Origin of the sequence: Sphingobacterium sp. E70 (assembly GCF_019285695.1) — a bacterium.
GTDB lineage: Bacteria > Bacteroidota > Bacteroidia > Sphingobacteriales > Sphingobacteriaceae > Sphingobacterium > Sphingobacterium detergens.
The window spans coordinates 664,143-776,643 of record NZ_CP079104.1 but is presented as its reverse complement, the minus strand read 5'-3'; the positions used below and the strand labels follow the sequence as shown (position 1 = coordinate 776,643).

Here is a 112,501-nt window from a genome sequence, read left to right as displayed (position 1 = left end):
CTACAAATATGATAAGTGCCTATGGCAAGTTTATCTGAACCTAACTATTTAACCTGAAAAGTAAATGATGTTTAATCGAAAATATTATTGTTGTTATGTTGCTTTCTTATGGGGGCTTATCGCAAATCTAAACCAACTCTATGGGCAACAGCTAGCGCGGAGCTCAGATCGACAGAATTATATCAGCGATGCTGAAATTCGTTTACAGCCAACGGTAAAATGGAAGTTTCAGACTAAGGCACAAATATTTGCTTCTCCTATTGTTTTTAAGGATAAAGTGATCGTTGGTTCCTGTGACAGTAACCTTTATGCGCTGGATAAAACGAGCGGTAAAATAATATGGAAATATAAAACTGGAGGAGAAATCCGCTCCACAGTAGCTATCGATTCAAACCTGTTGTATTTTGTATGTTCAGATGGTCTGTTATATGCTCTAAGTATAGAAACGGGAGAAAGACGCTGGACCTTTGCCACACAAGGCGAAAAAAACAGGATACTTGGGATTACTTTCATTCCTCACCAACAATCAGCGATGGAATCGTATATTTTGGATCCGGAGATAAGCATATTTATGCGGTTGATGGCAAGAGTGGAGAACTTCACTGGAAGTTTCCTACTGGAGGAATTGTCCATGCTTCGCCAACATTGGCAAAGGAGGGGGTAATGATTGGGAGTTTTGATGGTTACTTTTATTGTCTGGAGAAAACGGGAAGTTGCGTTGGAAGTTCAAAACAATTGGTGAACGCTATTTTCCAAAAGGTGAAATTCAATTTCATGCCGTTGCTACCGATAGTACGGTCTATTTTGGAGCAAGGGATTTCAACATGTACGCATTGAATATCAAAGATGGGACCGGATATTGGGTATATCATCAACCGGGGAGCTGGACAAGTGTACCCAGCTTGTCAGGAGAAAGTTGATTGTAACGATGTCAGACTCTTATAGCGTATTGGCCTTGGACAAAATAAATGGTACAAAACTGGTTGAACAGGCTGTTCCCTAAACACTTTTAGTAGTGCAACCATTGCTGGTTCGAACGCATTTTTTGGTACATTGGATGGGGTCATTTATCGGTTTGATCTTGCGAAAGGAATTACGACACCTATTTTTCAGACAGAATCGAGTAAAAGAAATCGCCATCTATTTGTGGATGAGCAAGGGAAATTAAGAGGCGATTTGCAAGAGAAATACGCGCATGATATCAATGGGTTATTTACTGACTATTTGCAAATGGGCAGTATCTTTTCTACGATCTGGATAGCGGATAATACACTTTATTTTGGAGCTTGCAGATGGTGCTGTTTATGCCATTGAATAATATCTGTGAGCTGTATTCGAACGTTGATTGATTTATTTTCTTAAAATTTTTTCCATTGACTTGCCCTTCGCCAGTTCATCAATCAGTTTATCTAAATAACGGACTTTTTGAACGAGTGGATCTTCAATATCTTCTATACGATAGCCGCAAATGACACCAGTAATCTTTGTTGCATTGGCATTGAAATGCGGTGCCTGGCTGAAAAAATGTTCAAAATCGGTTTTGTCGGCTATGATCTGTTGCAGGTCTTGGGTATTATAACCTGTTAACCAAAATATGATTTCATTGACTTCTTCTTTTGTGCGACCTTTTTTTTCTGCTTTTTGTATATAATGTGGATATACTCCAGCAAATGACATGCGGTAAATTCTAGTATTGTCCATTTTTCTACTGATAATCTTTTGTGGTTTTTGCTAATTTACCATTTTTTTGATGTGAAATTTCTTTACAATATCATTTTTCCTGTCGTTTTATCAAAAGTAATGGTTTTGTTGATACCTCCATAAAAGAGTGTAATGCGAAGCATTTTATCCGTTTCCGAATTGAAAATGATGTCTTTTGCACTCCCTATTCTTAGGGTAGTCCCGTCATTATTTAATGCATTGTCGGTACAGCTAAGCACCCGCTTTTCAATTATTCCTTTTTCTCAATTATTTCTAACCAAGGTGGGGATAAAACACTATATCCAACGATTTGTGCACGATAATTTTCGTTTAAATCTTTCGTCGTCCGTAGACCGAAAGAAGACATGGACAATACCAATGTATAAAAGGGTAGCATCATTGGCAGGATGCTACAAATTAACCCCAATAGTAATCCAGACAACATAATCTTTGCCAGGATCTTTTTCCAGAAAATGACGATTACGGTCATAGTCAGTCCTAGCCATATCCAGAAAAGTAAAACGTCACTATAATAGCCGATTAAACTTATTTTTTCCAGGTAGTAAGCGAGCATATCCATACCCAGTAATAGCGTAATGACAATATATAGTATTTGTATTTTACTTTTCATTGTAGTGATTTGTTGTTTAAAATAGGATTTTTTTTTGCATAGATTTTATTCAGACCTTGAATATGATTGAATCTATTGTAACAGTAAATATAATGAATGGAAACAATATCGATATGTGCTATTAGGTGCTTGTAAGAAAGAATCTTTAAGGTTAATTGATAAAGATGATGTAATAATTTTTAAATTATAGTCCTATCTTTATAGGATACAAAATTGTCTTAAAAAATGAGTTTGAGATATAAACGTAATAACATTCATATAAAGGAAGAAGAACAGCAACGTATTCAGGATTTTCCGGTGCTTATTGGGGGCTGCGGTATTGGGAGCTACATCGCTGAGTGTCTGTTGCGGATGGGATTTGAAAATTTGATCATTATCGATGGTGATATTGTGGAACTGACCAATCTTAATCGCCAGAATTATGTGGAAGGAGATATCGGTATAAATAAAGCTATGGCTCTAAAAGAACGATTGATGGCTATTAATCCCGAAGCAAAGATTACGGCTTATCCCGAATTTCTTGATCGAAATAATTTGTATAGCTTTGATTTAAACTGTAAGATCGCTATTAATGCCCTGGATTTTTCCACCGATATCCCTTTTTTATTTGATGAATACATGGCACAGAAAAATATCCCTGTTGTTCATCCGTACAATTTGGGCTGGGCCGGTTTTTTAACTGTCATTACACCAGAGAGTCACAATTTACGCTCTTTGAATAAAGAACATCACGCATTTGAAATAAACGTAGGGAAATTTATTGTTGAGAGACTACAGGAAAAGAACATTGATACAAAATGGTTGGAAGATTTTCTTTCGGAATATGGTGAAATCGCAATGGATTCACCGCCACCACAGTTATCGTTGGGGTTATATTTATTAGCTGGAATGGTATGCCAGGTTGTTTTCAATATTGCTACGGACAAAGCGATAAGGGTTTTCCTGAATCGTACTATTTATCTATGCGTGAGTAAAATAAGCTATAATAATTACAATAATTATTATACTTTTGTATTGTATCTACGTCTCCGTGCGAATCTAATCAACAAAGGCTATTTTGTAAATAATATTGAATTTCAACTGCATGAACTGGACTCCAGAAAATTATTATTTTACGAAACTTAATAGTGCAGAACTGCCTGAACTTATTCATTTTTATTTGGTTACCGTCCAAGAACACTATAAACTGGATGAGTATTCTAAAGAAGATTATGATATCGATTATAAATCATTGATAGGGGAGGATTCAGCTTTTTTGATCAGTCTATTTATTATGTTCTGCGGAGTAAGACAAATAATGCCATCCATGCTTCGATTCGGATTACCTATTGGGATAAGGAAATCTGCCTGCCTATTCAGAAGTTATTCGGTATTAAAACCAAAGATCTGTTGGTTCCCGAAGTAGACAATTTTTGGCATATCGGGCGCTTTGTAATTTCTGGGAAAATTATTGGAAATCGGATTAATATTCTCAAAAAAATGCTCTTTGATGCCTTTTATGGTCCCTACAGTTTGGGGAATGGTTTAATAATTGCCGAATGCGACCGGAAAGTGGTGAACACGCTACGTAAACTGGAAATTGAATCTTACCAATTGGGAGATCCGATTATTTACTTTTATTCCGAAACACTGCCCATTTATATCAAATCCCAATGGCTAGAAACCTTTATCAAAAAAAAAAATAAGATTTCACAGTGCAGTACCGGGAATGATAAGGATATTCAAAAATTTATAGCCATGTCAAAAGATATGTTGTTAGATTCCAAAACAATTAGTACTGAAAGAGCCATTAAAAAGAGACAACTCGATCGCTAATGCTGTAGCTTCCGTTATACTCTTTACTTTTAACTTTGAAAATATCTGTTTTTTTGTGAAATTTAACGGTATCAATCGAAACATAGAGTCTATCAGCAATCTGATCCATTGTAAGCCCCTGCGCTGAAAAAAAAAGTAGTATATCCTTTTCTCGGGGTTTTAATTTAACGCGCGGAGTTTCTACCCAAATATCTTTGACTAGATCATATTCAAATTGCCTCCCATCTTCATCCGATTTGAATCTGATGTTGCCTGCATTGGGGTGTGAAGACATAGAAACTAAACAGAGTGCGATCCATGGGTTTGAATGGTTGTCCAGAAGCAAGGGTTTCAATTTGTGGTTTACAAGTAATGGTTTGCTACCGGGCTGTTTCAGATGAAAGTCATATGATATGGAATATTTTAAACGGTCATCGGCAGTTAATTTGCCATAGAAATCAAAGCCAACATCGTTTATTTTCTTTAATAAATGAAGATCATCTTCTGGGACATTACTTACATAATGATGATAGCCTTCTTTCATTACTTCCGCAGGTGTACTTCCACATAAAAAAATAGGGTTGTCGGAAACAAATAAAAACTTTTCTTTGAATAATCTATAAGATAGATGCTCTGATATGTTAGTCGGCTTAAGGATCTTGCGAAATTAATAAATGCATTTACGATCTCATAATCATCTTCGCTAAAGTTGTCTTTAACATGTATCGGCTTAAAAAATCTTCAATTTTTATTTTCATAGTGTAAATCACAAAGATGATCTATTGTCGCTTCGAAATTTCCAATTAGACTGATCTTATTTCTGTTCGCAAATTAAAGAAATAACAGCCCAGTCTAAAGTAATTAACGAAAAATAGGCTTTTCTGACCTTTATATGTCTATTTAAGACTTTGGTTAACAGAGCATTCAATTTTTTCATTAAACCTTTATGACATAATATCCTACACAAATGGGTAGAATATCATTCCCCTTGATAAAATGTCGTATTTTACTTTCTATCTTTGATATTGTCGAAGCAATTTAAAATTATATAAATATAGTCTATTGGATTCAAAATACCCAATGGTATATCTTGCTTTATGTAGGATTTTAGTAAAGATTTTAATCCCATGACAGCTTCTAAGAAAATATATTCCTAATATTCCCCTGGTTATTACCATTTTTAATTCAATCTGACTGGACGAAGTGATCCTTAACTTTAGTGTATTACAAATGCTTTAAATGGGATTCTTATATAAATTAGTATGTATGTACATTTATTTTTTTTTTTACTTGATATTTCTTGTTTTTTATAGTATTATTGTATGCTGAATCTAATTTTTAATGCTTTTTATTGTGTTTTTGGCCTCTTTTGTTATGTATATACAATTTGGCAAAGGTTGATTGTTTGAATAATTGGGAGATGGTTAAGATTTATAAATCTTAATTTGGAGTGGGATGATAAATTGAAACATGCAAAAGAACTGAATACTTGGATAGGCATTTATAGCATACTTTTTATTATAAAATCCATCAATTATGAAAATGCATTTCCCCATTTCCGTTTTCACCAGCTTACTGTTAATGACAGGACAGCTTGTTTCGGGGCAAGAGAATACCATTTGGCAACTGGGCAGTTCAGATGGCTCCAGCAGAGAGTTCGCACTGGCTCCACACGATTACAAGAAATTTCTGGAACATGATTTTGGCTACGAAGACAATTACTTTGTGGTTGGGCAATCTTCGTTGTCAAGAGATCTGCCTTACGTGTTACCCGGACCAGCCAATGGATGGGGCGGGACTGGTGGAACCTCTGGCCTAAGGACCCATTTTTTGAATTTATACAGTGTATTAAGTGGTCAAGTTGAAAACGGGAAATGGGCTCTGGAAGTAAAATTGGCAAATAGTGATCCTCAGAATAAACCGACCTTACAAATCGCGATCAATGGTAAATCCTATAATTACGAACTGAAGAATGGTGACGGCCCCATTGATCCTGTAGGTACGGGTTCAAAGTCTGGAGCTTCTACGATCCAGATAGCATTGCCTGAGCATCTTATTTCGGAGGGATTTAACCAGGTTACACTTACGGTAATAAAAGGGGGTGGGTTGAGTTTGACTCCTTTAAATTATTGGGTCCTCAACAGGTGAAATTGTTGAAAGATTACACTTCAATAATCAAAGAGGTACGGCAATCGGATTTTGAACTGAAAAAGGAAACGAGCGCATACAGTATATGCTCCTTGATATCTTGAAATTGAAAGATGATGAGCGTATAAAAGTGTTGTTGGATGGAAAGAAAATCTATGATAAAACTCATGAGAAGGGCCTATCTCGACTTGAGATTCCAATGCCTTATGCATCGAAAGAGGTACGAAGTAAATATGCAATATATATCAACGATAAATTAATTCAAACATCTTCTATAAAACGATCTCCCAAAAGATTGGGTGGGGTCTCGGATTATGTCAACACCATGATAGGGGCTGCACATTCCAGATGGATGCTGGCACCGGGACCGTGGATGCCATTTGGAATGGTAAAGATTAGTCCCGATAATCAAAATATTGGCTGGCAGGCTGGTTATGAACCTTCAATAGAATCTATTGGTACATTTAGCCATATACACGAATGGACAATGGCTGGACTGGGCACATTTCCAACAGCAGGCCAGTTGAAGACTAGTGTCGGAGACCAATATAGTACGCATTCAGGGTATCGTTCGGCAATAGATAAAGCAAGTGAACAGGCTCCATTGGGATACTATGCCGTTCATCTTCTTGACCAGGATATTGACGCAAAGTTAACCGCAGGAACACGCTCCAGTTTCCAGAAATATACCTATCATAAATCAGATACTGGACGTATTATGATTGATCTTAAAGTGAACGGAGAATATGATTATAAGATCAAAGACCTCTCTCTTAAAAAGGTTTCTGATTATAAGGTTATTGGCTACAGTAACCAATTGTCCGAAAATGTTTGGTCTACCGATGCGAAACAAGATTATATTGTCTATTTCGTCATGGAGTTTGATAAACCGATTATCAATTTCGGAACTTGGCATAATGGTCGCGTAACAGATCAGTCTGATCTGGTTGCCGACAGCGCTCAATCCGCTGGTATGTATGTAGAGTTCGATGTTCGTAAAAACAAGGAAGTGCAGCTGCGGACCGGGATTTCCTATGTCAGTATCGCCAATGCTGCAGAAAATTTAAAAACAGAACTTTCAGATCCATTTGGATGGTCTTTTGAACGTGTGGTCGCCAACCAACATCGGGTGTGGAATGAATTATTGGGGCGCCTGGAGATAAAAAGTGATGACTATTTGGAAAAAGAGAAGTTTTATACAAATATGTATCGTACCCTGGCAAGCCGTAATACATTTAGCGACGTTAACGGGCAATGGCGCTCTTCTGATGAGACGATCAGAACGATGAAACATCCGGGGACCTTGCCCTGGGCTGTGATGCATTTTGGAATACGTTCTGGAATTTAAACCAATTCTGGAATCTGGTTACACCGGAATGGTCGAATAAATGGGTGCGTTCGCAATTGGCTATGTATGATGCAGACGGTTGGCTGGCAAAAGGGCCTGCTGGTATGGAATATATTCCAGTGATGGTTGCTGAACACGAGATTCCTTTGATTGTAGGGGCCTATCAGATGGGAATACGTGATTACGATGTCACAAAGGCATTTGAAGCGATCAAGAAAATGCAGACAACAAGTCCGCTAAAATTTGAAGGTGGCTTTGCCGGTAACCGGGATCTGGATGTTTATCTGAAGTATAAGTATGTGCCTTATGACCTGGGACGTTTCTCAAATTCCTTGGAGTATAGTTTTGACGATTGGACTGTAGGACAATTTGCAAAATCCTTGGGAAAGGAAAAAGAATACAGTTATTTTAATGATAGAGGGAGCTGGTGGAAGAATGCGATAGATGTTAAAAGTGGCTATGCGCGGATGAAAGATGCCAAGGGGCAATGGTACCAGGACTTTGATCCCTTTAAATCTGGAGCCAATCATCATTATGTTGAAGGAAATGCATGGCAGTTGACATTCTTTGTGCCTCAGGATATTCCTGCATTGGCTAAAATGATTGGTGAGGATGTGTTTCTAAAGCGTTTGGAATGGGGGTTCGGAGAAAGTGAAAAATGGCGATATAATGGACCAAATGATCAATACTGGGATTATCCGGTTGTGCAGGGAAATCAACAGTCTATGCATTTCGCCTATATTTTTAACTGGTTGAACAAACCATGGCTTACACAAAAATGGAGCCGGTCTATCGGGGAACGATATTACGGACAGGGTATTTCTAACGCATATCTAGGAGATGAGGATCAAGGACAGATGAGCGCTTGGTATATCATGAATGCAATCGGATTATTTCAGCTAGACGGAGGAACGCGAACAAAGCCAATTTATGAAATTGGTAGTCCATCTTTTGAAGAAATTAAGATTAAGTTGGGACGGCAATATGGGCGAGGAGATCAATTCACTATTAAAGCTAAAAATGCAAGCAAAAAGAATATGTATGTGCAGCGCGCAACTCTAAACGGTAAACCGCTACAGACATTCTATTTTGACGCTGCGGAATTGCTAAAAGGAGGTGAACTAGTTTTGGAAATGGGGATAAACCGAATATGCAATGGGGCTTGTCACATTAATCACGTATCATTGAGAGGACTTTAATGGGAGATGATATCTTCAGATTGTAGTTTTCCGCAACGAACGGCACCGTTTGTTAAAGTTTGGTTAAACATAAAAGAATAGGATAACAAAGCTCGGGAATGGCGTTATCAATGTAGTTTTCATAATTTAGGTTAATAATTGGTTAGTTAGTAAAAATCCTGAAGTTCCCCGCTTCAGGATTTTTTGTTGAATGATCTTTCTCCTTGGATCTAACCTGCATTAGCGACTATATTTTGATCATACGACTATACTTTAAGATACCTATCGGATTGATGAATTCGCATCTATTTTCAGTCTTGCTAAATCCTATTAACATTGTAAAATGATAGATATAACTGCTGTCGATATTTGTAAATCTTTGGTATTATCAGTAGTATTGTGACTACACTTAAAAATGTGCAATCTACTGTTCATTGTATCAGAAAAAGTAGATTGTCTTTATCAAGATGATATGATCAAGTTTATCCGTTATTTTCTTTTGGGATTATTTGTTTGGGAGCAAGCGGCTGCGCAAAACTACCAACCGACTATGTCAATCCTTTTATTGGTACCAGTAACTATGGTACAACCAATCCCGGTGCTCAGGTACCTCATGGTCTAATGAATGTGTCTCCCTTTAATGTGATGGGTTCATCACTTAATGCCTTTGATAAGGATGCACGTTGGTGGTCTACACCTTACGAACATAGCAATAGCTATTTTACCGGTTTTTCACATGTCAATCTGAGTGGTGTAGGTTGTCCTGATATGGGAAGTTTGTTGCTGATGCCAACGGCTGGAAAACTAGAAGTCGACTACCATCAATATGGAAGTACTTATACACAGGAAGAGGCTCATCCAGGTTATTATAGTAATGTGTTAAAAAATACGGTATCAAAACTGAGACATCCGCAACTGCTCGTGTGGGTGTATCTAAATTTACTTTCCCTAAAGGGCAGGCTAATATTCTACTCAATTTAGGCGAGGGACTGACGAATGAAACGGGGGCCACGGTTCGCTATGTCAGTGATACGGAACTTGAAGGTTCGAAATTATTCGTTCTGTTATACCAACAATCAGGCCGTATATCCGATTTTCTTCGTGATGCGAGTGAATAAAAAGCCCGCAAAGAAAGGTTACTGGAAATTTCAGCGTGCCGGTGAAAAATGGGAGAATGATTGGAATAAAGATGCGGGCAAATACAAGATTTTTACCGATTATTCGAGCCAATTGTCTGGAGACGATCTTGGGGCATTCTTGAGTTTTGATGTTCAGGAAAATGAGAGCTTAGAGGTTCAGTTGGCGGTATCTTTCGTAAGCGTTGAAAATGCACGAAAAAATCTGGAAGTCGAGCAACCTGGTTTTGGATTTGAGCGGATCAGGACACAAGCTTCATCTTTGTGGAATAATGAATTATCAAGAATTCAGGTTGAAGGAGGTACCGGAGATCAAAAACGGTATTTTATACGGCTATGTATCATGCCATGATTCATCCAAATATTTTACAGGATGTTAACGGCGAATATCCGGCTATGGAAAATAGAAAGACCCTTGTTGCGGATCATAATCGTTACACCGTATTCTCTTTATGGGATACGTACAGAAATGTACAGCCGCTCATGTCGTTGGTCTATCCAGATAAACAGGTTGGAATGATTCGTTCCATGATTGATATTTATAAAGAAAATGGATGGATGCCTAAGTGGGAACTTTATAGCCGTGAAAGCTATACCATGGACGGTGATCCAGCAGTACCTGTGATCGTTGATGCCTGGATGAAAGGCATTCGGGACTATGATATCAATACAGCTTATGAGGCTTTTTTGAAGTCGGCGACGACAACGGATTCGACGAATCGAATCCGTCCGGACAATGCCGATTATGTCAAGTATGGTTATGTTCCTCTTCGCGATTCTTTTGATAATTCAGTTTCCCATGCGATTGAATACTATGTTGCTGATTGGAATTTAGCACAGTTGGCCAACTCATTGGGGAAAACTAAAGACGCACAGACTTTTGGTAAGAGAGCACAGGGGTACAAACATTACTATTCTCCAGAGTATGGAACCTTTCGACCTATTCTTCCCAATGGCTCGTTTTTGACACCTTTCAATCCATTGATGGGGGCTAATTTTGAGCCTAACCATGGATTCCATGAAGGGAATGCCTGGAATTATAGTTTTGCAATACCATTTGATATCCCTGGTTTAGTTCAACTGATGGGCGGTAAAAGGAAATTTGTGGACAGATTACAGGCTACCTTTGATAAAGGGTATTTTGATGTTACCAACGAACCTGACATGCTTTATCCACATGTTTTTTCGGAAATAAAAGGTGAGGAATGGCGTACGCAAAAGTTGGTTAAGCAAATTCTGGATAAACATTTTACGAATAGTCCCGGTGGGATCCCAGGAAATGATGATACAGGAACAATGTCGACCTGGGCATTAATGAATATGATAGGGATTTACCCTTTTTGTCCCGGCAGACCAGATTATACGATCGTTACGCCGGTATTTGATAAAGTAACTATTCAACTTGATAAAAAGTATTACCCTAAGTCTGATCGTGTGACCATTAGACGCCAAAAAGAGGGCAATGGAGAATTCATCAAAAAAATTATCGTCGATGGAAAGCCATTAGGAGGTTTTAAAATTAGTCATCAAGTTTTGGTCAATAGCAAAGATATCCTGATTGTTACGGGAGACAGATAAATGACACGCAGATTAAAGAAGCTATCTACACTATGAAATATATGAAATACCTGGCATGCGCAGGTTTATTGGGAATACTGAGCTGTGCCTCACAGCGGGATTCGGCTGAAGGTTCTTATGCAAAATCAGTCAATCCTTTTATAGGGACGGATTTTACGGGTAACACCTATCCTGGAGCACAATCGCCCTTTGGTATGGTACAATTGAGCCCAGATAATGGATTGCCCGGTTGGGATCGTATTTCGGGTTATTTTTATCCCGATAGCACGATTTCGGGCTTTAGTCATACCCATTTAAGTGGGACGGGAGCTGGGGATCTATATGATATATCGTTTATGCCAGTTACCTTGCCTTATCATGAGGCCGTGGCGCCTTTGGGTATTCATTCCAAGTTTTCGCATCAAAACGAACAGGCACATGCGGGGTACTATAAAGTAAAGTTGACAGACTATAATATCGATGTAGAGCTAACGGCAACCCCACGTTGCGGTATCCAACGTTATACATTCCCTGAGGCTCAATCGGCTATTTTTTTGGATCTAAAGAAAGCAATGAACTGGGATGCCACAATAGATTCATACATCGAGGTGGTTGATTCGGTCACTGCGTGTGCTACCGATTTTCAGAAGGCTGGGCCAGAGGCCAACGTGTCTATTTTGAAACCCGATTTTCAAAGCCGTTTACTGCAGTTCACATCGATAGCTCGGCGATACAGTCAAGTGTTGACAGCATAACAAAAACGACCAAACGTATTGGTACTGCTTTCAAGGCACGTTTTGATTTTAAAACATCTACTGGTGAACAAGTAACGCTTAGCACAGCTCTTTCGGGGTAAGTATGGATGGTGCTTCCAAAAACCTGAAAGCTGAGGTGCCAACAGATGATTTTGATCACTATTTAAAACAAGCTGAGAATAACTGGAACAAAGAGCTTGGTAAGATTGCTATTCAGACTACAGACAAAGAAGCTAAAGTAAAGTTCTATACAGCATTGTACCATTCGATGTTGGCCCCTACCATATTTGGAGACGTAGATGGGACTTATTTTGGAGCGGATAGAAAAATACATCAGGCTGAAGGTTGGACCAATTACAGTACTTTTTCGCTTTGGGACACCTATCGCGCTTCACATCCTCTATTTACTTATCTTGATCCAAATCGGGTAAATGATATGGTGAAATCATTTATTGCATTTTACGAACAGCATGGTCGCTTGCCTGTATGGAATATCTATGGCAGTGAAACCGATATGATGATTGGCAATCATGCAATCCCAGTTATTGTGGACGCTTATTTGAAAGGAATAGGTGATTTTGATGTCAATAAAGCGCTGGAAGCTTGTGTGGCAACAGCAAACATAGACAACTATAGAGGTATTGGGTTGTATAAAAAGTTGGGTTATGTACCTTATGATGTTGTGGATAAATACAATGCTGAGAACTGGTCTTTGTCACGCACACTCGAATATGCATTTGATGATCATTGTATTGCGGTTATGGCGGATAAGATGGGGAACAAGGCGGTGGCAACTACGTTTTTGCAAGAGCAAAAAATTATAAAAATGTCTATAATCCCACTACATCATTTATGCAACCGCGTGACAGTCATGGTGTTTTTGTAACGCCATTTGATCCAGAGGAATATAGTGCACATATCTGTGAAAGCAATGCTTGGCAATACTTCTGGTCTGTTCAACATGATATTCCGGGATTGATCAATCTCGTCGGCGGAAATGAACGCTTTGGGCAGAAATTGGATAGCATGTTTACCTTCCACCCATCAGACACCAGTAAACTACCTATTTTCAGTACGGGCATGATTGGACAATATGCACATGGAAATGAACCAAGTCATCACGCTATATATTTGTTTAACGCGATTGGGCAACCATGGAAAACACAGCAATATGCTGCCGAAGTGATGGAAAAACTTTATCTAAATAATCCGTCAGGGTTAAGCGGGAATGATGATTGCGGACAGATGTCTGCTTGGTATGTATTCAGTGCGCTGGGTTTTTATCCAGTAGATCCAGTGAGTGGAAGGTATGAAATCGGTACGCCATTGTTTGAACATAGCGAATTTAAACTTGCGAATGGGAAAAAGTTTACTGTCAAAGCGGATCATGTAAATAAAACCAATATTTACATCCAGTCGGTTACTTTGGATGGAAAGCCTCTTGAAACAAGTTATATCACACATGAGCAGATCATGTCTGGAGCTACCCTTGTTTTCCAAATGGGAAGCAAACCTGGTCCGGTGTGGTACAAAAATAGTCAGGAGCAATATCATTGTTTTTGTCAACAGAACCTCCAATAAGTTAACAGTTATTGGAGGTTCTTTTTTTGCGAATAACAATACTATTCAAGGTTTTTATAAAAGTAGGTTGTACTACAGGGGCTACCATTGGGAAAAAGTGCATAATTTGGAATGTTTCCCACGACCTTCCAGCCACGTTTTAAGTACAAAGCATGAGCTGGGCTATCTGTTACAGTATCTAACACCAGTAGTGATTTTCTCTTTTTTTTCGCAATGAATTCCAGATGTTGCAATAAATTTTCCGCTATACCAAGACGTCGAAAAGCGGAATGCACCAACATTTTTGCTACATCGGCCCGATGAGGCTGATTTTGAGGAAGGTCTATTTGTAATTGTACGGTCCCAACGATTTGGTGGGATGAGCTGTCTTTGCAACAAGTAGCACTGTTTTTTCTTGCTGGACCTTCGCCAGGACATTGTTCCAGAATTCTCTTGCTTTTTCTTCGCTTAAGTCCTGCATAAATCCCACTGAGGCCCCTCCTTGGACAATATCCAATGTTAATGCGACCAGGTCGGAAACGGCTATGTTATTTGCTTCCTTTAATTCTTCAATGTGGATATTTCTCTTATCAGAAATAAGCATAGTTATTTTATGGTTTTTATTAGCGTGAAATAGTCGCTCTTTAATTGAGAAATAGGATTACTGCTTCATGACGTAAGGCGGCCATCTGATAAAATGCTTTTAGGTCTTCGAAGTATTGAAGCAGATAATCTAATGCATTTTCATCATCCCAGATATCTGGGTATATATCTTTTCAAGCATGGTGGCAGAGTCGAAACGTTGTGTTAATTCATCTATTGAAATTTCCTTTAACGCTAAATCAATCTGTCTGGTTTGTTCTATATCTGTATAGGTTGCTGGGCCATAGCCCATGTCCTGATTGCGATCAATGTCATTAGGCCCAACTAATAGCCAGGATAAGGGTGGAGCGGCCTGATCGTATGTGCCGATTGATTCTCCTGTCAATAAAAAGAAAATACCTTCCCAAGCTTTGTCAATATCTATCAAATTGTCCAAATGTATAGCTTCTTTGCTATATACCATTTTGCTTAATGAATGACTATCGGTGAGAAAACTATTCAATGTTTCCAAATTGACCCGGAGGAAATTTTGTATCATGCTCATGATCTTTCGATTTTGGTTGACAGCTTTTTATTTTCTGTTTTACAGAAGGATATAACACTGTTGATTGTATTGAAAATATGAACTGGAGAAATATTAATTATTGCTCCGTGTAAATGCAAAATAAATAACATATAGCCAGCCCAAGATGCCATGAATCAGCGCCCAGAGAATAGACTTGTTACGATCCCAAGAAGTAACGACAGCAATTACAGAACCAAGTCCAATTCGGATTGCGTAATTGTTTGGGTCGTTGAACGGCTAATTTCTTGTCCGAAAACCATGCTCGACATTCCGATGAACATGATCAATAAAGCTAGTTGTTTCATAGTGTTTTATTCAGTTCTTTTCGTTTTGACTCCGCATCGATTTTTTTGATTCGTCTAAAATTGTCGGTCTTCTAATCTAGTCTAGATTATTTTTCTAAGTTCCGCAATTCTTCCTTAAGAAACAAGCTGTTGTCCTTGACTTGTTTTACAGTATTTGCTAATCGGGTAATTATCGGTGCCATTGTCTGGGATAAAACTGTACCCAAATGATAGCGAATCTTAAAAAATAGGTAACGAATATTAAATGCCTTAAAGAGCTTGTTTTGAAAATGCGTTATTTGTTGAAAAATCGAGATATGAGAATTATTATTTTGACATTAATCATCAGTACATTCGCATTGACGTCCTGTGGCAGTAATTTGGACTTCGGATATAATGAGAAGATTGCCCGCCTTTTCTATAGTTGTAAAGAAAAGTTGGATGAAAGCTACAATAAATTACTGGAAGGAGAATATGATGCGGATAAAACGGATGAATTATCCTACGAAATGAAGCTCAAAGAGGTACAGGCGCTGAGCAGCTATATCAAAGGAATAAAGAGTGAAGTTAATGCATTAAAGCCTAGTGAAGCTGCGAAGAGTTTCCATTTGACTACAATAGCTTACATGACGAGAATTACAGATGGTTATGGTACGTTGTTGGTCAAATATGTGGATGAGCAGAAAAAAGGTGCCAGACAGGCCTTATTAAGAGATATTACTGATGAAAAAGCTAAAATAGCAGTCCTGGCAGATACTTGTTTGGAAAAACAGGTTGAGTTTTTAAATAAGGTGGGGATAAAGGTTGCCGCTGCACAATAAATAATTCATGAAACATAATTTCAGCCAATGAGAACATGCTTAACAATTGATAAGTTTTATTTAATGTTTGTTTTACTTCTACTTGTTGTATCCTGTAAAACTAAAGCCATAAAACAGGCTATCAGACCCCCGATCCACAGGAAACTGTACGACCGTATTGGCTAGCTCAAAAGTATGATCGAGTAATGAATATTGAAGATCGTCAGGTGGCACGATTAGAGGGTAATTATCTATTGGATCTGCCATTGCAGTTTAAGACGGATTCAATAGCTGTATTTTATTTGAGCGCAAAGATCCCAGTAGAACTTTTCAAGAAGCCTTCGGCGTTTTATCCTGAATTGCAGGAATTTATTCTTATTGTTCCTGATTGGAAGTTTTACAGTGAAGTCAATAAAATGGCTTCAAAAAATGGAATGTGCGTGGAACCTGAAACCACTAATTATTATTACTATATCAGACGGGAAGAGGACAATGTAAAAGTTGATAGCGTTCGGCTTGGGGATTGGAAAATCCAGTGATTGATTTTGCTAAACCTATGGTGCCCGAAAACCTATTAACAGTATATTGGAAGGAAAGCTATGGTTCTGTCTGCTGCCCTCGTGATCCAATGTGGGATATCGCTGATCAGGATAGCTCTTTTATCCGAAGTTTTGAGGAAAGAAATAAATTTAAGGTAACTGCCGGGAGATATATTCAAAAGCAAGGAAAAGAAGGCGAAAATAGTATATATTATACATTGCCGGGATTGACAACAGCACAGCGATTGCAATTTTTGCTTGAGAAGCGTGCACAATGGAGATTAAATAGCGAAGCCAAGAAAATGCCACTTTCAACAAACTTGTTTACACCTCAATTGCAGCAGATGATAACAACAGGTTTTAACAAGCTTGAAGAATTGCCTTAGCAGATAAGAAAATAATGTCGAGTCGAAGATTTCCGTTTTTAAAATGTATCTGTTCAAAGTATAGGGGTTATATAACATTTGATAAATAAGCATAATTTTGAAATAGTATGAGAATAAACAATCCATATAAAATTGTAGGCATAGTGGCAATAATTGTACTTTTAGGCGGCTCCTGTCAGGGACAGGATGCAACCAAAGCTGCTAAAGAAGGTGTTGAAGAGACTGTTTTACCTATCAGTCAATTAAAGGGAAAGTATAATGCGGCAGAAGATATCTGGGAGAATCCGGATACTACTTACGAACAATTTATACGATTTGATGGCGAAAGTCTTGCAACTTTCCATCGGACGGATGCCAATGGCGATTTAGGAACTGTTGGCATCGTTGATAAAACAGGAAAGGTTATTGTACAGCCCAACTATTTCAGTACTACGACAAAACCGCATTTTGGTTTTTTTGAAGTACAAGATAGTAAACAACGTGTAGGATTGATCAATGAGAAAGGCGTGGAGATTGTTTCGCCACAGTATGAGTCTGTCTTTTTGGATGCCAGTCTTATGGCGATTGATAGTATGATCATCAAAGTTGCGAAAGATGGCAAACAGGGATTTATTGATCATAATGGCGCTATTGTGATTCCTTTTAAATATCAGGTTTTGGACGTTGTGGGTAAAAATAGGATCATGTATATGGAATCCCCACAGCATTGGGGATTGATGGACTACAACAGCAAAATATTAACCGATCCTGTTTTTACATTTAGCAATATTTTTGTCGACGGAAAAATGGTGGTGCAACAGGCCGATGGCGAAGAGTATACACTCTATGAAGATGGAAAAATCATTAAGAAATAATTGTTGTCCTGAAGTAAGAAAGTGCTATTTCCAGATCGGGAATAGCACTTTAATGAATAGACTGTCTTTATGATTGTGTACATTATAGACTAACGAGTGATTAGTTAATCCAGTAACTGTATTTCAAATATTTTGTCCCAATTTTTTCCTGTGAGAAAAAAGGTATTTGATTTTTTATTGTACGCAATTCCGTTTAATACATCTAGATCAACATGTTGTGTCACATTTTCTCGTAATTTGGAAAGATCGACTAGCCCCTCAATAGCGCCTGTTTTTGGGTCGATGATACCCATAACATCTTCCATAAAGAAATTAGCATAAATCTTTCCCTTTACCCATTCCATTTCGTTTATCTGGTTAACGATTTTCTCATTTGTGGCAACACGGATATAATCAATTTTAGAAAAGTCATTGGGATTGAGTATATAGATATTTTCTGAACCGTCAGACATATACAAATTTTTACCATCCGAGGTCAGTCCCCATCCTTCCATGTTTTTGAAATATGGCAGTGTTTTTATTGTCTTTAGTGTTGCCATATCATAGACATAGGCAAGATTGCTTTTGTAAGTCAATTGATATAATTTCCCATTTAATATGGTTGCACCTTCACCAAATATTGAATCTGCTAATTCGATCTTTTTGATTGCTTGTCCTGTTGTAGGATTGACAATGCGGATACTTGACTTACCTTTATTTCCACTAACCCAACGCCATTGCCCGTACTTTCCATCAAGTTTTCTCCAAAGAACTCTAGCCCCTGTGTGAAAGCTTTGATATCATGTGGGTAGGTATTAACTATTCGGTACTTTAAAATTCGAGGCGGGTCTGATGGCAGATAGTCTATGTTTACTGTGTTTTCTTCGGATTTTCCAGTATGAAATACAACCGCCTTAATGATTTGCTTGCCAAATTTCTCTCTTGATAATCTATATGTTACTTTATTGTTTTCTGTGACTTTAGCAATCAGGTAATCATTAATATAATAAAGGATGGAATCAATTTTTAAATTAGAAGTATTTGCAATCTGAAACGATAATTCTTCATTTGTTGTATAATCTTGTTTTATCCCCTCGAAGCTAAAGCTTGGGTTATTTTTGGTAAGTTATCTGGAGACGGTGATGTGGCTTTTTACCGTTTTCTCCACAGCCTATAAAAAGAGATACTACTGTTAGCAAAAATAGTGAAGAGATTGTTTTCATTTTTGTAAAGCTTGAAGATCGTGAGATTTGTTTTATACTTAAAGAAAGATAAATATAATTTCAAAAGAAACCTAAATCATCGCTGAAAAAGATTCAGCACGAAAAACAATTAGGTTGTTTTGCTCTAAAATAGTCCTGAAGACCTTGTTGCGGGAATAGCTATACAGAATAGGTGAGGGATAAAATCTGAAGCAGCATTTTGGTAATTAGGTTTGAGCGATACGAAATAATTTCGTATCGCTCAAACCTTTATTGTTATTGTTTTTATCCCACCATACTTTGGACAAAAAGGAGTCTCCGTTCTGCATTCTGGAAACAGCGTCTTTGAGATTTGTTTGATTTAATTCAGCCTCTTCACTGGAGTAAATAGCTCGACGTGGTATCTGTCTATTGGTGGATCCCGGATTTGGACCAGGTGTCAATTTTGGATAACCAGTACGTCGCCATTCGGCAAATGCTTCCATATCTCGGCCAAATAAACTTATCCATTTTTGAGTAGCGATTTTCTCCATCTTTTGCTCGTCTGTCAATCCATTTAGGTTGATGACATTTTGCTCATAGGATGAGGGGATGGAAGTTAGATTGTACGGAGGAAGGGCAAAGGCAGCTTTGACCCCATCTGTAAAGAATGATTGCGCATTTGTACCTGTCGCGCCCCAACCTAACAATGCAGCCTCGGCTTTGTAAAAACAAATGTCTGAGTAGGTCATTGCATAACTTGGTATTGGCGCAAAATTCAAGCTAAACCATGTTGACTTATTGGCCGTAGAGTAATTTGCTCTGATCAGTTGAGAAAGTTCATTATCGGTTAATGCTACACCAATTCCTTGATAGGTGGTAACACCGCCTATAGTGACAGGTTCTGCAAGTAGACCTAAGCGTGGATCATTATACTCCTTCAATTTGTTTACCAATGTGTTGGCTAAGTACCGTAAGTCGGCGCTCCCAGTAGTCATCTGCCGTAATATAGGGTTTTGGTTTTCGGCTTGGGCATTATTAAATGTAGGAACTGCAGCATTATCACTATTACTTGAGATTAACCCAAGTGGAGAAGTCATTGCTTCTGTAACGGTCTTTTGCGCTAATGAGAGGTTGGCATAACGCATTCTCATGCCCAATTTCAGTTTTAAGGAGTTTCCGAATTTTTTCCATTTATCAATATTACCGCCATAGAAAAAATCGGAGGAACCATAAGATTGATCACCAGCGGTGAGACGTGCCAAAGCGGCATCAACCTTTATGACCAGTGCGGGATAGATATCCTCTTGTTTGTCAAACTTAGGGGTTCGATTAATCTCTCTGCTATCTTTTGTAATTTCCGAATAGGGGATGTCTCCAAATAGATCAGTCAATCGTTGGTATAGATAAACTTCATAAAGTTCGGTTATGGCCAGTTTACTTCTACCTTCGGGACTTTCTTCTTTGCCGCTGAGTTCCTTTTTATCTGAATGATGTTTCTGAGCAAGGTAAAATGCTGCGACCATATCAGGTTTTCTGGTCCTTCAAAATAACGAGATACGGGTACCACTGGACCACCCGCCCAATGCTGGATCCAAGAACCAAACTTATTGTTTGGAAGTTCTCCCGACTCCTGAAAGGTTCCATCGCGGAGGATTCTAGCCATAAGCAATGCGGGATCTATTGCTGTCACTGATGTTGGTGGCGTATTTATTTTTTCAAAGTCTTTCGTGCAGGCACTAAATGTTGCAACGGAGACAAGAGCGATAACAAATCTGTTTTTTATCATTTTCGTTTTCATAATTCAGTGTTTTAAAGACCAACGGTAAGGTTAATGCCAAATGTTCTCATCATAGGTAGGGAAGTGGATTCAATACCTATGGAGCTATTGTTTACATTGAAAGCAGAAGCTTCTGGAGAAAAACCATCTGTTTTTCGCTGGAAATAGAATAAGTTTCTGCCATATAGACCCAATTTCAATGAATTAATCATACGATGTGGTATCAGATTTTTCGGGAATGAATATGAGAGACTGATTTCGCGCATTGCAATATAACTCATATCATTAATCATTTCCTCAGATACCATGACTTCTTTATCACTAGCAACCATATTCCAATAATCCTGAGCATTCACCTGTTTACTGTTTTTTGTTCCGGTGCTTGTCCAGTTGCCTGCATCATCTTGTTGTGCAACCATCCCATCAGCGACATAGGTACCCTCACGTCCTTCTAACGTTTTTTTGCTCGTCCCATAAATTATTTGTTCTCGATTGGATTGTGAGAAGATCACTCCTCCTTGACGAATATCAACAAGTGCATATAAGTTGAAGCCTTTGTATTTTAATGTGTTGCCGAAACCGCCTATCCAATTTGGTTGCGCATTTCCAAGATCAGTTTCCACTCGTCCCGCGGTACGTAAAGGGAGCCCTGTCGTTGGATCAATTAATCGGTTTCCATTTTCATCCTTAATCCATGCAAATTGAGTTCCAATAAGCTGACCAAATGGCTTTCCTACTTCGGCGACGACGTTGATTCCTCTATCCGTTGCCAAAAGGAAACTTTCTACACCAGGGTAAAGCGATTCAACCTTGTTGCGGTTTCTATTAAAGTTAAATGTTGTATTCCATTCAAATCCTGATTCGGTTTTAAGGGGAGTGGCCCCTAGTACAAATTCGATCCCCTGTTACTGATTTCTCCGGCATTGATGCGATTTTTCACGTAGAGACTTGATGGCGCAATCGGTACATCTAGAATCTGGTTTTTTGTTTTCGCCTGATAGTAAGTAAAGGATAGTGAAAGTCTATTTTTTAAAACCTGAGATCTGCACCAGCCTCGATAGAGGTGGTCAACTCATTCTTTAAGTTGGGATCAGGGATAATTTCGGTGTATGAAGCCATCGGTACACCGCCATGTGTATATTGATTCAGACTATACGCACCTGTCAATTGGTAGGGGTTTCCGGAGCTACCGGCCTGTGCCCAGGAAGCTCGGATCTTGGCAAACGACAGCGCGTCTGACTGCCATTTGAATGCATCAGATAGCACAAGACTAGAACTTATCGAAGGGTAGAAAAACGAATTATTATTTTTGGATAATGTTGAAGACCAGTCATTGCGCGCCGAAAAATCGACAAACCAATAATCTTTATAGCTAAATTGGCCTGAGAGGTATACCGAATTGATTTTAGACTCGATAAGATCGAATATATAGGTATTCGTAGTGGTATTATTGATGACAAAGAGATTAGGTACGATAAACTGATTACCGGCGTTTCCGGTCATTCGCAGATATCGACTTTGATGACTTGCCCCTATGTTGGCGCTGAGCTTAATGTTATCCGATAAAGTGAAATTGGAGCTGGCAAGGATGTCAAAGTTATCTTCGCGGGATCGAATAACTTCTTCTCTGATATCGCCTTTCCTGTTTAAGCTCTGATAGGTATTGATCGGTCTGTATCGGAATCGCTGATCTGTATAGAAATCGGTTCCTCCTGTCGCTGCTACTTTGAGCCAAGGGGCGAAGTCATAGCTTAGGCGGAGTAATCCAATGATGCGGTCGCGGCGATCTTCGTTGTGATTTTCATGGATTGTCCAGAAAGGATTGGCAGTGGAACTGTTCGTAGCGTAAGTTTTTTCCAGGCCTTCCGTTAGTCCCGAAAAACCAAGCTGCCTGCTTATTTCCTGTGTCGTCCATTTATATTGGGACATGATATCATTCCCTAGGCTTCGTGGCTGACTGATAAATAAATAGGCTGGATTATCGGCTGCATCAGCCAATGTTGGTCTATTGTTTCCTTTTTGAGCGATGTAATTTGCTTTTACATCAATATGAAGTTTGTCCGTAATTTTTGCCTGTGTGCGTAAACCAAAATTATTCCTTTTCAAAGTATTGGTCGGGATATATCCCTTCACATCTGTGTTGGCAAAAGAAAAACGGTAGTTTATTTTTTCATTACCGCCGTCTACGCTTAAGTTATTGACAAATTGTTTTCGGTCTGGAAAAAGATGCATAGGTATCAGGTTTAGGTGTTAGCTGCAGTACATTTCCATAGGCATCTTCATAAGTTTGGCCTTCCATTTTCGCTCCCCAGCTGGCACGTGTTGTACGGTCCCGCCCCGCACTCATTTTTGGGATACCACTGTAACCGTTTTTATGGCTTCACTCATGGAAACGATGGTTCCATCGTCTTTTCGGAAGTGGGTAAATGTGCCATTTAGTCCCTGACCATATTCATTTTGAAAATCAGGGAGTACCAAACCATTTCCAAAGGAATAGTCGGTACCATAGCTGAAGCGTGTTTTACCAGCTTTTCCTGATTTTGTTGTAATCAGGATGACGCCGTTGCTTCCTCTTTGACCATATAGCGCCGCGGCATTGGGCCCTTTTAAGACGGACATGGTCTCAATGTCTTCGGGGTTAATATTACCAATACCGTCGCCATAATCTGTACCACCGGATTGGTTTGGTGCTGAAATGTTTTGATTGTCAATCGGCACACCATCGACTACGTAAAGCGGTTGGCTATTACCAACAAGTGAGTTGTTACCACGAATAACAACTTTCGAAGAGCCTCCAGCACCGGAAGCGGCACGGCTTACTTGCACACCAGCGACCTTTCCTGAAAGTGCATTGGCAACATTTGTTTCTTTACCCTGTGTCAATTCATCTCCTTTTAGCTCCGCAACAGTATAACCAAGGGCTTTTTCTCCTTTTTAATACCTAGTGCAGTGACAACTACTTCTTGTAGATTTTCCGATACCGATTCCAGACTGACATTGATGGCAAGCTTATCTCTTTCAGAGATGTTGTAATCTGTCAGTTCCTTGGTTTTAAATCCGATAGAGGAAATGGTGATTTGGTATCCTTGGCCAGCTGGGATCTGATCAAAGGAAAAGGTACCATCTGCAGCGCTAGTCGTTGCCCTCTTGAATTTGTTAGTCACATTCTGGATAGTGACTGTTGCGGAGTATATGGGCTTACCCGCTTCGTCGCGAATGACGCCGTTGATCGCTGCCTGCTGTTGTGCATTAACGATCTGATAACTAGTTGCCAAAAGGCCCATTAGTCCAAGACGTAAACCCCAGTTTACATCAGCACGGATATTGGTTCTTAGCATAAACATGGTTAGTAGGCCATGTTTGGAAGGTAAATAATTGTGCATAATTTATGGATTAAATAAGTGAATTATATTTTATTCTGTATGGTTATAGTAATGTGGTGGAGTTCTTGTATATCTGAAAGTATTTTTCGGAAGACAGAAGGATCATTTTCATAGGTGCCACTGTAATATTTATTTTCGATAACTTCGAATTAAATTCAAGTTTGATATTATAGTTTTGACTTATAATATGCAGTAGATCTTTAAGGGCTAAATTTTTGAAGATTAGTGTATTTTGTTTTTCGGAATAAAAACCTCTTCTGTTGAATTTGGACGAATTCATTCGTTCTTCCGCAATAATTTGAAGTTGTTGATGATCGATGGTTATTTCTTCATTTGGAATAAATTCAAGGAGCAGAGGAGGGGAGCCTGTTGTATTTTTTAGACTCTTTAATTGGATACGTCCTTCAAATAATTTGACTTTTGTTTGCGAAGATTTTAGCTCATCTACGCTAAATATTGTACCTAATGCCGTTGTTGTTAACCCAGTGGTATGTACATTAAAGGGTCTTGACTTGTCTTTGGCAACAACAAACTTTGCCTTTCCTTTTAAATGAATATCACGGCTAGACAGCGAAGAAAAGTTATCTGCAAATCTAACTTCCGAATTAGGATAAAGTTCAATTTTTGATCCATCAGGAACATCTACCTGCATCGGCGAATTGCCAGAATTAATATAATAGAAGTTGCTTGGGGACTCCAATTTCGGAGTTTGTTTTTTTGCACAGAAGTAATCGTAGGTGTATTTGTTGTTGTCTTCCAATAATGAAAAGATTCCCAGCCTAGTGTTCCGACAAGTAAAAGTATCGCAGCATATTTCAATAGGGCATAGATCCGTTGTTTTGTATCCCTGATCGTAATTTTTTTAATTAGGGATTGTTTGATTGAGTCATGCTGTTCAAAAGCTATATGTTCTTCTATATTATGCCATTCGCTTGCTGGAAGCCAATCATCCAAATTTAGTTGGTTATTATCCAGTGCATTTTGAATCGCATTAACTTCTTCGGTATTTGCTTCTCCGCGGAGATATTTTTCGACGAGTTCTTTCGTAATCTTCATACATATTAATTACGATTGAAAATAAGGTATCCCCAAAAGAAAATTAAAAAAGATTTAGCATCAGTATGGAGAGCAATAATGCTTTTCTTATTGCTTTTAGCGCAAGCGTAATTTGATTTTCTACTGTCTTGGATGATATAGAGAGTTTATCCGCGATTTGTTTATGGGATAGATTGGAATATCGGCTCAACATAAAAATCTGTTTTCGCTTTTCGGGGAATTGATTAATGATATGTTGTAATGTAGTTTCAAGCTGTTTGGCATAGTAATCATCTTGTGGGGAATAGCGCTGAATGAGCTCATTTTCTACCTGAAGAAGTTTCTTTCTATTATATTCTTCTTTGATTAGGTCCAAAATTGTTGTCCTTGCAATACAAAAGATCTGGGATTCTACAGTGGCATCAATATTTTTTTCATTTAAGTTTTTCCAAAGCTTAATAAAAACACGCTGTACAGTTTCTTCGGCTAAATAAGAAGATCTGGTTTTATTGAACGCATACTGGAATACTTTGGGACTCCATTGATCATAGTATTCCTCAAATGTTTGGATATTTAGCGAATAATTGATTCCCATAGCGTAGACTTGGAATCTCTAATATAGCTAAACTAAATGATTTAAGATAAATTTAGGTAGAGTTTTTAGACTTGTCAAAACGTTAAGTAAAACATTAAGATAAGGAGGTGCATCCATAGCGAGTCCTACAATGAATCGTGTTATGTACTTCGTTAATGAAGCTCATTTTTTGTCTAAAGGATATTTCCACGGATATATTCTTTCCCCATATAACCATCCCAATTTTCATGGTCGCGCATAATCTGATGATAGACTGTGGCTAGAGCCTGCATTTTTGTGAATAAAGGAATGCCTTTTCGGATGCAGTCATAGTCTGTATAAATCCCATTGCGATCATTCCATTGAAGCCATTGGAGCAATTCTTGTCGTTTCATAAGTGAGAGCCTATCAAAAAAGTGCTTTATCTTTTAAATCCAGCAGCTGATAGCGCCAATCTTTTCGTTGAGACTCCATTGCCATGATTTTTGGTAGTTGATAACCGATAATCTGTTTGATGAGAGATTCCATAGTTTGAGCAATTAATTGTTAAACATAAGTTGTATGGGGCCATTCGAAATGCTATTAAACTGCTTTTTCGTATGACTGCGCAAGATCTCTCTATAGGTATATTCTACGGCTTTTGATTTGCAAAGCGGTTTTACATTATTTTCCACACATTTACGGTCAGTGTAGTTGCCTTTTGGGTTATGCCATTGTAACCAATCAAGGAGTACCCCCGATCCATCACTTCAAGTCGTTGAAGTAAACCATTTATTTCACTTTCTTTAAGTTGTTCACGCCAATCGGACCATATCGATCGTGATGTGAATTCTCTGTTTGCTTTGAATTTATTTTCCATTGTGTTTTATACTTTTTGTCGGACTTTATTTAGACTATCAACTTTAGTTAGACTATCAACTTGCTTATGATCGCATTCCCCAGTTTACTTTTCATAAATAACGCAATCTGTTGGAGTAATTCAGGGCTGACTTCGGGTACTCTTTCCAAGTCTCGAATAAACCATTTTTGAATCACAGGATAATGTTTAAGAACTGGATCAAATTTAACCACTTCAGCTCTTGACGATTTACCTTCCGGATCGTAATACGACCAAAGTACAATAAAGATTGTATTGGGATCCTCATCGGGATAGGGGTATGGAAGCGAACAATATCGCCAACATGTAATTCCTTATTGTCATATCCTTTTGCCTGTTCCATAAAGACCTTGTCTAAAATTGATATTCAAATATACTAAAAATATTAGTTTTATAAAATTTTATTGATTTTTTTGCTAAATATATTGTTTATTAGGATTAGAGCGATCTAGCTTTATTTCTATCGGCAGAAACTTAATGATAAAAAAGGATTTTCTTATCTGTTTGATCGGTAGTTGTTTGTATTTTTAAAGGAGCAATAAGCAGTTTGTGCAACTGCTTAGCTTTGGTAGAGCACATGACATCTTGTAGCAAAAGTGTTTGAAAAGATAATGTGTAGGGGGAATGCTTCTCATTATTCAACAATAATATACAGAAGAATTTTTGTTGAGCTCCCTTAAGCAGAGGAAATGATGCTATCAGTCTTTCAGAAATGAAACAAGAGGTTTGATAAATCGGTCGAAAGCTTCAATATGGGGCAGGTGTCCGACGTTATCAAGCTCGACGAGTTTTGATCCTTTGATTTTTTGTTGTGTTTCCTTTCCTAAATACTGATACAGTCCCATTTTTGCGGCTACTTTAGGATCTTTTACGGTGGCTTTACCGATCGCAGTTCTATCCCGCGTACCGATGATGAGGAGGGTGGGTGTTTTTAGATGCTGAAATTCATAAACAACAGGCTGGGTAAAGATCATGTCTGATGTTTTGGCATTTACCATCGCAACGATGGAATAATCCTTAGCTTTTGTCCAACCCGTAAGTAGGTATACCCATTCATCATATTCCGGCTTCCACTTGTTGTCATAATAAAATGCACTTTGATACCTTTTTGCAGCTTCGTATCCAGCTTTTAATTCCGTTTGAAAATTTTGGTCGATGGAAGTATATGGAGCGACAAGTTTCCAGTCTTCCAGCCCAATGGGATTCTCTAAAATAAGTTTTTCCACAGTTTCAGGATACATTAATGTAAACCTCGTTGCAAGCATCCCGCCCATAGAGTGGCCAAGTAAGGCGACCTTATCAAGTCCCAACTTGTCTAAAAGTAATTTTGTATTTTGGGCTAGCTGCTGAAAAGTAAACTGATAAGCTGTGGGTTTCGAAGATTTGCCAAATCCAATCTGATCAGGTATTATAACACGATACCCAGCCGAATTTAGTGCCTGAATGGTTGTTTTCCAGTATGCTCCGTTGAAATTTTTGCCATGCAGTAATAACACGGTGTGACCATTTGGTTGTTGTGAGCTGACATCCATATAGGCCATTTTTATTTCTTCACCCTGACTCTTTAAATTCAAGTAATGTACTTCATAAGGGTATTGATAATTATTGAGCATAATATCCAGTACAGGGCGATCTGTCTGCGCGTTTGATAACGAATAGACGAGACTGAGCAGTACTAGAGCGAGCTGTTTTATCAATAAATTCATTTGTATGTTTTTTTAAATATACATCATTACTTTGGCAACTTTATTTTATAAACCTGATAGGGTAATTTAACTCGGTCTATGCCATTGTTCCATTGCGGATCTCTGGATAGCTGTGCACATGAAAAGTAAAGATAACCATTCCCATCTATACCCAAAGAATCCGGCCATAACAATCTGGGATCCTGTGTCAATAGATGAATTTGTCCATCTGGACTCAAGTATTTGATACTGTAATCCATTGAGGTCGTCAGATAAATATTACCGTTCCGATCCGCGAGTAAGCCATGTGTGACGCCTACATTTCCCATGTCTTCTACTTTGCCTTGCAGGGCTGATTGGGATAGTGTATCATCCGCAAGGTACTTTGTAGCGATGCGGTATAAGTGCTTTTTATTAATTGGTTTAAAATAGAAATAATTAAAGTCATGACTTAGCGCTATCCCGTTAACGTGAGAGAGAAAGGGTTTACCGTCTTTATAGCGCATGTCAATGCCGGAATAGGAAATGACAACTTCCGGATCAGCTAATGTGAAGGAACTTTTTCCAGTACTTTTCTACTATTTCCTGATTGAAGATCAAGCACAATTATTGCGGCCTGACCAGGATCGGAAAGATAGGCTAGATTTTTTCAAGGTCAATGCGTACATCGTTCAAACCTGATTTCGCTTTGTCAAGATCATCAAAGGTATAAATTCGTGCTATTTGATTATTTTTTGTATCGATTTTAAGGAGTTTGAATTGTCCGGTAGGAGCTGTACTATCTGGACCGAAAATAGAGCCAGAGGTTGAAGGTTTAGAGTCTAAGACCCATAAGTTGTCCTGTGCATCCACAAAGATGTCCTGAACGTTTACAAAATGTGAACTTTCGTCCCCTTGACTATTCCATACTTCATTAGGATAGGGGTGCTTTTACCATCAATGATTTCGGTAAGGGCGTACCGATAATCTTTGTTTTGTTTAGGAAATGATACGAATAATCTATTTGTCGAAGTTGCGCTGACGCCTATGGGACGGTAGGGTCCAAAAGATGCCGCGACTTCTAGTTTCGGATCTAGAGCGAGTTTTTCTTGTGCTTGCATTGTAGAGCATAATAGATGAGTGAATAGGAAATAAAATAAAAGTCTTTTGAACATACTTGGTATTTATTTGAGATCTGACGACCGTGCTGAACGAATTGTGAAAAGCAATATTCTATTTTATAACTTCTTTTTTACTGTTATTGTTTTATAAGATTATTATATAAGGTGAGCGGATAGCCCCGTTAGTTCAGATGGAATGGATTCGTGGTGCAAGGACCGTGAGAAAGCAATTCGGATTTTTCACCCCGATCAGGAGTTAGCCGTTGGGTATTGGGAAGACGAGCGTATCGGTTCGCTGCGAGGATAAGGAAAGTCGTAAACGCTATCGCGGGAACAGCTTTTGGTGAAAATGGCATGCCCCACTATTTTCGACAGCGGGGCATGGTTTTTCGTTATTTGGTTAATTTGACACCAAATACGGATTCAAGTTTTCCTCCATCGGTCCACCGCCATTCTCGTCGGATCCTACGCTACTGAACACAATTTTTCCATCCGGATCAATTAGATATGCAGTAGGAATTCCGCTGACAAAAAAGCAGATTTTGATAAATTTGTTTTGTCGTGTAGTTGCGGCCAGGGATTATTTTCTTCTTTTACCGCTTTCTTCCAGTCGTCAAGCTTTGCGTCAATGGAGATATTGATAATTTCGAAGTTCTGACCCTTTAGCTGTTGGTAAACCGATCTGAGTCTAGGAAATGAGATCCGACATGGACCGCACCAGGATGCCCAAAAATCAATCAATACATATTTTCCTTTGAGGGTATTGAACGAAAAATCATTTCCGGTAGTATCGGGAAGGACGAAGTTCGCTACAGTAGATCCTATACTGGATCTTTTTTGCTAGTAATTTTTTCATATAACTGCTTGGCTGCTTTGGTCTCTTTGAGTGGGGCGGATAATTGGGAATAATTATGCTCCAATTGAGCGAGAGATAGCCTGCTGACCCTTCCTAATAACATAAATGGTGCATCTGCTCCATTCGGATTAAAATATTTTGCAAATAGCGAGTCATTTAATTGTGTCTCACGCTTCTCGAAATAGTCCATTGCCTTTTCAAAATTAGTGGTCCCTTCTTTCAGTGCTTCTTCACCGAATTTACTTGTGATTTCCTTGTTGATCCTTCGATGAATAGACTGTTTGGATTTGGAATAATCAAAATATGCAACTGAACGTGCAGGTCCATTTATTCGGGCTGAGGAGATGCCTTTGTCAATGTCAAAATCAAGTTGTAGCGTTCCTGTTTTTTCAATAAATAGAGAAAATGGAGAGACATAACCTTTGACCTTACTATCATATTGAAGATAGAAATACATTACATCCGGAGCTTCGGATGTAATAGTTATCTGATATTCACCATCTGGACTGATTACTGTGGAATCTTGAGACTGACCTTTGACAATATATATCTTATTAAATCCTTTTGTGTCGCCAGTCACTTTACCTTTTATTTTCAGATCGATCTGAGCAAATAGGGTATTCAATGAGAAGAAAAATAGTGCCACAAGGACTGTTATTATTATATTTTTAGATTTCATGATAAATTTCAATAAAGTTTAAATTTTAATGTACAATTGATGGATCTATTAATTTAGTCCAGCAGGTAAATATGGATCGCTATTGGGCTGTAAATTCCAGCTTGATTGGCAAGTATGGTCGGATTATTGATCTGTAATGTAAAAAATTTACTGATGACATCCGCTTTGTAGGATTTGTTACCTATGGTATGGATGACCTGTGTTTTCGACCAAGGTTTTCCTTTATCTAGTGCCAGTCTCTTGATGTCGAATGTCCGTTGATAAGTGCCAAGCTGCATTTCCCGTCTACGTTCTTTCAGAATTTCCTCTAGTAATTGATCCTGGCTGAAAGCCCCACCATTTTGAAGATCTGTATTTGCACCTGAATAGCGGTATTTGCGCAGCATATTGAGATCGCTTAACGCTTGTCCCAATTGGTTTAACCTTGCATTTGCTTCCGCTTTTATCAATAGCAACTCGGGATAAGTCATTCCCTGTGAAGCGATCATTTTGTTGTCCCTATAATACTTAAGACGTACACCATCATCATGTTTTACACCGCCTTCAACCACCGAATAACCCAGGGTTTTGAGCATAAATAGCTTGTATCTCCGATCTGTATTTTTATCAAATAGATTGATAAATTCTTCCGAAGGATAGGAGAGTAGCTGTAGGGGGTAGGGCGATAAAATAGTTGTTCCCTGTTGTAAGTCTGTTTCAATAAATTATCTTCGCCTAGTAACTCAAGACCAACTTCGGCATCGGTACCAGCTGGTGGGGATGCATTTGGATCTTGTCTATAACTGAATTTATTTAGGTTATAGATAAGATTATCAGTATTACCTTTGGCCGCTATGGCTTGCGCCCATGCTTCATTTGCATATTTGGACATTTTGGTCCAATCTCTTTTGAACATGTATAGCTGTGCTAACAAAGCATTAACCGCTGGTTTGCTTGCACGGGTAGGGTTTCCAACGGTATTTGGAGCACCGGTCAATGCATCGAGCAGATCTTTTTCTGCAAGATCCATAATTTCATTTGTGCTAGAGAGACCCGGATTGGGGGTATTTGGTGAACCTGTTGTCCGGTAGGGAAGTACTTTTTGATCATTTTTACCTTCAGGATCGTACATTGGACCATAACCCAGTCCGCCGACCAGATAGGACCAAGCTCTTCCAGCTTTTGCCTGTGCAACAATTATTTTGCCCAGATCTGAATTTTCCCCTTGAGATTTGAAACTTCATCAATGGCGATATTGAATATGCCCACAGCACGATAGATGGCCCATTCCCATGTGTATTGGGGATCTATCGGATTCGTATAGGGTAATAAAATTTAAATGCAGCCCAACGATCTACATTCGGGTGGGTACTTTTGTACAGATATATAGCCTGATTTTCACTGATCGTTAAGTTGTCACCCATAAAAGCATAGAAGCAACCTCTGTTGTTGTCTGCATAAAATGAGCTAATGGTATTTGTATTATTCAATAAATTCTCCAAATCTTCGACTTTTGAAGGAATCAACTGTCCAATAGGTTTAACATCCAGGTATTTGTTGCAGGAGAAGGTCGATATGGAGACCAGGCCCAGTGCAAGGTATATTATTTTTTTCATTTCAATTAGTTTTTTTAGGTTAGAGGCCGAATCGTAAACCAATAAATATCTCGCGTGGTAAAGGCAGTGACGTAAATCCTTGATCTGTTCCTGCCCCCGTACCACCACTTACATTGAATTCTGTGGTTTCGGGATCTATGTCCACGCCTTTGGCCGTAATACGAAATAGGTTTCTGCCCTGGACAAATATTCTTGCGTTGGTAAGACCAATTCTTTTGCTCAGTTTCGCGAGATTATAAGAAAGTGTGATGTCCCTTAATTTGGCATAACTTGCATTACCTACATTGACATCCGCAAAAGGGAAGGAGAACATATCCATATTCCATTCTTCCAGAACGGGATATATTGTATTCTTTTCGTCTCCAGGTTTCCGCCATCTTTCGGCTACATGTCGGTTTTGATAATTGGATCCACTAAACGTATCCTTTCTATATTTATGCCCTAGCTTTGCTATAAACATAAAAGATAGGTCCCAGTTTTGATAGCTGAAGCGATTTGTTAAAGCAAGATCCCATTTTGGTCTAAAGGTTCCCTGATAGATCAAGTCGGTAACTTCAGCATTGCTCGCCAATACAACCTGATTGTCCCTGGTATACACTTGTGTCTGACCGAGTTCATTAAGACCTGCAAAACGATAGCCCCACAAGCCGTCTGAAGGGTATCCAGCAACCATGATTCCTCCTGGAGTAGTGTAACTACCTGTGTACGGACGGTTTACATTGTAGTGTTTTACTTTGTTTGCGTTAAAGGAAATATTGGGCAAAATATCCCAGCTAAATCTACTGTTTTTGATGACGTGGACATTGAGCCCAAGCTCAAATCCGTGATTGGTCATTTTCCTACATTTTTTGTTAGCGAGCTAAAACCTAGTGTCGGATCCGCGGCGTCAGCAGCTAAGAGGTCAGAACTGTTCTTGTTATAATAATCAAAGCTACCTTCTATCGCATTGTTGAACAAGCCGAAGTCTATTCCCGCATTGGCAATATTCGTTTTTTCCCAACGCAATTGCTTATTAGGAGGCGAGGAGATGCCATAGGAAACTCCTCCCGTTGTAGGACTGTAGCTGCCAACACTCAAAATCAAAAACGGACCATTTCTCAGGGAAATATTTCCATTGATACCATAGGAACCTCTGATATTAAGTTTACTGAAAACGGCTTTATCCCACCATTTCTCATTACTTAATTTATAAGTTCCTCCAAGTGACCACATCGGTTTGTAGCGATACTTTTATCTGTACCAAAGAAATTTGTGAGATCCAGGCGTATACTTCCGCTTAGGATAAATCTATTGTCATATTCGTATGATCCATTGGCATACCAGGATACAAAGCGATTATCGCCATATGTTAGTGAACCATCGGTGAGTGATACGCTTCCATTGGGGAAGAGCATATCTGCGTTGTAAATTCCGGCAGTAAAATCATTGATGTTGACAGGGATAAATGAACCTGCATTTTCATTATAGCCAGCTCGGGTAGCCAATCTATTGTTGTCAGAAGTAATTTTTCTGATTTCGTTTCCGACTAAAGCGTGCAACAGATGTTTGTTATCGGAGAAGTTTTTGCTATAATTGAGCTGTGTACGGAGCGTCCAGGTTTCATTGATATTTTTGAATTCGTCCAAGATGCTTCCATCGGGAATATAATGATTAGCGGGATTTGATTTGGAGGTGCCATCGTTATAGGCGATGCGAGCATTATAGGAGTCTGCCCGTTGGATATTTTTGACATTTGCCGTTCCTTTGACCCAGTTACCTCCGAGTTCTGCTGTAAGTCCTTCTACGATATAGGCTCTTAGAAACCCGCTCATCCTGAAATTATAGACATTGCTATAACTGGGCATTTTCCCCATGTCTTCTAAAGGAACATAATCCCAGGACTTCATGCCGGGGTGTTTTTGTAGGTATTTACCTTATATTGACTGATACCCCATATTGCCGCCGGATTGCCATTGCCGTCCAATAGATTGGTATACGGCATAATCATTGATCCTCCTGAAAAACCCGCTAAAGTCTGATAATTGTCGCCTGCCAATTCTGGACCGTAAATGGTAGAATATGTAAATGAAGTACTATTGCCTTTATTATACGTGAAATTGGCAGCAGCTCCAGCGGTTAAAAATGGAAAAAGCTGCCATTCGTTTTTAAAATCGGTGATTAATCGTTTTGAATCATTGTTAATGAGATTATCCTTGGTCTGTTGATAGTTGACGGAAAAATTATAACTGCTTTTAGGCGATCCGCCGGCGATATTGATATTATGCTGATGGGTTACTTTATTTCTGAAAAACAGATCCTGGATTTGATTTAAAGCATTGATACCGCGTAGTCCATTGATCTCGGCCATTGCATCTTGGTGGCTAATCTTCCCTTCACGCTCTTGCATCAATAGATAGGTTACCCGGCTCATATTATATGGATCCATCGTTGAGGGACCGTTTGGATTCAGGTTGAAAAGGTCTATCTCTGCGTCAATATAGTCTGATGTTGTCGCTTTATTCAGATACTTTAACTGTGGTGTCTGAATAATATTTACAAAGCCAGAGTAGCTTATTTTAGGCTCACTGTTTTGTCCAGACTTTGTGGTAACAACAATAACGCCATTGGCTGCTCTAGAACCATAGATTGATGCGGCCACGCCATCTTTTAGCACGGTTATGCTCGCTATATTCATTGGATTGATATCATCTATTGTTGTTTCTACGGGATAACCGTCAATGACAATCAAAGGTGTTTTTGTGCATTAAAGGTCGAGACACCTCTAATTTCTATTTTGCCAGCCTTATCAATAGTGAGTCCTGTTGTCTGTCCTTCAAGAGCACTTTTGAGATCCGTAGCTAATTTTCTTTCCAGTTTTTCACCGCTAACATAACTGAAAGATCCAGTGACGCGATCTTTGGGGAGTTTCTGATATCCAGTATTGACTTCTACTGTCGCCTCATTTAATGTCCCCGTTTTTAATGCCAGTGTGATAACTCCAAGATTGTTTGTGACTGGGATAGTGATACTTTCATACCCTATATAGGATATGATGATATTTGTACCTACGGAAGAATTATCTAAAGTGAATTCTCCATTACCATTGGTGATGGTGCCTTTTTTCTTCCTTGTATCATTACGTTGGCACCGACAAGTACATTGCCATTTTCGTCAACAACTTTTCCCCTTATTTTGGACTGGTCTTTAAGATTAAGTAATAGTATTGTTTCTTTTAATTGAATACCACCAATTTTAGACTGACGCGGTTTAACCATGATCATATCTTTCTCCAGTTCAAAAAAGATGGGGTATTCTTTTCAAGGGTTTTTAATGCCTCTTGTAAAGGGAGATTGTTAAATGAGACAGAGGTACAGGTCAATGGATCAATATTTGGTGCTGCCCATAAATAATGGTAACCCGTCTGAATGTTAATTTCTTGCAGTATCTTTCGCAGACTAACATTTTTTTGTTGATATTGACTCTTTGTGCCATGGTATTGGCCTGGACCCCCATCATCCCTAAAAGTAATAGTGATGATAAAGAGATTTTCATAAGCGCATTGGTAAATATACGCGATACAGATTTTTCACCTGTACTTTGTTCATCTGTCGGGACTACACAAAAGAAGTCTCCAACATCTTTTTGGTAAAAAAATGATACATTTGTTACGGTTAATTGATTTTAAATAATGGTAGTTTACGATCCTTTAACTTTAATTAAGGGGACGTTGGCGCGTCTCCTTAATCGATCTGACATAAATTTGCGGGTGTGTTCTCCTTTCTTTTAGTGATATTAGATTAATAACGTTAGTTTATTTTAACTTTTGATTTTTCTACAATAAAATTGGCGTTACTGGCTTTCGATAATAACCTAAATAAATCTTCAGCACTGGCATAACGCGGAATAATTCCTTCAATTTTTACCTTCCTTAGTTTTTGATCTATAAATTCAAAATCGAAATCATACCACCGTGCAAGTTTAACCATGACGTTTTCCAAGGGCTCTGCGACAAACTCGAACTGATCTTTAGTCCAGGCAATATCGGATTGATTATCTACTTCACGTTTATACGTATTTTGACCAAGTGTCGATACGGCCTGTTCGTTTGGTTTTAAAATGATAGCTTCTTTTGTAGCCGTACTATTATAATTGATTTTTACAGATCCCTCCATTAGCGTTGTGATTGTCGATTTGTCTTCACTATAGCTGCTTACATTAAATTTTGTGCCCAGCACCTGGATTTCCTGTTCATTACATTGTACGAAAAATGGAACAGCGGTACCATCTCCATTTTTAATTTTGCTGATTTCAAAAAAGGCCTCCCCAATAAGCTTTACTGTCCTTTGTTTACGATCAAATTTCTCCGGAAATATCAACGTAGAAGCGGCGTTTAATTTAACTGCACTGCCATCGGGAAGCAATATATCATATTGACCTCCTTTTGGAGTACTTATAATCAGTGTTTTTCCCTGTTTTAAAGGATTATTTGACGTGATTTCTTTTAATTCTTCAGAAATGTTGAAATATCTTTTTTCGACTGGTAGTTGTAGTGATTTTCCATCTTCAAGTTGAATGGAAGCGCGAAAACTGCCTGGAACAATATTCCGTGAGGTATGATCGAGCTTAAGATTCCAAAGGAGGATAAATAGCGCGGCAATTGTACAGGCGGCAATTGCAATCCCATATTTTTTAATAATAAGATGAAAAAGATTAGGTCTTTCAAATGTAATCTTACTTTTTGCTTTTTCAATTACCTCATGAACTGGTAAAGAAAAAGCCCAATCGACATCTTGTTCATAGGTATTATTTGAAACCAAGCTTTGAAATAATTCTTCATGATGTGCTGAGGAGGACCGCCAATGATCCAATTTTGTCTCACCCTCATTGGATAAGATCCCAAGCTTTTTGCAGATATTAATTCACTTACTTCGAAAGGGCTCAGCTCCATAAATTCTTTGGTTAGTATTTATGATTATAACAGAATTCGAAGCTAGAATTGCTATTCCTTTTTAGTTTTATTTGTAATTGTTTGATTGTTAGTGTCTTTATTTTTTCAATGTGTCGATTAATAATAATAATAGAAGATAATCGCCATTGTCTAATAGCTGTTTTAGCAAAGCCAACCCCTTTGTTTTCTGTGTGTAAACAGTGCTGCTAGTTATATTTAATTTTTCCGCAATTTCTTTCGTATCTAGGCCATCTATGATATTTAATTTCATAATGGTAGCACATTGAGTAGGTAGTTTTTCTAAGGCATTTTTGATCAGTTGTAATGTTTCTGCATAAATAATCCACCTGCTATCGTCTTCAACAATACTGCTTATTTGATTGGCATAATTGTCATAATTTGTCAAGCGTCTTTTTCGCTTGTCCAGGTAATTGATAGTTGCATTTTTTGTACTCAGGTAAAGAAATGACTTTAGCTTGTCGTAAGAATCAAAATGAAAGTCTGTTGACCAAATTTTTAAAAGAACATCTTGGACAAGTTCCTCTGCACTTTCCTTTTCTATATCGAACTTGATTGCATATAGGCATAATGGTGAATAAAACCTATGAAATAGGAATTCAAAAGCTTTTTCATCTTTTCTTAAAAAAGCTAGGAATAATTTGGATTCGTTTAATGCGTCTTCCATGTACTGGTAGAACAAATTAATGAATTTTTAGACATAAATGAAAGGATAAGAAAAGATTTTGGATGATAGAAGAGGTTATATAATTTTTCCCTGATATTAACATAATTGATGGTGACAATTTTCATTCGTTGAAAGATAACATGAAAATATAAGCTACTATCAAATGGAAGGGAAATTGAATTGTTTCTGTTTTTAATATTTATCCAAAGTTAGTCATTAAGCTTCTTGATCGCAGTGGTTCGGCTGATAGATCGTTACTGATTAGATAGAGTTATTAATGGTTTAGATCTTTGTGTAGTATCTTCTGTATGAGGGATTCAATTTCTTTTGCATGAGTGACTGTCATAAAATGACCGGCTCTTTGAATGATAAAAGTGGGGATTACATTTCTAACTGGGATAATGCGGTCTTTGCAGCCATGGATATGAACCAAATTGTTGGGAATAGTCTTGTTTTTCCATTTTACGATTTGATTGATCGCCCAAGACAGAAATTTAGCATCGGTCTCTTGTAGTATTTGTTTAAGCATCATTTTATCTTCTTTTAAGCTTATACCAAAGAAGTAATTTGATAAAATATGATGTGATTTTAGAGCTGAAGCAGGAATAAATTTGTGGATTCTCAGTGTTCCGATAAGTTTGTAAAGTTTAGGAAGTTCGTTATCATCTTTTGCTGATGCGAGTAAAATAACTTGTTTTACATCAATAATTTTAGCTATTTCCATGGCAACCATACCACCGAAAGATAATCCAATAAGAACGGGGCATTCAGTCGTAATTTTAGTGGATAATCGTCGTGCATAGCATGAAATTGATTCTGTCGAAATTGGAGGAATCCATTCTAAGTGTATGACTTTTAAGCCCCAAAATTTATTTTGTCAAAAACCCTTCGGTCAACACCTAGTCCACTAAGTATATAAATATGGGTATCGGACATAATGGTAGGTTTAAAAGTATTTTGACTACAATTTATTAATAATGTGTCGATATCCAAAATTAGAAAAATATTAGGCTAGGGAAGTTCATATGATTTATTAACAAAAAACAAGATACCCAAAAACGAGTGGATATCTTGTTTTATCCATAAAAGCGAATGCTCGTCTTTTACGGATTATTAACATATAACTGTTAATATGAATTTATTAGAATACTTAGCGCACTGATCTAGCTAAGACAATGTTGCTAAGCTTTTAGCCTCAAAGATAGATAAGTCTTCGAATTGTTCTGCTTGAACTTTTTTACCCAATTTGGATCTTGTAAGATCGCCCGACCTACTGCGACCAAATCGAAGTCCCCTCTTTCATATCGACGTACCAATTCGTCTAGTGAAGCTGGAGACGACTTAAATTCTGAATTGGTAAATACTTCACCAAAATCTTTGTCAAGTCCTACCGACCCTACGGTTATTGTCGGTTGGCCAGAAACCTTTTCAGCCATCCGGCGAAATTTAAATCGCTGCCTTCAAATTCAGGCTCCCAATAGCGTCGTTGGCTTCCGTGGAAAATATCTATGCCTGCATCAACTAATGGTAAAATCCAATCTTCCATTACCTTTGGGGTAGGGGCTAATCTTGCCGTATAATCTTGTTGTTTCCATTGGGATAGTCTGATGATAATTACAAAATCCGGTCCAACGGCTTTTCGCATTGCTTTCACTACTTCGACAGCAAATCTGGAACGCTCCTTTATCGTTTTACCACCGAATTCATCTGATCTGTGGTTCATCCCCTCCCAAAAGAATTGATCAATCAAATAACCATGTGCGGCATGTATTTCAAAGGCATCGAAACCTAGCTCTTTTGCAGATTTTGCAGCATCAGCATAGGCTTGGATAGTATTTTCTATATCGGCCAAAGTCATTGTGTCGGGACTTTCAAAAGCTGCTGGCGGAGTCCACTGCATTGGGGTATACCCTACATGCCATATTTGAGGTGCTATTTTACCTCCTTTTGCGTGGACAGCATTTAGAATGTTCTTCCAGCCGTTTAAAGCTTGGTCTCCATAAAAATTTGGAATGTCCTTTAAGTTTTTTGACGCTGGCCTTTCGATTACAGTTCCTTCGGTTAGAATCAAACCAACGTCCCCGGCTGCCCGTCGTTCATAATAACCTGTAACGACATCTCCAGGGATCCCGTCAGTAGAAAATGCTCGTGTCATGGGAGCCATGACGAAACGGTTTTTTAATATAAGATTTTTGTATTGGAACGGACTGAAAAGTGTTTGTATGCTCATTTTTTTATATCATTTTGCGAATTTCTTTACAAAGATATTTTAAATAGTGTATTTTTGTAACTATTGATAGTATAAAGTAGTTACCTTTGCGTAACTATCAAATGTTTTGGCAATGAAAAGAACAGATTTTAAGAATTGTTCATGCGCGATGCAACGCTCTATGGGAATTTTGGGGACAAGATGGAAGCCCATTATTATATACACACTAAGAGATCGAAAAGCCCGATTTGGACAACTCGATGCATTGATCGAAAATATTTCAAGAAAAGTACTGACATCCTCTTTAAAAGAGTTGGAGGAAGATGGTATTATTTTGAGGAGGAATTTAAAGAGTTACCTCCTCGGGTGGAATACGCTCTGACTGAAAAGGGAAAGGCACTTATTCCGATTATGTGTCAGTTAGCAAAATGGAATGAGGAATATTATGAGGAGCCTGCACCGTTGATATTATAAGAAATAGCAAGTACTTTACTTTTTTGGTTTATATATACTGTTTTTTACTGAAATGTAATAACAAGAATATATATAACTAACAGAATATGAAATTTTAAACCCAGACGGTTCATATTTATTTAAAATTTAGGTAATATTGAATTGTGAAAAACAAGGTAAATCAAGAACACAATAAACAAGATTTCATCGAATCTTTTCGTGAAGGTGAAAGAGAAGGGTTGAAGTTCTTGTACAAAACCTTTATAGTCCAATGTGTTATTTTCTCGAAAAAATGAACTTGGATAAAGTTATTATTGAGGAAATTGTCCAGGATGTGTTTTTAAAGCTATGGGAAAGACGGAGCGATTTTAATCATTTTGAGTCGATCCGGAGTTTTTTATATACAAGTTGCAGAAACGCGGCACTTAATCGGATTCAACAACGTAAGAGATCACAAAAGCTTGCTGATAACTATATCACACAGGTTGATCTGATAGATTTGCCTGTCAGCCATCAAATGATTTATTTAGAAACGCTACGTGAGGTTCACGACGCTATAGAGACCTTGCCAGAACAGTGTCGACATGTAATATACAAGCTGGTCGTCGAAGATTTAAGTCCACAAGAAGTTGCGATTTCCTTAGGTATTACCACAAGTACCGTATACAATCAAAAGAAAAGAGGAATTGAACTTCTCAGGCAAAGGCTTAGGCCTGATCAGTTTTTTTGTTTACTGTTACTCCTTCTGTATTATTAGGTTGTAAATTATAAATTTGATTTTCAGTTGATTATAAAAATATTCCCCATCTCTTTAGAGAAACGAAATCAAAATATTGTTTTAAGTATATAAAGCAATATGGAGCATACAACCGAACATATCATCTATTTATTGAGTAAATCAAAACTTGAAGGATTAAGTTATGAGGAGCAATTGCAACTGGATTCTTGGCGCCTCAATGCGGCTTCGAACCGAGAAGTATGTGATATGTTGGATAACAAGGAGATGTTAGATAGAGATTTGAAGGGCTTATATGCTTACGATTGGGAAGCATCCTTTGAAACTTTTGAACAGGAGCATCTGAGCGCTCCAAAACTATTTTCCCTTTTAGAAGGATTTGGTCGTATGGAATCGCTGCAGTACTAATTGGTGCGTTAACATTATTTTTTTGTTCGTTACCTGATGGATACTGGATATCAGGCAAATCCAGACGTAAAAATCCTCCCCGCTCAAACCGCAGGTAAAATCTACCTGAAAAATGGAGATTCGATCGCTATTTCACCTCAAGATACTGTAATGTCTTTGGCTACTCTACCCTATAACCTGACTAAGGGCAATGATAGCTTACTTATTTCTACCCCAAAAGGTGGTAAAATGGCCGTTCTCTTACCAGATGGTACTAAGGTCTGGATGAATGCTGAGACCAAATTGGATTATTATGAAACAGATAGTCTCAGACAAGTTCGATTGATCGGCGAAGCTTATTTTGAAGTAGCAAAGAAATACTTCTCCTCAGGAGAATTATCACAAGTGAAACCATTTAATGTTCAAACCGGAAATATTCATGTGACGGTATTAGGCACGCATTTTAATATTAAGGCAAATAAAAGTCTAAGTGACTTTAGGACTACGTTATATGAAGGAAAAGTGAAGGTTCAGCAAGGAGAAAGGCAGATTATTTTATCTCCTGGAGAGGAGGCATATATCAATATTGGTCATATCCAACGCAGAACCATAGATACTGAAATCGGTAATGCATTGAAAGACGGTTATTTTATATTCAACTCTGAACCGCTGTCTGTTATTATGGAGGATATCTCTTCTTGGTATAACGTCAATGTGGTTTACCTCGATAACGAGATAAAGTCAGAAAAATTTGAAGGGATGTTGTCCCGTAATAGCCGCTTAAAAGATATTATCAATGTACTAGAGAGTACGGGGAAAGTCAATTTCAAATTTAAAGAAAACACGATTTATGTAGATAAAAAGCAATCTAAATGAAAAGACGAAGCCCTAAAAGCTTGCAACAAATAGGGCTTCTGGTCAAGCAATTCTAACTGTAACTGAATTTTAATTCTTAACCTAAAACAAATGTATAAAAATTATGCAGAAGTTTGTCGTGCCCTACACGGACAAGCGGAAATTATGAAAAACAGCGATCGCACAGACTTTTGGGGAAGGTCGCATTGGAGGGGAAACATTATGCGTATATCGCTTACTACCATTATGATGTCCTGTTGTTTGCTTCATGTAGGAGCTAAAACTTACGGACAAAGTGTATCTATTCATGAAAAATCTGTTTCGTTGAGAAAAGTCTTTTCGACAATCAATAAACAGACAGGCTACTCCTATGTATGGGCAGCAAAGACTATTGATCCAGATACGAAGATCCAGCTCAATGTTGAAAAGGGAACATTGAATGGAACACTTGAGAGATTATTGAACGATCTGAATCTTAGTTTTGAAATTAAGGGAAAGATAATCGTTGTACGTGAAAAAGCCGAACAAGGGGGAATTGTTTCGAACTACAATAGTTTATCAGATCAAAAGATGCTGATCAAGGGCTTTGTTGTTGATGATAACAATCGTCCTTTACAAGGTGCGACCATTCGTGTCAAAGGTGTACCTCAAGGTACGACGACAGATCAAAATGGGTATTTTGAAATCAGTAGCGTCAGTGCAAACAGTTTATTGGAGATTACGATGGTCGGATTTTCACCACTTTCACTACCTGTAAAATCTGATCTTGGAACAATTAGGCTGCATGCAATAGATGCACAATTGCAGGAGGTTAATGTAACCGTAAATACGGGGTATCAAAAGATCAGTAAAGAGCGCGCGGCTGGTTCGTTTGCGCAGGTGACTGCCAGAGATATGGAAGGACGATTGCAACCGAACCTTTTGGATCGGATCGACGGATTGCTTCCTGGCCTGAATTTGGTTCGTAACACCTCCAGTCCCCAAAATGAAAAAAATAATCTTGGTATTGAGGTGAGGGCCGTTCGACAATCAATGCGCAGGCCGCACCTTTAATTGTCGTTGACGGTATGCCTTATGAAGGCGATCTCACTGCTATCAATCCCAATGATATTGCGTCTATTACTGTTTTAAAAGATGCTTCAGCTGCGTCAATCTATGGTGTACGTTCATCCAATGGTGTTATCGTGATAACAACAAAAATCGGTACAGCAGGTAAAACTAAGGTTGATTATAGCAATACCTTGTCTTTCCGTGGTCTCCCAAGCCGGAAGTATCTCAACCAGATGAGCAGTTCAGAGCTGGTTGATTTTCAAAAACAGATGTTCAATTATAGATCAGGTGATTATGCCGCGATTGATCCTCGGAAATCAATGAACGACGTTTACCGAATTCTTTATAACCACAAAGGGGGAGTAATCTCCGAAGCGGAAATGGAAAAACAATTGGATGTCTATCGTAATCGCGATCGATTTAGTCAAATGGAGGAATTTCTGAATACGACCCGGTTTGATCAACAGCATAATTTGGCGATCTCTGGTGGATCAGATCGTTACACTTATCACTACTCCATTAATTATACACAACCGGGTGACTATAACAAAGGAAGGGCTACGAATAAAGAGTTAGGTTTCAGTCTGAAAAATAATTTTAGAGTGACTGATTGGTTCAATTTTAGAGCTAATATTTTAGGGAAAAACCAAAATAGAGAGGGCGATATCGGCTTTAATTTCTATGACAATTATATCGGTTTTAATGAAAAGTATGTTGGTACGAAAGCATCCTATTTCTTATTGCGTAATGAAGATGGCTCACCGGCTCAATGGTACGGATCTAAATCTCAATTTGAGATAGATCGACTAAATGGATTAGGCCTGGAAGATGAAACTTATATACCACTAAATCATGTTTCAGCTGTGCATGAAAAGTTCTATAATAAGTATATTAATTTCAATTTTGCGGCCAACTTTAAGATTATTAAAGGGTTGGATTTTGATCTATCTTATCAAAATGAACGAACCGAAGGGTACAAGGGTACAATAAATAGAAAGAACGCGCAATCGGTCGCTGGTATGGTTAATGATGCCACACAGATTGGAAAAGACGGGGTGATTAAACGCAATATACCGCAAGGTGGGCAATTTTTGAGCAACGCAATGATGTCAATAGTTATACCCTCCGTGGTCAATTCAGCTATCAGAATAATATCCAGGATAAACATGAGATCGTCGCTATTGCCGGTGCGGAACGGAGGCAGATTCACAATCGTTATACCAATATTTATAAATACGGTTATGATGAGAGTAGTTTAGCCTTTAAAGGAATTAACGAAGAATTGTTTGGTATAATGATTCCAAATACTCAAGCACTGTTCAATAGTTATACTATTTCCAGAAATAAAGATGAGGGTTTCCGTGATGTAATTGATCGATTTGTCTCTTTTTATGCGAACGGATCTTATACATACAACAAAAAGCTGACATTAAGTGGAAGTATACGAATGGATCAATCCAACCTCTTCGGTACGGATATCAAAAATCAATATAAACCGCTATGGTCAATTGGCGCATTGTACCAATTACCAAAATTAAATTGGGAACCATTAGATCGCTGGGCAATACGGATGACCTATGGGGTGAACGGGAATGTCCCGAAAGACAATGGACCATATTTGATTTCAAGAGTAGGTAAAACGGTTAATCCATATAGTGGTGAACTACAGGCTACAATTGACTCACCCCAAATCCATTATTGCGCTGGGAACGCACATCTGTATGGAATGCTGGACTGGATTTTCCTTATTTAAAAATAGACTTTCAGGAAGTATCGATTTCTATAATAAGAAAACGACAGACTTGTTAGGTAATACACCTTTGGATCCAACATTGGGGTGGGATGTCGTGCTGCTCAATTATGGCGATATGCAGAATAGGGTATTGAATTGGGACTTAATGGTAAAATGATTCATCATGAACAATTTAGTTGGAATAGTACCCTGAATTTCAGCTATAATAAAAATGAGATCACGAATCTTTTTGTGGAGCAAAATACACCTTACTATTATTATTATATGCCTCAAAATCGTGTTGGGGTGCCTATGGGAAGTCTATATAGCATCGATTACGCGGGCTTGAACGATAAAGGAAGACCGTTGGCGAGAAAGGCTGATGGCAGTTTGGTCGAAAGTACACAGCAACTGACAGTCGACGATCTAATTTACGAAGGAACGACAATACCCCATATAATGTTTCTTTCAGAAATGGATTTAAATACAAAGATCTGACCCTTTCCTTTATGTTTATTTTCAATGGTGGTCATGTGATGCGGGGTGTTCATCCGGAGTTTTTAAGTAAATACGCCGAACTGAACTATAACAGTAATTTCGATAAGCTTTGGTTGAATTATTGGAAAAAACCAGGCGATGAAAATAATCCGGATATTGCTCCAGCGTTCATTTCAGCTGCCTCCGGTAATATATCGGACATCTATAATGCTGCACATAAATTTGTACAAAAGGCAGATTACATTAAATTGAGAGATATTTCCCTGTCTTATAATTTTCCAAGCAAATGGATTGCACCGACCAAACTAAGTTATATCCGATTGACTGGGCAGGTATTGAATGCTTGGCGTTGGGCGGCTAACAAGGAAAATCTCGATCCAGAAGCTTGGGTAGGTTATACGACAGCGACGAGTACAAATATTTCGGGCCCTAGTCGTGGAGTCACAGCTCCGGTGATTTACAACTTAGGTGTTTCTGTAGGATTTTAAAAAGAAGATATCATGAAAAAAATATATATAGGACTGTTATTTGGCTTAATGACGTTAAGTAGCTGCAATAAATACTTAGATATAAAACCCAAGGGATTTACTATTCCCGAAAATCTTAATGACTACAAATTATTATTAAATGATCAGGGATTAATTAGTGCTTCTCCAGTTTATCCCAATTACCTAACAGACAATCTACAGTCTGGCGATCCGCAAGACGTACAATCTGCGGCTAGTTTTGATTACTATGATTATGTTAAGAAGCAGCTTTATAGTCTCGCTCATGGTGCAATTTTTGAGGATGGTCAATACGATCCTTATTGGGAGACTGCTTATAGCCATATTTTTACCTACAATGTGATTATAAATAATGTGCTCGTGGCGACAGATGGTTCGGAAACTGAGAAGAAAAGGGTCTGGGCGGAAGCAAAGATCGGCCGGGCATTTGAGTATCTGAGTCTGGTCAATATCTATGCCGCTCATTATAATCCAGCTAATGCGGCTAAGGATTTGGGTGTACCTTTGGTTCTAAAGGAAGATATTAATCAAAAATATGAACGTGTATCTGTGCAAGCCATTTATGACCTAGTGCTTAACGACCTTAATGATGCACTTCCGCACTTGAGTACAGCACAGTCAAACAAATCTCAGGCCGTACGTTCTGTGGGGTATTCTTTCTTGAGTCGGGTATACCTATATCAGGGGAAATTCAAAGAGGCTTTGGAGAATGCTAAACAGGCGCTAGCTTTGAATAAAAATCTGATCAACTACAACCTATATACAAATAAAGATAAGACAACTTTTGGCCGTGTATGTCTCAAGACCGATAATTCCTCACAGTTTCCTGATGCTAGAACCAATGTAGAGTCAATATGGACTCGTTCCGGTACAAGTAGTTTAGGCTCTCAAAATGCTGAATTTTATGCATCCAAGGAACTGATTGATACCTATGCAAAAGATCTCCCGGTCGGAGCAAATGACAAGCGTTACGAATTATTTTTCTGTCGTGATCAAGCCTCCTTTGGTCCTAATTTAATTAAATTTCCTGGACGTGTACTTTATGCGCCCTATGTTGACTTTAGTACAGGATTTAATACACCAGAATTATTTCTGATCGCTGCTGAATCAGCTGCACGTACAGGAAATACGGGGAAGCTTTAGAATTCTTGAATACACTAAGAAATAGTCGTATTGAAAATAATAAAGCATTGACAGCAGGTGATCCGAAAACTGTGCTGCAGTTGGCCCTAGATGAAAGACGACGTGAAATGCCATTTATGGCATCGACTAGACTTATCGATTTGAAACGTTTGGTTATTGCGGATAATTATAAGAAATCAATTAAGCATCCGTTGGCCAGTAAAGTATTTGAAATGGAGTCAACAGACCTTAGAATGATACTTCCGGTACCACCCAAAGTACTTTCCCTAAATCCGGGAATTCCACAGTATGAACGATAAAAAATATAAATGCTTTTACCTAACCAATCTTTGCCCATTATAAGCAAAGATTGGTTCCAAGTTTTAAAAAATACTTTCATGAAAAAACTATTATTGACATCGCTGGCCTTCATACAGTCTGTAATATTGCTGGCGCAAGAACATATACAATTCCAAAAGGTGACTTTTAGCGAAGCGAAAGAATTAGCAAAAAAAGAAAATAAACTGATCTTTTTAGATGGTTTTACCTCCTGGTGTGCCCCTTGTAAATGGATGGAAGGTAATGTGTTTTCACAGCCTGAAGTTGCCGATTACTTTAATTCGAAATTTATTAATACCAAGTTTGATTGTGAGGTAGGTGAGGGAGTGGACATTGCAAAAAATTATCAGATAAAAAGTTTTCCTACCTATTTGTTTCTGGATGGGCAGGGGACATTGATCTATAGAACGCAGTCCCGTATGGAGGCCGATCTTTTCCTGAAGCAGGCACAACAGGCGAATGATTCCAACTACCAAATTCCCAATCTGCGTAAGCAGTATGATCAGGAGTTCGTGAATCTAACTTTCTGTTGCGCTATATAAAAGTTATGGAACAGACGGACAATAAGGCTACAAATAATGCCAAAAAAGCTTTGGATAGTGTTGCCACTGATGAGTTTTTAAGAAGCCCAAATGGTTGGGAAACGATAAAAATGATGGCACAGAGTATGGAGGATCGCTATGGTAAATTTTTCGAATCAAATAAGACGTATTTTAAAAGCATAGCCTTGGCAACTGAATTTGAGAATAAGGAAATACAGCTCTTGCGATATGCGATGTATGGTTACATCCGTGATAGCAAAGCCGACGAATTTAGAAAAGGACTGGTCTATTTTGAGCAGTCAAATAAACCGGAACACAAGATTGACGCTGCAATGTATCAGGTTGAATGGATCGCAGCTCATGGTACAGAAAAAGAGTTTGTTTCGTTGACTGAAAAATTGCGGAAGGGACTCCTAAAAGACGAGGATGAGAAGCTTAGTTTTATTGCACGGCGTAATGCCAATGCAAAAGGAGACGTTGCTAAACCTGCTATCCTTAAACAATGTTACATCCTTGCAAAACAGGCAGCAGAGATTAATCCATCGAGTTATTCCAATCAGGGAACCCTGGCAGATATCTGCATTGCATTGAATAAAAAAGAAGGAAGCCGTCAAAGCGGCAGAAGCTGCGAGAGGCTTGGCTGAATTGGAAACTTCAAAATCATTAAGCTGGCGGATGCGCTACTGGAGCGTGCCAAAGCACTTTAACAATCAACATGAAAAAATATTTATATCAGCTCTTTTGAGCTTATCTATGATTGGAATTGTCGTGGGACAAAAACAAGATTTTAAGCTGACTCTCAACAGACAGTCTCCTTCTTCAGAGGCCAAGGTATTTGTCCGCTATTTTGTTGGTCAAAAACTGAAAATAGATTCCGTAAGTTTAAATTCTTCACATGTAGCTTACAAAGGACAAATTGATGAACCTACACAGGTCATATTGTTTTATTCTAAAGATGGTACTTCATTTTTTCCATAGAAAGGGGGACCCATGCAACGCCTTACATTTTATGTAGACCCTCTTGAGGCTAATACAGAAATTGTTATTAAAGATCCTTTTGAATCATCTATTGTAAAAGGAGGGCAATTGCAGGCTGCTTATCGGAAATATCAAGATTATTTACATTCCTATGAGCAGCAGCTGATCACTCAGCAATCCAAACGTGCTGACTTATATCAGGATAAAAGTCGAAACGAAGAAGCACTGAGGCAGGTCTCGACAGAGATCGAGAAAATCGAAGAGCTGCGTGTACAGGCACAGCGTAAATTTATTGTCGAAAATCCGGATAATTATTTTAGCTTATTGGCACTTCAGGAAGTAGCACGGCATGGAAGTGATGTCAGCCAGATTGAACCTCTGTTTCTCAAATTATCTGTTGACTTACAAAAACAACAATAGGAGAGAAGCTTGAAAGAGAAATACTACTTGCCAAGAAATTGGGAATTGGACAACCAGCACCAGATTTCGGACAATTGACACCAGATGGTCGCTTGCTTAAATTATCGGATTTCAAGGGTAAATATGTACTATTGGATTTCTGGGCTTCTTGGTGTGGTCCTTGTCGTGCCGAAAACCCACATTTAGTTGAAATCTATAAGCAATTTAAAGGACCCGGTTTTGAAATCTTGGGAATCTCACTCGATAAACCAGGAAAGAAAGATAATTGGACAAAAGCCATCGAACAAGATGGTTTGAAATGGCCGCAGATATCTGATTTAAATGGTTGGCAAAATAACGCTGCCCAGCTATATGGTATTCAGGCTATCCCGCAAAATTATTTGATATCGCCTGAGGGGAAGATCGTCGGTATTAATTTAAAAGGCAAACAACTAACTGATAGACTCACAGAATTAATCAAATAAGATTATAAAAGGGGACATTTCAATGCAATGCCCCTTTTAACTCAAAAAAGTGGATTCTCTGTGTCAACATCCATGCGATTGAAAAAATGATTAGAATAGTTGTTTCTTAAAGTTGTCTATTCTTTCGTTGAGTGTGCTGAGATGCTCGGGGTTAATGACACCATTGTTCAGATCAAAATTTTCATAGAATTTTGGCAGTGAAAAGCTTTCTTTGATGATAGCGCCAAATTGCGGGAAGAATTTTTGAGCCTCGGCCATGACATTCCCACCACCATAGCCGCCAGGAGAGGTAGTCATTAGTAACATTGGTTTGTCTTGAAATACCTTTACGTTTATCCGGGAAGCCCAGTCGAAAACATTCTTAAAGGCAACACTATACGAACGATTATTCTCCGCCAATGAACAGATAATGATATCGCTTTCGGTAATATTATCCAGAAAACGATGTGCTTCCTCTGGAAAACCATTTTTTCCAGATCGACAGAAAAAACAGGCATATTATAATCGTTGAGATCAATCAAGTTTATTTCATGGTCACTAAAACTTTTCAGAACAAACTTGACTAATTGTTTATTGATTGAGGTGGAAGAATTGCTTCCAGCAAATGCAAATACTTTCATGTTGTGCTTTGTGTGTTTGTCTATACCGTGAATTTACCGAATTTTTCGATAAAAACGGCTCCTCAATTTCATTATTGGATTATAGTAGGGTAGTATTATTTTATATGCTGATAGGTAAATATCTGCTTGAAAAGATGAGTCTAGTATCATCAACAATATCTTATCCGCTAGAAAGTAAAAACAAATCCAATTCTGCTGAGATCGAACAACAACTGGACTGTTATTTCCTTAAGCGCGTAAAATATTATCTCCTATCTTCTTTAAAAATAGAATACATTGGGATATCATAATATTTCCCATTTTTCTTCAGATGCTGTTTCAGTAGGGCCTCTTTTTTCATACCTATTTTATCCATGACTTTTCCTGAAGCAGGATTGTGAGGAAAATAAGTGGCATAGATCTTATTGAAATTCAATTCTCTGAACCCATAATCGATAATAGCTTTTGCCGCTTCAGTAACATAACCATTATTCCAGTTTGGAATGCCAATCCAATAACCTAATTCCGCTTTATCCGAACCTTCATCGTGAAGACCTATAGCTCCAAGAAATTTCCCCGTTTTATCCCGAATTGCAAAGGTAAATCCCTTTCGATTTTTAAAGGCCTCGGCCGATAGTTTAAGCCAAAATTCAGCATCTTCCTTCCGATAGGGGTATGGAATATTTGACGTATAATCAGAAAAGATCTTGTCCTGAAGGTATATTACTATCTGCGGAATATCTTCCACAGTTATTTTGTCGAGAATAAGTCTATCTGTTTCTAATCTAGGAAAGTCATTCATCTTATCGGTGTTATAAAATGGTTGTAAACAATTGAATTAAGGTTGCCAAGTATTTAAGACAAATTTACATATCATTTTTAAAATGATATCCGCTTTTACAATTATCTTTGTTCTTCCACTTTTTTGAATAAGGTCGAATTTCATAAATATCAGCTTTTACTCATTTGTATACGGATACTTCAGGATAATCAATACAATTAAATATGTATACCACCACAATATGAGGCTGAACATTCATTGCGTAGGTTAGCTAAAAACTGACAGTCTAAAATAATAGTGGCTAACAATAATTAAGATAGAGATTCATTTTCCCATGCTGATTGTTCTCTATTAATTCAATATGTCCTTCAATAATCAATAAATAGAAGTTTTCGAAACAATCCTGATATATTTTGTGCTCAAGAAGTTTTATTTCTTCGGTAATTCGTTCTTTGGGTATGCCGGCATAACATAATTCCGGATTAGCTTCTGTGATTTCCTCCCGGCAGGAAAAATTGTGGAGTTGTTTATACAACTCGTTCAGATCGGCAATATCTTCACTGCGATGGTACGAGGATGAAACCATACCCAAAACTCTGACTGATTTTTATAGGGGTGTGGTAGTAATTGAACAGAAGTGTCCCTAAATAAATCTCCAGGATGCTTTTTATAGCGAAAATGGGTTGCAGTGGCCTTTATACTATTCATACGGTTAATTTGAGTAAAGATCTACAAAATATATTCGAGAATAAAGCGTATCAAATTAAATATCGATAAATTTATTTAATAATAAAAGTTTATAATTAATTGTGTGCGTTCTGTTCTATTTTCTAGATTCTTACATTATTTTACTTTATTATAGATGTTATTGATTTTTTGCTAGCTGCTCATCAATCCATTTCCCGAGCGCAACTCGTTCACTATATCGCGTATAAAAGTATTGGCCATTTGCTGTAGCTTCAATTACCCAATTGTCGTCTGCATGCTGCCCTTTATATCCCTGTACGGTGTAGTAAGGAGTGAATTTTGAAGGCCTTCCAACGATTTCAAATTGAATAGTATCTGATTTGGCCTGACCGTTCGAAAATAACAGTTTATCAACTTTCTGAATCGCTGTAAATTGATTTAAACCATTCAGGATAAGCTGTTCGGCAGCAGTGTAGCGAAAAGGATATGGATAGTACAACCCTTCATAGTAATAGTCTTTAGTCGAAGCTGGGCTTTTATTTCCAAGCACTTTTTGCCCGTCTCGGTTGACCAGATATTTTTCGCCCTTGCCATCGGTGGGGATACTGTCCAGTGTTCACCTCCAGGTTCATAGACTTTTGATACAGCCCCTTCATAGAATGAGGCATAACCATAGTTAAACATGTCTGCAAAGCCAGTTTTAGCTGGGGTTAAGATTATATTGTTTATATCAACATAGCCCACCTTACCATCAGAGACATAACGACGGATGCCTTCTTGCCAATAGTCAGGACCATTATCATAAAGAAATGGAGTATATATGAAATTTCCTTCTCTATCATATACGCAGCCTACTGATTGATTGGGGTTCATCCGGTTGGTCATTGTATCAGGTAGTGTATAGGAAAATTCAATAAAAGCTGTCGTTATGGGGTCTTCAAAATCATAGTATCCGATCATTGGAAATTGCAATGGGATAATTGTCTTGCCAGATAGTGTACGCACGCCAACCAGATTACTATCTGCATTGGTAAAGTAATAGAGTTGTTCCTGTGAAAATGACTTGAGGGACAATACTAAAGCTATAAATATCAATAAAGGTTTGATTCTATCCATTATAAATGCGAACTAAAATTAATTTTCCAATGTCGTATTGAGCGGTGTTGTTGATCTGATGCGCAGACCAGTGTCTGACTGAGAGAAACAAATAAAGCGATTTGAGAGACAATAGCTTAATAGAAGTTTTCTACTCTCCTTTAATCAATAAGCTTTAGATCGTATAGCTTTTGTAGTATTAAACGGTCTACGGCTGAAGTTCTATCTTTATCAGCAAAACTTATCCATTCAAAGTGCTCTATTTCGTTACAAGCTGTCAATGTGCCAGTAAACTCAGCAAAATAACAGGACATTTGTACTACAATATCCTTTTCACGTCCATCAGCCACTGCTTCAAAAACACCAAAAAAACTGACGGAGTTTTCTACAATATTGACATTTAACTCCTCATGTATTTCTCGCGTTAAACATGCTAAATCAGTTTCACCATGTTCTCTTTTTCCACCGGGAAAGTACAGTTTGTCTTTAGATTTGGAGCGAGTACTTAAAATTTTTTTATTGGAAATATGAATTAATGCGACCTTATCAATGATGTTATTGTCCATGTGTGTTATTTAATGGTCGAATATAACAAAAATGTAGCTAACAAATTTTCTCATATTTACTCACTCCAAGATTTTCGAGTGCAAATTTTCATATGATCATCGTCCTCGTTAACCAACTAAATAACGAGGATATCCTCAATAAAACCGATTTAGATAATAATAAACTAAATACAAATTTTTGCATTATAATGGGCTGGATTTATTAAACTGGAGCGCTAAATAAAAGCTCATGGATAATAGTGTGATTTAAATTAACTAACTTAGCTATTATCCTTGGTTGCAAGGTTCGGAACATTCCTAGTGAACTAGAAAAATGAACCGACTTTGGACCACTTGCCCCCGAATTTTTCGGGGCTTGTTTTTTTATCTTTTAAAGCATTGAAATCCGTAATTTTGAGCAATCTTAACAACAAACCAACATTACTTCAAGTGGAATTGAATAAAAAACTAAAGATGATAAAATTCTTACAAGCAAAAGGTACGATCTTTTTCATCCTTGGGATACTTGGGTTTATCGGTGTGGTGATAACTATTATAGTATTGGCCACAGGGCATTCTGCTCCTGATAAATTAATGGCGATGTACATTGGGATATTTGGTCTGATTCCAAACCTGCTCCTACTCATTATCGATCGGGGCTGCGTCTGGAAATTTGGTGCAGTCAAAGTTAATAAAGTCGAAAAGTATATCCTTGGTATCTTTATTTTACTTCTTATCTTGAACTGGATCCGATTGCAGTCGCAACTTTAGAAGGTATAGATTTTGCAGCTTACTGAAAACTATGATACCCATCCATAACAAGGAATTATCCACCCAGGGAATTGAGATGCTTCCCTTTAAGGATCTCTCTCAAGGACCTGCCGTACCCCATCGGGACGATCACTATATGTTTATCCTACAGCAAAAGGGGCGGTCATGTTGGACCATCGATTTTAAACAATGGACAGTCGAAGGAGTTTCGATCTGTTTCGTAGCTCCCGTCAAGTTCACCAATGTCTATTAAATGAAGAAGCCAAATGCTGGATGCTTTTTGTAGAGCCTAAACTGATTCCTACGGAATATAGAACTATGATGGATTCTTTTATGTATAATCGACAGGTTATCAGCTTGCAACCAGATCATCCTGTATTTACACTGGCTGCGATCTTATACGATTTTATCGAACAAGGAGAGCAAATCTTCTATCAATCTATTCTCCATGCACAGGTCAATGCCTTGATAGGGTATTTAACAGCAGCTTTTGTACCCCAAAGTCAAATACATAAGAAAACAGGTAGCCACAAATACCTGCTTGTGACGATGTTTAAAAACTTAATAAGCCAACAGTTTAAGGAAGTTAAACAGGTAAAAGACTACGCTGAGCAACTCCATATAACACCGTTGTATCTCAACGAAGTAAGTAAGGAGATAACAGGGTTTACTGCTAGCTATTGGATACAGAACGAAGTATTATTGGAAGCACAACGACTACTATTTTATACAAATATGGATGTCAAAGAAATCGCTTTTAGTCTCGGCTACGAAGACCATACCTACTTTACGAGGTTTTTCAAGAAAAACTTGGGGTGCACCGCAGGGCAGTTTCGACAAAATAACCATCATTTGTCCAATCATATGCATGAATAACGACCTATAATATACTAAACGGCTATCTAATTTTGCATCTGTAAAATTTAAATAATATATACAGATATGAAAGAAGAAAACCAATCGATGTGGACAATCAGTCCGATTATGATTTCGGTATTTGCGATATACCTCTGCATCGGTATCACGTTGGGAACAGTTCCTGCGTTGATAAAAATGAACTTCATTTTAGCCCTTTAATTGTGGGAGCGGTAGTGGGAATTCAATTTATTGCCACCTTGTTAACCAGAGCTTTTGCTGGAAAAATGGCTGATACCAAGGGTGCTAAGACCGCTAAGCAGTATGGTGTCATTATGACAATGCTAACAGGCCTGATCTATATGACAGCATATCATCTTCGGGATTTTCACTTATTGGCTTTATTGATGCTTTTTGTTGCAAGAATAGCACATGGTATAGCTGAAAGTTTGGCTATTACTGGCGCTTTAACTTGGGGTATTGGACTAGTGGGGCATCAAAAATCGGGGAAAGTTATGACCTGGAATGGTATTGCCATGTATGCGGGTATTGCCTTGGGGGCGCCCTTAGCTCTCTATCTATCCGCATCTTGGGGTACGAGCCATGTTTTTGGGTTAATGATTATGTTGTCTGCCATAAGTTGGATCTGCACAATCAAGCTACCCAATCTGCCAGTGGATCCCTCGCATCAACGGACGCCTTTCTATAAGGTGATCGGGATGATTTCTGAACAGGGGCTTGCGTTAGCATTTTCTTCCATAGGATTTGCCTGTATCTCATCTTTTATCACGCTGCTGTTTACGGAGAAAAGCTGGATAAATCCGTCCTTAGCATTTTTAACTTTCGGTGGTTTCTATGTTTTGACAAGAGTATTTTGTGCTTCTTTTCCGGATAGATTTGGTGGTTATAAGGTGGCTATGGTCTCCTTAGCGATTGAAATGATAGGGCAGATGCTGATTGGTTTCGCTCGTTCGGAAGCCATGGCGATTATAGGTTGTAGTCTCACTGGAATAGGATTCTCACTAATTTTCCCAGCACTTGGTGTGCTCGCTATACAAAAGGTAAGTCCACAGATGCGTGGAACGGCATTGGGCGCCTATGCTGCATTTTTTGATATTTCGCTAGGAATAGCCGGACCAGTTGCGGGTATTATCGCAGGATGGCATGGGTATCAATCCATCTATTTCTTCGGTGGCTTGGCAGCAGCAGTATCCATGTGGATTTTGATCGTTCAGAAAAATAAATAATTAAACCTTAACGATGGCTAGGACTACAAGCTTTAGCTTGCTGTTAATCCTGTTTGGTAGCCTTAACTAGCACATTGGCAATGAACTGGTCAAACTCAGCTTGTGAATCGACGAGGTATGCATTTTGATAATGGTCGATGCGGTGCTTGATATTCGTACGTATTTCTTGTTCACTGTAGGTGGAGATAATAATAACATATTTATCACTGAGGTCGATTTGCTCTAAAATGTCATTGACCGAAAAGTTACCACCACTACTAAAGAAAAGTATGTCGGCTTGAGCTGCAGCTGTATGGAGGTTGGCGTCATTGAGTAGATTGAGCTGATCATTGCCTTGGATCAAGGCCGAATAAGTGTCAGTTAACCAAAAATAAGGCTGCCAAAGGCAAACAGTGTAGCATGTTTTGAAGGGAAGCGGAACCCGTTCATTTGAATTGTTACATTGTTTGCTGTAAGCCGCGGGAGAAAGGAATTTATCTACTGTAATTGGTCTGCTCGATAGTCGTGTAAGGCTTCTGGCTATATTAGCGCAATGTATGTTGTATTGCGTAGCCGTATCAAAACCTTGGCCAATGCTACTGTAGGTATATAATTTCTGAGGCCAGATAAATAGCATATTAAATCGCGATCTGATTTTGTTATCCAATATCTTCATTTCATTACAAATAGCGTCAAGAAAGCCCTTGGTATTAATATCCGGTTTCTTTTCTATCCCGAGGATTGAAAAGAAACCGGATATTAGTGTTAAAGGTGTTTATTGGGTTAGCCCTGTTTTGGACTAGATATTCGTTCAATAAATTACATACTCACTTTATAGCGAATATTAATTGCCAGCTGTCCTGTGAAATCAGCTTTTCTGAGACCTTGGCTGTTTAACTCAGCCATTGTTTCGGCACCGTTGATCACGATATCCTTCAAATCAGGTTGATCATCCTTAGAAGCTGTTTCTTTGAAAAACTGAACGGCCTGCCCAAGTTCGTAGCTATTAGCGATAGCTTGGCTTAAAGTTTCCTGTAAATCATCAGGCATAGTCATCAATTGAAATTTTTGACTAGTGGTCAATGCGAAGTTTGCGGCCATCCAGGATAGAAAGTTTTGACGAATAGCATTTACCTCGACTGCGAGCAAACTTTCTGGCAAAGCCAAGATTCTAAATTGTACCTTGGCTACACCATGGTTGTTGAATTGCTGTTTCATTATTTAAATTTATTATATTACAATATCTCAATCTTTGATCATAAATAGTGTGATTTTTGCTTAAAAATATGATAACACGACAGTGAAATGTAGGTTATTGGTCGGTTATACCTTTCTAATACATCAATTGACTTTCTAAAATAGCAATTAACATTCGTTTATCATCGTATCAGAGCTTTTAATCGTGTTATTCTTTTGTTATTTTTTTATAAATATTATCGTTTGCGTAATGTTTTGTTTTGTGATTTCGATAGTGTTTGTTATATTAGTATACTTTTGTGAGTAGATATTATTAATTTAGTTATCCTAACCAGATATTAATTCGGAGAAACGTCATGAAATCTATCATTTATTTTTTGAGTTCGCTGATGCTGTCTATTGTTTTTAATCTAAAAACAATATCGTTTCAAGGTTTTTTGGACCGGTCAGATCAGTTGAAATATTGGATTTTGGTTGTTATTATGCTCTGTGTTTTTGGATTGGAGCAACAATAGTATCATTAGTACTTAATTTGCCTACGTACTGGAGTGTACCTTACATGCGTGAGCGACTGGGGAACAGGCCAAAAACATACCCGGACTAGATATTATTCTGCATTTTATCGCTTTCTTTTCACTTTTATTGGTTTCTGTTTTTCCATTCATACTTTTATATGTAGCTGTTATCTTTGTTTACAGTCAGTCGTCAGTGGAACGATCGATGCTTTTTGAATTACATATGCAGATCTATGGTATTCGTTATGCCACTATTTTTGTTTCATATAGTCTAATGGTCTATATGCGAGAAAACTGGTCGTTACTCTATCATTCTGTTGGCCAACGGCAAAACCTTGCTGTTATCTATAATCGGCCACTCATGCAGATAGTGCACAATGTAAGTTTAGAAAAAGAACTACCAGCTCCACAGCCAATGGTGACAAAAAGGAGACCATTTATCAAAAAAGACCCACATTTGAACAGTTCGAACAGACCCCTGCGATAATTTCTCTAAACGAAAAGCGAACCATAAAAGAGAGTGGGATGAAGAGGAAAGAAAGGCCCTATGGAGTGGATATTGATAACATCGATGTATATCTATTGGGGGACCTGTTAGATAAGCGGGGAGAATTTGTACAACAGATCAACCTGCAGCAACTGAGATTTGTTGATATTGTCGCCGTATATACAACAGCAGAAACTAAATGTGTTATCTTGCGTAACGGTACAACATTGGATTGCCCGACAATCTTTGATCAGTTAAAGAAGATCGGGATGGAAGACTGGATTGTCAAAATATCAAAAAATTATGCGATCAATATGTTCTTTGTACAATACCCAATAAAACGTGTGGCGGATGACCTGAAATTACAGCCCTTTATTGAGAAAATGCTGTTGCAAAATATTCAGCGGGAACAGCTTAGTGAAATATTGAGAAGTGGGAAAGGCCTTAGAGGACATAATGTTAAGCTTTTCTTAAATAATCAACAAGATTACACGCGTGCGGGATGGGATGCTCATATTAGAATATAACAGCCATATGAACCCTGCATAAAGGGGCTTTATTTATAGGTTTTGGTTTTCCGTTATGTCTGATGGTATAGCGGTTTTTTATTTTTATAGAAATTTATCTATTTTTGCCAAAATAGATCATAATTGTTATACATTTTTAGAACGTAAGGTCATGTAATACTGTGCCAATATGCAGGAAGAATTTAATCAGATGGGATAGATACCCAACTCGATTACTGCTATACCTGTGTTTTTAATCAGTATTATTCACTTTAATTTTAAAAATGGAATCAACAAAATATGGTCGTACCTACCATTTTCCTTTTTCACCGGGAACCAGCAGTGACGATCGTTTTAATCACGAGTACTGGACGGATATACAATCCTTTTCACAGCTACTTTACACTGAAAAATTGGATGGCGAAAACAATTGTCTATCCAAACGAGGTGTATTTGCCCGGTCACATGCTGCTCCAACGACATCCCCTGGACAGCACAATTACGGGAACATTGGGGACGATTGAAAAATGATTTGGGCGACCTGGAGTTTTTCGGTGAAAACCTTTATGCGGTTCATTCTATAGCGTATACACAGTTGGAGCATTATTACTTTGTATTTGCGGCTCGAATCAACGAGGTCTGGCTTTCATGGGAGGAAGTTACCTTCTATGCTAACTTGTTTGACTTGCCGATGGTACCAGTATTGCGATCGGACAGTGTACGAGATCTGACGGAAACACAGTTGGAAAAAACTGTACAACACCTGGCATCTCAACCTTCGATCTTTGGGTCTGTAGATCCTGGAACAGGAATTAGCTGTACCTCAGAAGGTCTGGTTTGCCGAAATGCGGGGCTTATCCCGCCTCCAAATTTCAGCATAATATCTTTAAGTATGTGCGCAAAGGACATGTACAGACGGATGAACATTGGACTAAAGCCTGGAAAAGAACGAAACTTATTTGGGAAAGGGAAAAAACTAATGGAATGGAAATTAACAACAGATAAAGATTGGCTAAAACTGGAAAAGCAATTTTCCTGGGTAGAAGCTATGCGGAATGTTCCGCAGGATCCGATTCATCACGCAGAAGGTAATGTTGCTATTCATACCCAGCTAGTGCTTGAGCAATTGCAACAATCCAATATCTATAGGAGATTAGGTAGGCAACGACAAGAGCTGCTTTGGGCTGCCGCATTACTGCACGACGTCGAAAAAGGTCTACGACCGTAGTCGATGGACAGGGACGGATTAGTTCGCCAAGTCATGCGCGAAAAGGTGCACAGACAGCACGTGAAATATTGTTTCGTGATGTGGAAACTCCCTTTTCCTACGGGAAGAAATTGTAGGTTTGGTTCGTTTTCATGGTCTGCCGCTCTGGCTGATGGACAAAGTTGATCCAATGCGTAGCGCGTTAGAGGCATCATTAAGGGTAAATATGCTAGAATTGAAACTTCTGGCCGAGGCTGATGCCCAAGGGCGAATATGTCAGGATCAAGGAGCATTGCTTGATGCGCTAGAGCTATTTGAACTGTATGTAAAAGAGATTGACTGCTGGGAGTCACCTCGATCTTTTTCGACCCCAAATGCTCAATTTACCTACTTCAACAGCGCGGATGGTTATGTGGATTATATTCCTTTTGATAATTTTAGATCAACGGTCATCATGCTGTCTGGGTTGCCTGGTATGGGAAAGGATCATTATATCGCTAACTATAACAAGGATATACCAGTTATTAGTCTTGACGATATTCGTCGTAAATATCGTATCGAACCAACAGATAGAAAGCGGAATGGTTGGGTAGTGCAACAAGCGAAAGAACAGGCTAAGATTTATCTACGCCAGGGCCAAGACTTTATATGGAATGCAACTAATATCACGGCCTTAATGCGGAAGCAGTTGATAGACCTCTTTGTTAGTTATCAGGCCTATGTTGAGCTCGTCTATATCGAAAAACCGTACCGTCAATGGCGCGTACAAAATCGAGATAGAGCCTATCCGCTGCCAGATGCTGTATTGGATAAAATGCTCCATAACTTGGAAGTACCACAACTGACGGAAGCACATGAGCTCCGTTATATAGTTGAATAACTCATAACCTCAGGTTGTTTTTGAGTTACGCAATAAAAATCTATTTAAAAAATCAATATTTTTGATAAACCTCATCACCAAGTGAACGCTTATTTAGAGCATGAAATGCTCGGAAGCGGATCTTTGGTGTTGGTAGGTTAGTCTATCTCTTGTATTTTGGAGGAGTGAATATTGCTTAATTTATTTGGATGATTTATTGGCAAAAAAATTGCTTACAGAGTTTATCCGATGATGATAAGTAGTGTTTACTTAAACCATATGGACAAATGGGGACCGCATAATGAAAAGTTCAGCTCGGAAATAGCTTTGCATTTTAGCAGGATAGTTCCTTTATTATGGGACGGATCCTGTATATTGATGGCGTTGAACGTTTAGCTCACCGACTGGTTCAAAAGGGACATAAGAAGAAAATGAAAGGAACGAAAGCATATGCACTGTACGCTACGGATAATGTAAAGAGATCTAAAGACGATCAAATCAATACGGCTTTGATCTTGTTAGGCTCTAATATCGATCCTGAAGAAAATATCATCAGCGCCTTGAATTATATTCAGAAATTGGGAACGATGGGAAACCAAACGGATTTTATCTATACTAAACCCCTTCAATTTGAAGCCCAGCCTGATTTTTTGAATGGCGCATTATTATTGCATACCTGTTTACCTTGGGAGGAATTACAGCGTGAATTAAAACAGATCGAATTGGATATGGGACGCCTCAGAAACGACAATAAGAATACTCCCGAATTATCGATCTCGATATAATTACTTTCAATGGAAGCATTGCCGATGAAAAAGATATTATACAGCTCCCTTTCTTGTATGACTTTGTAAAACAACTGCAACCCGAAATATTCAAATGGCAATAGAGAATTCGTGATCTTTTGTATATTTGGTAGACGATTACCTTATTTTAGTGAATAGCCACAAATAATTTATAGCCGTAAGCAATTTTGTTTTTTTAATCTATAGGTGTATGTTATTACTACAGCATTTATTGGTATGGTAGGTTTAATAATCATATTGGTTATATCTTGGCCTTTGTTGTGGATGGTCGAAAAGAAGAATCTTAGCGTTCTCGGGTTTAAACCAACGAAAAACAGGCTTAAAAACTTCTGTGTAGGCTTTTTTATGGCGGCTCTGCTCTGTGCTATTTATCATCTTATAAAAGTTACAGCAGTACACAATTGTTGGATGCTTAATTCAAAACTATCTGGTTCTAATCTGATCAATAGTACGTGGTGGATTATAAAATCTGTCCTATTTGAAGAACTGTTATTTAGAGGTGCTCTGCTTTATATCCTTATAAAAAAATTGGGACCTAGATGGGGATGCCTGCTCTCGGCCGGAGCTTTTGGTATTTACCATTGGTTTTCTTATGGTGCTTTTGGAAATCCAATGCAGATGCTGATAATATTGTTAATGACGGACTTTTGGATGGGTATTGGCCAAAGCTTATGATGTTACACGATCTCTTTATCTGCCAGTAGCCCTTCACCTAGGTTGGAATATCGTTAATATTTTGCTGTTTTCCAATGGACCGTTGGGGGCACAACTATTGGTTAGAGCTAATGATAACCAAGCTCAAGGCCTTGTCTCACTATTGATTTTTCTTTTCCAGATGCTTGCGCTCCCATTATTTGGATATCTATATATTCGGAAATATGGTCATTCGTCGCCATGATTTCAAACAATGCTTGAATTCGTTTATATAACGGTGGACTTGAATTCATCGATCATAAATTCCATAGTTTTAGCAACATGCTTTTCAGCGATAATAGATTGTACATAAACACTATTGTAGTTCTGGTTATATTTTGCGAGATAGGCCTGATTAATTGCAGTGGTCAATTCAGGGCTATCATCTACGACTGTAGCCCATATTTGGCAAAAAGAATTGTACCACATTTAATCTGGCCCATTGGATTTTTTAGAAAGCTATTGTACCAGCTCCGCTCTGCCAATCCCCACGATCTTGCAAATATTCGACCTTGAACAACCACCATCCAGATATCTAAAAATTAGGTCTTTCAACCCCTGCTTTTATACCAATGAGGTTATTGTTTTGGATGTAATCTAATACTTCTTGTTTACACATTCTCTTTGTTTTTTCAAAATTAAAATGAAGGAGAGGGGCTAGAAACTTTTTTATGTAGCTTGCTAAAAATAATATGTGAATGGCTCTTTAGGATATGTAGGTTGTCAGAGCATCATCTTATTGAGCGTGTTGGTAAGACAATCTCGATAGCTCTTTGCAACCGTTACTTTTAGATCACCGGATATAAGCTGATTGTCTTCAAAAGATTCAATATTGTTGAGATTAACTATGTACGAATTGTGAACGCGCATAAATTCTTGCGGTAAGCTTTCGATTAGATCTTTGAGACTTTTTGTAATAGATATACTTTTTGTGCCTTGTCGTATGAATTTCGACGTAGTTTCCCAATCCTTTGATCACGTTGATTTCATTAAAAAAAAGCTTTAGCAATTTTTTATCTGTTTTGATAAAGGCAAAAGTCCGATCTTCCATGATAGTCTCCATTAAGCCATATGAGCATTAATAATTCAAATATAGAAATTATGAGAAGAAAAGCTGGAGATGTTAATACCTTCTATTGAAAGATCTTTGTCAATAAAGTGGAGGTATGTTCTTTGAGCAATTAGCGATCAGAAACCTCCGTGTTGATTTTTACAATCTTGTTTATTGTGTTTGAAAGTGTTACTTATGCTTTGTCCGAATTAACTTTTTATAGTACCTTGCATTAGATGGTGAAATATGAACTGTCAAAATAAAATGAAAGCATTGGAAAGATTTAGAGCACATTTGGAGAAATTTATTCAGATTGATGATGTAACATTTGAGCGTATATCAACATACTTTAACATAAATTCAGTTGCAAAAAGGAGAATATGCTGGAAGAAGGCCAAATCTGCAGGTACCACTATTTTGTGTTAAAAGGAATATTACGTAAGTTTTTGTGAATGAAAAAGGTGTGGAACAAACCACTGAATTTGCTATTGAAAACTGGTGGCTCACGGACAATATGGCTTATGAAAATAAGCGTGTGAGTTCATTCTATATACAAGCTGTTGAAAACTCGGAAGTTTTATATATTAGTCAGGAAAATCAGGAAAAATTGATGGCGGAATTTCCATTGATGGAACGCTATTTTCGTTTTGTATATCAGAGAGCATATGCAGCGGCACAAATGCGTGTTAAATATCTTTTTCATTACCTAAAGAGGAGTTTTATCGCGATATGTTACGTAAATACCCCGAGTTTGTGCAACGTGTACCACAATATCTTATTGCATCTTTTTGGGCTTTACTCCAGAATATCTGAGTGAAATTCGAAAAAAATAAATACCTAAAAGGCCCCTAACATTGCAGAGAAAACTAATAACACTGGTCCGAATCGGTTATCCGATAAGGGCTAGTTAGAAAATGTAGATTGTGTTCTTTTGCATAATCGCTAATCAAATTATTGAATTTTTCAATAGCTTTTTCTTCAGATCGAGCAAAACAATGTAAGTTGATCTCCATTGGTTTTTCTGACGTAGCTTCATCTACACGGAGTCGACCGACTTCTGAAAGAACCACGGCAAATGAAGTTTTGCAGATTTCAATTTCTAATTTATTGTCAATCAATTGTGAGGAAATGCTATAATAGGAGTCATTATTCTGGATTTCATCTTGAAAGGGATCCAAAAAGTAGGTACAATAGAACGATAGCCATATTTCGCGTTGCCAAAAAAATGATCAATATATTCCTGTGCTTTTTCATAAGTAGAAAAAACACCTTCTAGGTTAGTGAATACATCTGGATCTTCTTTAATTTCTTTTGAAACTACCGTATATACCTTAATGGAGTTGGTTGTCATATTTTAAAATGCTACTGTCTATAAGTTAAGTGAAGTTTTTCTGCAAAAAAACCAATTTAAAATTTCATCAATGAGATCTTCAAAGATAAAATCGTCTTTTTAAAATAAAAAAATTTCCTTTGTCTACTTTGTAGCCTATTTGGAATATATGTTTGTGCTTTAAAGTTGTGTATAATTTTCGTATTCTCCAAATTTTTTACTGATTGTTTTTATTTTATTTTTTTAAAATAGAGGGGATCTGTTTTGGGGTAAAAGAGAAAACCTATTAAGAACCCTAGAAATTTCCAAATGACTATAGTGACTGTGTGGTCAGAAATTCTATAGTCATAATGATCACTGACGCTTACATGAAAAAGTACTGTTAATTTTGATATGGATAGTAAGGGGCTATTATCTTAGTTATGGACTATTTTATTATCCTGAATAGGAATAGCCTTTCAAAAGAGTTATATAACAATTGTAAATGACTGAGACTATTTAATTGTACCGATGTAACGAGAAGAGGGGGCTGTATTGGGAATAAGTGTTAAACCAAATATGAATCAGAGAATAACGATGATTTATGATGTGGTATGAGTTGAACAATGGAGAGAACTTGAATGATTGGAATATCCTGTTTGAAAATGTATTTTGAATAAAATAAGCGTATGGATCGTCAATAAATGGAAATAAAAAAGGTTTCCAAACGGGGAGAATGAAAACCTTAAATAACCAATTATAAACCTAAATTATGATATGACAAAGGTAGTGTACTTTGTACACTTTAGCAAATTTTTTTAAAAATTTATTATAATAATTCAAAAAACTGCTATAACAGAAGAATTGAGATTATGAATTTTACCTGATCCTCATAGATAGGATTTATTTTAGGAGAATTTGAAAGTTTGATTAAGTTTGTAATGAAGAAATACCTTGGAATAAAATTTTTTGAGTACGATTTATATGAATACTTTTATTTGCCAAAATTGCGGCGCAGAACATATGGAACTACCATCCTTATCATTTAATGCTCCTTTTCATTATGATATATTAGACCCTGTTGATAAAGAGGAGCTTGCGGATAAAGATGATGATTTTTGTGTCATCAATCATAAAGATCAGATCGATTATTTTATCCGTGTTATTTTGCAGATTCCTATTTTGGATCATGACGAAACCTTAGATTATGGTGTTTGGGTTTCGGTAAGCAAAGAAACGATAGACGACTATCGCCTTATATTTTCGGCTAAGGAGGCCGAGGAAAAAAGCTATTTTGGTATGTTATGTAATGAGATAGCAGATTATGAAATTTCTACAATTGGACTTTATATGCAGGTCTCATGCCAATTGAATGGTTATCGTCCATTATTAATACCTTATGAGTCTGAACATCCATTGGTACAGGATTGGTCGAATGGTATTAGTAGAGATGAGGCTGTCAGACGAGTTAATTCTGTGACTTAGATTTCTCGAATCGTTAGTGTTTCATTTTTACCTAGAAGCCTATTCTTTCGATGCAGGTTCGTTTTAGAACTATACTATTTTAGCATAGTGTATCTATTTGTTTTCGTGGTTTTTAGTTTTCTTTAGGTGTATTTATACCTAATTGTTTGCGCTATAAGTGCAAAGGCTATACGGTGTTTTTGTCATATTTTCATTACGATTGTTTTACGTATTGGCTTTTCTATTGTTTCAAACGTTTTCGTAAATAAATCGTACCATTTGATTCGTTTCACCTTTATTAATTGATATCTTGTTTTATGAAAGCCAATTGAAAAAATAACCAATGGCTGAAGGCGGTGTACCGATCTCCTAAATCGAGAGGGATTAAACTGTATAATAACTTTAATATCCCAATATTGAAAAATAGCGTACACATGGTGTGATTAATAGACCAATATTCAATAAATAAACCGGGCATACGAGCTCAAGAAGTAATTATCTCAATGAAAAGAAACACATTATTTAAGTCTGTCTTAGTGGCAGTGATGGTTGGAAATACAATTTTATCGCATGCGCAGGTGAATAAGGCCATAGAAAAGGTTGGACAAATCTTTTGACGGAAAAACGCTGAATGGCTGGAAAACCGTTGGAGGGAAAGCTCCTTATTCTATTGAGGGGACGCAATCGTGGGGCGAATGACTAAAGGAACGCCTAATTCATTTTTGATCACAGAAAAAGAATATGGCGATTTTATATTGGAACTAGATGTTAAGCTGGAAGGTAGTCAAACGAATTCAGGAATCCAGACCCGGAGTCATCTTGATCCAAAAGCGAATGATGGCCGTGGCAAAGTCTATGGAAGACAAGTGGAGATAGACCCGTCATCGAGGGCGTGGACGGGTGGTATTTATGATGAAGCCCGCCGCGGTTGGCTTTATCCCCTCGATCTCAATGAAAATGCAAAGAAAGCGTACAAAGCCGAAGAGTATAATCACATCAGAATAGAGGCAATCGGTGATGAGATGCGTACCTGGATCAATGATATCCCTGTTTCTTATGTAGTAGATACAATCGATCGAACTGGATTCATCGGATTACAAGTACATAGTATTCCTGCAGAATTAGATGGCAAGAAAGTCTATTTCAAAAATGTTAAAATAAAGACCACTGATCTGAAGTCAAAAGATTTTCCGAAAGATATTTATATCGTCAATCTAAAGCCAAATGAAATAGTGGCTGCCGAAAAGAAGAAAGGAGTAAAGCTGTTATTTGATGGTAAAACTAATAATGGATGGCGAAGCATCCATGGCGATAAATTTCCTGATCGTGGTTGGGAAATTAAGGATGGTCAATTAACTGTTTTGAAATCTGATGGCGGAGAATCTACTAATGGTGGTGATATCATAACGAAGGATAAATATACTGTATTTGACCTCTCTTTTGAATTTAAACTTAGTCCTGGAGCGAATAGTGGAGTAAAATATTTTGTCACATTGAAAGAGAAATCCAAAGGATCGGCTATTGGTCTAGAATTTCAGGTGCTTGATGATGCCTTACATCCTGATGCAAAACTAGGTCGGGACGGTAACCGTACCCTGGCATCACTATATGATCTCATCACATCGAATAGAGATGCACGTGCCCGGAGACCAATAGGCGACTGGAATAGAGGTCGCGTAGTCGTTACAGCGGATAACAAGGTTGAGCATTATCTGAATGGAATAAAGATGCTGAGTTACGAAAGAGGATCGAAAGAGTTTAAGGATCTTGTCGCGATTAGTAAGTATAAGGACTGGGACAACTTTGGTGAAGCAAAAGAAGGCTCCATTCTATTACAGGATCATGGTGATCGGGTTTCATTTCGCAGTATAAAGATTAATACACAAAACTAAGCTTATATGAATCATTATCTATCACGTCGAAGTTTTGTTAAACAATCTGTTATTGCAGCGGGGGCTGTTATGTTATCGAATAGCGTACTTGGTAAGGTCAATTTGGCATCGCCGAATGAACGGGTTAATTTGGCATGTGTAGGTCTGGGCAATAGAGCTGCGGATATTATAAAAGAACTCTATAAAACAGGCCTTTGTAATATTGTCGCACTCTGTGATGTAGACTTGGGAGCTAAACACACACAGGAAATTTTGAGCATGTTTCCAGATGCACCAAAATTTAAAGACTTTAGAGTTATGTTTGATAAGATGGGTAACCAAATCGATGCGGTTAGTATCGGTACACCAGATTTCTCCCATTTTGCCATAACGATGCTGGCTCTAGATCTTGGAAAGCATGTTTACGTAGAAAAACCAATGGCTAGGACATTTCTCGAAGTTGAGTTAATGACAAATAAAGCGAGGAAGAATCCAAAACTTATAACTCAGATGGGGAATCAGGGGCACTCTGAAGCGAATTACTTTCAATTCAAGGCCTGGAAGGATGCGGGGATAATTAAAGATATTACGCGCATAGATGCGCATATGAATATGCCCCGTAGATGGCATGGATGGGATGTGAATATGAAAGGATTTCCTGCGGCTGAAATTACACCAGACACATTAGACTGGGAACTGTGGCAAATGCAGACGCTAGGTCATAATTATAATAAAGATTTTGTGAACGGACAATGGCGTTGCTGGTATGATTTTGGAATGGGAGCTCTTGGTGATTGGGGAGCGCACATCTTAGATACTGCACATGAATTTTGGATCTTGGGTTACCAACAGAAGTAAGTGCGGTAAAGCTTGATGGACATAATTCGTATTTTTTTCCGATGTCTTCGACGCTGAAATTTCATTTTCCGAAGCGAAAAAGATGCCTGCGGTTGATATTAATTGGTATGATGGCCTAGATAATTTGCCACCAATCCCAGAGGGCTATGGGGTTTCGGGATTGGATCCGAACATTCCAGCACCCAGTACAGGTAAGTTAGAGCCGGCGAAATTAAATCCTGGAAAAATTATTTATGGAAAGGATCTGACTTTCAAAGGAGGTTCTCACGCAAGTATTTTGCAGATTATACCTGAAACGAAGGCAAAGGAGTTAGAATCCCGTCTTCCGGAGGTTCCGAAATCACCATCTAATCATTATGCCAACTTCCTAAAAGCATGTAAAGGAGAAGAGAAGACAAGGTCGGCTTTTGAAATTGCAGGGCCTTTAAGTCAAGTGTTCTGTTTGGGAGTAATTGCACAGCGTCTAAATACTAAACTCATTTTTGATCCTCAAAGAAAGGAAATCAGCAATGATAAATTTGCGAACGCATTGTTGGCAGGACCTCCACCCGCAAGAGGTTGGGAACAGTATTATAAAATGTAATCCGAGAGGAATATTTAATCTATAAAAGGGCGAAGGGTACATATAATATCCTTCGCCTTTTTATTTTTAAGAATTTTATCCTTGAGCGAGTTGACTCTTTTCGTCGTTGGTGCTGACCAGCAATGTGTTCATATCCATTCTATTAATTGAGACAAATCGAATGTATTTTGATCTAGCTTGATTTAAATATATGGGGTATTGTAGATATTTTTGTTAGGAGGCTTTGAGATTGGTTGATGATGGAAGTCAATACCTTTAAAAGTCTACAGTTTCATTTTGATATTTAACCTTAAAAATTATGAAAAGGACTCTTATGCTTCTTATTGGTGTTCTCACATTTGTCTTTCATGCTAATGGCCAAACTTCTGGAACGCAGACTTTTTATGTTTCACATAGATACTTAAAAATTCCGGTTAAAAATGGAGCCCCAAACGTAATGTTGAACTTTGGTTGAATAATGAAAAAGTAAGATGGTTTGATGTTGAATTAGCGGATAGTGTATACGATTGGATCGCTTATTTGGATATTGAGAAATGGAAGGGGCAATCCCTTAAACTGTCCATAAGTACTCCCGATCGGAATAGCCACGGATTCAATTCCTTTGAGCAAGTTGATCTGCAGGATGATAATGCGGTGTATACTGAAAAGGAACGTGGACAAATTCATTTTTCTCCAAAACGTGGGTGGCTGAATGATCCTAACGGGCTTGTTTTCTTCAAAGGACAATATCATCTTTTTTTCAACATAATCCTTACGGTACTAGCTGGGGAAATATGCACTGGGGACATGCTGTATCTAGCGATTTGATCCATTGGAAAGAATTGGGAGAGGCCTTATATCCCGATGAATCGGGAGTGATGTTTAGTGGCGGGGCAGTGGTAGATACTAAAAATAGCAGTGGATTAGGAAATAATAATTTAATGGCTCCTATGGTCTTATTTTACACTGCAGCTGAACAATCTTGGAAGCAAGGACTGGCTTATTCTTTGGATGGAAAGGAATTTAAGAAGTTGCCAAACCATATCTTGGAAAAGATTTCAACTGGTAACCGGGATCCTAAAGTGATATGGCACGGGCCTTCGGCACGGTGGGTGTTAACTTTATATGTCGAGGAAGAACATGGACAGCATAGCATGCATTTATTTACTTCAAAGGATATGAAAACATGGGAGTTTGCGAGTAAAGTTTATGGTGGTAAAGGAAATGACCGGTATCTATTTGAATGCCCCGAATTTTTTGAACTGGCGGTGGATGATAATCCGAAACAAAAAAATGGATTTTAACGGGGGCCAATAGCCAATATGCTATAGGGAGTTTTGATGGCAAAAAGTTCACCCCAGAGGCAGAAAGGTTGTTTAGTCAATATGGTCGTGATTATTATGCTGCACAGACGTTTAGCAACGAGCCTCTCGGACGTCGTATCGAGATCGGATGGTGGCGAACCCATACTAATCAGGGTGCTACCGCTTTTAATCAATCTATGAGTATACCAATGGAATTGAAGTTAAAAACGACTGAAAAAGGTATACGTTTATTTAGGGAACCGGTAGCTGAATTACAAAATTTGAGAAAGGATAAGTTGCACATTGGTCAAATCAGCTTAAAGGCCGGCAAGCTAAATCAATTGCAGCATTTTAGCGGCGATGTTGCTGAACTCAAATTGCTTATAACGCCTAAAAGTGCCAGAAATATACAAATCAATGTGCGTGGGTTAGTTATGAATTATAATGTTGCTACAGAAGAAATGGTTGTAGACAATGTGCGGGCAATTGTTCCTCTAAGAGATGGCAAATTAGTATTGAGATTGTTCGTAGATCGTACTGGTCTTGAGCTTTTTGCCCAAAATGGGGAAATCTACATGCCAATAAATTACAATTTTGACCACAATAATTTGCAATATGGTATTAGTGTCTCAAATGGTCAAGCGGTTTTGGATCAAGCTGATTTATATACACTAAAAAGTATTTGGTCTGACTAATAGCAGAGTGAAGAACGGAAAATAAGTACTTAGATAAAATGAAAAAAGGTTTTCAAACGGGGAGAATGAAAACCTTCAATAACCAATTATAAACCTAAATTATGATAGTACAAAGTTAAGTGTATTTTTTACACTATGCAAATTTATTTTATATTTTTTTAATATGATAGAGTCCTAAATCGAAAGACCCTTTAATTTTTCCCCCATTTTCCGAGTTCCCGAATGATGGGAGATAGCTCATAACCAATAACTGTTAATTCATACGTTACACGTAGTGGAACCTCTGCATATACCGTACGTTTGACTACTCCACTTTCCTCTAGTTTTCGTAATTGTAAAGTCAACATGCGTTCGGTAATATTAGGAAGGCATTTTCTGATTTCATTGTATCGGAGGCTTCCGTTGATTAGATAGCAACAAATAGCCAAAGACCATTGGCCACCAATAATATTAGCCGCGAATACCTCAGGGCAATCATTTGCTAAAATTTGTTTATTGGCAAAATTTGTTGAACTCTCTTTGATTTTTGTCATCACACACATTTTTTATAGTACCGAACATTGGGCTACCAGTGAGCCAAAATAAGGAATATCTCGCTATTTTTGAATCAAAATAATTGAGTTAATAAACAATTACGGCTATCGAATGCCGTGATAATGAGCATCCAAACTATTGAATAATTAGCTATAATGAAAACATTGGTCATTGTAATACATCCAAATATTAAAGAATCACTTATTAATAAGAGGTGGGTCGAAGAATTGGAAAAACATCCGGAGGACTATGAAATCCATCAATTACATGAAAGATATCCAGATGAAAAAATTGACGTTACCGCGGAACAGCAGTTGATTGAAAAGCATGATAAAATCATATTTCAATTTCCATTTTATTGGTTTAACTGCCCTCCATTTTTTAAAAAGTGGTTGGATGAGGTATTGACCTATGGCTGGGCATATGGAAAGTCGAGTGGTTACAAGTTAGCAGGAAAGAAGATCGCTTTGGCTCTTTCTGTTGGGGTTGACGAAGTGGAATATAGCGCAAATGGGAAGTATAAATATAGCCTAGATCAATTGACAAGTCCTTTTGAGATTACATTCAACTATGTTCATGCCAATTATCAACCACTTTTTGCATACTATGGTATCGAAAACATGCTTCCAAAGAATGGGTTGAACAGAGTGTAGGCCATTATCTCAATTTTTTGGAACAGTTCTAGACCATTAATATGAATTGAAATTTTTACAGGATCTGGTAAGTTAGACTTACTAAACATCAAAGGCATCTTTTATATAGCAAGATGCCTTTGACAATGGTACACTATCGTGTTGTATACCCTCCGTTGGCAAAAATAGTTTGTCCGGTAATCCACCAACCATCTGTTACCAGGAATTCGACTAAAGGAGCAATATCTTTAATGTCAGTCAAGCCCCCAAGTGCAGAAGCGGATTTATGGTAAGCTACCGCTTCTTCACTCTCTTGGCCATAGAAAAATGGTGTATCCATTGGACCAGGAGCAACGGCCGTAACCGAAATCCCTCGATCGCCAAATTCTTTGGACGCAGCACGCGTAAAATGCTCAACGGGTGCTTTCAGTCCCTCATAGGTAGAATAAAACCCTGTGTAGGCCGCAAGTAACGATGTGACAATCGTGCAAACTTTACCGTTGTCGTTCAATTTTTGCCTGCTTCTTGGATAAAAAAGTAGGCAACTTTGGAATTAATATCACTCATGCTGTCATATTCATCCACTGTTGTATCTACGATCGTTTTTTTAAAACTTTACCAACGGTATTAATTGCGATATCGATTCCTCCATATTGCAACACCGCCGTATCAAAGAGCTTGCTAATATTTTCAATATTGGTAAGATCCGCTTGAAACAGGATCGCTTCGGCGCCAGCAGCCTTTACCACTGCCAGGGTTTCTTCCGCATCTGACTTGCTGTGCTCACTGTTATAATGGATCACCAATTTGGCGCCTTTAGCAGCAAAATCGCGACTCAACAAACCGCCAAGGTTTTTCGCACCACCAGCGATCAATACAACTTTTCCTTTTACATCATTCCTTGCCATAATAATTTATATTTTGATTATAACAAATTTCATGAAAGTAAATGGGGATATTATGGTGAACTTTTCGCTTTTTTCAATTGACGAAATTCAGATGGGGTTATACCTTCATATTTCTTAAAAATTTGGTGAAATTAGATGGATCGTAAGTAAGTGTTTGAGCGATGGCCGAGATGGTCAATGTACTGTTGGTCAGGAGATCCTTTGTGCATGTCAATATTTTATGTACATAAAAATGGCAAGGATGATTTCCACTGGTTTCCTGTATTATTTTAATAAGATGTTTTTGAGAGATACAAAGTACACTGGCTATATCCTTTAATTCCAACATTTCCATAGCTGTGCCATTAACGAGCTCAGATAAATGACGGTCCAACAATTCAAAGTATTGGATTGTAATTTCTTCACTTCTTCTCTTATTGTGGGGTGATAATACTTCCGTCATGCTAATTATCCTGAATAATATTCTAAATATAAGTAAATTATGTGTGCTGGGGTACTATTGCTTTCTTAACCACACAATTTGATTTGATTAGGATTTATTTAAAGAATACATCAACGCAATATATTTTACAAATTTTAGTGTAATGTAAAAACGAAAAAGGTTTTCAAACGGGGAGAATGAAAACCTTAAATAACCAATTATAAACCTAAATTATGATAGGACAAAGGTAGTGTGTTTTGTACACACTTGCAAGGATTTTTGAATAAAATGCTCGTTTTGTATCTTATTTAGTTATCCGGTTATGATATTACGAACTGATGTTTTATTATATTGATTCTAATTTTATTTTCCAGTTATAAGTCTTTGACGAGTGGTTACTCATAAAAGGTCAATATTAGGTCAGAGTTGATTAATTCATAAGAAGACTGAGCAACTTATTGCATATAGCTTTGTGTTAAGGAATTTTAAAAATTATTAAACTATGGCACAATTGAATTGGGAAGGAATTTACCCAGCAATGTTATCTCCCTTTGATGAGAAGGGAAATTTGGATTTTGATATGTTTGCAAAGAACATTGAAGCGCAGGTGGAGGCCGGAGTCCACGGATTAATTATTGCAGGGTCATTGGGCGAAGCGAGTGTTTTGAGTAATGAGGAAAATACGAGTTATTAAAACATGCATTGAAAGTCGTGAATGGACGTGTTCCTGTTTTGCTCAATATTGCGGAGAATACAACTGCTGATGCAATCAAAGTCGCGATAACCAGTGAAAATTTGGGCGCGGATGGATTGATGTTGTTGCCTCCTATGCGTTATAAGTCTGATGATAGGGAGACTGTTGCTTATTTTCGCGCTGTTGCGCAGCGCACAACATTACCAATTTTAATCTATAATAATCCTGTTGATTATGGTACCTATGTGTCTTTGGATATGTTTGAGGAACTGTTGCTGGAGCCAAATATTCAGGCCGTGAAAGAGTCAACACGTGATGTAACCAATATTACTCGTCTGAAAACCGTTTCGACGATCGCTTAAAGATCCTAGGGGAGTGGATACATTGTGTTTAGAATCTTTAATGCTGGGGGCAGATGGGTTGGTTGCAGGGTTGGTGGATGCTTTTCCAAGGGAGACGGTTGCAATGTATCATCTGGTCAATAAAGGCGAGTATAAGCAAGCCATAGCGATATACCGCTGGTTTATGCCATTATTGGAATTGGATATCCATCCCAAGCTCGTTCAATATATCAAATTGGCCGCTACAGCGGAAGGGATTTCAACACCATATACAAGAGCTCCGAGATTACCCTTGATTGGGGAGGAAGAGCAACGGGTTAAAAAGATCATTGCTGATGCAATAGCAACAAGACCACTTTTATAGCGGGGCTTTTCAAGTCTATTCCACTGGAGAAGACTTGAAAAGTTTCTACTGAACATTTAGAAATAGCCAAAATAGAAGAGAATGATTCAAAACGAAAATGAGATTGATGTTGTAGTAAAGCAGGCTGAAGCAGGATTTCAGTTTCTACAACAATGTAATGTGATTGAAAGAGCGAAATTGATGCATGCGATTGCTGACGAAATTGAAGCAATTGACAGCATGCTGATAGAAACTGCTCATTTGGAGACCGCTCTACCTGTTAGTAGACTTGAAGGTGAAAAAGCAAGAACAGTGAATCAGTGGCGTATGTATGCAAATGCGGTTCATACAGGTTTGTATAGTGAGGCGAGAATTGACCAAAGTCCCGATGGAAAGATCGATTTACGTAAATACAATAAAGGATTAGGGCCTGTGGTTGTCTTTGGAGCGAGCAATTTTCCGTTTGCTTTTTCCACTGCTGGTGGAGACACCGCAAGTGCCATTGGAGCTGGATGCTCCGTCATTGTGAAAGCCCATCCCGCACATGTCAAAACATCTCAATTGATGGCCGACGCCGTCCATCGGGGAATTTCAAAATACGGCGCTTCTGCTGATATCTTTAGCCATGTTGTGTCCAATTCATTTGAAATAGGGCAGCAATTGGTCAAACACCGGTTGGTAAAAGCGGTGGCTTTTACGGGATCGTTTGCTGGCGGGAAGGCACTGTTTGATTTAGGGCAATCAAGACCTGATCCCATTCCGGTCTTTGCAGAGATGGGTAGTATAAATCCTGTATTTGTTTTGCCGGACTATCTAACAGATAATGGCGAAGCATTTGCAAAACAATATATTGGATCATTAACGTTGGGTGTGGGGCAGTTTTGTACCAACCCCGGGGTGTTGATTGGCCTTGAGGGAGAAAATTGGATACACTCAAAGCTGATCTGAAGCGCGAAATACAAGCTGTTGCTGCTGGTAAAATGTTACACCAAGGTATATTGAATCATTATAATCAATTGAGAGGCGAGATGATTGGATGCAATGGGGTCAATATATTGGCAGAAGGCACAGATAATGTGCAAGAAGGTTTTGCTCAAGCGCTGTTGGTGGAAACAGATGCAGCGCAGGTATTGCACAATCCGGAACTGCTAGAAGAGGTTTTCGGACCATTTGGATTAGTTATCTCTTGTGCCGATCGTCATGAAATGAAGATTTTAATGGAACATTTGGTTGGTCAGATAACCTTGACTTTCGCAGCATCTGAGGATGATATGTGGAAATACCAGGATCTGTTCACGATTGCACAGAACAAATGCGGAAGGCTGTTGTTTCAAGGTATGCCAACTGGTGTTGAAGTAAAACACGCTATGCAACACGGTGGACCATTTCCAGCGACGACCGATTCACGGTTTACCTCTGTAGGACCCGATGCCATCAAACGTTTTCTCCGTCCCATCAGCTTTCAAAATTGGCCAGATGAGTTTTTGCCGAAAGAATTGCAAGATGGCAATCCGCTGCAAATAGAACGATTGGTAAATCAGCATTGGACAAAAGAATAATAACGCTAAAGAAGATTATAATTCTATCATGATTTATTCAAACCGGACGATTGAGCTCACAAATACCTCAAAATACCAATTTGCTGGAGTAAACGACTTCATTTATACCGATGAGACCAACACTTATATCACCAAAAGCTTTGTGAACCGAGCTCATGAATACCATTGAAAATAAATAATAATACCTTAATCTAAAAATAAATGATGAACAAATAATTTATACAAATGAAAAAGACTTTTTTGTATTGACTCGCATACCTGTGGATGCCCGGTACGATTGGTTGCTGGCGGCGCCCCACTTTTAAAGGGTAACTCAATGATGGAGCGGAGACTGCATTTTATGCAAGAATATGACTGGATTCGCAAAGGATTGATGTTTGAGCCCCGTGGACATGACATGATGAGCGGAAGCATGCTTTATCCACCTTTCGATACAGAAAATGATATCGCTGTTCTTTATATTGAAACCAGCGGCTGCCTGCCTATGTGTGGGCATGGTACAATCGGTACAGTTACCATCGCTATTGAAGAGGGATTAATCCAACCAAAGATACCAGGGAAATTAAGACTGGAAACTCCTGCCGGATTGGTGCATATCGACTACGTTCAGGAAGGATCAAAAGTAAAAAGTGTCAAGTTAACAAACGTAAAATCTTTTTTATATGCAGAAGACCTAACGGTCGATTGCCCAGATTTGGGCCTTATTTCTGTTGATGTAGCGTATGGCGGAAATTTTTATGGTATCATCGACCCCAGGTTAATTTTAAAGATATCAAATTTTATTCAGCGAGTCAGTTGATCCACTATGGTAAAATAATTCGCAAATTACTCAATGAAAAATATAGATTCATCCATCCTGAGGACTCCAATATTCATGGATTGAGTCACATACAGTGGACGGCAGAGCCTGTATATGTTGGCTCCTCTGGACGGAATGCTGTTTTGGTTGGCGAGAATGCGTTGGATCGCTCTCCCTGTGGCACGGGTACTTCGGCACGCATGGCACAATGGTATGCAAAAGGTCGGCTGAAAAAGGTGATGAATTTGTACACGAAAGCTACATTGGCTCTCAATTTATTGGTAAAATAGAAGCAGAGACCACGGTCGACGGAAAGCCCGCAATCATACCTTCGGTGGAAGGCTGGGCAAGAATAACAGGATACAATACCATTTTTTTGGATGATGAAGATCCATATTTTGGCGGTTTTCAAGTGATTTGATAGATTAATTGATAATAAGAAAGTGAAAGAACATAAAAGAGGTACGGTAGTCGTAATAGGTGCTGGAATTGCGGGGCTTGCTTCGGCCTATTATCTTGTTAAAGATGGATGGGATGTGAAAATCCTGGAGAAAAATGAGGTTGATAATAATTGTTCTTATGGCAACGCGGGAATGATTGTACCAAGTCATTTCACACCATTGGCAGCACCGGGAATGGTAGCGCAAGGAATAAAATGGATGTTTAATAGCAAAAGCCCCTTTTATGTACGGCCTTCGTTAAATCCACGATTAATAGATTGGGGACTGAAGTTTTTAAAACATGCAAATCGGGCACATGTTGACCAGCATGCGACTGCGATCCGTGACCTAAATCTCTACAGCAGCCGGTTATATGACGAGTTGGATGCAGAAGAAGGTTTCGATTTTGAGTTGGAACAAAATGGTATTCTGATGATGTATAAATCCAACGAGATAAAGCACGAAGAAACCGAATTGGCACATCGCGCACAAGATCTTGGGTTAGACGTAGAATTGTTAGATGCAGACGCTGTAAAAGTACTGGAACCGAAGCTCCAACTAGATGTCTTGGGTGCGGTTCTTTATCGTTGTGATGGAAAATTATATCCCCAAAAGCTAATGCAACAGTTGATTCAGTATTTGAAAACTGCAGGTGTGGTATTTTTTGAGAAAACTGAAGTTCACAAATTTATTACGATCGGAAATACCATTAAAACTGCCATCAGCAGCACAGGAAATTTCGAAGCTGATGCATTTGTAATAACAGGGGAGCCTATTTACCGCAATTGATGTCAAAATTGCATGTCCATACACCACTTTTGCCCGGAAAAGGTTATTCCTTTATGTATGATACAAAAGGGGAAAGGAAATTAAATCACGCGGCATTATTACTTGAGGCCAAGGTCGCTGTCACGCCAATGAACGGTCAGATCAGATTTAGTGGCACCATGGAATTGGGAGCTGCGAACGACAAAATTTATGAAAATAGAGTAAGAGGGATTGTCGAATCTATTCCAAAATATTATCCCGAACTAGAGATCGATTATCCTAAAGACAAAATATGGTATGGTTACAGACCCTGTTCACCGGATGGATTGCCTTATTTGGGAAGATTAAAAAAATACGGCAATGCTGTTGTAGCTGGTGGAGGGGAATGATGGGGCTGAGCTTGGGTCCCGCCTATGGCAAGATCGTTTGTGACCTATTGGCTGCTCGAGAAATTGAGCCCAGTCTTGTCGGATTTAAACCAGATCGTTTCGACCGCTAACAATCCATTTTATAAACCGTTGCCCCAAAAATAGGATTACCTGCTTTTGGGGCAACTGTTGAATTTTTGTCTCCAAAGCCTTCAAAATCATGCTATTTTATCGTATCGTATCGTATCGAAGCTTCCAACATGCTTTTGAATAGCTGTTATTCTGACAAAAGGCCTATATAATAATTGAATGTATCGACATCGATATTTCCCTTATTTAATCCCGCAATTTTTATCGTTCTGAACTGTTGATCTAGTTGAATGAGCTGTCTCTTTTCGCCTTTTATTCCAATATGGATTGGCATCTGAAATCCTTTGACCTCGCTAATCCACCTACCCATTATTCTACCAGAAGCATCTTGTTGGATTTCTAGTGTTGGAATAGAAGTATGCTGAACATATTGTTCAAATACTTTTGATAGATCCAGACCAGACTGCTGGCTTACATAATTCACAATATCACTGTAATTTACCTGTTGATGATAGAATTTACTATTCAAACCACGTAAAATAGCACGCCATTTGTCGTCATTATCTATCATAGTGCGGATCATATTGAGCATGACGCCTCCCTTTGGATACATATCACCAGACCCCTCTTTGTTGACGTGATATGGCCCCTGCATGGGGCTATCATTGTGAATGCCACTTCGGATACCATGCGCATATGCCTGACTGGCTTCTTTGCCGTAGAAATAGTCTATAAATAAACCCTCAGAATAGTTGGTGAAACTCTCATGAATCCACATATCTGCGAGATCGGCCGAAGTGATATTATTGCCAAACCATTCATGGCCCGATTCGTGGACTACAATGAAATCCCACTTTTGCCCCCAACCTGTTCCCGAAGCATCGTTTCCACGATATCCATTCTGATAATGATTGCCATAGGCAATAGCACTTTGATGTTCCATACCCGTATGATAGGTTTCGACCAGTTTGTAACCATCCTCATAAAAAGGATATGGGCCAAACCAATGCTCAAATGCTTCTAGCGTCTGTCTGGCATTTTTTTGAAGATGAGCCTTTTTTCTGTTTTATCATTCTCCCGCAAGATATAGTAGTCGACATCCAAAGGCCCTTTTTCACCTTTGTATTTTTCTTGAAAATGAATGTAGTCTCCGATATTGATAGCTACATTGTAGTTGTTGATCGGATTGGCAACTTTCCAATGGTATTTGTTGTAACCATCCTTCATTTTTTCCACTTTTACCAATCGCCCATTAGATACGTTCATTACTTCTTTTGGGACAGCAATAGAAATCATCATACTGTCGACTTCATCGTATTGATGATCTTTATTAGGCCACCAGACGCTAGCGCCCATACCTTGGCAGGCGGTAGCCACCCAGGGTTTGCCATTGCTGTCTTTTTTCCAGTCAAAACCACCGTCCCAGGGAGCGCGTGCTGCCTCTGTGGGATGACCTTCATAATACACTGTGAATTCACTTTGCGTGCCTTTGGTGATCTTAGTAGGAAAGTTCAAAAAAACAGCATTATATTCTCTTGTAAATGAGAGCTCTTTCCCTTGATAAATAACCTTATTAATTTTAAGATTCGCAAATAGGTCAAATTGTAGACGTTCAAAATCTTCTGTGGCCTTAAAGCGGAATAAGTTTGAACCTGAAATGAATTTATTGTCTACATCCACTTTCACGTCCAAATGATAATATTGGATATCGTAGCAAGTGCGCAATGGTGTGAGATATCCCCGCAATGAATCCGCTCGCGTGAATTCATTTTTTCCTTCATCAGTTGCGCATTGGATTGCTGGAGGCCTGCGACTAAAATACCACAGGTACTTAGTGTATATAATAGTGTTCTTTTCATTCGCTTATCTTCCGCCCGGAGGGCAATGTAGTTTTAAATAATTCGTGAATAATGTTTTTAAATGTTCATGTGTGCCTTCGCCTTCACTAATAGAATGACTACGGTTAGGATAGGACATTAACTGAAATTGTACATTATTTTTTATGAATTCGTCTATAAGAACTTCCGCATTCTGATAATGAACATTATCATCTCCAGTGCCGTGTATATACAGTAGATTTCCTTTAATATTTTTTGCATATTTCAATGGTGAACCATTCTCAAAGTCGGCTAAATTTTCTTGTGGAAGTCCCATATAACGTTCTTGATAGACATTATCATAAAGAAGTTGATTAGCAACAGCGGCTATTGCTATACCTGTTTTATAGATTTGTGGGTATTGTCCAAGTAAATTGAGTGTACTCGAACCACCACCACTCCATCCCCAGACTGCGATGCGCGAATTATCGACAAAAGACCATTTTAATATTTCCTGTGTGGCTAATGCTTGGTCGCGAATATTGAGCTGACCGATATTGCGGTAGATACTTTTGCGCCAGAGGCTACCTTTAGGTGCAGGTGTGCCACGGTTGTCCAAAGAAATATAAATATATCCGTCCTGGGCCATATTTCCTTTATATAAGCTATTATAACCCGCGCTAAAGTTGTCGATTACAGTTTGTGAAGCAGGCTCACCATATACCATAAAGACTACCGGATACTTTTTATTAGGATCGAAATCCAGCGGTTTGACCATCCAGCCATCTAGTTCAACACCTTCAGTAGTCTTAACTTTGAAAAATTCGGCTATGCCATCACTGACCTTCTTTTCACGATTAACCTCAAAATCCACTACTGTCCGGTGTGTAGGGAGTTCGATAATAGCATCTTGCTTGAGCTCGGCACGGTTGCTAAAGTTGAAGATAGCAATCTTGCCATCTTTTGAGATATCATAGTCGCAAGTTCCCCGAAAGATGCTGGTGTGAGCCTTTTGGGTGAGCCGCCTTTCGTAGAGACACTATACAGATATTTTTGGGTCGCATTGCTGGGAGAAGCCGTGAAATAGATTGTTTCTCCTTTCGGGTCAAGAAAATCAAGATTAATAATGTCATAATCTGCTTTGGTAATGAGCTTTTCATTACCTTTCAAGTCAATTTGATAGATTTTTCGCCAGCCATCTTTTTCAGATACCCAGATAAATGCTTTTCCATCCTGTATCCAATCCCAGCCCGAAGGATCATTGTTATTCCATCTTGCCTTGATATCGATCCAGGAATCACTCGTTTCGCGATGTATTGATTGAGCTTCATGGGTGGCGATGGAAGCTGTGTAGATCTTACTCTCGTTTTGTTTCCTATTGAGTTGCTGAAAAATAAGCTGTTTGCTATCCATACACCATTCCATACGTGGAATATAATGCTGCTCAGGATCTCCAGGGATGTTTATACGGTTATTCTTTCCACTAGCAAGTTCATAAGTCCATATGGAACATGCGCTTGGAGACTGCCCCACTTTCGGATATTCTACAGGAATGGTAAATGAATAGAGACTATCCGTATTATTAATCATTAGAAAATTACGGATACTTTTTGCGTCAAGTTTCCAGTAGGCGATAGAGAGACCATCAGGCGACCATCTAAAACCATCTTTGCAACCAAATTCTTCCTCATAAACCCAATCGAAAGTCCCATTGATCATACGGTCTGTCCCATCCCTCGTTACGGCGTTTATATTTCCATTCGTCAGATCCTCCACATAGATATTATGGTCTGCTTTATTAACATAAGCCACTTTATTCGATTGAGGATTAAATTTGGCAAACATCAGTTGGGATGATGGAAATTGGCGGCCTAATTGCGTCAATTGATTGGATTTCTTGTTGTACACCCAATAATCACCCCTTGTATTCTCACGCCAAACCCTTTTGCTATTGGTGTAAATTAAAATTAGTTCCCTATTCTTGGAGATAGAAAAACCCTCAACTTTTATTGCCGCATTGCTGCCTTTTGGAATAAGAGATTGCTGGGGTAAAAAGATTCCGCGGACCCGTTTTTGGATTGACGATCTCAATTCCTTTATCCGAAAACTCATAATATTGGTCACCAATATCTGTCCAGAGCCTTTGCGCAAAGAGAGGATTGGATAGGTAAAGAACCAACAACAGTTTTGCGATAATAAAATGTCTAATGCTATTCATTTGTATATGATTTATTATTTATCAATTATTTAGTCCTGAGGGGATGTGTTACTTGGGATCTCCACAGTATTTAATCGATTGCATTGTCTTTTAGGCTATAGATTTCTTGCACTTCACGCGCGAGGTATTTTCCGAGACGACGATAACCATTTTCCGCAATAAGATAATTGTCTTCAATACGGATTCCTCCAAAATCGAGATGTTTCTTCAGAAAGTCATAATTGACAAAATCCCTGTGCAGATTTTGCTGCTCCCAAAGCTGTGTCAGTTCAGGAATGAGATAGATGCCAGGTTCCACGGTAAGTACATTGCCAGCTTCCAGTTCCTTACCCAATCGCAGAGATTTAAGACCGAAGGTCTTGGTATCTTTAGGTTCGGATGTGCTGTAGCCCACATATTGTTCGCCCAGATCTTCCATATCATGTACATCCAACCCGAGCAGATGACCTAGTCCACATTGAAAGAATAAGGTATGAGCATGGTTGGCAACAGCATCTTGAGAGTTGCCTTTCATAAACCCGACCTGTATCAGTCCCTCAACGAGTGCTTCACAGGCTTTTAAATGGATATCTTTAAAACGGATTCCCGGGCTTAATAATTGTTCAGCGGATTTAAATGCGTGTAAAACGACCTGGTAAATTTCTTCCTGTAAAGAGGTAAAACGTTTACCAACAGGAAAGGTACGGGTTAAGTCGGAAGCATATCCCAATGATGTTTCAACCCCAGAGTCATTCAGAAGAAGGTCGCCTTCATGAACTTGATGGAACTGCATATGGTTGTGCAAGATTTCACCTCTTTTGGTCACGATTGGTGGATAAGAAAAAGACATGCCCTGATCCTGTGCAAAATGCTGCATGGCATTGCTAATTTGATATTCATAACACCCGGGTTTGGTCATCTGGATAGCGAGACGGTGCATGTCTACTGCAACATCTACAGCTTTTTCCAGTTCGATAATTTCCTCCACTGATTTAATGCTGCGTTGTGCAGCAACAGCTTGAATTAAAGCTATAGATGGTTGAAGCAGATCAACGGGGCAATTAAACAATTTCCCAAGCAATATTTTATTGTGCGATTGATAGGGAGGAAGGTAATGGAGTGTATTTTGATCGCTTTTTTCAGATAGTCAAAGAGTTGATCAAAGGGTAGTAATTTACTGATCCCCGAAAGAGCCGCTTTTTCTGTTAAGGTCTGTTGTTGTCCCATCCAGATGATATCGTCGATGGTCATTTCATCACCAAATAGTAATGTTTCTCCCAAATCAATATCGAGTACAGCAGCTAGTCGTGGGCTTTTTATACCGATATAGTATAAAAACTACTGTCTTGACGAAAAGGATAGGTATTGTGTTCAAAATTGATTGGGTTTTCAATATTTCCTAAAAAAAAGGATTTTTCCAGAAGAAAATTTTGAGATGAGTTCGTTTCTGCGGGTAGTATAGATTTCTTTCTTAAACATATTTGTGAAAATTAAGAGAGGCAACGTATAATTAAGATTTAAAGCGATATTATTTACATAAATAATACAGAAGCTAATATCGCAAAATTTAATCTTTTAATCTTGAAGACTCTTATTCAAAAATGGTATTGTGTTTGACATTTTATCGTTGTTACAATTGCTTATTTTTAATGATTGGTACATGAAAACAAAATAATATCGGGATTTAATAAAGTTCTATGTTTCTATTGAATATTAATTATCACAATTTATCAAAGTCTAATTGTATTTTAACCTTGTTTTTATAAGATACCAAGTTTTAATACTTGATTTTATTAAATACTGAATGGAAAATCTGTCGATTGCTAAATATTATCACATTATATACATATTTTGTTTTTATTTTTTCATGGATTATGATTGATATGTTTACTTGTTTCGTAGTTGTTATATTTATATTAACTAAACAGTGGTAATTGCAAATATAAACTTATGAAAACCTATGAAAGCGCTCCAGTTTAATGTGCCGACAATGCAAGGCCAAAGCCTAACGATACAAGAAGATATTTTAGAAACTTTTTACCCGCACCTACATAGGCATCAGGAAGCACAGCTCATGTGGATAGTAAAGGGAAGGGGAGTGTTGATTGTTGAAGATACTTTACATCCTTTTAAGGAAAATGATATTTTCTTTTTAGGGGCAAATCAGCCACATGTATTTAAATCTTCTTCCTTGGATGGTTTTTCAAATGAATCTCGTTCTATCTCGATTTTTTTGATCCGAATGGCAAACTCAAGTTCTTGTTCTCATTGGAAGAATTTGAATCATTAAATCAGTTTATTTATACTAATTCCTGTGGTTTTAAAATTCCAGAGGAATACTTTGATCAAATTTCGGAACGAGTACTACAACTGAAATCTTCAGATCAAATGGATAAATTGATGCATTTTTTCTATCTATTAAGATCTTTGGCGAATATATCAAGGGAGACAGATCCGCTTTGTGCAGAAAGAGCAGAGGTAATCTTAGATACGATTCATAGTTCAAATCGAATCAATATAATCTGTAATTATATTAAAGAAAATCACAAACACGACCTTAGTCTAGAAGAAGTTGCTGACTATGCAAATCTTACACCACAGGCTTTTTGTCGATATTTCAAAAAACATTGTGGCGTTACCTTTGTAACTTATCTCAACAGAATTCGAGTGAAAGAGGTCTGCAATCAACTGACCGAAGATCACTTAGATAGTGTTTCGTTTATCGCATACGGTTGTGGATTTAATAGTATTACAAATTTTAATAGAGTATTTAAACAGATCATTGGCTGCAATCCAAAAGAATATGTACAACAATATAAGCAAACACTGTACTCCGTTATATAACTGGTAAGTGAAGTGAGTCGTTCCTAAAATAACGGTCTCCTTGATCTTGGGAATAGCATTTGGAATCAATTGTCATCGCATAGGTGTGTGGGGAATTTCGATGGCTTTCATCGCAGTAGAAACGGTCAAAATTTTGATTTATAGACACTTTTTATCAGGTCTATTGTGTGAGAAAAATAATGAAGGTTAGATTTATTTATCTTTAAGGAAGTTGAATAGGCATAAAAAAAAGGTTTTCAAACGGGGAGAATGAAAACCTTAAATAACCAATTATAAACCTAAATTATGATACAACAAAGATAGTGTGTTTATTACACTTTGTCAAGATATTTCTAAAAAATTAAATCTTTTTAAAGAGAATACTTGAATTGTGCCCACCAAAGCCGAAAGCATTGCTCATTGCCGTTTGAACAGTCTTTTCCATGGGTTGATTGACAACAATATTGATGCCTTCAGGAATTGCAGGATCAATATTTTCGATATTTATCGTTGCTGGAATTACATTATTGTTGATTGACTTTATGGCGATAATTGCTTCAATTGCTCCTGCTGCACCAAGCAGATGCCCAGTCATTGACTTGGTTGAGCTGACCCAGAGGTTGTTGGATTTGCCAAATGCAAGTTGCATAGCCTTTAGTTCAGCGATATCACCAACAGGGGTAGATGTGGCATGAAGATTCAGATAGTCCAATTGGTCACTGTTGATTTGAGCTTCTTCCATTGCAAGTGACATTGCCTTTGCTGCGCCTATGCCTTCGGGATGAGGTGAAGTCATATGGTAGGCATCGGCAGTCATCGAAGCACCGACAAGCTCGGCATATATCTTTGCACCTCTTTTCTTAGCATGCTCATACTCTTCCAGTATCAAAGCCCCAGCCCCTTCGCCCATGACGAATCCATCGCGATCCCGATCAAAGGGTCTACTTGCCGTTTTAGGATCATCGTGTCTGCTGGACATTGCTTTCATCGCGGAAAAGCCGCCAACTGAAGCCGGAGTAATAGGAGCTTCTGAACCGCCGCTAATAAAAACTTTAGCCTTGCCTAACCGAATATAATTAAATGCATCCATGAAAGCAGTATTGGAGGTCGCACAGGCGGATACCGTTGTATAATTGATTCCCTTCAAGCCAAATTTCATCGATATCATTCCTGAAGCCATATTGACAATCAGTCTAGGGACGAAAAATGGACTAAACCGTGGTATATAATTGCCTTTTACATAACTTTCAACTTCATTCTCAAATGTTTCCATTCCGCCCTGACCGACACCCCAAATGACTCCAATATCAAATGGATCCATGCTGCTTGGGTCTAAACCGGAATCTTCTAAGGCCTGAGATGCGCTATACAAAGCATATTGCGTAAATAGGTCACTTCTCTTGATCTCATTTCTATCCAAGTATTTCTCCGGTTGAAAGTTCTTGACTTCACTTGCGATTTGCGTTCGAAACAGAGACGCATCAAAACGGCTGATGATCGCTGTATGATTCTCACCACGTAAGATATTATCCCAGAATGTATCAACGTTCTCTCCCAATGGGTTAATTGTTCCCATGCCGGTAATTACAACTCTTTTCATTTTTTTTTTTTTTAGAATTAATGTGTCAATATACCGATTGGTATCTGTTTTGTTAAAAAAATTAAATTCTGATCTCCCGATCGACCATTTCTTTCATATTATTTAATACGATGGTAAGATCTTTACCCCGCCCAGAGATTTTTGCAAGTAAAATTCCACCTTCAATCATCGCCATGAAGGTAATCGCAAAGTGTTCAGCAGAAATATGCTGTTTAAACTCTCCACTCGTCATTCCTTCTTCTAATATTGAAATCAATCGTTGCCGCCAAAGCGCAAATGATCGTTTGACTTTTGGCGTTAAAAAGGGAGCGAATCATCGGCCTCAATAGCAGCATTCATCAATGGGCATCCTCCTGATGCAGCGATGTTTTTGAAATTTTCTTTGTAAAAATCAAAAAATGCGAAAAGCTTTTTAAAGCTGTTCTGTGTTGGTTAAGCTGTTGATCTACGCCATCGGCTATTTTTTTACTTTGATAGGTATAAACCTGAAGCGCCAAATCATCTTTGTCTTTAAAATTACCGTAGATACTGCCTTTAGTTAAACCTGTAGCTGTAGTGATGTCTGAAAGTGAAGTAGCATAGTATCCTTTTTTATTAAAGATAGGGGCTGTCTTCTCAATGATAAATTGTCGGGTCTGTTCTGCTTTTGCCATGATGAGACTGTTCTTTGGTTTCAAAGATAAAAATACTTTTTGGTATATTATTGTTTTCTGTAGGATGCGACTGAAAATTTACATTATTTTCTTTCAGTTATACGATAAGTGCAACGGGAACCATTTTCGATAATGTATTCTATTCTGCTGATCGAATAGGATGGGCCGATAAGTTGTTGAAAATTGTGAAGCTCTGAACGACAAAAACCTTGACATTCAGTTGCTGCGGCACAGATGGGACAGTGATTTTCAATAAGGAGATAGGACTCGGCTTCTTTTTCCATTCGGCCATATATCCCTCTTCCGTTCTCTTGCTTGCAATAATATCCAGTTTTTTCGATTGATTTGGTATCAGACAAAGCATTCATATATTTCTGATATACTTTAGATTCTCGATCTGTAATCAATAGATCCAAGGCATTCTCACCAAGCAATTGTTTAATGGATTGCAGGAGTTGTACGGTAATGTCAGCATGACTATCTGGAAATTTTGCCAGCCCTAATGTTGAAAGACAATAGTAGGTAGATGGTCGGCCTATGCCTTCACTTCTCGCATAAGATTCGATTAGGCCCTGATTGGCAAGATTGAGCAGGTGTTTGCGGGCGCCCTCTTTTGTAATACCCAGCTCAGCCGCAATAAGCGCAGCGGTAACCTCGCCTCTCATTTTTAATAACATTAATATTCTATCTGCTGGAGTCTTCTGCATTTGGCAATTAAAAAGTTGTTTTAATGTTTTCTAAACAAAGATACTATTTTTTCAATTGTTGCCATAATGAATAGCATTAAAGTTTTTGCCAAGCAAACGCATAATTTTATGACATTAATAAAACAACTATTTAGTTGTTTTATTAATGTCTATTATTTAGTTTTGATTCATTATTAAAACAATAAAACTAAAATAACATGAGCAAATTTCAATTACCAGATTTATCATATGCCTATGGGGCACTTGAACCTTATTTTGATCAGGAGACAATGACGATTCATCATCAAAAACATCATCAGGCCTATGTCGACAATTTAAATAAAGCCGTTGTTGGTACAGGTGCTGAAGGTGTTGAATTGCAGGATATCCTAGCGCAAGTGAGTCAATATAGTCCTGCTATTCGCAACAATGCAGGCGGGCACTACAATCATTCCTTGTTTTGGCAAATTTTATCTGCAACACCGAAAACAGTGCCTACCGGAAAGTTGGCAAAGGAAATAGATGCAACTTTTGGTTCTTTAGACGAGTTGAAAACGAGGATAAAAATGCAGGACTTGGACAATTTGGCTCTGGATGGTCTTGGCTTTATATCAAATACAATGGTACTTTGGACGTCGTAGCGACACCTAATCAGGATAATCCATTAATGGATACACAATTGACAAGTAGAGGTGTACCAATCTTGGGTGTTGATGTATGGGAGCATGCCTACTATTTGAAATATCAGAATAAGAGAGCAGACTATTTGGATGCGTTTTGGTCTGTCTTGGATTGGTCTGTCGTCGAAAAGCAGTACGAAGAAGCGATCGATAAATTGATTTAAAACCTTGAACATGCGATCAAGCGGAGATAATAATTATAAAATAACATGTTTGTAAATAAGGTTGAAAATTCGGGTATTTTGGCGCTCGATCTCATTGATTTCAAAACCACACTTGAAATTATAGAATTTGACATCAAGACATTGTTTTACCAAGAAATGATCGTCAAAGAAAAGGAGTTTAAAGCGGCTCTTGCTGCATTGGAGTTGACACCCTTTATAGGCAAAGCCGTTGCTTTTACTTGTTCTGTTGATGCCATCATTCCCCCTGGATCTATATGGCTTTAGCCGATAAATTCCATCCTGATGTGGCTTATTACGATTTTAAAAGCGTGGAAACATTGGAATTGGAATTATGGACCCAGAATTTGAAGCGGGCAGATTTGTCTCAGTATAAGGATCAAAAAGTGGTTGTGAGAGCAAGGCCAAATATGCCAGAATCACTTTATATGCTAGCTGCTGCACGCTTAATTCCGATTGTTACAACATTGATGTACGGAGAGGTCGGAATGCCAAAAGTTATTTTTAAAAGAGCATAAGAAACAATGAAAGCATTCATATTTAATGGCGCCTTGGAGCGTAGGCAAGAATCTACTTCCGGCGTATTGTCTAATTATTTCGCTGAACAATTGAATCAGCTTGGTGTTGAGAATAGTGTTTTTAACCTGGCGGATAGTGGAATACCACTATTTGATACAAGCCTCAGCAGGATACCCAATAGTGTAAAGATCATGAACAATCTCTTTCTGGAGGCAGACCTGCATTTTTGGTTATCTCCTTTATATCACGGAAGTGTACCGGGGTAATGAAAAACTGTTTGGATTGGCTAGAGATAAGCGCAAAGAACAGTCCGGCATATCTCACCGATAAAAATATAGGACTGGTTTGTTGGGCGGATGGCGTACAGGCTCTACAAGGGATCAACGCTATGGATGCAATAGCAAAATCATTACGGGCATGGACTTTACCTTTTAGTGTACCTATTGTAAAAAGGGAACTATTTGAAAACACAGGCTCAAAGGAGATATCGTCGGATTATAAACGTAAATTGGATCTGTTGATCAATATCGCAACCACACGAACAGCAGTGTTTGAAACACTGCCGGGACGTTCCTGAAAATAGTATTTTCCTAAAAGCAGTTTAAAAATTGTTGCTGCATCAGTAATAATAAAGCACCTCGATCTCCATTGAGGTGCTTTATATGTTTTCAAAATTGCTTAGTTTTGAGAAACTGTGTGTTGAAGTGTTCGTCGTATTCACTCAATTTTCCAGAATAGCACATCTTTGGCGTTGCATCTCAAAAAAATGCAATAAACTGTTATTATTGTTTCATATTATATAAGGTATCTGATTAATGAGGTTACATTGTAGAGTTTTGTTAAAGTTAATTACCTATTGTATGCTGTGTTTCACTATACAGCATACAAATGCCCAAAGTTTTCTGCCATTAAATGAGGATAAATATCGGGCGGATGCCGAAATGTTATTGAAGTCGACCTCAAGTGACAGTATACAGGCAATACAATACTTTTATCTGGCAGATTACTACCGTTTTCGGGATACCGTGAAATTTTGGGAAAATATGCGACAAGGGGAGCGATTGGCTAAACCTTTTCGAAGCCTTCACGCAATGGGAGCGCTTTACAAAAGCTTCTACTATGGACAATTTTTAGACAGTAAACGTGCGGGGATTGAAGCACAAAAGTGCGTAGATATTCTTGCAGATGCCAAACAGCCTTTTCAACAGGGACTTTTGGCCAGAGCTTGGTATAATCTGGGGCTAATTCGATTTCCAAAAAAGGTTTTGCTGATTTACTGGATATACTCAATGGTAAATGTATGCCCTATGCCAAGGCACACGATCCGCTCATGGAAGGTGCGATAAATACCATGATCGGTATGGCCTTTATGTCATCCAATCAATTGGCAAAAGCAGATGAGTATCATCAGATTGCGATCAAACAGCTGGAACAACAACCAGCGAGTACAGCACTACTGGTAGCCTATTTAAATGCCGTTAGCACCTATTGCTACCAGGTTAAATCAAAAGAGGCCCGACAATTGTTAGATAAGGCCAAGGTCATGTTAGGAGACAGACCCAACTCCTCCCAACTCCCCAATTATTATTATAATGAAGCACTCTATTTTACGACAAAGCAACAGACAGATGAAGCGTTACGTATGTTGGATATCGGTTTGGAATGGTCGAAGAAAATGAACAATTGGAAATCCTACCAGATGATGCTTTTCAGAAAGTTTAATGTCTATTTGATGCAGAAAAAATATGCTGAAGCGAAATTGCCATTGGAGGAGATCATAAAAATGGATTGTTGACACGCGATCTTTACAACAGTAAAATTGTTTATAGCCAATTGGCTGCTGTGAATGAATTGATGGGGATTACAAAGAAGCACTTAAGATGTCCAATGTGGCGGGTAAGCTCTCTGATAGTATTCAGAAAATCCAGCTTTTGGAGAAGATGAACGAAATGGAGGCGAAATACAAAACCGTAGAAAAAGAAAAATTGATTTTAAATCTGCGTGCTGAGAAAGATCGCAATCAATTTAAGATCTTTCTCGTTTTAGGCATTGCTATTTTACTTTTCATCGTTGTTTTATTTGTCGCCTTTTCTTATCGAAAACAACGGAAGCTGAATGGACAGATCCAGATCAATCATGAGATTGCTTTGGAGAAACTGGCGAAGGAAAAACAGTTGCAAATCTCCGAGTCGATGCTCAAAGCTGAAGAACAGGAACGGCAGCGTATTGCACAAGATTTGCACGATAGTATTGGTGGCATGCTGACAGGATTGAAATTTAAGATCGCTGGAGAGCAGAAGGGCGAATTCGATTTGACGAATGAACTACCGCAAAAACTGAACGATATTTTGGGCGAAGTTCGACGGATATCGCATAATCTGATGCCCGATTCATTACGGCAATTTGGTCTAATAGCAGCATTGGAACAATTGTGTCTTTCGATGCGGAATAATAAGGTGCAGATCCAATTTGAAAATTATGAGGACGAAGTACACCTTGACTTCCAAAAAGGGTTGGCAATATATCGGATCGTCCAGGAAGCGATCTCAAACGCATTGAAATATGCAGATGCAGACCTTATTATTGTTCAGGTAAGTAAATCACAGGGAATATTGCAGGTTTTGATTGAAGACAATGGAAAAGGGTTTGATTCTTCCGCAGCAAATTATGGAATGGGATTAAATAATATGGTCAACAGGATCAAATGGATCAATGGATCTATTGCTATGCAGAGCAAACTTGGATCGGGTACACAGATTGAAATAGGAGTAGGTGTTTAGTTAAAAACTAATGTATGAAAATTATTGCCGTGTTGGACGATCATCCCTTATTATTGGAAGGGGTGACTTCTTTTCTCAATAATCAAAAAGGGTATAAGATATATTCATTTCTGGAGCAAGTATCATTGATCGAATTCTTGGATACGACGGAAGTAGATTTGGTCCTTATGGATATGCAGCTTTTGAATACCAGCGGATTGGACGTCTGTCTACAGGTGAAGAAGCTGTTTCCGGTAGTTCCAGTTGTTGCATTGAGCAATTTAGCAGATCGTAATCTTATTTTTCAGTTTATGCGAAATGGCGGGAATGGTTATATCCTAAAGGATGTTTCTAATGACGAATTCCTTCGTTGTGTACAACTTGGACTTGAAGGGAAAGAAGCGCTTTGCGATAAAGCAAAGGATCTTTATGCCGGAGCGGTCACGTCCCTGGAAGATCTTCCACGTTTAACACGAAGGGAAAAAGAGATTTTGACGATGGTTGCCGATGGCTATACCAGTAATCAGATTGCGGAGAAACTATTTTTAAGTCCCGTTACGATTGAAACCCACCGACGCAATCTTCTGACCAAATTTAAAGTGAAAAATATGATCGAATTGGTACAACTTGCGCTAACACATAAATTGTTGGGGTTCTAGCTTGTCGGAGCCATTATGCTAATGCTCACCATAACCGACATCATCCAGTTTTCCTTTAAAGACCCTAAATTGAATAATAAAATAGGCTACGACCAAAATTGCTGCAAAATAAACCATCCCAAACCTACGGATAGGCCATATTCATGTGCTGCGGCATTCTGGATGGTAAGCGAGGGGTTTACCTCATTGGTTGATGGTAATAAGGTTGGAAACATAGAGGCCACTGTGGTTGCAAAGCTTCCCAGTATAAATAGGGAAGAGAACATAAAACCCGTACCATCTTTTTTGAACGTCCTGATCCAAAATTGTCCCAGCAGGCCAATCGCTGCAATCAAGGGAATATCCAGAGCCAATAATGATTTTGCAGATTATTTAAGGAGATTGGTTTTACATAATGCCAGACATAAGCAGATAGCATGACCAATACAAGTAATACGAAATTCAATTTAAATATGATGTCTTTAAGACGCTGATTTAGGGTGCTGGATGTTTTTAATATAACCCATCCCGCACCATGGATAGTCAGGGTGACGACTGCTACTAAACCTAGTATCAGTGTAAACCAGTCAATGATACCTTGATGTTCAGCCAAAGGGTCGAAAGTTGGGTTCCAGAGTGCGAGGAAGAAATAATGTGGTTCTTGCGTGGATACCCCGTTTTCAACCATCCCCAGATTGACTCCCCGAACGACGTTGCCTAATGCAGCGCCAAAAATAGTGCTAGGAGTAAGCTAGCTAAACCAAAAGCTTTATCCCATAATGCTTCCCAAAGTCGGTGATGCACTTGTCCTCTCAGTTCAAGACTTATTGCCCTAAAGATCAGTAACCATAATACGAGCATCAGCGGGAGGTAGAACCCACTAAAAGATGAGGCATAAAGTGTTGGAAAAGCAAAAATAAAACACCACCAGATGCGATCAGCCAAACTTCATTAGCGTCCCAGAAAGGCCCGATAGCATTTGTTACGGCCTTTTTTTCCTCTTCGGTCTTTGCAAAGAATAAATGTACAATGCCCGCTCCAAAATCATAACCATCGAGGACAACATAAATGCCCAACATAAAAGTCAATACGATAAACCAGAATATTTCCATAACAAATTAGTTTAAAGCAATATGAGGCTCGGGCCTTTTCGAATAATTTTCAATACCAACATAAGGAACAACAATCCCAAAAGAATATAGAGTCCGACAAATCCCAGTAAAGTAAATAAGGTATTACCAGAAGATACTGTGGGCGAAACCCCATCTACCATACGCATCAGGTTGTAGACCAACCAAGGTTGTCGTCCCAGTTCGGATGTATACCAACCTGCCGTATTGGCGATATAAGGAAAAGGGATCATAAACATAATGATCCACAGTAACCATTTGGTCTGATATAACTTGTTTCGCCAAAGTAAGAAGCTACCCAATACCATGATTCCAATGAATATTGTGCCTAAACCAACCATAATGTGATAGCTATAATAGAGCCCGGGACATTCGTTGGATGCAATGAGTCGTCAAATTCATTCAGGCCTTTTATTTCTGCATCCCAACGTTGATAGGTAAGGAAGCTTAAAACATTAGGTACTGCAATTTTATTGTCCAGTTTTTTGTTTTCCATATCAGGTTGGCCGATCAGGATAATTTCGGATCCCCCTTTTTCTGTTTTGAAGATACCCTCCATCGCTGCGAATGATGCAGGTTGATATTTTACCACATTTTTGGCAGCTAGATCTCCTGTAGGAAATGCGAGCATGACAGATGAAATGGCACCAAAGATTACCCCGCTTTTAACGAATATCTTTCCAAATTTGCTATGTCTATCGCTGAGGAGATAGAAAGCTCCTATAGAGGCAACAAAAAAGAACTTGTAACCAGAGATCCAGCTTGATTGTGGAGATAAGAAGGCCATAACCACGGATTGCTAAATAAAGAACTGAAATTGTTGAGTACAAACTTGCCATTTTCGAGAATTTCATAACCTACAGGGTGCTGCATCCAGGAATGCGTGGCAATAATTAAAAATCCACTCGCCCAAGATCCAATGAATACCATCAAACCGGAGAGAAAATGTAGCTTGTGACCAAGTAATTTTTCTCCGAAGAGAAACATGCCCAAAAAAGAAGACTCTAGGAAAAATGAAAACATTCCCTCCATGGCCAAGGTCTGCCCAATGATTCCCCTGTGAGCTCAGAGAATTTTGCCCAATTTGTGCCAAATTGAAATTCCATGGGTATACCTGTCACCACACCCATGGTGAAATTCAGTGCAAAGATTTTCATCCAGAATTTTGATGCATTGTTGTAATCTTCATTGTGTGTTTGTAAAAATTTCCATTTGAAATAAACAATCATCAATGATAATCCCATAGTCAATTGGGGAAATAAATAGTGGAATGTGATTGTAAAGGCAAATTGAAGCCGATTGTAAAGAATCATGTCTTCCATGGATCCGATTTTTGGTTAATGACATTTAAATATAGCTATTTTTTTGTCGTACCTACCCTTCAAAGTGTATTATTTTTTTGTCTTATCTTCGCTTCCGACAACAGAAAATAGCGAAAGGGAAGCGGAGCACAAGAGGTATGAAAAAGCGATAATTTTAATGGGTGTTTTGCTGATACCCATACTTTTTATTCTACTCAACAACAAGGACAGAGGCAAGTTAGCGGCGGATAATGTCGTATTTAGGGATAAATTATCCGATTACGGATTGTTCAAAGGGAAAATAGCTGATCTCGTACCCAATGATCAAGGGGTTTCTTATGAGCTGGCTTCCGCACTATTTACAGATTATGCCGACAAAAACGTGTTATTTTCCTGCCAAAAGGAAAGAAAATAGTGGCTTCTGATGATGGATTGCCAGATTTTCCGGATGGAACCATTATTGCCAAATCTTTTTTACCCAAAGAAAGACACTGTACAAGCGTCTACATTCGTGCTGCTTGAGACACGTCTCCTGATCAACAAGGGGGCAGTGGAATGCAGCAACCTATCAATGGAATTCGACCCAAGATGAGGCCTTCTTATTAGCCGATAGTGCAGTTGTACCGGTTTCATTTTTAGATAATAAAGGCGTGAAACGACAGACAAATTATATCATTCCTTCACGTACAGACTGTATTGCATGTCATCGTCAGGGAGATCGTATGCTCCCGATAGGTCCCAAAGTCAAAAATTTAAATCGGGTGGTGCTACGGGATCGTGACACAATTCAACAGTTAGCATATCTGAAAGATAAAGGTATAATAGATATTCCGTTATTGAGACAACTAACTTCGCTACCTAGCTATGATGACCTTAGTCAATCTACCGAGCACCGGGCAAGAGCTTATCTCGAGGTGAATTGCGCGCATTGTCATAATCCCAAGGGAACCGCTTATATGACTATGCTTGATCTCAGATTTGAAAGTCCTATAAACGAAACTGGGATTTGGCTCAAACAGGCAAAAATTATCGGACGAATGTCTGTACTAGGTGAGATGCATATGCCTCAAAAGGGAACTACTATACTTCATGAGGAAGGTGTAGTACTAATCAAGGATTATCTTAAGTCCTTGAAATAAATAAATTTTAAGTTTATAAGCTATTGGTAGTTAGGGTTTAATTGCGTGTTTTTCTACTCTTAAACCGGATTTTACATATGTTTTAATAAAATCTATAGAATTAGTAGATTATATTGAAATATCTTTTATATTTGTGATAGATAAATTTCCCTTATCTTTTCTCAAATAGACAGCAGGGGAGGCGCTCGCTTCCCTACTGTCTTCAAAATAGAAACAAGTTTTCGATTGGCGTTGGCACTTGTTCGTATTTTCTTATATTGCGATAGTGTTTTCAATTAAATAATACTATCATGATGCGGTATACCAAACTTTTCATGGCAATGGCCATGTTTCTCTTCGTTACATTTGTTAATGCACAAAATAAGAAGCCTAATATAATCCTGATTCTTACAGATGATTTAGGGTACAGTGACCTCGGCTGTTATGGCAGTCCGAATATTTCAACCCCTTTTTGGATTCAATCGCCAGTAAAGGTGTGCGGGCAACAAATTTTATGGTGTCAACCCCTCTTGTACCCCCTCGCGGGCATCTTTGCTGACCGGGCGTTATGCTTCCGTTATAATCTACCTGCCCCAATCGGTCCCGGATCAAATCTCGGGCTACCGGATGAGGAGGAAACTATTGCAGAGTTACTAAAAAAGTAGGGTACCGTACGGGGCTGATCGGTAAGTGGCATCTTGGTGATAAACAAGCTTATCATCACCCCAATAAACAAGGATTCGATTTTTTCTATGGGATGCTGTATAGTCATGACTATCGCGACCCATACGTAAAAACGGATTCTGTGATTAAAATATTTAGAAATAGAAAGCCAGAGGTTGTCGCACCTGATGATTCGGATTTAAGTGCCCTATACCATAAGGAAACAGTAGATTTCATTGAAAATCAAGATAAAGACCACCCATTCTTTTTATATTATGCGCACAATTTCCCACATCTTCCATTGGCTTTTGCGAACAAAAAGAATAAGTTTGCCGATCAACAGAATGCAGGCCCATTAGGAGCGGTGATGCGTGAGCTGGATCATAACTTTGCCGAACTTTGGAAGACAGTTGAGAAAAAGGATTGGCAGATAATACTATTCTGATTTTCTCAAGTGACAACGGCCCGTGGATTGCCTATCCTTCACGGATGTCAGATGACCATGCAACAAAAAATTGGCATGTGGGTACCGCTGGAGTATTTAAGGGATCAAAAGCCGAAACGACCGAGGGTGGAGTACGTGTTCCATTCATCGTATACGGAAAAGGATATGCGCAAGAAGGTAAGGTAATTAGACAGGCGATCAGCAACTTAGATGTGTTACCGACAATAGCAAAATGGACGGAGCTCCTCTTCCAAAAAAATCCATCGATGGCCAGGTAATAGATGATTTATTGAGTGGTAAAACAGAGGATTTAAAGGCTGTGCATCGACCTATATTTTTAGTAAACTACGGTCACGTTGAAGCTGTTCGATCGGGTGATTGGAAATATAGACGAGTACCGGCGGGTGTCAACCAGATATCGGGAAAACCCTATGACGCAGTAGAGGAACTGCATAATATTGCTTGGGATCCAAGTGAGCGAACCAATATCTTAGCGGATTATCCCGAGAAAGCGGCGGAATTACGTTTACTGTTTGAAAACTTCGATGGGAATATGAAGCCGGCGAAGAATTAATTCTAAAACAAATAAAGCGACAATTTCAAAAAAATGTCGCTTTATTTGTTTTTTGCCTCATTATTATTCTAAAGGAGTTTGAAAGCCTTTGCCCTAACATAACAACAAGTCAATGAGCGGGATTGATTCTCTTTTTGTCCAAATGGAATGTGGACATTTCAATAAGCCTATAATACTATTAATTCGAAATCTTTTTGTAATCATAATAACAATCTTCAAAACAATTTAGAAACGACTCTTTCATTCTTAATATGCCATTTTTTAGCGAATACGAATGTTTTTGAATTCTATAGGTTGTTTCTTCGACATCAGTACAAGTATATTCAAGTGTAATGGTATCTTTTGTGACTATATACTTTCCGTTCTGACAGCTGTGCATATTCGACCAGAATGTTCCATCTTTTTTAAACATCAGTTCTGGGCCGTTTTCAACATTATGGTGATTATCTGGTACACCAGAGTTTGCTGCGACAACCTTCCATCTGCCTTGAATTCCGTTGAAGTCCTTGTTTACTGTCATTTTATTGCAAGACAATAAAATGACAGTAGTGATTATTAAAGCCGAAAATTGCATATGTATCTATTTATGTTACCTATCGTTAATTATAGAACGTCAAATGAAATTTGTTGGGATTGTCCAAACCCACACCCATTTTTAGCCCGAATTTTAAAGTGCATGCTAGAAGAACCTCCAGAACTATTTGCTTTTATGGTAGCGGTTTTCCTATATTTTTGGTTCCATTGTTCACTGGATTAGTTTGGTAACCACCATCATTTGTAAAGTTGAAGTCCCCGCTAATTTTCTCCCATTCATAATCTGCATCTACCCATGTATCTCCCTGACCCGATATCGACAATGAGAAAGGCTGTCCGACACTTTGTGTTGGGAATCCCATCCAGTTAAGGTGACAGTAAGAAGAATTGTTATCAGTACAGTATGCAGTCAGAGCTACCCTTGGTGTCCCAATATAAAACTCTTTTCTAATTGTCTGAAAAGGCAAAACAGCTTCAGCCCATACGATTCTACTTGTGCTGCTTTGCACATTTGGCTGAATTGTTATCGCATTATTTGATTGAGAGATTATGGTAGCGTTACTTGAAACTCTCCATGTGACACTGTTTCCACCATTCTGTAATGTAAAGGAAAGATTTTCAGTATCCGAACAATATAATGTTTTGTTAGATGCTAAAACCGGATAGGTACAGGTTGTACTTCTAACAGCATTCAAAAGTGTTGAATTTAAAATTGCCGTTTTCATTCTTGTTTTTTGTCCATCAGTAAAGTATGATCCTATCATTCCATAGTATGACATAACATTAAAAAAATTAGGATTAAAACCATTCGACGTCCCATAACTATCATCAGCAGGGGTATCACATACATAATCACCGCATGTTGTACAATTTGATCCATTTTTATTTTCAGCACATCCACTAGTACCAGGTCTAGTACCCTGAAAGGTATGCCACAGATCCAAACAGTGTCCCATTTCATGTGCAGGCACATGACTATTGAAATAATTATTAGTCACGATAAATGCTTTCGAGGTAATACCTTGCGCAACTCCCCAGTAGCTCCCCCAATGTGTTTACAAAATAAATATCAATAGCATTTGAGGTTTTATTAACATTGAATAACTGGTTTTGCTCAGTTTCAGTGTCAACATTGAACAATTGTGAGTTGTTGATAAAATCAGATCCGGTTGATTTTAAATAAATACCATGTTTATTGAAAAATCTATTGAGGCTATCTATTGTCACGGTTAAATTTGATTGTGATAATCCTCCTATTCCGTTGTCAGGACGTACTATATGAAAGAAAACATTTATGCAGACAGGTTGATTTATATCGACGGTAGTCGCATGTGCGGAAGCTTTCATTTTACGTTCAATTTCTTCCGCTGATGGCATTTTCGTCAGACAAAGCAAACCATCTTCATTCGTATGATTATGCTGGTTTTTTCTTGATTTTCAGTAGTCTTTTCACAGGATGAAAATCCAAATAAAGTAAGAACCAGCAATGCTGATAATATTAATCTTTTCATATTTATGGATTTAGTTTATAATTTTTTAAAATTAAGGAAAATATAAGAAAATCGAATATAAATATGTGTTTTTAAAATATAATATAAAATATCTTGATTATCAATTTGTTTTTGTTGTTTATAATTGTAACAATATATCAGAAAATAGTTTTAATTCTGTTAGTAATGGAGAAGGTTGGCTTGATCAACTTAGTTTTATTTCAAAATATTTATACGTATCGTGATTATCTGTATGTCTTAGAGGAAAGGCGACCCTATTTTACACTTTCAGAGTTACGGAACGCGGTAGATCATGTGTATATTTTCCCAGGTTTAGCGATTTGTGTCACTGCTTAAAATTAACACTTACACGAGCTTAAAGCTGGTATCCATGATAATTGAATTGCGAGACCGCTACTCATAAAATGCCTGTGAGACTTTAATTTTGCAATATTAAGCTTGCTGAAAGTATAACCCAATATAATAATATTTATCAGGAAATAATTGTCTGATTTCAAGAAATAGCTTGATGCCAAAAATACCCTTACAGTATCAAGATGTACATTGGTTGAAGGCAGATCAGTCCATCTACTTTCAAAAGTAGATTGTGCAATATTTCTCCCACTACAGGTACGGAGTATTCTTAAAAACGATTGTAAACCTTGTTACCTGCTATTTCATGGCTTGAAACATTGAATCTCAAAACCAAAAGATATAGGCAAATACTTTTTTGATATGGTCGAATCCCTCATTTAAATTTGATTTGAAAAGCAATATATAGATTAAGACTATTGCAAGTGAGAAATATGTTTAATTGTTCAAAATGCTATAAAAATCGAACGTGATTTGTTTACGAGATCTTTTGCAACGGTCATACCAGCAGGTCTCAAATATAGGGAAAACCCTACGATGCGGTAGAAGAATTGCATAATATTGCTTGGGATCCAAGTGAGCGAACCAATATTTTAGCGGATTATACCGAGAAAGCGGTGGAATTACGTTTACTGTTTGAAAACTTTGATGGGAATATGAAATAACAAAGAGATTAGGGATATACGTTAACAGTACTAATTTCTCGGTAAGGAATATTGGATCTATTGTGGAAATCGTACCTATTTGCTTTAATGGGTTGTTTACAAAGCTAGTACTTAACTTATGACCAACTTAATACCAATTTCGTAGATAAAACCAGATCAGTAGGAATTTTATAAGGTATTAACAGGGGGTTAATAGGGAATACCCTGCTATACCCCTGTTAACCCCTGCTATATCCCTGTTAAACCCCTATCAAAGGAGAAGTTGGTATTAATCAGTAGTTAATTTGTGCTCAATAAGTGTCGAGTGAATGCTATCTAAAAGTAAAGCCAGCTGCGAATGTGGCAGATCGACTTTAAAGTAGCTTAAAATCCTCCTCTTTAACATCACGGCTATTGGGACCGATATAGATTTTAAAATCTCCTGGCTCGGCTACGTAGTTCAGATTATTATCGAAGAATTTGAGATCCTTTACGTTAATCTCAAATTTAACCGTCTTCATTTCACCTTTCTTCAAATATATTTTCTGAAATCCTTTTAATTCTTTTACCGGGCGGGTAACAGAGCCAACCAAGTCCTGGATGTAGAGCTGAACTGTTTCTTCGGCATCATATTTCCCGGTATTGCTGATATTAATACTCGCTTGAATACTACTGTTGTTGTCCAATGTGTTTTTATCTAGATGAATATCACCATAAGTAAAACTTGTGTAACTCAATCCATAGCCAAAGGGGTAGAGCGGTGAGTTGCTTACATCTAAATAATTCGATTTAAATTTTTCAAAATCCCCAGAATTTCCATAAGGTCTTCCGGTATTTTTGTGCGCATAGTAGATGGGGATTTGCCCGACATTGCGCGGAAAAGTTGCTGTAATCTTTCCAGAGGGAACGACATCTCCAAACAATACATCTGCAACGGCCTTTCCGGTCTCTGTGCCTCCAAACCAAACATTTAATATAGCAGGGACATGTGCATCTTCCCAGGTCAAGGTTAGCGGCCTACCAGTAAATAAAACAAGCACAACTGGCTTTCCGGTTGATAACAATGCTTTCAATAGATTTTGCTGATTATGGGGAATATCTAATTGAGAGCGGCTTGAGCTTTCACCTGACATTTCTGAGGATTCCCCAAGTGCTGCAACAATGACATCCGCTTGTTCGGCAACCTTCAACGCCTCCGCAATAATTTCATCTTCTTTTCGGGGATCCCTCGCTATTGTACGGCCGAACATTGTTGCATGTTTTTGATAAGTAGGATCTTCCATCAAGTTACTGCCCAAGTGCGTAAGGAGATTCACTTTGTTACCCAACACCGCTTTCATTCCTTCCACCAATGATGCTGTTTTCTCTAATTCAGCACTCACACTCCAGGTGCCCGGCATATTGGCTCCAGAATTGGCCAGCGGGCCGATCACAGCGACTGTGCCCGATTTTTTTAATGGGAGAATCTGATTTTCATTTTTCAATAAAACAAATGATTTTGCCGCAATTTCTCTTGCTTTGGCTTGGTTGGCTGCAGAACCGATGACGTTTTTTGCGCGTTGATCATCGCAATAACGATAAGGGTCCTCAAATAATCCTAGTTTATACTTTGCTTCCAGTACAAAACGACAAGCTCGATCAATATCGGTGAGTTTGACTTTACCTTGATCAAGTGATTTTTTCAACGTGGTTAGAAAACCCTCGCCCACCATATCCATGTCAACTCCGGCATTTAAGCTGAGCGCCGATACCTGTTGCAGATCTCCAAGGCCATGTGCTGAGAGTTCATTAACAGCGGTATAGTCGGTTACGACCAAGCCTTTAAAGCCCCATTGTTTGCGTAATACATCGGTCATCAACCATTTATTGGCCGAAGCAGGTACGCCATTGATGTCGTTGAAAGAAGTCATGATGCTCCCGGCGCCAGCATCTATGGCCGCTTTGTAGGGCGGTAGATATTCATTGTACATACGATGAAGGCTCATATCGGTACTATTGTAGTCCCGACCAGCTTCTGCGGCGCCGTATAATGCAAAATGTTTCACGCAGGCCATCATGGTATTGTGTGCAGCCAAATTATCGCCTTGAAAACCATGAACGATAGCCGCAGCAACTTTTGAACTTAGATAGGTATCTTCACCGGCACCTTCAGAAATTCGTCCCCATCTTGGATCTCTCGAAATATCTACCATCGGCGAAAAAGCCCAGTTAATTCCGTCAGCTGTTGCCTCTTCAGCAGCAATACGGGCAGATTGCTGAATTAATCCCATGTCCCATGTTGCTGCAAGTCCTAAAGGAATAGGGAAAACCGTGCGATAGCCATGGATAACATCCATACCAAAGATAATCGGAATCCTAAGCCTGGACTGTTTGATTGCAATTTCTTGGGTTTTCCGAATCTTGGATGGTGTACTCATACTGAATATACCACCAATCTGACCATTTCGATTTTAGCTTCCACATCCGTGGAAACCGTAGTTCCTGTTGTCGCTTCACCGCCAGTGACCAGATTCAGCTGCCCGATCTTTTCTTCGACAGTCATTTTAGCCATAAGTTGGTCTATAAATTGATCCATTTTAGGATCGTTTTGGGCATTTGCGGCTGCGCTATAGGTTATCAGTGCGCCGACTATCCATATCGTTATCTTTGTCATAGTCATATTTATTTTAGTCTACTTTGACTACAGGAAAGCGTACCGAAGTGCCGTTTTCATTGATTGCTTCTATAGAAAAATAGTACGGCTTTTGGCTATCCATTGCTTTATAATAGTAATCGTTGGCGTCATGCACCATGATGCAGTTATATAGTTTATCAGGCGCCAGTCCTGTATATATGTTATATGCATAAGCATTGTCTACTGGACTCCACTTGATCCAGGCGCTGCGTTTATCTTTTTCGGTGCGCATTACCATAAACTGTTTAATCGGCTCAGGAACTTTTCCTATACCCTTTCCGAATACACGTAATCCACTAAGGGCAAATTTCCCTGAAGGCATATGGACGTTTTCCAGTTTGATGTATCGAGCTTTATGGGGCGTGGCAAGCTCCACATAGTCGTGCGGTACATCTGTTTTGTTTACGCTTTTATCTGCAATAATTTCCCATTTTTTGCCGTCTATAGAGGCCAGTAATTTATATTGATGGTAGATGTCGTCTATTTTTCCCAAAAATGTGCTATCTACGTCCTGATCCGCATAATTGATCTGTACAGCATGTACTGTGGAAACAGCACCCAGGTCGGTACTGATCCATTCGCCTTTTTACCCGAGGAAGCACTCCAGTATGTTTTCATGTTTTCATCTACCGCATAATTTGCCGCATAAGCACCTAAAGTCGAGGAAACTGAAACCGACTTTTTGTAATTGAGGAGCATCCAACCCGTAAATCGTCCCGGGCTGTCGCTATCGGGCAGGTAATGCGGATAGTCGCCAAAAGTTGTGTTCGTATACATGATATCGTCACGGTCGAAATAGGTTGGCCAGATACCTAAGCGTCGCTCAAAATTGTTTTTTACACCCAGCACGATAGTAGACACATGCCAATAGTTGCCATGTTTATCGCGAAAGGTGGCACCATGTCCGGCTCCACGGGCAAATCCGCCGGGCTTGTAGCTTAGCGGATCTGACTGTTTGACAAATGGGCCAAGCGGAGAATCCCCACAGCTACACCATCGGCGTAACCGCTAAATTCTGTTCCGGGGCGGCAAATTGGAAATAGTATTTGTTGTTATGCTTGGTCATATGCGCCCCTTCCAGGAAGGGATCTAAAAAGGTGTTATCCATATATTCCCAAAGCGTTGCCATCCGTAGCGCCAGTCTTCCAGGTGGAGCAGCTCTTTTCGGGTGCCCTTGGGCTGCATACTGCCACGGTCTAGTTCGATCCCATACAAGGGGTAACGGTTGCTGCTGCCGTTGTACATATAAAACCGGCCATCGGTATCGGTAAAGAAATCGGGATCCCAACCGCCTATTGCAAAGCTATCCACCAGCGGTTTCCATTCATTGTTTTTAGGGTCTGTGCTCATCCAAATCGTAAACTTATCCGTATAAGTACTCCCAAAAACCAGCAGGGTGTCGCCTACCACGCCAACAGCGGGGGCACAGAGTTCGTCGTATACATTGCCGTTCCACGGGCGCAAAAACTTGCGTGGCTGGAATGTCCATTTGCTCATATCCGGGCTCCACCAATAGCCCCATTGGTTGGTGCTGAATAGGTAATAATCATCTTTATAATTGACGATAACGGGGTCTGCTGTAGCACGGTGGCGTCCCCATTCCGAAAAATTAGGAATAGGCGTGTAGCCATAATCGATATTAATGGGATTACAATAGGTCTGGAAATTGTTGCTGGTTTGAGCCAGAAGCGCTGTCCCCACCGTGGTCCATATGATTAAAAATAATATGCGCATATTTTAGTGTTTAAAATAGCTGCTGTTGAAACCCAATTTTTTTAATCCTTGCTGCACATCGGGAGCATTCATAAATAAATCCCAGATAAGAGCATCCTTATAATTCTGTATCATGACTACGATAGGCCCCTGGTCAATCGCTAAATAGCGTTGCGGAAACCAGTTTTCTGTTTCACTATAGGCGTCATAAAACCCATATTTTCCCCAAATCTTTTCGCCGATACTGTCTTTTAGGTAGCGTATAAAAGCGATGCTTTCTTTAGGGGTATAAGGCATAGAGGATAGAGCTGCTGTAGGGGATATCACGCCTGTCGGATCGTTGTCGGGCTGATGTGCGTTGTAGCCATTGGTCGAATAGCTGGCTGTCCAGCCCCATCCTTTGTCTGCTCCGTAGCCTTTGAACCGTTTTGGATTTTCATCGGCGTAGGCAATATTGATTTTGGTGTGATTGGTAACCACGTCCAGATAATTGGCATATTGGTCAGATAGGCCTGTTGGATTTAACCCTAAAAGGAATAGTGTGCCCAAAACAGCGGCCCGACTTCGCCATCTTTTGCATTGTGTTTTACAATTGTTGGAATACCATATTTTTGGGCAGATGAACGGATACCACCGCCTCTCGCCCAGCCTTTGTGGTAGACAGATGCAGGAATGGGATAGGTAGGGGATGCCGCTGCCAGAATATAGGAGATCATACATTCATCAAATCCCTGTATAGCGTGGTTCATACCCCAGCCATGATTTGGGCTCCAATGCCAGTACAACACATCTTTGCCGTTACGGTAGAAATCCCAGTTGATGCCTTTCCAAAGTTTGTCTGCTTGTAAGGCAACTTTCTTCTCGGCGTCGTTGCCATTTTTATAATATTCGCGGATACAGATCAAAGCTTCTGCCATGAAAGCTGTTTCGACAATATCGCCGCCGTCGTCGTTTTTGCTGAATGCTTTTGGTTTGCCCGTGTCGCCAAAGTACCAGTGGGACCAGGCCCCTTGAAAGCGTTGTACAGTATCCAGAAAATTTAGCGACTTTTCGATATGCTGCCGTCCTTCCTCCTTACTTACAAAAGCATTGTGTACTCCCACCAAAATAGCCATCAATCCAAACCCGCTACCGCCGATGGTAACGACATTGCGGTCATTTTCGGGATAAACACCATCGATATGTATGCGTTCGCGCGCAAGTCCCGAATTGGGTTCGGCACCGTCCCAAAAGTATTGGAAGGTTTGCTGTTGTACCAAAGTGAGCAGAGAGTCACTGTCTTTTTTGTGTTGTCGTAGCTGGGTTTGTCTGCATTAATGGTGGATTTTTGCCTGGCGAACTGCAAGCACAAAAACTACATAAGAGGGCTAAGTATAAGAAGTTATTTTTCATAGCATGATATAAGCAAGCACGGCCAAAAGCCGGTGCTTGCTGCTGTTGTTTACTTATTTAAATTAGGATTCAAGTCCTTTTGAAGTTGGGGAATAGGCAGGTATTCCGTTTGTCCGGCAACAAACCCATACTCTTTGAGCACTGTTGCTGCAGTACCTGTCCGAATTAAATCGTTGTAACGTTCGCCCCACCATTCGCAAGCAAATTCGGCACGACGTTCGTCCAGAACGTTTTGCAATGTCGCTCCCAGGATAGGAGTGAGGCCTACGCGCTGGCGAACAAGGTTTAAAGGACCGTCGCCATTCTGGCCTTTTCGGATCTTTGCTTCTGCGTTTAGCAATAGCACATCTGCATACCGTAATACCCGGACGTTATTGTCCGAACCGTAGGATGTCCGGCCTGCAGTCATTTGGTTGTGTGGCATATAGGCTTTGCCGTTAAAATACCGGTCACCATTGTTATTACCATAGATTTTATCTCCACTTGGAGTCGATTCGAAGGTTGCGGTAGTTGCTCCGGCATAGAGTATGGTCGTCTTCAATCGGATCTGATCTCCGCGGGCGGTTAAGAAATCTACGATTTTCTGTGATGGAGTCAAAAATCCCCAACCACTGATGGGACTACCTTGTTGTGGCCCCGAAGGCCCTTGAAATGCAAAAAATGCATCCGGACTGACAGCTGTACCGGAGGGAGTTCCAAAGTCGCTGTATTGGATCTCGTATAGCGTCTCTGTGCTCATCTTACCTGGTCTTTTGAATAGCTCATAATAGTCGGCGAATAAGGTAAACTTATTGCTGGCTATAACCTGGTTGGTTGCATCAAGGACCATATCCCAATATGGGCTGGCATTGTCATTCTTGCCCAAGTCGCTCGCTGCTTTGGCTTTAAGGAGGAGGGCAGTATGTTTGGTAATGCTTCCGACATGTTGCGCTTCCCGGGGAGCTTTATCTTCCAGGTCATTGTACGTTTGGTCCATTTCGGCGATAATGAATTTGCGTATATCGTCCACACTACTTTTACCTATTTCATTGATGACCGGATTGTCTGTCAAAATAGGTACTGCCCCAAATACACGCGATACAATGAGATGTGCAAAAGCCCTCATAAATCGGACTTCCGCTTTATAACGTTGATTTAAAGTAAGATTTGCTCCATCGCCAGCAGGAATATTAGCTGCAAATTTATCAAGTTCTATGAGCGCTTCATTACAATAGAATATGATACCATAATAATCTGTCCAGCAATTATTGAGACCCCAAAAGATTGAACTGATACCCTGAATTCTTGAAGTTCTTAATATCGGTAAGCGCAGACTGATCACTTGGTGAACTCCCTTTGTTCAAATCGTCTCCGCGCACGCCACGAATACCGAGATCTACCCAATGGACAAAACCCGGCGCTGCTTTGGCTGCGGTTCTGTAAACGCCTGAAACAGGCTGATACATCAACGAAAGATCTTTGTAGTCGATCGTTTGAGCAGGTTTTGTATTTTCCTTTGGCCTGTCTAGGAAGTCTTTAGAGCAACTTCCAAGCAGTATCAAAGATGAAAATAATGCGATATTTATATATTTTTTCATGATATTCTGTGTTAAGACAATTAATAAGATACGCGAACTCCTAAGCTATATGTCGCGGAAACAGGATAGACATTCAGGTCGTAGCCTCTTGCAGAGATTCCGTCACCGGTAACCTCTGGTGTAAAGCCGCTATATTTAGTAAATATGGCCGGTCTATCTGCTGTAGCGAAAATTCTTAAACCGGTTTTTTCTCACCTTTGCTGATTTGAAAATTATAACCAAGCTGTATGTTTTGAATACGGAAATATGAACCGCTTTCAACCCAGAATGAACTTGCCGCGAAATTGTAATTTTGGGTGGTTGCATAAGCAGAAGGGTAGAGGTTGGTAGAACCTTCCCCGTTCCAAAGATTTGTTACAAACTCAGCATCACCATTCATCATAGAAAATTTGGAACGCTGTGCCCTGTTCTGGTTTAAAATTTTATTGCCCGCTTGTCCCTGAAACGCGATACTGAGGTCAAAATTTTTGTAGTCGAAACCCACATTAAAACCATAGGTAATATTGGGTAAATAGCTGCCTAAATTTGTGCGGTCCTTTTCATCTAATATTCCATCGCCGTTGCGGTCGTTGTAGATAAAGTAGCCCGGCTTAGCATTGTTGGCTTTTCCGATAGGATCGGCATCTATCTGTGTCTGGTTTTGATAAATACCTGCAATTTGGTAGCCGTAGAAATAGTTTAAGGGGCTTCCTACCTGTGACCGGGTGGGGAATTCTGACTGTCCTCCGGTCAGATAAGCGATACCGCCTAAGTCTTTCACTTCATTTTTCAAGGTCGTTAAGTTACCACCGATATGGTATCCAAATTCGCCCACACGGTCAGCCCAGTTTAAATTAAACTCAAACCCGCTGTTGGCAACGTCGCCAAAGTTACCGTAAATGGTCCCACCGCGAAGCGCACGGGTTCGATCGAAGGCGAGTCCCGTTGTAAGGCGGTGATAGTAGTCCACAGATCCTTTTAACTTTTGATTAGCAAGTGTAAAATCAATCCAAAATCCCATTCTTCCACGACTTCCCAACCTATGCGGCTAAACTGTGACTCGATGGTATACCCGGGTACAAAAGCACCGTTAGCGCTGTTTATACTTCCAAAAATACCAGAGAAGTCGTTGCCGGTATTCAATATGGCATAACCCGCATTTGCATTGATACCGTCATTACCTAGTTTACCCCAGCTACCTCTCAGTTTTAAGTGGTTCAGCACGTTCTGATCCTTTAAGAAGTTCTCATTGGTCAATACCCAACCCAAACCTACTGAAGGAAAATAGCCCCAACGTGTTTGGTATTTAGAGCTACCGTCGGCACGGAAGGTAGCCGTGAGCAGGTATGTTTTTTTGTAATCGTATGTACCTCTCGCAAAATAAGAAAGACCGGCATTGCGTGTTCCGTCCTCGCTGTAACCTGTAATTGATCGTGTACCCAAATTTACGTACCAGCTTTCTTCGTTTTTAGGAATATCGTCAGCGGATACTTCCGTCTTACGCCAACGGTCTTCGCGTACCGATTGTCCAAGTAACAGGCTCCAGTTGTGATCCCCTGCATTGTCTTTATACGTTAACAGGTTGTCCCAGATATAGTTTGTGTATCTGTCCTGAACGGATTTTAAGTTTGATAATTGCGAACGCTGTGTATTGTCTACATAATACTGAGGTCTGTAATTGTAGTTATGGTTGGAACCTAATTTTTGGCTGAACTGGGTTCTGAATGTAATTTTGTCTTTCCAGATATTTAGGTCAGCATAGAAAGATGGTAAAAGCTGAAAAGCTTTGGTCCTATCATAATTGTAATGAGCCGCTGCCACAGGATTGTTAAAAACACCATTGTTGTAACCAATACTGGTTGATGATGCAAATCCGTCTGTGGCCAATGTGTTATTGCTGTCATAAACGGGGTACAGCGGCGAAGCATAATAGGCCAGCATAAAAGCACCATTATTGGGGGAAAATAGGATGGAGTTGCTCAAGTGCGCTGTGAACCCCAGTTTCAACCAATCAAATGCCTTTGCTTCCATCTGA

Annotated in this window: 147 protein-coding genes and 19 pseudogenes (1 of these 166 running past the window's edge); 78 read left to right on the top strand and 88 right to left on the bottom strand. The window is 38.7% G+C overall.

The annotated features are described in order from the left end of the window. Positions 1–64: 64 nt before the first annotated feature. The 4 genes and pseudogenes from KUH03_RS05650 to KUH03_RS05640 form a co-directional block, all read left to right on the top strand. A pseudogene (locus KUH03_RS05650) lies at positions 65–487 on the top strand (PQQ-binding-like beta-propeller repeat protein); the annotation flags it as partial. Next, a pseudogene (locus KUH03_RS48175) lies at positions 409–651 on the top strand (PQQ-binding-like beta-propeller repeat protein); the annotation flags it as partial. The pseudogenes KUH03_RS05650 and KUH03_RS48175, both read left to right, overlap by 79 nt. Before the next feature lie 62 nt (positions 652–713). Beyond that, a complete protein-coding gene (locus KUH03_RS05645; RefSeq protein ID WP_257091958.1) occupies positions 714–920 on the top strand; it encodes a hypothetical protein in 207 nt (68 codons plus the stop codon). 133 nt (positions 921–1,053) lie between these two features. After that, a complete protein-coding gene (locus tag KUH03_RS05640) occupies positions 1,054–1,314 on the top strand; it encodes a hypothetical protein (RefSeq protein WP_257091957.1) in 261 nt (86 codons plus the stop codon). Between the two features lie 36 nt (positions 1,315–1,350). Here KUH03_RS05640 and KUH03_RS05635 read toward each other — a convergent pair whose 3' ends face one another. The 3 genes from KUH03_RS05635 to KUH03_RS05625 all read right to left on the bottom strand — a co-directional run bounded on the left by KUH03_RS05635 (position 1,351) and on the right by KUH03_RS05625 (position 2,332). Then, complete coding sequence (locus tag KUH03_RS05635; protein WP_257091956.1) at positions 1,351–1,701, bottom strand: DUF2200 domain-containing protein; 351 nt, start codon at positions 1,699–1,701, stop codon at positions 1,351–1,353. Positions 1,702–1,763: 62 nt separating this feature from the next. Beyond that, positions 1,764–1,940: a hypothetical protein gene (locus KUH03_RS05630; protein ID WP_257091955.1), complete on the bottom strand. Its 177-nt coding sequence runs from the start codon at positions 1,938–1,940 to the stop codon at positions 1,764–1,766. Positions 1,941–1,951: 11 nt separating this feature from the next. Then, the gene (locus tag KUH03_RS05625; RefSeq protein ID WP_257091954.1) at positions 1,952–2,332 is read right to left on the bottom strand and encodes a hypothetical protein; all 381 of its coding nucleotides are present in this window, start codon (positions 2,330–2,332) and stop codon (positions 1,952–1,954) included. A gap of 225 nt (positions 2,333–2,557) precedes the next feature. Here KUH03_RS05625 and KUH03_RS05620 point away from each other — a divergent pair, with 225 nt between their 5' ends. Together KUH03_RS05620 and KUH03_RS05615 are read left to right on the top strand one after the other, a co-directional pair. Continuing rightward, a complete protein-coding gene (locus KUH03_RS05620; protein WP_257091953.1) occupies positions 2,558–3,457 on the top strand; it encodes a ThiF family adenylyltransferase in 900 nt (299 codons plus the stop codon). Positions 3,458–3,721: 264 nt separating this feature from the next. Then, the gene (locus KUH03_RS05615; protein WP_257091952.1) at positions 3,722–4,147 is read left to right on the top strand and encodes a hypothetical protein; all 426 of its coding nucleotides are present in this window, start codon (positions 3,722–3,724) and stop codon (positions 4,145–4,147) included. On the opposite strand, the gene KUH03_RS05610 is transcribed toward KUH03_RS05615, so the two are convergent. Further along, on the bottom strand, positions 4,122–4,670 hold the full coding sequence (locus KUH03_RS05610) for a helix-turn-helix transcriptional regulator (protein WP_257091951.1): 549 nt from the start codon (positions 4,668–4,670) through the stop codon (positions 4,122–4,124). The genes KUH03_RS05615 and KUH03_RS05610 overlap by 26 nt on opposite strands. 992 nt (positions 4,671–5,662) lie before the next feature. Here KUH03_RS05610 and KUH03_RS05605 point away from each other — a divergent pair. From KUH03_RS05605 to KUH03_RS48165, 8 genes and pseudogenes are all read left to right on the top strand, one after another. Further along, positions 5,663–6,274 (top strand): polysaccharide lyase family protein, encoded by a 612-nt coding sequence (locus tag KUH03_RS05605; RefSeq protein WP_257091950.1) that lies wholly within the window; start codon positions 5,663–5,665, stop codon positions 6,272–6,274. An 85-nt stretch (positions 6,275–6,359) separates the two neighbouring features. Beyond that, complete coding sequence (locus tag KUH03_RS05600; protein ID WP_257091949.1) at positions 6,360–7,622, top strand: glycoside hydrolase domain-containing protein; 1,263 nt, start codon at positions 6,360–6,362, stop codon at positions 7,620–7,622. Further along, positions 7,583–8,821, top strand: a complete 1,239-nt coding sequence (locus KUH03_RS05595; protein ID WP_306429700.1) for a glycoside hydrolase family 92 protein — start codon at positions 7,583–7,585, stop codon at positions 8,819–8,821. The genes KUH03_RS05600 and KUH03_RS05595 overlap by 40 nt, the downstream gene beginning before the upstream one ends. 492 nt (positions 8,822–9,313) lie before the next feature. Then, positions 9,314–9,781 carry a hypothetical protein gene (locus KUH03_RS05590; protein ID WP_257091948.1) on the top strand — a complete coding sequence of 156 codons (468 nt, stop codon included), beginning with the start codon at positions 9,314–9,316 and terminating at the stop codon, positions 9,779–9,781. Next, positions 9,724–9,918, top strand: coding sequence for a hypothetical protein (locus tag KUH03_RS48170; protein WP_373564643.1), 195 nt, complete (start codon positions 9,724–9,726; stop codon positions 9,916–9,918). The genes KUH03_RS05590 and KUH03_RS48170 overlap by 58 nt, the downstream gene beginning before the upstream one ends. Next, positions 9,905–11,514 (top strand): annotated as a pseudogene (locus KUH03_RS05580) (GH92 family glycosyl hydrolase). Before KUH03_RS48170 ends, KUH03_RS05580 begins: the two are co-directional and overlap by 14 nt. A 32-nt stretch (positions 11,515–11,546) precedes the next feature. Then, positions 11,547–12,349, top strand: a pseudogene (locus KUH03_RS05575) (hypothetical protein). 2 nt (positions 12,350–12,351) lie between these two features. Beyond that, positions 12,352–13,829, top strand: a pseudogene (locus KUH03_RS48165) (GH92 family glycosyl hydrolase). A gap of 41 nt (positions 13,830–13,870) precedes the next feature. Here the strand turns inward: KUH03_RS48165 and KUH03_RS05560 are convergent. Genes KUH03_RS05560 through KUH03_RS05550 form a run of 4 tightly spaced genes read right to left on the bottom strand, consistent with a single transcriptional unit; the run spans position 13,871 to position 14,955 of the window. Further along, positions 13,871–14,155: an N-acetyltransferase gene (locus tag KUH03_RS05560; protein WP_257096719.1), complete on the bottom strand. Its 285-nt coding sequence runs from the start codon at positions 14,153–14,155 to the stop codon at positions 13,871–13,873. Then, positions 14,152–14,412, bottom strand: coding sequence for a hypothetical protein (locus KUH03_RS05555; RefSeq protein WP_257091943.1), 261 nt, complete (start codon positions 14,410–14,412; stop codon positions 14,152–14,154). The genes KUH03_RS05560 and KUH03_RS05555 overlap by 4 nt, the downstream gene beginning before the upstream one ends. A gap of 40 nt (positions 14,413–14,452) precedes the next feature. Continuing rightward, a complete protein-coding gene (locus KUH03_RS48160) occupies positions 14,453–14,536 on the bottom strand; it encodes a hypothetical protein (protein WP_373564785.1) in 84 nt (27 codons plus the stop codon). A gap of 5 nt (positions 14,537–14,541) precedes the next feature. After that, complete coding sequence (locus KUH03_RS05550) at positions 14,542–14,955, bottom strand: YfbM family protein (RefSeq protein ID WP_257091942.1); 414 nt, start codon at positions 14,953–14,955, stop codon at positions 14,542–14,544. 622 nt (positions 14,956–15,577) lie between these two features. Here KUH03_RS05550 and KUH03_RS05545 point away from each other — a divergent pair. The 4 genes from KUH03_RS05545 to KUH03_RS05530 all read left to right on the top strand — a co-directional run bounded on the left by KUH03_RS05545 (position 15,578) and on the right by KUH03_RS05530 (position 17,839). Further along, complete coding sequence (locus tag KUH03_RS05545; protein WP_257091941.1) at positions 15,578–16,081, top strand: hypothetical protein; 504 nt, start codon at positions 15,578–15,580, stop codon at positions 16,079–16,081. 185 nt (positions 16,082–16,266) lie between these two features. Beyond that, positions 16,267–16,599 (top strand): hypothetical protein, encoded by a 333-nt coding sequence (locus KUH03_RS05540; RefSeq protein WP_257091940.1) that lies wholly within the window; start codon positions 16,267–16,269, stop codon positions 16,597–16,599. After that, positions 16,596–16,985, top strand: coding sequence for a hypothetical protein (locus KUH03_RS05535; protein ID WP_257091939.1), 390 nt, complete (start codon positions 16,596–16,598; stop codon positions 16,983–16,985). Before KUH03_RS05540 ends, KUH03_RS05535 begins: the two co-directional genes overlap by 4 nt. 143 nt (positions 16,986–17,128) lie before the next feature. After that, positions 17,129–17,839 (top strand): WG repeat-containing protein, encoded by a 711-nt coding sequence (locus tag KUH03_RS05530; RefSeq protein WP_257091938.1) that lies wholly within the window; start codon positions 17,129–17,131, stop codon positions 17,837–17,839. Between the two features lie 104 nt (positions 17,840–17,943). Here the strand turns inward: KUH03_RS05530 and KUH03_RS05525 are convergent. The 35 genes and pseudogenes from KUH03_RS05525 to KUH03_RS05375 all read right to left on the bottom strand — a co-directional run. After that, positions 17,944–18,531 (bottom strand): annotated as a pseudogene (locus KUH03_RS05525) (glutaminyl-peptide cyclotransferase); the annotation flags it as partial. After that, positions 18,468–18,677, bottom strand: a complete 210-nt coding sequence (locus KUH03_RS48155) for a glutaminyl-peptide cyclotransferase (protein ID WP_373564784.1) — start codon at positions 18,675–18,677, stop codon at positions 18,468–18,470. The pseudogene KUH03_RS05525 and the gene KUH03_RS48155, both read right to left, overlap by 64 nt. 570 nt (positions 18,678–19,247) lie before the next feature. After that, positions 19,248–20,525 (bottom strand): SusD/RagB family nutrient-binding outer membrane lipoprotein, encoded by a 1,278-nt coding sequence (locus tag KUH03_RS05520; protein WP_257091937.1) that lies wholly within the window; start codon positions 20,523–20,525, stop codon positions 19,248–19,250. Further along, a complete protein-coding gene (locus KUH03_RS05515; protein WP_257091936.1) occupies positions 20,426–20,800 on the bottom strand; it encodes a hypothetical protein in 375 nt (124 codons plus the stop codon). The genes KUH03_RS05520 and KUH03_RS05515 overlap by 100 nt, the downstream gene beginning before the upstream one ends. An 11-nt stretch (positions 20,801–20,811) precedes the next feature. After that, positions 20,812–21,552 carry a hypothetical protein gene (locus KUH03_RS05510; RefSeq protein ID WP_257091935.1) on the bottom strand — a complete coding sequence of 247 codons (741 nt, stop codon included), beginning with the start codon at positions 21,550–21,552 and terminating at the stop codon, positions 20,812–20,814. Positions 21,553–21,808: 256 nt separating this feature from the next. Then, positions 21,809–23,011, bottom strand: coding sequence for a TonB-dependent receptor (locus KUH03_RS05505; RefSeq protein ID WP_257091934.1), 1,203 nt, complete (start codon positions 23,009–23,011; stop codon positions 21,809–21,811). After that, positions 22,974–23,126 carry a hypothetical protein gene (locus tag KUH03_RS05500; RefSeq protein WP_257091933.1) on the bottom strand — a complete coding sequence of 51 codons (153 nt, stop codon included), beginning with the start codon at positions 23,124–23,126 and terminating at the stop codon, positions 22,974–22,976. Before KUH03_RS05500 ends, KUH03_RS05505 begins: the two co-directional genes overlap by 38 nt. Next, positions 23,123–23,662: a TonB-dependent receptor plug domain-containing protein gene (locus KUH03_RS05495; RefSeq protein ID WP_257091932.1), complete on the bottom strand. Its 540-nt coding sequence runs from the start codon at positions 23,660–23,662 to the stop codon at positions 23,123–23,125. Before KUH03_RS05495 ends, KUH03_RS05500 begins: the two co-directional genes overlap by 4 nt. 11 nt (positions 23,663–23,673) lie before the next feature. Beyond that, a complete protein-coding gene (locus tag KUH03_RS05490; protein ID WP_257091931.1) occupies positions 23,674–24,162 on the bottom strand; it encodes a carboxypeptidase-like regulatory domain-containing protein in 489 nt (162 codons plus the stop codon). A gap of 43 nt (positions 24,163–24,205) precedes the next feature. Next, the gene (locus KUH03_RS05485; RefSeq protein ID WP_257091930.1) at positions 24,206–24,814 is read right to left on the bottom strand and encodes a FecR family protein; all 609 of its coding nucleotides are present in this window, start codon (positions 24,812–24,814) and stop codon (positions 24,206–24,208) included. Continuing rightward, positions 24,805–25,218 (bottom strand): hypothetical protein, encoded by a 414-nt coding sequence (locus KUH03_RS05480; protein WP_257091929.1) that lies wholly within the window; start codon positions 25,216–25,218, stop codon positions 24,805–24,807. The genes KUH03_RS05485 and KUH03_RS05480 overlap by 10 nt, the downstream gene beginning before the upstream one ends. A 43-nt stretch (positions 25,219–25,261) precedes the next feature. Further along, the gene (locus tag KUH03_RS05475; RefSeq protein ID WP_257091928.1) at positions 25,262–25,792 is read right to left on the bottom strand and encodes a sigma-70 family RNA polymerase sigma factor; all 531 of its coding nucleotides are present in this window, start codon (positions 25,790–25,792) and stop codon (positions 25,262–25,264) included. Positions 25,793–25,965: 173 nt separating this feature from the next. Further along, positions 25,966–26,166 carry a hypothetical protein gene (locus KUH03_RS05470; protein WP_257091927.1) on the bottom strand — a complete coding sequence of 67 codons (201 nt, stop codon included), beginning with the start codon at positions 26,164–26,166 and terminating at the stop codon, positions 25,966–25,968. Between the two features lie 263 nt (positions 26,167–26,429). Then, positions 26,430–26,630 carry a hypothetical protein gene (locus KUH03_RS05465; protein ID WP_257091926.1) on the bottom strand — a complete coding sequence of 67 codons (201 nt, stop codon included), beginning with the start codon at positions 26,628–26,630 and terminating at the stop codon, positions 26,430–26,432. A 172-nt stretch (positions 26,631–26,802) separates the two neighbouring features. After that, on the bottom strand, positions 26,803–26,991 hold the full coding sequence (locus KUH03_RS05460; protein ID WP_257091925.1) for a hypothetical protein: 189 nt from the start codon (positions 26,989–26,991) through the stop codon (positions 26,803–26,805). 355 nt (positions 26,992–27,346) lie between these two features. Beyond that, positions 27,347–28,354, bottom strand: a complete 1,008-nt coding sequence (locus tag KUH03_RS05455; RefSeq protein WP_257091924.1) for an alpha/beta fold hydrolase — start codon at positions 28,352–28,354, stop codon at positions 27,347–27,349. Positions 28,355–28,380: 26 nt separating this feature from the next. Next, on the bottom strand, positions 28,381–28,860 hold the full coding sequence (locus tag KUH03_RS05450; protein ID WP_257096709.1) for an L-dopachrome tautomerase-related protein: 480 nt from the start codon (positions 28,858–28,860) through the stop codon (positions 28,381–28,383). A gap of 112 nt (positions 28,861–28,972) precedes the next feature. Beyond that, positions 28,973–29,185, bottom strand: a complete 213-nt coding sequence (locus tag KUH03_RS05445; RefSeq protein WP_257091923.1) for a major royal jelly family protein — start codon at positions 29,183–29,185, stop codon at positions 28,973–28,975. 17 nt (positions 29,186–29,202) lie between these two features. Further along, positions 29,203–29,433, bottom strand: a complete 231-nt coding sequence (locus tag KUH03_RS05440) for a hypothetical protein (RefSeq protein WP_257091922.1) — start codon at positions 29,431–29,433, stop codon at positions 29,203–29,205. Between the two features lie 501 nt (positions 29,434–29,934). Beyond that, positions 29,935–30,258 carry a TlpA family protein disulfide reductase gene (locus KUH03_RS48150; protein ID WP_373564783.1) on the bottom strand — a complete coding sequence of 108 codons (324 nt, stop codon included), beginning with the start codon at positions 30,256–30,258 and terminating at the stop codon, positions 29,935–29,937. After that, on the bottom strand, positions 30,255–30,935 hold the full coding sequence (locus KUH03_RS05435) for a hypothetical protein (RefSeq protein ID WP_257091921.1): 681 nt from the start codon (positions 30,933–30,935) through the stop codon (positions 30,255–30,257). The genes KUH03_RS48150 and KUH03_RS05435 overlap by 4 nt, the downstream gene beginning before the upstream one ends. 86 nt (positions 30,936–31,021) lie before the next feature. Further along, entirely contained in the window at positions 31,022–31,543 is a 522-nt protein-coding gene (locus KUH03_RS05430; RefSeq protein WP_257091920.1) for a RagB/SusD family nutrient uptake outer membrane protein, read from the bottom strand. Beyond that, complete coding sequence (locus KUH03_RS05425) at positions 31,501–32,079, bottom strand: hypothetical protein (protein ID WP_257091919.1); 579 nt, start codon at positions 32,077–32,079, stop codon at positions 31,501–31,503. Before KUH03_RS05425 ends, KUH03_RS05430 begins: the two co-directional genes overlap by 43 nt. A gap of 175 nt (positions 32,080–32,254) precedes the next feature. Further along, a complete protein-coding gene (locus tag KUH03_RS05420; protein ID WP_257091918.1) occupies positions 32,255–32,563 on the bottom strand; it encodes a hypothetical protein in 309 nt (102 codons plus the stop codon). A gap of 19 nt (positions 32,564–32,582) precedes the next feature. Beyond that, positions 32,583–33,398, bottom strand: a complete 816-nt coding sequence (locus tag KUH03_RS05415) for a hypothetical protein (protein WP_257091917.1) — start codon at positions 33,396–33,398, stop codon at positions 32,583–32,585. Continuing rightward, positions 33,395–33,775: a TonB-dependent receptor gene (locus KUH03_RS05410; protein ID WP_257091916.1), complete on the bottom strand. Its 381-nt coding sequence runs from the start codon at positions 33,773–33,775 to the stop codon at positions 33,395–33,397. The genes KUH03_RS05415 and KUH03_RS05410 overlap by 4 nt, the downstream gene beginning before the upstream one ends. Then, a complete protein-coding gene (locus KUH03_RS05405; RefSeq protein ID WP_257091915.1) occupies positions 33,745–34,449 on the bottom strand; it encodes a hypothetical protein in 705 nt (234 codons plus the stop codon). The genes KUH03_RS05410 and KUH03_RS05405 overlap by 31 nt, the downstream gene beginning before the upstream one ends. Then, positions 34,446–35,291 carry a TonB-dependent receptor plug domain-containing protein gene (locus KUH03_RS05400; protein ID WP_257091914.1) on the bottom strand — a complete coding sequence of 282 codons (846 nt, stop codon included), beginning with the start codon at positions 35,289–35,291 and terminating at the stop codon, positions 34,446–34,448. The genes KUH03_RS05405 and KUH03_RS05400 overlap by 4 nt, the downstream gene beginning before the upstream one ends. Further along, positions 35,288–35,653, bottom strand: a complete 366-nt coding sequence (locus KUH03_RS48145) for a hypothetical protein (protein ID WP_373564782.1) — start codon at positions 35,651–35,653, stop codon at positions 35,288–35,290. Before KUH03_RS48145 ends, KUH03_RS05400 begins: the two co-directional genes overlap by 4 nt. After that, a complete protein-coding gene (locus tag KUH03_RS05395) occupies positions 35,623–35,817 on the bottom strand; it encodes a carboxypeptidase-like regulatory domain-containing protein (protein ID WP_257091913.1) in 195 nt (64 codons plus the stop codon). The genes KUH03_RS48145 and KUH03_RS05395 overlap by 31 nt, the downstream gene beginning before the upstream one ends. Before the next feature lie 531 nt (positions 35,818–36,348). Beyond that, on the bottom strand, positions 36,349–37,410 hold the full coding sequence (locus tag KUH03_RS05390) for a FecR family protein (RefSeq protein WP_257091912.1): 1,062 nt from the start codon (positions 37,408–37,410) through the stop codon (positions 36,349–36,351). Between the two features lie 177 nt (positions 37,411–37,587). Continuing rightward, the gene (locus tag KUH03_RS05385; protein WP_257091911.1) at positions 37,588–38,190 is read right to left on the bottom strand and encodes an RNA polymerase sigma factor; all 603 of its coding nucleotides are present in this window, start codon (positions 38,188–38,190) and stop codon (positions 37,588–37,590) included. Between the two features lie 259 nt (positions 38,191–38,449). Next, positions 38,450–38,908 (bottom strand): hypothetical protein, encoded by a 459-nt coding sequence (locus KUH03_RS05380; protein WP_257091910.1) that lies wholly within the window; start codon positions 38,906–38,908, stop codon positions 38,450–38,452. Between the two features lie 448 nt (positions 38,909–39,356). Next, positions 39,357–39,611: a hypothetical protein gene (locus KUH03_RS45320; RefSeq protein ID WP_306429462.1), complete on the bottom strand. Its 255-nt coding sequence runs from the start codon at positions 39,609–39,611 to the stop codon at positions 39,357–39,359. After that, positions 39,578–40,405 (bottom strand): 12-oxophytodienoate reductase, encoded by an 828-nt coding sequence (locus tag KUH03_RS05375; protein WP_306429461.1) that lies wholly within the window; start codon positions 40,403–40,405, stop codon positions 39,578–39,580. Before KUH03_RS05375 ends, KUH03_RS45320 begins: the two co-directional genes overlap by 34 nt. 112 nt (positions 40,406–40,517) lie before the next feature. On the opposite strand from KUH03_RS05375, the pseudogene KUH03_RS05370 reads away from it, so the two are divergent. From KUH03_RS05370 to KUH03_RS05290, 17 genes and pseudogenes are all read left to right on the top strand, one after another. Then, positions 40,518–40,858, top strand: a pseudogene (locus KUH03_RS05370) (winged helix-turn-helix transcriptional regulator). 235 nt (positions 40,859–41,093) lie between these two features. Further along, a pseudogene (locus KUH03_RS05365) lies at positions 41,094–41,594 on the top strand (RNA polymerase sigma factor); the annotation flags it as partial. 99 nt (positions 41,595–41,693) lie between these two features. Then, a complete protein-coding gene (locus KUH03_RS05360) occupies positions 41,694–41,981 on the top strand; it encodes a hypothetical protein (protein ID WP_257091908.1) in 288 nt (95 codons plus the stop codon). A 36-nt stretch (positions 41,982–42,017) separates the two neighbouring features. Beyond that, positions 42,018–42,836 (top strand): FecR family protein, encoded by an 819-nt coding sequence (locus KUH03_RS05355; protein ID WP_257091907.1) that lies wholly within the window; start codon positions 42,018–42,020, stop codon positions 42,834–42,836. A 144-nt stretch (positions 42,837–42,980) separates the two neighbouring features. After that, entirely contained in the window at positions 42,981–43,868 is an 888-nt protein-coding gene (locus KUH03_RS05350) for an STN domain-containing protein (RefSeq protein ID WP_257091906.1), read from the top strand. Positions 43,869–43,882: 14 nt separating this feature from the next. Next, the gene (locus KUH03_RS05345) at positions 43,883–45,124 is read left to right on the top strand and encodes a TonB-dependent receptor plug domain-containing protein (RefSeq protein ID WP_257091905.1); all 1,242 of its coding nucleotides are present in this window, start codon (positions 43,883–43,885) and stop codon (positions 45,122–45,124) included. After that, positions 45,019–45,618 (top strand): TonB-dependent receptor domain-containing protein, encoded by a 600-nt coding sequence (locus KUH03_RS05340; RefSeq protein ID WP_257096707.1) that lies wholly within the window; start codon positions 45,019–45,021, stop codon positions 45,616–45,618. Before KUH03_RS05345 ends, KUH03_RS05340 begins: the two co-directional genes overlap by 106 nt. After that, positions 45,587–45,775, top strand: a complete 189-nt coding sequence (locus KUH03_RS05335; RefSeq protein WP_257091904.1) for a TonB-dependent receptor — start codon at positions 45,587–45,589, stop codon at positions 45,773–45,775. Before KUH03_RS05340 ends, KUH03_RS05335 begins: the two co-directional genes overlap by 32 nt. Then, positions 45,754–46,095 (top strand): hypothetical protein, encoded by a 342-nt coding sequence (locus KUH03_RS05330; RefSeq protein WP_257091903.1) that lies wholly within the window; start codon positions 45,754–45,756, stop codon positions 46,093–46,095. Before KUH03_RS05335 ends, KUH03_RS05330 begins: the two co-directional genes overlap by 22 nt. 11 nt (positions 46,096–46,106) lie before the next feature. Then, positions 46,107–46,583 (top strand): hypothetical protein, encoded by a 477-nt coding sequence (locus KUH03_RS05325; protein ID WP_257091902.1) that lies wholly within the window; start codon positions 46,107–46,109, stop codon positions 46,581–46,583. A gap of 12 nt (positions 46,584–46,595) precedes the next feature. After that, on the top strand, positions 46,596–47,744 hold the full coding sequence (locus KUH03_RS05320) for a RagB/SusD family nutrient uptake outer membrane protein (RefSeq protein WP_257091901.1): 1,149 nt from the start codon (positions 46,596–46,598) through the stop codon (positions 47,742–47,744). 5 nt (positions 47,745–47,749) lie between these two features. Continuing rightward, positions 47,750–48,043: a RagB/SusD family nutrient uptake outer membrane protein gene (locus tag KUH03_RS05315; RefSeq protein WP_257091900.1), complete on the top strand. Its 294-nt coding sequence runs from the start codon at positions 47,750–47,752 to the stop codon at positions 48,041–48,043. A gap of 78 nt (positions 48,044–48,121) precedes the next feature. Beyond that, positions 48,122–48,604 (top strand): thioredoxin fold domain-containing protein, encoded by a 483-nt coding sequence (locus tag KUH03_RS05310; RefSeq protein WP_257091899.1) that lies wholly within the window; start codon positions 48,122–48,124, stop codon positions 48,602–48,604. Between the two features lie 5 nt (positions 48,605–48,609). Then, positions 48,610–49,248 (top strand): hypothetical protein, encoded by a 639-nt coding sequence (locus tag KUH03_RS05305; protein ID WP_257091898.1) that lies wholly within the window; start codon positions 48,610–48,612, stop codon positions 49,246–49,248. A gap of 1 nt (position 49,249) precedes the next feature. Next, positions 49,250–49,582 carry a hypothetical protein gene (locus KUH03_RS05300; protein WP_257091897.1) on the top strand — a complete coding sequence of 111 codons (333 nt, stop codon included), beginning with the start codon at positions 49,250–49,252 and terminating at the stop codon, positions 49,580–49,582. A 12-nt stretch (positions 49,583–49,594) separates the two neighbouring features. After that, positions 49,595–50,002, top strand: a complete 408-nt coding sequence (locus KUH03_RS05295) for a hypothetical protein (RefSeq protein ID WP_257091896.1) — start codon at positions 49,595–49,597, stop codon at positions 50,000–50,002. A 38-nt stretch (positions 50,003–50,040) separates the two neighbouring features. Continuing rightward, complete coding sequence (locus KUH03_RS05290; protein ID WP_257091895.1) at positions 50,041–50,466, top strand: peroxiredoxin; 426 nt, start codon at positions 50,041–50,043, stop codon at positions 50,464–50,466. 90 nt (positions 50,467–50,556) lie between these two features. Here KUH03_RS05290 and KUH03_RS05285 read toward each other — a convergent pair whose 3' ends face one another. The 7 genes from KUH03_RS05285 to KUH03_RS05260 all read right to left on the bottom strand — a co-directional run bounded on the left by KUH03_RS05285 (position 50,557) and on the right by KUH03_RS05260 (position 54,194). Then, positions 50,557–50,880 carry an NADPH-dependent FMN reductase gene (locus KUH03_RS05285; RefSeq protein ID WP_373564781.1) on the bottom strand — a complete coding sequence of 108 codons (324 nt, stop codon included), beginning with the start codon at positions 50,878–50,880 and terminating at the stop codon, positions 50,557–50,559. Beyond that, positions 50,799–51,086 carry an NADPH-dependent FMN reductase gene (locus tag KUH03_RS48140; RefSeq protein ID WP_373564641.1) on the bottom strand — a complete coding sequence of 96 codons (288 nt, stop codon included), beginning with the start codon at positions 51,084–51,086 and terminating at the stop codon, positions 50,799–50,801. The genes KUH03_RS05285 and KUH03_RS48140 overlap by 82 nt, the downstream gene beginning before the upstream one ends. 244 nt (positions 51,087–51,330) lie before the next feature. Next, a complete protein-coding gene (locus tag KUH03_RS05280) occupies positions 51,331–51,867 on the bottom strand; it encodes a GNAT family N-acetyltransferase (protein ID WP_257091894.1) in 537 nt (178 codons plus the stop codon). Between the two features lie 280 nt (positions 51,868–52,147). Then, positions 52,148–52,432: a hypothetical protein gene (locus KUH03_RS05275; RefSeq protein WP_257091893.1), complete on the bottom strand. Its 285-nt coding sequence runs from the start codon at positions 52,430–52,432 to the stop codon at positions 52,148–52,150. A 279-nt stretch (positions 52,433–52,711) separates the two neighbouring features. After that, positions 52,712–53,032: a hypothetical protein gene (locus KUH03_RS05270; protein WP_257091892.1), complete on the bottom strand. Its 321-nt coding sequence runs from the start codon at positions 53,030–53,032 to the stop codon at positions 52,712–52,714. Then, on the bottom strand, positions 52,981–53,649 hold the full coding sequence (locus KUH03_RS05265) for a hypothetical protein (RefSeq protein WP_257091891.1): 669 nt from the start codon (positions 53,647–53,649) through the stop codon (positions 52,981–52,983). Before KUH03_RS05265 ends, KUH03_RS05270 begins: the two co-directional genes overlap by 52 nt. Before the next feature lie 140 nt (positions 53,650–53,789). Then, positions 53,790–54,194 (bottom strand): NUDIX domain-containing protein, encoded by a 405-nt coding sequence (locus KUH03_RS05260; RefSeq protein ID WP_257091890.1) that lies wholly within the window; start codon positions 54,192–54,194, stop codon positions 53,790–53,792. A 378-nt stretch (positions 54,195–54,572) separates the two neighbouring features. On the opposite strand from KUH03_RS05260, the gene KUH03_RS05255 reads away from it, so the two are divergent. The 4 genes from KUH03_RS05255 (at position 54,573) to KUH03_RS05240 (ending at position 57,046) form a co-directional block, all read left to right on the top strand. Next, a complete protein-coding gene (locus KUH03_RS05255) occupies positions 54,573–54,944 on the top strand; it encodes a hypothetical protein (RefSeq protein WP_257091889.1) in 372 nt (123 codons plus the stop codon). 31 nt (positions 54,945–54,975) lie between these two features. After that, entirely contained in the window at positions 54,976–55,197 is a 222-nt protein-coding gene (locus KUH03_RS05250) for a hypothetical protein (protein WP_257091888.1), read from the top strand. Between the two features lie 20 nt (positions 55,198–55,217). Continuing rightward, a complete protein-coding gene (locus KUH03_RS05245) occupies positions 55,218–55,820 on the top strand; it encodes a helix-turn-helix domain-containing protein (protein ID WP_257091887.1) in 603 nt (200 codons plus the stop codon). Between the two features lie 89 nt (positions 55,821–55,909). Further along, a complete protein-coding gene (locus KUH03_RS05240) occupies positions 55,910–57,046 on the top strand; it encodes an MFS transporter (protein ID WP_257091886.1) in 1,137 nt (378 codons plus the stop codon). A gap of 43 nt (positions 57,047–57,089) precedes the next feature. On the opposite strand, the gene KUH03_RS05235 is transcribed toward KUH03_RS05240, so the two are convergent. Both KUH03_RS05235 and KUH03_RS05230 read right to left on the bottom strand, forming a co-directional pair. Next, positions 57,090–57,701, bottom strand: coding sequence for a hypothetical protein (locus KUH03_RS05235; RefSeq protein ID WP_257091885.1), 612 nt, complete (start codon positions 57,699–57,701; stop codon positions 57,090–57,092). Between the two features lie 143 nt (positions 57,702–57,844). Beyond that, positions 57,845–58,243 carry a hypothetical protein gene (locus KUH03_RS05230; protein ID WP_257091884.1) on the bottom strand — a complete coding sequence of 133 codons (399 nt, stop codon included), beginning with the start codon at positions 58,241–58,243 and terminating at the stop codon, positions 57,845–57,847. A 699-nt stretch (positions 58,244–58,942) separates the two neighbouring features. Here KUH03_RS05230 and KUH03_RS05225 point away from each other — a divergent pair. The 7 genes from KUH03_RS05225 to KUH03_RS05195 all read left to right on the top strand — a co-directional run bounded on the left by KUH03_RS05225 (position 58,943) and on the right by KUH03_RS05195 (position 63,277). Continuing rightward, positions 58,943–59,224, top strand: a complete 282-nt coding sequence (locus KUH03_RS05225; protein WP_257091883.1) for a hypothetical protein — start codon at positions 58,943–58,945, stop codon at positions 59,222–59,224. Between the two features lie 38 nt (positions 59,225–59,262). Next, a complete protein-coding gene (locus tag KUH03_RS05220) occupies positions 59,263–59,751 on the top strand; it encodes a hypothetical protein (RefSeq protein WP_257091882.1) in 489 nt (162 codons plus the stop codon). 263 nt (positions 59,752–60,014) lie between these two features. Then, positions 60,015–60,254 carry an RNA ligase family protein gene (locus KUH03_RS05215; protein WP_257091881.1) on the top strand — a complete coding sequence of 80 codons (240 nt, stop codon included), beginning with the start codon at positions 60,015–60,017 and terminating at the stop codon, positions 60,252–60,254. Continuing rightward, a complete protein-coding gene (locus tag KUH03_RS05210; RefSeq protein ID WP_257091880.1) occupies positions 60,251–60,958 on the top strand; it encodes an RNA ligase family protein in 708 nt (235 codons plus the stop codon). The genes KUH03_RS05215 and KUH03_RS05210 overlap by 4 nt, the downstream gene beginning before the upstream one ends. 118 nt (positions 60,959–61,076) lie before the next feature. After that, complete coding sequence (locus KUH03_RS05205; RefSeq protein ID WP_257091879.1) at positions 61,077–61,817, top strand: ATP-binding protein; 741 nt, start codon at positions 61,077–61,079, stop codon at positions 61,815–61,817. Positions 61,818–62,152: 335 nt separating this feature from the next. After that, complete coding sequence (locus tag KUH03_RS05200) at positions 62,153–62,581, top strand: 2-amino-4-hydroxy-6-hydroxymethyldihydropteridine diphosphokinase (RefSeq protein WP_257091878.1); 429 nt, start codon at positions 62,153–62,155, stop codon at positions 62,579–62,581. A 237-nt stretch (positions 62,582–62,818) separates the two neighbouring features. Next, positions 62,819–63,277: a CPBP family intramembrane glutamic endopeptidase gene (locus KUH03_RS05195; protein WP_257091877.1), complete on the top strand. Its 459-nt coding sequence runs from the start codon at positions 62,819–62,821 to the stop codon at positions 63,275–63,277. A 246-nt stretch (positions 63,278–63,523) separates the two neighbouring features. Here the strand turns inward: KUH03_RS05195 and KUH03_RS05190 are convergent, their stop codons facing one another. Beyond that, positions 63,524–63,724, bottom strand: coding sequence for a hypothetical protein (locus tag KUH03_RS05190; RefSeq protein ID WP_257091876.1), 201 nt, complete (start codon positions 63,722–63,724; stop codon positions 63,524–63,526). 294 nt (positions 63,725–64,018) lie between these two features. Beyond that, positions 64,019–64,189 (bottom strand): LytTR family transcriptional regulator DNA-binding domain-containing protein, encoded by a 171-nt coding sequence (locus KUH03_RS48135; protein WP_373564780.1) that lies wholly within the window; start codon positions 64,187–64,189, stop codon positions 64,019–64,021. A gap of 605 nt (positions 64,190–64,794) precedes the next feature. Here KUH03_RS48135 and KUH03_RS05185 point away from each other — a divergent pair. Further along, on the top strand, positions 64,795–65,163 hold the full coding sequence (locus KUH03_RS05185; RefSeq protein ID WP_257091875.1) for a hypothetical protein: 369 nt from the start codon (positions 64,795–64,797) through the stop codon (positions 65,161–65,163). Between the two features lie 49 nt (positions 65,164–65,212). Here KUH03_RS05185 and KUH03_RS05180 read toward each other — a convergent pair whose 3' ends face one another. Next, positions 65,213–65,524: a hypothetical protein gene (locus tag KUH03_RS05180; RefSeq protein WP_257091874.1), complete on the bottom strand. Its 312-nt coding sequence runs from the start codon at positions 65,522–65,524 to the stop codon at positions 65,213–65,215. A gap of 1,115 nt (positions 65,525–66,639) precedes the next feature. On the opposite strand from KUH03_RS05180, the gene KUH03_RS05175 reads away from it, so the two are divergent. The 6 genes and pseudogenes from KUH03_RS05175 to KUH03_RS05145 all read left to right on the top strand — a co-directional run bounded on the left by KUH03_RS05175 (position 66,640) and on the right by KUH03_RS05145 (position 72,409). Beyond that, positions 66,640–67,140, top strand: a complete 501-nt coding sequence (locus KUH03_RS05175) for a DUF2199 domain-containing protein (protein ID WP_257091873.1) — start codon at positions 66,640–66,642, stop codon at positions 67,138–67,140. Positions 67,141–67,814: 674 nt separating this feature from the next. Further along, complete coding sequence (locus KUH03_RS05170; RefSeq protein WP_257096703.1) at positions 67,815–69,011, top strand: DUF1080 domain-containing protein; 1,197 nt, start codon at positions 67,815–67,817, stop codon at positions 69,009–69,011. Positions 69,012–69,080: 69 nt separating this feature from the next. Then, entirely contained in the window at positions 69,081–69,848 is a 768-nt protein-coding gene (locus KUH03_RS05165; RefSeq protein ID WP_257091872.1) for a Gfo/Idh/MocA family protein, read from the top strand. 82 nt (positions 69,849–69,930) lie between these two features. Continuing rightward, the gene (locus tag KUH03_RS05160) at positions 69,931–70,431 is read left to right on the top strand and encodes a hypothetical protein (RefSeq protein WP_257091871.1); all 501 of its coding nucleotides are present in this window, start codon (positions 69,931–69,933) and stop codon (positions 70,429–70,431) included. Between the two features lie 633 nt (positions 70,432–71,064). Beyond that, a pseudogene (locus tag KUH03_RS05150) lies at positions 71,065–71,714 on the top strand (glycoside hydrolase family 32 protein). Beyond that, complete coding sequence (locus KUH03_RS05145) at positions 71,708–72,409, top strand: GH32 C-terminal domain-containing protein (RefSeq protein ID WP_257096701.1); 702 nt, start codon at positions 71,708–71,710, stop codon at positions 72,407–72,409. The pseudogene KUH03_RS05150 and the gene KUH03_RS05145 overlap by 7 nt, the downstream one beginning before the upstream one ends. A 191-nt stretch (positions 72,410–72,600) precedes the next feature. On the opposite strand, the gene KUH03_RS05140 is transcribed toward KUH03_RS05145, so the two are convergent. Further along, positions 72,601–72,942 carry a helix-turn-helix domain-containing protein gene (locus tag KUH03_RS05140; RefSeq protein ID WP_257091868.1) on the bottom strand — a complete coding sequence of 114 codons (342 nt, stop codon included), beginning with the start codon at positions 72,940–72,942 and terminating at the stop codon, positions 72,601–72,603. Between the two features lie 156 nt (positions 72,943–73,098). Between KUH03_RS05140 and KUH03_RS05135 the strand changes: the two genes are divergently transcribed. Next, entirely contained in the window at positions 73,099–73,596 is a 498-nt protein-coding gene (locus KUH03_RS05135; RefSeq protein ID WP_257091867.1) for an NAD(P)H-dependent oxidoreductase, read from the top strand. A gap of 133 nt (positions 73,597–73,729) precedes the next feature. Here the strand turns inward: KUH03_RS05135 and KUH03_RS05130 are convergent, their stop codons facing one another. From KUH03_RS05130 to KUH03_RS05120, 3 genes are all read right to left on the bottom strand, one after another. After that, positions 73,730–74,086, bottom strand: a complete 357-nt coding sequence (locus KUH03_RS05130) for an SDR family oxidoreductase (RefSeq protein WP_257091866.1) — start codon at positions 74,084–74,086, stop codon at positions 73,730–73,732. A gap of 82 nt (positions 74,087–74,168) precedes the next feature. Further along, positions 74,169–74,450, bottom strand: coding sequence for an SDR family NAD(P)-dependent oxidoreductase (locus KUH03_RS05125; protein WP_257091865.1), 282 nt, complete (start codon positions 74,448–74,450; stop codon positions 74,169–74,171). 130 nt (positions 74,451–74,580) lie between these two features. Beyond that, the gene (locus tag KUH03_RS05120) at positions 74,581–74,925 is read right to left on the bottom strand and encodes an AraC family transcriptional regulator (protein ID WP_257091864.1); all 345 of its coding nucleotides are present in this window, start codon (positions 74,923–74,925) and stop codon (positions 74,581–74,583) included. A 481-nt stretch (positions 74,926–75,406) separates the two neighbouring features. On the opposite strand from KUH03_RS05120, the pseudogene KUH03_RS48130 reads away from it, so the two are divergent. The 7 genes and pseudogenes from KUH03_RS48130 (at position 75,407) to KUH03_RS05075 (ending at position 80,237) form a co-directional block, all read left to right on the top strand. Continuing rightward, positions 75,407–75,960, top strand: a pseudogene (locus tag KUH03_RS48130) (dihydrodipicolinate synthase family protein). Positions 75,961–75,973: 13 nt separating this feature from the next. Continuing rightward, positions 75,974–76,303, top strand: a complete 330-nt coding sequence (locus KUH03_RS05105; RefSeq protein ID WP_257091862.1) for a dihydrodipicolinate synthase family protein — start codon at positions 75,974–75,976, stop codon at positions 76,301–76,303. Between the two features lie 81 nt (positions 76,304–76,384). After that, positions 76,385–77,230 (top strand): aldehyde dehydrogenase family protein, encoded by an 846-nt coding sequence (locus KUH03_RS05100; RefSeq protein WP_257091861.1) that lies wholly within the window; start codon positions 76,385–76,387, stop codon positions 77,228–77,230. Continuing rightward, positions 77,206–77,841, top strand: a complete 636-nt coding sequence (locus KUH03_RS05095; protein ID WP_257091860.1) for a hypothetical protein — start codon at positions 77,206–77,208, stop codon at positions 77,839–77,841. The genes KUH03_RS05100 and KUH03_RS05095 overlap by 25 nt, the downstream gene beginning before the upstream one ends. Before the next feature lie 277 nt (positions 77,842–78,118). Continuing rightward, positions 78,119–78,640, top strand: a complete 522-nt coding sequence (locus KUH03_RS05090; protein ID WP_257091859.1) for a proline racemase family protein — start codon at positions 78,119–78,121, stop codon at positions 78,638–78,640. Then, a pseudogene (locus tag KUH03_RS05085) lies at positions 78,637–79,061 on the top strand (proline racemase family protein). Before KUH03_RS05090 ends, KUH03_RS05085 begins: the two are co-directional and overlap by 4 nt. A gap of 22 nt (positions 79,062–79,083) precedes the next feature. Beyond that, positions 79,084–80,237, top strand: a pseudogene (locus tag KUH03_RS05075) (NAD(P)/FAD-dependent oxidoreductase). A 256-nt stretch (positions 80,238–80,493) separates the two neighbouring features. Here the strand turns inward: KUH03_RS05075 and KUH03_RS05070 are convergent. The 7 genes and pseudogenes from KUH03_RS05070 to KUH03_RS05040 form a co-directional block, all read right to left on the bottom strand. After that, a pseudogene (locus KUH03_RS05070) lies at positions 80,494–81,282 on the bottom strand (M1 family metallopeptidase); the annotation flags it as partial. Positions 81,283–81,326: 44 nt separating this feature from the next. Next, positions 81,327–81,992: a hypothetical protein gene (locus KUH03_RS05065; RefSeq protein WP_257091856.1), complete on the bottom strand. Its 666-nt coding sequence runs from the start codon at positions 81,990–81,992 to the stop codon at positions 81,327–81,329. Beyond that, entirely contained in the window at positions 81,989–82,165 is a 177-nt protein-coding gene (locus tag KUH03_RS05060; protein ID WP_257091855.1) for a hypothetical protein, read from the bottom strand. Before KUH03_RS05060 ends, KUH03_RS05065 begins: the two co-directional genes overlap by 4 nt. A gap of 4 nt (positions 82,166–82,169) precedes the next feature. Continuing rightward, positions 82,170–82,997, bottom strand: a complete 828-nt coding sequence (locus tag KUH03_RS05055) for a S9 family peptidase (protein WP_257091854.1) — start codon at positions 82,995–82,997, stop codon at positions 82,170–82,172. Further along, entirely contained in the window at positions 82,997–84,274 is a 1,278-nt protein-coding gene (locus tag KUH03_RS05050; protein ID WP_257091853.1) for a DPP IV N-terminal domain-containing protein, read from the bottom strand. The genes KUH03_RS05055 and KUH03_RS05050 overlap by 1 nt, the downstream gene beginning before the upstream one ends. A gap of 137 nt (positions 84,275–84,411) precedes the next feature. Continuing rightward, positions 84,412–85,308 carry a M24 family metallopeptidase gene (locus KUH03_RS05045; protein WP_257091852.1) on the bottom strand — a complete coding sequence of 299 codons (897 nt, stop codon included), beginning with the start codon at positions 85,306–85,308 and terminating at the stop codon, positions 84,412–84,414. Between the two features lie 41 nt (positions 85,309–85,349). Next, a complete protein-coding gene (locus KUH03_RS05040; protein WP_257091851.1) occupies positions 85,350–85,601 on the bottom strand; it encodes an aminopeptidase P N-terminal domain-containing protein in 252 nt (83 codons plus the stop codon). A gap of 679 nt (positions 85,602–86,280) precedes the next feature. Between KUH03_RS05040 and KUH03_RS05035 the strand changes: the two genes are divergently transcribed. Together KUH03_RS05035 and KUH03_RS05030 are read left to right on the top strand one after the other, a co-directional pair. Beyond that, positions 86,281–86,610, top strand: coding sequence for a cupin domain-containing protein (locus KUH03_RS05035; protein ID WP_257091850.1), 330 nt, complete (start codon positions 86,281–86,283; stop codon positions 86,608–86,610). Then, on the top strand, positions 86,589–87,164 hold the full coding sequence (locus KUH03_RS05030) for an AraC family transcriptional regulator (RefSeq protein WP_257091849.1): 576 nt from the start codon (positions 86,589–86,591) through the stop codon (positions 87,162–87,164). Before KUH03_RS05035 ends, KUH03_RS05030 begins: the two co-directional genes overlap by 22 nt. Before the next feature lie 340 nt (positions 87,165–87,504). On the opposite strand, the gene fabF is transcribed toward KUH03_RS05030, so the two are convergent. From fabF to KUH03_RS05010, 5 genes and pseudogenes are all read right to left on the bottom strand, one after another. Then, the gene (gene fabF / locus KUH03_RS05025; RefSeq protein WP_257091848.1) at positions 87,505–88,743 is read right to left on the bottom strand and encodes a beta-ketoacyl-ACP synthase II; all 1,239 of its coding nucleotides are present in this window, start codon (positions 88,741–88,743) and stop codon (positions 87,505–87,507) included. Positions 88,744–88,804: 61 nt separating this feature from the next. Beyond that, positions 88,805–89,023, bottom strand: a pseudogene (locus tag KUH03_RS05020) (TetR family transcriptional regulator C-terminal domain-containing protein); the annotation flags it as partial. 17 nt (positions 89,024–89,040) lie between these two features. Next, a complete protein-coding gene (locus KUH03_RS48125) occupies positions 89,041–89,109 on the bottom strand; it encodes a hypothetical protein (protein WP_373564779.1) in 69 nt (22 codons plus the stop codon). Then, the gene (locus tag KUH03_RS05015; protein WP_257091846.1) at positions 89,082–89,396 is read right to left on the bottom strand and encodes a TetR/AcrR family transcriptional regulator; all 315 of its coding nucleotides are present in this window, start codon (positions 89,394–89,396) and stop codon (positions 89,082–89,084) included. The genes KUH03_RS48125 and KUH03_RS05015 overlap by 28 nt, the downstream gene beginning before the upstream one ends. Before the next feature lie 83 nt (positions 89,397–89,479). Continuing rightward, a complete protein-coding gene (locus tag KUH03_RS05010) occupies positions 89,480–90,103 on the bottom strand; it encodes a metalloregulator ArsR/SmtB family transcription factor (RefSeq protein ID WP_257091845.1) in 624 nt (207 codons plus the stop codon). 197 nt (positions 90,104–90,300) lie between these two features. Here KUH03_RS05010 and KUH03_RS45315 point away from each other — a divergent pair. The 9 genes and pseudogenes from KUH03_RS45315 to KUH03_RS04970 form a co-directional block, all read left to right on the top strand. Next, a pseudogene (locus tag KUH03_RS45315) lies at positions 90,301–90,498 on the top strand (superoxide dismutase); the annotation flags it as partial. Between the two features lie 44 nt (positions 90,499–90,542). Then, positions 90,543–90,926, top strand: a complete 384-nt coding sequence (locus KUH03_RS45310) for a superoxide dismutase (RefSeq protein ID WP_306429460.1) — start codon at positions 90,543–90,545, stop codon at positions 90,924–90,926. 45 nt (positions 90,927–90,971) lie between these two features. Then, a pseudogene (locus tag KUH03_RS05000) lies at positions 90,972–91,462 on the top strand (DUF2480 family protein). A 6-nt stretch (positions 91,463–91,468) separates the two neighbouring features. Next, a complete protein-coding gene (locus KUH03_RS04995; protein ID WP_257091844.1) occupies positions 91,469–91,729 on the top strand; it encodes an NADPH-dependent FMN reductase in 261 nt (86 codons plus the stop codon). Next, complete coding sequence (locus KUH03_RS04990; protein ID WP_257091843.1) at positions 91,729–92,040, top strand: hypothetical protein; 312 nt, start codon at positions 91,729–91,731, stop codon at positions 92,038–92,040. The genes KUH03_RS04995 and KUH03_RS04990 overlap by 1 nt, the downstream gene beginning before the upstream one ends. A 283-nt stretch (positions 92,041–92,323) precedes the next feature. Beyond that, complete coding sequence (locus KUH03_RS04985; RefSeq protein WP_257091842.1) at positions 92,324–92,809, top strand: hypothetical protein; 486 nt, start codon at positions 92,324–92,326, stop codon at positions 92,807–92,809. Further along, on the top strand, positions 92,794–93,258 hold the full coding sequence (locus KUH03_RS04980) for a hypothetical protein (protein WP_257091841.1): 465 nt from the start codon (positions 92,794–92,796) through the stop codon (positions 93,256–93,258). The genes KUH03_RS04985 and KUH03_RS04980 overlap by 16 nt, the downstream gene beginning before the upstream one ends. Before the next feature lie 85 nt (positions 93,259–93,343). Then, entirely contained in the window at positions 93,344–94,243 is a 900-nt protein-coding gene (locus tag KUH03_RS04975; RefSeq protein ID WP_257091840.1) for a sensor histidine kinase, read from the top strand. A gap of 14 nt (positions 94,244–94,257) precedes the next feature. Continuing rightward, a complete protein-coding gene (locus KUH03_RS04970) occupies positions 94,258–94,881 on the top strand; it encodes a response regulator transcription factor (protein WP_257091839.1) in 624 nt (207 codons plus the stop codon). A gap of 86 nt (positions 94,882–94,967) precedes the next feature. On the opposite strand, the gene KUH03_RS04965 is transcribed toward KUH03_RS04970, so the two are convergent. The 4 genes and pseudogenes from KUH03_RS04965 to KUH03_RS48120 all read right to left on the bottom strand — a co-directional run bounded on the left by KUH03_RS04965 (position 94,968) and on the right by KUH03_RS48120 (position 97,234). Beyond that, entirely contained in the window at positions 94,968–95,216 is a 249-nt protein-coding gene (locus KUH03_RS04965; protein ID WP_257091838.1) for a cytochrome d ubiquinol oxidase subunit II, read from the bottom strand. Then, a pseudogene (gene cydB, locus KUH03_RS04960) lies at positions 95,213–95,939 on the bottom strand (cytochrome d ubiquinol oxidase subunit II). Before cydB ends, KUH03_RS04965 begins: the two are co-directional and overlap by 4 nt. Before the next feature lie 44 nt (positions 95,940–95,983). Then, on the bottom strand, positions 95,984–96,331 hold the full coding sequence (locus tag KUH03_RS04955; RefSeq protein ID WP_257091837.1) for a cytochrome ubiquinol oxidase subunit I: 348 nt from the start codon (positions 96,329–96,331) through the stop codon (positions 95,984–95,986). Next, a pseudogene (locus KUH03_RS48120) lies at positions 96,319–97,234 on the bottom strand (cytochrome ubiquinol oxidase subunit I). The gene KUH03_RS04955 and the pseudogene KUH03_RS48120 overlap by 13 nt, the downstream one beginning before the upstream one ends. 142 nt (positions 97,235–97,376) lie before the next feature. Between KUH03_RS48120 and KUH03_RS04940 the strand changes: the two are divergent. From KUH03_RS04940 to KUH03_RS04915, 6 genes are all read left to right on the top strand, one after another. Then, positions 97,377–97,706 carry a hypothetical protein gene (locus tag KUH03_RS04940; RefSeq protein WP_257091834.1) on the top strand — a complete coding sequence of 110 codons (330 nt, stop codon included), beginning with the start codon at positions 97,377–97,379 and terminating at the stop codon, positions 97,704–97,706. Positions 97,707–97,941: 235 nt separating this feature from the next. Further along, positions 97,942–98,430, top strand: a complete 489-nt coding sequence (locus KUH03_RS04935) for a hypothetical protein (protein WP_257091833.1) — start codon at positions 97,942–97,944, stop codon at positions 98,428–98,430. Positions 98,431–98,720: 290 nt separating this feature from the next. Continuing rightward, positions 98,721–99,074, top strand: coding sequence for a hypothetical protein (locus KUH03_RS04930; RefSeq protein ID WP_257091832.1), 354 nt, complete (start codon positions 98,721–98,723; stop codon positions 99,072–99,074). Positions 99,075–99,088: 14 nt separating this feature from the next. Continuing rightward, positions 99,089–99,517 (top strand): sulfatase-like hydrolase/transferase, encoded by a 429-nt coding sequence (locus KUH03_RS04925; RefSeq protein WP_306429699.1) that lies wholly within the window; start codon positions 99,089–99,091, stop codon positions 99,515–99,517. Further along, positions 99,496–99,795 (top strand): sulfatase-like hydrolase/transferase, encoded by a 300-nt coding sequence (locus KUH03_RS04920; protein ID WP_257091831.1) that lies wholly within the window; start codon positions 99,496–99,498, stop codon positions 99,793–99,795. Before KUH03_RS04925 ends, KUH03_RS04920 begins: the two co-directional genes overlap by 22 nt. Beyond that, positions 99,750–100,091, top strand: a complete 342-nt coding sequence (locus KUH03_RS04915; RefSeq protein ID WP_257091830.1) for a hypothetical protein — start codon at positions 99,750–99,752, stop codon at positions 100,089–100,091. The genes KUH03_RS04920 and KUH03_RS04915 overlap by 46 nt, the downstream gene beginning before the upstream one ends. 178 nt (positions 100,092–100,269) lie before the next feature. Here KUH03_RS04915 and KUH03_RS04910 read toward each other — a convergent pair whose 3' ends face one another. From KUH03_RS04910 to KUH03_RS04850, 13 genes and pseudogenes are all read right to left on the bottom strand, one after another. After that, entirely contained in the window at positions 100,270–100,611 is a 342-nt protein-coding gene (locus KUH03_RS04910) for a hypothetical protein (RefSeq protein ID WP_257091829.1), read from the bottom strand. 187 nt (positions 100,612–100,798) lie between these two features. Further along, positions 100,799–101,623: a M43 family zinc metalloprotease gene (locus KUH03_RS04905; RefSeq protein ID WP_257091828.1), complete on the bottom strand. Its 825-nt coding sequence runs from the start codon at positions 101,621–101,623 to the stop codon at positions 100,799–100,801. Then, positions 101,616–101,972: a hypothetical protein gene (locus tag KUH03_RS04900; RefSeq protein ID WP_257091827.1), complete on the bottom strand. Its 357-nt coding sequence runs from the start codon at positions 101,970–101,972 to the stop codon at positions 101,616–101,618. The genes KUH03_RS04905 and KUH03_RS04900 overlap by 8 nt, the downstream gene beginning before the upstream one ends. 1,533 nt (positions 101,973–103,505) lie before the next feature. Beyond that, on the bottom strand, positions 103,506–105,548 hold the full coding sequence (gene bglX / locus KUH03_RS04895) for a beta-glucosidase BglX (RefSeq protein ID WP_306429459.1): 2,043 nt from the start codon (positions 105,546–105,548) through the stop codon (positions 103,506–103,508). Then, a complete protein-coding gene (locus KUH03_RS45305) occupies positions 105,545–105,784 on the bottom strand; it encodes a hypothetical protein (RefSeq protein WP_306429458.1) in 240 nt (79 codons plus the stop codon). The genes bglX and KUH03_RS45305 overlap by 4 nt, the downstream gene beginning before the upstream one ends. A gap of 13 nt (positions 105,785–105,797) precedes the next feature. After that, positions 105,798–106,334 carry a discoidin domain-containing protein gene (locus tag KUH03_RS04890; RefSeq protein ID WP_257096694.1) on the bottom strand — a complete coding sequence of 179 codons (537 nt, stop codon included), beginning with the start codon at positions 106,332–106,334 and terminating at the stop codon, positions 105,798–105,800. Then, complete coding sequence (locus KUH03_RS04885) at positions 106,310–106,666, bottom strand: hypothetical protein (protein ID WP_257091826.1); 357 nt, start codon at positions 106,664–106,666, stop codon at positions 106,310–106,312. The genes KUH03_RS04890 and KUH03_RS04885 overlap by 25 nt, the downstream gene beginning before the upstream one ends. 228 nt (positions 106,667–106,894) lie before the next feature. Then, on the bottom strand, positions 106,895–107,539 hold the full coding sequence (locus KUH03_RS04880) for a family 43 glycosylhydrolase (protein ID WP_257091825.1): 645 nt from the start codon (positions 107,537–107,539) through the stop codon (positions 106,895–106,897). 3 nt (positions 107,540–107,542) lie between these two features. Next, a pseudogene (locus tag KUH03_RS04875) lies at positions 107,543–108,234 on the bottom strand (glucoamylase family protein). 725 nt (positions 108,235–108,959) lie between these two features. Next, positions 108,960–110,231: a RagB/SusD family nutrient uptake outer membrane protein gene (locus KUH03_RS04865; RefSeq protein ID WP_257091822.1), complete on the bottom strand. Its 1,272-nt coding sequence runs from the start codon at positions 110,229–110,231 to the stop codon at positions 108,960–108,962. After that, a complete protein-coding gene (locus KUH03_RS04860) occupies positions 110,155–110,487 on the bottom strand; it encodes a hypothetical protein (RefSeq protein ID WP_257091821.1) in 333 nt (110 codons plus the stop codon). The genes KUH03_RS04865 and KUH03_RS04860 overlap by 77 nt, the downstream gene beginning before the upstream one ends. A gap of 175 nt (positions 110,488–110,662) precedes the next feature. After that, entirely contained in the window at positions 110,663–111,436 is a 774-nt protein-coding gene (locus KUH03_RS04855; protein ID WP_257091820.1) for a hypothetical protein, read from the bottom strand. A gap of 8 nt (positions 111,437–111,444) precedes the next feature. Further along, positions 111,445–112,501: the 3' portion of a TonB-dependent receptor gene (locus tag KUH03_RS04850; protein WP_257091819.1), read on the bottom strand. 218 nt of this gene lie beyond the right edge of the window; only the last 1,057 of its 1,275 coding nucleotides appear in the window; its start codon lies off the right edge, out of view; the stop codon is at positions 111,445–111,447.

Excerpts from the sequence above, each read along its gene's own strand:
- KUH03_RS05635 (WP_257091956.1), bottom strand. The coding sequence starts at position 1,701 with ATGGACAATACTAGAATTTACCGCATGTCATTTGCTGGAGTATATCCA.
- KUH03_RS05625 (WP_257091954.1), bottom strand. The coding sequence starts at position 2,332 with ATGAAAAGTAAAATACAAATACTATATATTGTCATTACGCTATTACTG.
- KUH03_RS05620 (WP_257091953.1), top strand. The coding sequence starts at position 2,558 with ATGAGTTTGAGATATAAACGTAATAACATTCATATAAAGGAAGAAGAA.
- KUH03_RS05610 (WP_257091951.1), bottom strand. The coding sequence starts at position 4,670 with ATGAAAGAAGGCTATCATCATTATGTAAGTAATGTCCCAGAAGATGAT.
- KUH03_RS05605 (WP_257091950.1), top strand. The coding sequence starts at position 5,663 with ATGAAAATGCATTTCCCCATTTCCGTTTTCACCAGCTTACTGTTAATG.
- KUH03_RS05600 (WP_257091949.1), top strand. The coding sequence starts at position 6,360 with ATGCTCCTTGATATCTTGAAATTGAAAGATGATGAGCGTATAAAAGTG.
- KUH03_RS05555 (WP_257091943.1), bottom strand. The coding sequence starts at position 14,412 with ATGCTTATTTCTGATAAGAGAAATATCCACATTGAAGAATTAAAGGAA.
- KUH03_RS05550 (WP_257091942.1), bottom strand. The coding sequence starts at position 14,955 with ATGAGCATGATACAAAATTTCCTCCGGGTCAATTTGGAAACATTGAAT.
- KUH03_RS05545 (WP_257091941.1), top strand. The coding sequence starts at position 15,578 with ATGAGAATTATTATTTTGACATTAATCATCAGTACATTCGCATTGACG.
- KUH03_RS05540 (WP_257091940.1), top strand. The coding sequence starts at position 16,267 with ATGAATATTGAAGATCGTCAGGTGGCACGATTAGAGGGTAATTATCTA.
- KUH03_RS05520 (WP_257091937.1), bottom strand. The coding sequence starts at position 20,525 with ATGGTCGCAGCATTTTACCTTGCTCAGAAACATCATTCAGATAAAAAG.
- KUH03_RS05515 (WP_257091936.1), bottom strand. The coding sequence starts at position 20,800 with ATGAAAACGAAAATGATAAAAAACAGATTTGTTATCGCTCTTGTCTCC.
- KUH03_RS05505 (WP_257091934.1), bottom strand. The coding sequence starts at position 23,011 with ATGCATCTTTTTCCAGACCGAAAACAATTTGTCAATAACTTAAGCGTA.
- KUH03_RS05500 (WP_257091933.1), bottom strand. The coding sequence starts at position 23,126 with ATGAGTGCGGGGCGGGACCGTACAACACGTGCCAGCTGGGGAGCGAAA.
- KUH03_RS05490 (WP_257091931.1), bottom strand. The coding sequence starts at position 24,162 with ATGCACAATTATTTACCTTCCAAACATGGCCTACTAACCATGTTTATG.
- KUH03_RS05485 (WP_257091930.1), bottom strand. The coding sequence starts at position 24,814 with ATGCAGGTAGATGTTCCTGATGGATCAAAAATTGAACTTTATCCTAAT.
- KUH03_RS05480 (WP_257091929.1), bottom strand. The coding sequence starts at position 25,218 with ATGAAGATTACGAAAGAACTCGTCGAAAAATATCTCCGCGGAGAAGCA.
- KUH03_RS05475 (WP_257091928.1), bottom strand. The coding sequence starts at position 25,792 with ATGGGAATCAATTATTCGCTAAATATCCAAACATTTGAGGAATACTAT.
- KUH03_RS05470 (WP_257091927.1), bottom strand. The coding sequence starts at position 26,166 with ATGAAACGACAAGAATTGCTCCAATGGCTTCAATGGAATGATCGCAAT.
- KUH03_RS05465 (WP_257091926.1), bottom strand. The coding sequence starts at position 26,630 with ATGGAAAATAAATTCAAAGCAAACAGAGAATTCACATCACGATCGATA.
- KUH03_RS05460 (WP_257091925.1), bottom strand. The coding sequence starts at position 26,991 with ATGGAACAGGCAAAAGGATATGACAATAAGGAATTACATGTTGGCGAT.
- KUH03_RS05455 (WP_257091924.1), bottom strand. The coding sequence starts at position 28,354 with ATGAATTTATTGATAAAACAGCTCGCTCTAGTACTGCTCAGTCTCGTC.
- KUH03_RS05440 (WP_257091922.1), bottom strand. The coding sequence starts at position 29,433 with ATGCAAGCACAAGAAAAACTCGCTCTAGATCCGAAACTAGAAGTCGCG.
- KUH03_RS05430 (WP_257091920.1), bottom strand. The coding sequence starts at position 31,543 with ATGCTCAAAACCCTGGGTTATTCGGTGGTTGAAGGCGGTGTAAAACAT.
- KUH03_RS05425 (WP_257091919.1), bottom strand. The coding sequence starts at position 32,079 with ATGTACGATCCTGAAGGTAAAAATGATCAAAAAGTACTTCCCTACCGG.
- KUH03_RS05420 (WP_257091918.1), bottom strand. The coding sequence starts at position 32,563 with ATGAAAAAAATAATATACCTTGCACTGGGCCTGGTCTCCATATCGACC.
- KUH03_RS05415 (WP_257091917.1), bottom strand. The coding sequence starts at position 33,398 with ATGACCAATCACGGATTTGAGCTTGGGCTCAATGTCCACGTCATCAAA.
- KUH03_RS05410 (WP_257091916.1), bottom strand. The coding sequence starts at position 33,775 with ATGTGGTCACTTGGAGGAACTTATAAATTAAGTAATGAGAAATGGTGG.
- KUH03_RS05405 (WP_257091915.1), bottom strand. The coding sequence starts at position 34,449 with ATGAAGTCCTGGGATTATGTTCCTTTAGAAGACATGGGGAAAATGCCC.
- KUH03_RS05395 (WP_257091913.1), bottom strand. The coding sequence starts at position 35,817 with ATGGTTAAACCGCGTCAGTCTAAAATTGGTGGTATTCAATTAAAAGAA.
- KUH03_RS05380 (WP_257091910.1), bottom strand. The coding sequence starts at position 38,908 with ATGGTTGCCATGGAAATAGCTAAAATTATTGATGTAAAACAAGTTATT.
- KUH03_RS45320 (WP_306429462.1), bottom strand. The coding sequence starts at position 39,611 with ATGGCTGAAAAGGTTTCTGGCCAACCGACAATAACCGTAGGGTCGGTA.
- KUH03_RS05375 (WP_306429461.1), bottom strand. The coding sequence starts at position 40,405 with ATGAGCATACAAACACTTTTCAGTCCGTTCCAATACAAAAATCTTATA.
- KUH03_RS05360 (WP_257091908.1), top strand. The coding sequence starts at position 41,694 with ATGGAGCATACAACCGAACATATCATCTATTTATTGAGTAAATCAAAA.
- KUH03_RS05355 (WP_257091907.1), top strand. The coding sequence starts at position 42,018 with ATGGATACTGGATATCAGGCAAATCCAGACGTAAAAATCCTCCCCGCT.
- KUH03_RS05350 (WP_257091906.1), top strand. The coding sequence starts at position 42,981 with ATGAAAAACAGCGATCGCACAGACTTTTGGGGAAGGTCGCATTGGAGG.
- KUH03_RS05345 (WP_257091905.1), top strand. The coding sequence starts at position 43,883 with ATGCCTTATGAAGGCGATCTCACTGCTATCAATCCCAATGATATTGCG.
- KUH03_RS05335 (WP_257091904.1), top strand. The coding sequence starts at position 45,587 with ATGGAATGCTGGACTGGATTTTCCTTATTTAAAAATAGACTTTCAGGA.
- KUH03_RS05325 (WP_257091902.1), top strand. The coding sequence starts at position 46,107 with ATGTTTATTTTCAATGGTGGTCATGTGATGCGGGGTGTTCATCCGGAG.
- KUH03_RS05320 (WP_257091901.1), top strand. The coding sequence starts at position 46,596 with ATGAAAAAAATATATATAGGACTGTTATTTGGCTTAATGACGTTAAGT.
- KUH03_RS05310 (WP_257091899.1), top strand. The coding sequence starts at position 48,122 with ATGAAAAAACTATTATTGACATCGCTGGCCTTCATACAGTCTGTAATA.
- KUH03_RS05305 (WP_257091898.1), top strand. The coding sequence starts at position 48,610 with ATGGAACAGACGGACAATAAGGCTACAAATAATGCCAAAAAAGCTTTG.
- KUH03_RS05295 (WP_257091896.1), top strand. The coding sequence starts at position 49,595 with ATGCAACGCCTTACATTTTATGTAGACCCTCTTGAGGCTAATACAGAA.
- KUH03_RS48140 (WP_373564641.1), bottom strand. The coding sequence starts at position 51,086 with ATGAAAGTATTTGCATTTGCTGGAAGCAATTCTTCCACCTCAATCAAT.
- KUH03_RS05280 (WP_257091894.1), bottom strand. The coding sequence starts at position 51,867 with ATGAATGACTTTCCTAGATTAGAAACAGATAGACTTATTCTCGACAAA.
- KUH03_RS05275 (WP_257091893.1), bottom strand. The coding sequence starts at position 52,432 with ATGGTTTCATCCTCGTACCATCGCAGTGAAGATATTGCCGATCTGAAC.
- KUH03_RS05265 (WP_257091891.1), bottom strand. The coding sequence starts at position 53,649 with ATGGATAGAATCAAACCTTTATTGATATTTATAGCTTTAGTATTGTCC.
- KUH03_RS05260 (WP_257091890.1), bottom strand. The coding sequence starts at position 54,194 with ATGGACAATAACATCATTGATAAGGTCGCATTAATTCATATTTCCAAT.
- KUH03_RS05250 (WP_257091888.1), top strand. The coding sequence starts at position 54,976 with ATGATACCCATCCATAACAAGGAATTATCCACCCAGGGAATTGAGATG.
- KUH03_RS05245 (WP_257091887.1), top strand. The coding sequence starts at position 55,218 with ATGCTTTTTGTAGAGCCTAAACTGATTCCTACGGAATATAGAACTATG.
- KUH03_RS05235 (WP_257091885.1), bottom strand. The coding sequence starts at position 57,701 with ATGAAGATATTGGATAACAAAATCAGATCGCGATTTAATATGCTATTT.
- KUH03_RS05230 (WP_257091884.1), bottom strand. The coding sequence starts at position 58,243 with ATGAAACAGCAATTCAACAACCATGGTGTAGCCAAGGTACAATTTAGA.
- KUH03_RS05225 (WP_257091883.1), top strand. The coding sequence starts at position 58,943 with ATGCTTTTTGAATTACATATGCAGATCTATGGTATTCGTTATGCCACT.
- KUH03_RS05220 (WP_257091882.1), top strand. The coding sequence starts at position 59,263 with ATGAAGAGGAAAGAAAGGCCCTATGGAGTGGATATTGATAACATCGAT.
- KUH03_RS05215 (WP_257091881.1), top strand. The coding sequence starts at position 60,015 with ATGGAATCAACAAAATATGGTCGTACCTACCATTTTCCTTTTTCACCG.
- KUH03_RS05200 (WP_257091878.1), top strand. The coding sequence starts at position 62,153 with ATGGGACGGATCCTGTATATTGATGGCGTTGAACGTTTAGCTCACCGA.
- KUH03_RS05195 (WP_257091877.1), top strand. The coding sequence starts at position 62,819 with ATGGTAGGTTTAATAATCATATTGGTTATATCTTGGCCTTTGTTGTGG.
- KUH03_RS05190 (WP_257091876.1), bottom strand. The coding sequence starts at position 63,724 with ATGTGGTACAATTCTTTTTGCCAAATATGGGCTACAGTCGTAGATGAT.
- KUH03_RS05175 (WP_257091873.1), top strand. The coding sequence starts at position 66,640 with ATGAATACTTTTATTTGCCAAAATTGCGGCGCAGAACATATGGAACTA.
- KUH03_RS05170 (WP_257096703.1), top strand. The coding sequence starts at position 67,815 with ATGACTAAAGGAACGCCTAATTCATTTTTGATCACAGAAAAAGAATAT.
- KUH03_RS05165 (WP_257091872.1), top strand. The coding sequence starts at position 69,081 with ATGTTATCGAATAGCGTACTTGGTAAGGTCAATTTGGCATCGCCGAAT.
- KUH03_RS05160 (WP_257091871.1), top strand. The coding sequence starts at position 69,931 with ATGCCTGCGGTTGATATTAATTGGTATGATGGCCTAGATAATTTGCCA.
- KUH03_RS05140 (WP_257091868.1), bottom strand. The coding sequence starts at position 72,942 with ATGACAAAAATCAAAGAGAGTTCAACAAATTTTGCCAATAAACAAATT.
- KUH03_RS05135 (WP_257091867.1), top strand. The coding sequence starts at position 73,099 with ATGAAAACATTGGTCATTGTAATACATCCAAATATTAAAGAATCACTT.
- KUH03_RS05120 (WP_257091864.1), bottom strand. The coding sequence starts at position 74,925 with ATGACGGAAGTATTATCACCCCACAATAAGAGAAGAAGTGAAGAAATT.
- KUH03_RS05100 (WP_257091861.1), top strand. The coding sequence starts at position 76,385 with ATGATTCAAAACGAAAATGAGATTGATGTTGTAGTAAAGCAGGCTGAA.
- KUH03_RS05060 (WP_257091855.1), bottom strand. The coding sequence starts at position 82,165 with ATGAAAAGAACACTATTATATACACTAAGTACCTGTGGTATTTTAGTC.
- KUH03_RS05035 (WP_257091850.1), top strand. The coding sequence starts at position 86,281 with ATGAAAGCGCTCCAGTTTAATGTGCCGACAATGCAAGGCCAAAGCCTA.
- fabF (WP_257091848.1), bottom strand. The coding sequence starts at position 88,743 with ATGAAAAGAGTTGTAATTACCGGCATGGGAACAATTAACCCATTGGGA.
- KUH03_RS05015 (WP_257091846.1), bottom strand. The coding sequence starts at position 89,396 with ATGGCAAAAGCAGAACAGACCCGACAATTTATCATTGAGAAGACAGCC.
- KUH03_RS05010 (WP_257091845.1), bottom strand. The coding sequence starts at position 90,103 with ATGCAGAAGACTCCAGCAGATAGAATATTAATGTTATTAAAAATGAGA.
- KUH03_RS04995 (WP_257091844.1), top strand. The coding sequence starts at position 91,469 with ATGAAAGCATTCATATTTAATGGCGCCTTGGAGCGTAGGCAAGAATCT.
- KUH03_RS04990 (WP_257091843.1), top strand. The coding sequence starts at position 91,729 with ATGAAAAACTGTTTGGATTGGCTAGAGATAAGCGCAAAGAACAGTCCG.
- KUH03_RS04985 (WP_257091842.1), top strand. The coding sequence starts at position 92,324 with ATGCTGTGTTTCACTATACAGCATACAAATGCCCAAAGTTTTCTGCCA.
- KUH03_RS04980 (WP_257091841.1), top strand. The coding sequence starts at position 92,794 with ATGGAAGGTGCGATAAATACCATGATCGGTATGGCCTTTATGTCATCC.
- KUH03_RS04975 (WP_257091840.1), top strand. The coding sequence starts at position 93,344 with ATGTCCAATGTGGCGGGTAAGCTCTCTGATAGTATTCAGAAAATCCAG.
- KUH03_RS04970 (WP_257091839.1), top strand. The coding sequence starts at position 94,258 with ATGAAAATTATTGCCGTGTTGGACGATCATCCCTTATTATTGGAAGGG.
- KUH03_RS04955 (WP_257091837.1), bottom strand. The coding sequence starts at position 96,331 with ATGGTTGGTTTAGGCACAATATTCATTGGAATCATGGTATTGGGTAGC.
- KUH03_RS04930 (WP_257091832.1), top strand. The coding sequence starts at position 98,721 with ATGATGCGGTATACCAAACTTTTCATGGCAATGGCCATGTTTCTCTTC.
- KUH03_RS04915 (WP_257091830.1), top strand. The coding sequence starts at position 99,750 with ATGGACGGAGCTCCTCTTCCAAAAAAATCCATCGATGGCCAGGTAATA.
- KUH03_RS04910 (WP_257091829.1), bottom strand. The coding sequence starts at position 100,611 with ATGACAGTAAACAAGGACTTCAACGGAATTCAAGGCAGATGGAAGGTT.
- KUH03_RS04900 (WP_257091827.1), bottom strand. The coding sequence starts at position 101,972 with ATGAAAGCTTCCGCACATGCGACTACCGTCGATATAAATCAACCTGTC.
- bglX (WP_306429459.1), bottom strand. The coding sequence starts at position 105,548 with ATGAGTACACCATCCAAGATTCGGAAAACCCAAGAAATTGCAATCAAA.
- KUH03_RS45305 (WP_306429458.1), bottom strand. The coding sequence starts at position 105,784 with ATGACAAAGATAACGATATGGATAGTCGGCGCACTGATAACCTATAGC.
- KUH03_RS04880 (WP_257091825.1), bottom strand. The coding sequence starts at position 107,539 with ATGCGCATATTATTTTTAATCATATGGACCACGGTGGGGACAGCGCTT.
- KUH03_RS04860 (WP_257091821.1), bottom strand. The coding sequence starts at position 110,487 with ATGAAAAAATATATAAATATCGCATTATTTTCATCTTTGATACTGCTT.